This window comes from Amycolatopsis sp. PSD-21 (assembly GCF_055561455.1).
In genome coordinates this window covers 443,122-553,833 of record NZ_CM145712.1, presented here as the reverse complement: position 1 = coordinate 553,833, position 110,712 = coordinate 443,122, and the positions used below count along the sequence as shown (strand labels likewise).

At 68.4% G+C, this 110,712-nt stretch carries 111 protein-coding genes, 3 tRNA genes and 4 pseudogenes (1 of these 118 only partly in view); 54 read left to right on the top strand and 64 right to left on the bottom strand.

Annotated features, from left to right (window positions below):
* The 4 genes from ACZ1DY_RS02925 to ACZ1DY_RS02910 all read left to right on the top strand — a co-directional run.
* On the top strand, window positions 1-433 hold the 3' portion of the coding sequence (locus ACZ1DY_RS02925) for a class I SAM-dependent methyltransferase (RefSeq protein WP_465483543.1). It extends 365 nt beyond the left edge of the window; only the last 433 of its 798 coding nucleotides appear in the window; its start codon lies beyond the left edge, outside the window; it ends in the stop codon at window positions 431-433.
* A gap of 63 nt (window positions 434-496) precedes the next feature.
* Window positions 497-1,156: a DedA family protein gene (locus ACZ1DY_RS02920; protein ID WP_257489390.1), complete on the top strand. Its 660-nt coding sequence runs from the start codon at window positions 497-499 to the stop codon at window positions 1,154-1,156.
* On the top strand, window positions 1,134-2,018 hold the full coding sequence (gene purU, locus ACZ1DY_RS02915) for a formyltetrahydrofolate deformylase (protein WP_192747691.1): 885 nt from the start codon (window positions 1,134-1,136) through the stop codon (window positions 2,016-2,018). The genes ACZ1DY_RS02920 and purU overlap by 23 nt, the downstream gene beginning before the upstream one ends.
* A gap of 178 nt (window positions 2,019-2,196) precedes the next feature.
* Window positions 2,197-2,826, top strand: coding sequence for a pyridoxamine 5'-phosphate oxidase family protein (locus ACZ1DY_RS02910; RefSeq protein WP_192747690.1), 630 nt, complete (start codon window positions 2,197-2,199; stop codon window positions 2,824-2,826).
* A gap of 54 nt (window positions 2,827-2,880) precedes the next feature.
* Here the strand turns inward: ACZ1DY_RS02910 and ACZ1DY_RS02905 are convergent, their stop codons facing one another.
* From ACZ1DY_RS02905 to ACZ1DY_RS02895, 3 genes are all read right to left on the bottom strand, one after another.
* On the bottom strand, window positions 2,881-3,879 hold the full coding sequence (locus tag ACZ1DY_RS02905) for an NADP-dependent oxidoreductase (protein ID WP_465483542.1): 999 nt from the start codon (window positions 3,877-3,879) through the stop codon (window positions 2,881-2,883).
* 99 nt (window positions 3,880-3,978) lie between these two features.
* The gene (locus ACZ1DY_RS02900) at window positions 3,979-4,413 is read right to left on the bottom strand and encodes an SRPBCC family protein (RefSeq protein WP_126733196.1); all 435 of its coding nucleotides are present in this window, start codon (window positions 4,411-4,413) and stop codon (window positions 3,979-3,981) included.
* Between the two features lie 242 nt (window positions 4,414-4,655).
* A complete protein-coding gene (locus ACZ1DY_RS02895; protein WP_126733195.1) occupies window positions 4,656-5,555 on the bottom strand; it encodes an ABC transporter substrate-binding protein in 900 nt (299 codons plus the stop codon).
* A 175-nt stretch (window positions 5,556-5,730) separates the two neighbouring features.
* Here ACZ1DY_RS02895 and ACZ1DY_RS02890 point away from each other — a divergent pair, with 175 nt between their 5' ends.
* Together ACZ1DY_RS02890 and ACZ1DY_RS02885 are read left to right on the top strand one after the other, a co-directional pair.
* Entirely contained in the window at window positions 5,731-6,417 is a 687-nt protein-coding gene (locus ACZ1DY_RS02890) for an ABC transporter permease (RefSeq protein WP_185927127.1), read from the top strand.
* Window positions 6,414-7,130, top strand: coding sequence for an ABC transporter permease (locus ACZ1DY_RS02885; protein ID WP_126733193.1), 717 nt, complete (start codon window positions 6,414-6,416; stop codon window positions 7,128-7,130). The genes ACZ1DY_RS02890 and ACZ1DY_RS02885 overlap by 4 nt, the downstream gene beginning before the upstream one ends.
* A 2-nt stretch (window positions 7,131-7,132) precedes the next feature.
* Here the strand turns inward: ACZ1DY_RS02885 and ACZ1DY_RS02880 are convergent.
* The 5 genes and pseudogenes from ACZ1DY_RS02880 to ACZ1DY_RS02860 form a co-directional block, all read right to left on the bottom strand.
* A pseudogene (locus ACZ1DY_RS02880) lies at window positions 7,133-8,560 on the bottom strand (aromatic amino acid lyase); the annotation flags it as partial.
* Window positions 8,557-9,111: a YbaK/EbsC family protein gene (locus ACZ1DY_RS02875; protein WP_126733191.1), complete on the bottom strand. Its 555-nt coding sequence runs from the start codon at window positions 9,109-9,111 to the stop codon at window positions 8,557-8,559. The pseudogene ACZ1DY_RS02880 and the gene ACZ1DY_RS02875, both read right to left, overlap by 4 nt.
* A 13-nt stretch (window positions 9,112-9,124) precedes the next feature.
* The gene (locus ACZ1DY_RS02870; RefSeq protein ID WP_034310520.1) at window positions 9,125-9,418 is read right to left on the bottom strand and encodes a DUF2516 family protein; all 294 of its coding nucleotides are present in this window, start codon (window positions 9,416-9,418) and stop codon (window positions 9,125-9,127) included.
* Window positions 9,419-9,503: 85 nt separating this feature from the next.
* Window positions 9,504-10,178: a hypothetical protein gene (locus tag ACZ1DY_RS02865; protein WP_457958611.1), complete on the bottom strand. Its 675-nt coding sequence runs from the start codon at window positions 10,176-10,178 to the stop codon at window positions 9,504-9,506.
* The gene (locus tag ACZ1DY_RS02860; RefSeq protein WP_126733366.1) at window positions 10,175-10,582 is read right to left on the bottom strand and encodes a helix-turn-helix domain-containing protein; all 408 of its coding nucleotides are present in this window, start codon (window positions 10,580-10,582) and stop codon (window positions 10,175-10,177) included. Before ACZ1DY_RS02860 ends, ACZ1DY_RS02865 begins: the two co-directional genes overlap by 4 nt.
* Before the next feature lie 151 nt (window positions 10,583-10,733).
* On the opposite strand from ACZ1DY_RS02860, the gene ACZ1DY_RS02855 reads away from it, so the two are divergent.
* The gene (locus tag ACZ1DY_RS02855) at window positions 10,734-11,864 is read left to right on the top strand and encodes a methyltransferase domain-containing protein (protein ID WP_465483541.1); all 1,131 of its coding nucleotides are present in this window, start codon (window positions 10,734-10,736) and stop codon (window positions 11,862-11,864) included.
* On the opposite strand, the gene ACZ1DY_RS02850 is transcribed toward ACZ1DY_RS02855, so the two are convergent.
* Genes ACZ1DY_RS02850 through ACZ1DY_RS02840 form a run of 3 tightly spaced genes read right to left on the bottom strand, consistent with a single transcriptional unit; the run spans window position 11,829 to window position 13,267 of the window.
* Window positions 11,829-12,485, bottom strand: a complete 657-nt coding sequence (locus ACZ1DY_RS02850; RefSeq protein WP_126733188.1) for a P-loop nucleotide/nucleoside kinase family protein — start codon at window positions 12,483-12,485, stop codon at window positions 11,829-11,831. The genes ACZ1DY_RS02855 and ACZ1DY_RS02850 overlap by 36 nt on opposite strands.
* A gap of 2 nt (window positions 12,486-12,487) precedes the next feature.
* Window positions 12,488-12,865, bottom strand: coding sequence for a TFIIB-type zinc ribbon-containing protein (locus ACZ1DY_RS02845; protein ID WP_465483540.1), 378 nt, complete (start codon window positions 12,863-12,865; stop codon window positions 12,488-12,490).
* A gap of 33 nt (window positions 12,866-12,898) precedes the next feature.
* A complete protein-coding gene (locus ACZ1DY_RS02840; protein ID WP_126733186.1) occupies window positions 12,899-13,267 on the bottom strand; it encodes a VOC family protein in 369 nt (122 codons plus the stop codon).
* Between the two features lie 93 nt (window positions 13,268-13,360).
* Between ACZ1DY_RS02840 and ACZ1DY_RS02835 the strand changes: the two genes are divergently transcribed.
* Window positions 13,361-13,828, top strand: a complete 468-nt coding sequence (locus ACZ1DY_RS02835) for a CGNR zinc finger domain-containing protein (RefSeq protein ID WP_371878878.1) — start codon at window positions 13,361-13,363, stop codon at window positions 13,826-13,828.
* Window positions 13,829-14,366: 538 nt separating this feature from the next.
* Here ACZ1DY_RS02835 and ACZ1DY_RS02830 read toward each other — a convergent pair.
* A complete protein-coding gene (locus tag ACZ1DY_RS02830) occupies window positions 14,367-15,665 on the bottom strand; it encodes a DUF445 domain-containing protein (protein WP_257489400.1) in 1,299 nt (432 codons plus the stop codon).
* A gap of 29 nt (window positions 15,666-15,694) precedes the next feature.
* Between ACZ1DY_RS02830 and ACZ1DY_RS02825 the strand changes: the two genes are divergently transcribed.
* Window positions 15,695-16,858 carry a pyridoxal phosphate-dependent aminotransferase gene (locus ACZ1DY_RS02825; protein ID WP_465483539.1) on the top strand — a complete coding sequence of 388 codons (1,164 nt, stop codon included), beginning with the start codon at window positions 15,695-15,697 and terminating at the stop codon, window positions 16,856-16,858.
* Between the two features lie 24 nt (window positions 16,859-16,882).
* Here the strand turns inward: ACZ1DY_RS02825 and ACZ1DY_RS02820 are convergent, their stop codons facing one another.
* Window positions 16,883-17,356, bottom strand: a complete 474-nt coding sequence (locus ACZ1DY_RS02820) for a sigma-70 family RNA polymerase sigma factor (protein ID WP_126733182.1) — start codon at window positions 17,354-17,356, stop codon at window positions 16,883-16,885.
* 365 nt (window positions 17,357-17,721) lie between these two features.
* Between ACZ1DY_RS02820 and ACZ1DY_RS02815 the strand changes: the two genes are divergently transcribed.
* A complete protein-coding gene (locus tag ACZ1DY_RS02815) occupies window positions 17,722-18,789 on the top strand; it encodes a hypothetical protein (protein WP_465483538.1) in 1,068 nt (355 codons plus the stop codon).
* Between the two features lie 452 nt (window positions 18,790-19,241).
* Here the strand turns inward: ACZ1DY_RS02815 and yczR are convergent, their stop codons facing one another.
* On the bottom strand, window positions 19,242-20,696 hold the full coding sequence (yczR, locus tag ACZ1DY_RS02810; RefSeq protein WP_465483537.1) for a MocR-like transcription factor YczR: 1,455 nt from the start codon (window positions 20,694-20,696) through the stop codon (window positions 19,242-19,244).
* Window positions 20,697-20,757: 61 nt separating this feature from the next.
* On the opposite strand from yczR, the gene yczE reads away from it, so the two are divergent.
* A complete protein-coding gene (yczE, locus tag ACZ1DY_RS02805; protein ID WP_126733180.1) occupies window positions 20,758-21,390 on the top strand; it encodes a membrane protein YczE in 633 nt (210 codons plus the stop codon).
* 238 nt (window positions 21,391-21,628) lie between these two features.
* Here yczE and ACZ1DY_RS02800 read toward each other — a convergent pair whose 3' ends face one another.
* Window positions 21,629-22,153: a Clp protease N-terminal domain-containing protein gene (locus tag ACZ1DY_RS02800; RefSeq protein WP_257489406.1), complete on the bottom strand. Its 525-nt coding sequence runs from the start codon at window positions 22,151-22,153 to the stop codon at window positions 21,629-21,631.
* A complete protein-coding gene (locus ACZ1DY_RS02795; protein WP_004559389.1) occupies window positions 22,153-22,362 on the bottom strand; it encodes a sigma factor-like helix-turn-helix DNA-binding protein in 210 nt (69 codons plus the stop codon). Before ACZ1DY_RS02795 ends, ACZ1DY_RS02800 begins: the two co-directional genes overlap by 1 nt.
* 61 nt (window positions 22,363-22,423) lie before the next feature.
* Here ACZ1DY_RS02795 and ACZ1DY_RS02790 point away from each other — a divergent pair, with 61 nt between their 5' ends.
* Together ACZ1DY_RS02790 and ACZ1DY_RS02785 are read left to right on the top strand one after the other, a co-directional pair.
* Window positions 22,424-23,197 (top strand): protein phosphatase 2C domain-containing protein, encoded by a 774-nt coding sequence (locus ACZ1DY_RS02790; RefSeq protein WP_192747673.1) that lies wholly within the window; start codon window positions 22,424-22,426, stop codon window positions 23,195-23,197.
* A gap of 53 nt (window positions 23,198-23,250) precedes the next feature.
* Window positions 23,251-23,802 (top strand): annotated as a pseudogene (locus ACZ1DY_RS02785) (DUF998 domain-containing protein); the annotation flags it as partial.
* 78 nt (window positions 23,803-23,880) lie between these two features.
* On the opposite strand, the gene ACZ1DY_RS02780 reads toward ACZ1DY_RS02785, so the two are convergent.
* Window positions 23,881-24,885: a D-cysteine desulfhydrase family protein gene (locus tag ACZ1DY_RS02780; RefSeq protein WP_465483536.1), complete on the bottom strand. Its 1,005-nt coding sequence runs from the start codon at window positions 24,883-24,885 to the stop codon at window positions 23,881-23,883.
* Between the two features lie 61 nt (window positions 24,886-24,946).
* Between ACZ1DY_RS02780 and ACZ1DY_RS02775 the strand changes: the two genes are divergently transcribed.
* Genes ACZ1DY_RS02775 through ACZ1DY_RS02765 form a run of 3 tightly spaced genes read left to right on the top strand, consistent with a single transcriptional unit; the run spans window position 24,947 to window position 27,749 of the window.
* The gene (locus tag ACZ1DY_RS02775; protein WP_465483535.1) at window positions 24,947-26,329 is read left to right on the top strand and encodes an amidase; all 1,383 of its coding nucleotides are present in this window, start codon (window positions 24,947-24,949) and stop codon (window positions 26,327-26,329) included.
* Window positions 26,326-26,874, top strand: a complete 549-nt coding sequence (locus ACZ1DY_RS02770; protein ID WP_192747670.1) for a TetR/AcrR family transcriptional regulator — start codon at window positions 26,326-26,328, stop codon at window positions 26,872-26,874. Before ACZ1DY_RS02775 ends, ACZ1DY_RS02770 begins: the two co-directional genes overlap by 4 nt.
* Window positions 26,871-27,749 carry an oxygenase MpaB family protein gene (locus ACZ1DY_RS02765; RefSeq protein WP_465483534.1) on the top strand — a complete coding sequence of 293 codons (879 nt, stop codon included), beginning with the start codon at window positions 26,871-26,873 and terminating at the stop codon, window positions 27,747-27,749. Before ACZ1DY_RS02770 ends, ACZ1DY_RS02765 begins: the two co-directional genes overlap by 4 nt.
* 208 nt (window positions 27,750-27,957) lie before the next feature.
* Here the strand turns inward: ACZ1DY_RS02765 and ACZ1DY_RS02760 are convergent, their stop codons facing one another.
* Complete coding sequence (locus ACZ1DY_RS02760) at window positions 27,958-28,491, bottom strand: CGNR zinc finger domain-containing protein (protein WP_465483533.1); 534 nt, start codon at window positions 28,489-28,491, stop codon at window positions 27,958-27,960.
* 54 nt (window positions 28,492-28,545) lie between these two features.
* Between ACZ1DY_RS02760 and ACZ1DY_RS02755 the strand changes: the two genes are divergently transcribed.
* The 5 genes from ACZ1DY_RS02755 (at window position 28,546) to ACZ1DY_RS02735 (ending at window position 33,050) form a co-directional block, all read left to right on the top strand.
* Complete coding sequence (locus ACZ1DY_RS02755; protein WP_465483532.1) at window positions 28,546-29,403, top strand: alpha/beta fold hydrolase; 858 nt, start codon at window positions 28,546-28,548, stop codon at window positions 29,401-29,403.
* A gap of 102 nt (window positions 29,404-29,505) precedes the next feature.
* A complete protein-coding gene (locus ACZ1DY_RS02750) occupies window positions 29,506-30,954 on the top strand; it encodes a hypothetical protein (protein ID WP_465483531.1) in 1,449 nt (482 codons plus the stop codon).
* Window positions 30,951-31,355, top strand: coding sequence for a FixH family protein (locus tag ACZ1DY_RS02745; RefSeq protein ID WP_465483530.1), 405 nt, complete (start codon window positions 30,951-30,953; stop codon window positions 31,353-31,355). The genes ACZ1DY_RS02750 and ACZ1DY_RS02745 overlap by 4 nt, the downstream gene beginning before the upstream one ends.
* 20 nt (window positions 31,356-31,375) lie before the next feature.
* Entirely contained in the window at window positions 31,376-32,509 is a 1,134-nt protein-coding gene (locus tag ACZ1DY_RS02740; protein ID WP_465483529.1) for a hypothetical protein, read from the top strand.
* Window positions 32,502-33,050, top strand: coding sequence for a hypothetical protein (locus tag ACZ1DY_RS02735; protein ID WP_126733170.1), 549 nt, complete (start codon window positions 32,502-32,504; stop codon window positions 33,048-33,050). Before ACZ1DY_RS02740 ends, ACZ1DY_RS02735 begins: the two co-directional genes overlap by 8 nt.
* Before the next feature lie 58 nt (window positions 33,051-33,108).
* Here the strand turns inward: ACZ1DY_RS02735 and ACZ1DY_RS02730 are convergent, their stop codons facing one another.
* On the bottom strand, window positions 33,109-33,363 hold the full coding sequence (locus ACZ1DY_RS02730; protein WP_126733169.1) for a DUF397 domain-containing protein: 255 nt from the start codon (window positions 33,361-33,363) through the stop codon (window positions 33,109-33,111).
* A 349-nt stretch (window positions 33,364-33,712) separates the two neighbouring features.
* Between ACZ1DY_RS02730 and ACZ1DY_RS02725 the strand changes: the two genes are divergently transcribed.
* Together ACZ1DY_RS02725 and ACZ1DY_RS02720 are read left to right on the top strand one after the other, a co-directional pair.
* Window positions 33,713-33,985, top strand: a complete 273-nt coding sequence (locus ACZ1DY_RS02725) for a hypothetical protein (RefSeq protein ID WP_034310462.1) — start codon at window positions 33,713-33,715, stop codon at window positions 33,983-33,985.
* A 5-nt stretch (window positions 33,986-33,990) separates the two neighbouring features.
* Window positions 33,991-34,254 carry a hypothetical protein gene (locus ACZ1DY_RS02720; RefSeq protein WP_185927113.1) on the top strand — a complete coding sequence of 88 codons (264 nt, stop codon included), beginning with the start codon at window positions 33,991-33,993 and terminating at the stop codon, window positions 34,252-34,254.
* Window positions 34,255-34,258: 4 nt separating this feature from the next.
* On the opposite strand, the gene ACZ1DY_RS02715 is transcribed toward ACZ1DY_RS02720, so the two are convergent.
* The 3 genes from ACZ1DY_RS02715 to ACZ1DY_RS02705 are packed head-to-tail and all read right to left on the bottom strand — an operon-like array spanning window position 34,259 to window position 36,805.
* On the bottom strand, window positions 34,259-35,116 hold the full coding sequence (locus ACZ1DY_RS02715) for an SAM-dependent methyltransferase (protein ID WP_126733167.1): 858 nt from the start codon (window positions 35,114-35,116) through the stop codon (window positions 34,259-34,261).
* A gap of 14 nt (window positions 35,117-35,130) precedes the next feature.
* Window positions 35,131-35,946, bottom strand: coding sequence for an SAM-dependent methyltransferase (locus tag ACZ1DY_RS02710; RefSeq protein WP_465483528.1), 816 nt, complete (start codon window positions 35,944-35,946; stop codon window positions 35,131-35,133).
* Between the two features lies 1 nt (window position 35,947).
* Window positions 35,948-36,805: a helix-turn-helix domain-containing protein gene (locus tag ACZ1DY_RS02705; protein WP_126733165.1), complete on the bottom strand. Its 858-nt coding sequence runs from the start codon at window positions 36,803-36,805 to the stop codon at window positions 35,948-35,950.
* 219 nt (window positions 36,806-37,024) lie between these two features.
* Here ACZ1DY_RS02705 and ACZ1DY_RS02700 point away from each other — a divergent pair.
* Together ACZ1DY_RS02700 and gndA are read left to right on the top strand one after the other, a co-directional pair.
* Window positions 37,025-37,931: pseudogene (locus ACZ1DY_RS02700) on the top strand (MBL fold metallo-hydrolase).
* A 421-nt stretch (window positions 37,932-38,352) separates the two neighbouring features.
* Entirely contained in the window at window positions 38,353-39,792 is a 1,440-nt protein-coding gene (gene gndA, locus ACZ1DY_RS02695) for an NADP-dependent phosphogluconate dehydrogenase (protein WP_126732285.1), read from the top strand.
* A gap of 100 nt (window positions 39,793-39,892) precedes the next feature.
* On the opposite strand, the gene ACZ1DY_RS02690 is transcribed toward gndA, so the two are convergent.
* The gene (locus ACZ1DY_RS02690; RefSeq protein ID WP_465483527.1) at window positions 39,893-40,612 is read right to left on the bottom strand and encodes a Clp protease N-terminal domain-containing protein; all 720 of its coding nucleotides are present in this window, start codon (window positions 40,610-40,612) and stop codon (window positions 39,893-39,895) included.
* Between the two features lie 33 nt (window positions 40,613-40,645).
* Window positions 40,646-41,860: an NAD(P)/FAD-dependent oxidoreductase gene (locus ACZ1DY_RS02685; protein WP_465483526.1), complete on the bottom strand. Its 1,215-nt coding sequence runs from the start codon at window positions 41,858-41,860 to the stop codon at window positions 40,646-40,648.
* Between the two features lie 90 nt (window positions 41,861-41,950).
* Between ACZ1DY_RS02685 and ACZ1DY_RS02680 the strand changes: the two genes are divergently transcribed.
* Window positions 41,951-43,300, top strand: coding sequence for a nucleobase:cation symporter-2 family protein (locus ACZ1DY_RS02680; RefSeq protein ID WP_126732288.1), 1,350 nt, complete (start codon window positions 41,951-41,953; stop codon window positions 43,298-43,300).
* Here ACZ1DY_RS02680 and ACZ1DY_RS02675 read toward each other — a convergent pair.
* Complete coding sequence (locus tag ACZ1DY_RS02675; RefSeq protein ID WP_465483525.1) at window positions 43,297-43,821, bottom strand: serine/threonine protein kinase; 525 nt, start codon at window positions 43,819-43,821, stop codon at window positions 43,297-43,299. The genes ACZ1DY_RS02680 and ACZ1DY_RS02675 overlap by 4 nt on opposite strands.
* 246 nt (window positions 43,822-44,067) lie before the next feature.
* Here ACZ1DY_RS02675 and ACZ1DY_RS02670 point away from each other — a divergent pair, with 246 nt between their 5' ends.
* Entirely contained in the window at window positions 44,068-46,845 is a 2,778-nt protein-coding gene (locus ACZ1DY_RS02670; RefSeq protein WP_465483524.1) for an EAL domain-containing protein, read from the top strand.
* Entirely contained in the window at window positions 46,842-47,141 is a 300-nt protein-coding gene (locus ACZ1DY_RS02665; RefSeq protein ID WP_465483523.1) for a GNAT family N-acetyltransferase, read from the top strand. The genes ACZ1DY_RS02670 and ACZ1DY_RS02665 overlap by 4 nt, the downstream gene beginning before the upstream one ends.
* Window positions 47,142-47,145: 4 nt before the next feature.
* Here ACZ1DY_RS02665 and ACZ1DY_RS02660 read toward each other — a convergent pair whose 3' ends face one another.
* Window positions 47,146-47,967 carry an arylamine N-acetyltransferase family protein gene (locus tag ACZ1DY_RS02660; protein WP_465483522.1) on the bottom strand — a complete coding sequence of 274 codons (822 nt, stop codon included), beginning with the start codon at window positions 47,965-47,967 and terminating at the stop codon, window positions 47,146-47,148.
* A gap of 157 nt (window positions 47,968-48,124) precedes the next feature.
* Between ACZ1DY_RS02660 and ACZ1DY_RS02655 the strand changes: the two genes are divergently transcribed.
* Window positions 48,125-48,904, top strand: coding sequence for a S1 family peptidase (locus ACZ1DY_RS02655; RefSeq protein WP_126732293.1), 780 nt, complete (start codon window positions 48,125-48,127; stop codon window positions 48,902-48,904).
* Window positions 48,905-49,146: 242 nt separating this feature from the next.
* Here the strand turns inward: ACZ1DY_RS02655 and ACZ1DY_RS02650 are convergent, their stop codons facing one another.
* From ACZ1DY_RS02650 to ACZ1DY_RS02620, 7 genes are all read right to left on the bottom strand, one after another.
* Window positions 49,147-50,274 (bottom strand): tyrosine-type recombinase/integrase, encoded by a 1,128-nt coding sequence (locus tag ACZ1DY_RS02650; protein WP_465483521.1) that lies wholly within the window; start codon window positions 50,272-50,274, stop codon window positions 49,147-49,149.
* On the bottom strand, window positions 50,274-50,486 hold the full coding sequence (locus ACZ1DY_RS02645; RefSeq protein ID WP_465483520.1) for a helix-turn-helix domain-containing protein: 213 nt from the start codon (window positions 50,484-50,486) through the stop codon (window positions 50,274-50,276). The genes ACZ1DY_RS02650 and ACZ1DY_RS02645 overlap by 1 nt, the downstream gene beginning before the upstream one ends.
* A 12-nt stretch (window positions 50,487-50,498) precedes the next feature.
* Window positions 50,499-52,145: a replication initiator gene (locus tag ACZ1DY_RS02640; RefSeq protein ID WP_465483519.1), complete on the bottom strand. Its 1,647-nt coding sequence runs from the start codon at window positions 52,143-52,145 to the stop codon at window positions 50,499-50,501.
* Entirely contained in the window at window positions 52,142-53,725 is a 1,584-nt protein-coding gene (locus tag ACZ1DY_RS02635; protein ID WP_465483518.1) for an FtsK/SpoIIIE domain-containing protein, read from the bottom strand. The genes ACZ1DY_RS02640 and ACZ1DY_RS02635 overlap by 4 nt, the downstream gene beginning before the upstream one ends.
* 333 nt (window positions 53,726-54,058) lie before the next feature.
* Window positions 54,059-54,313 (bottom strand): helix-turn-helix domain-containing protein, encoded by a 255-nt coding sequence (locus ACZ1DY_RS02630; RefSeq protein WP_465485812.1) that lies wholly within the window; start codon window positions 54,311-54,313, stop codon window positions 54,059-54,061.
* Window positions 54,314-54,350: 37 nt separating this feature from the next.
* Complete coding sequence (locus ACZ1DY_RS02625) at window positions 54,351-54,605, bottom strand: AMED_5909 family protein (protein ID WP_465483517.1); 255 nt, start codon at window positions 54,603-54,605, stop codon at window positions 54,351-54,353.
* A 542-nt stretch (window positions 54,606-55,147) separates the two neighbouring features.
* Entirely contained in the window at window positions 55,148-55,606 is a 459-nt protein-coding gene (locus tag ACZ1DY_RS02620) for a hypothetical protein (RefSeq protein WP_465483516.1), read from the bottom strand.
* A 161-nt stretch (window positions 55,607-55,767) separates the two neighbouring features.
* On the opposite strand from ACZ1DY_RS02620, the gene ACZ1DY_RS02615 reads away from it, so the two are divergent.
* Both ACZ1DY_RS02615 and ACZ1DY_RS02610 read left to right on the top strand, forming a co-directional pair.
* Window positions 55,768-56,652 (top strand): hypothetical protein, encoded by an 885-nt coding sequence (locus ACZ1DY_RS02615; protein ID WP_465483515.1) that lies wholly within the window; start codon window positions 55,768-55,770, stop codon window positions 56,650-56,652.
* A 10-nt stretch (window positions 56,653-56,662) separates the two neighbouring features.
* Window positions 56,663-57,133 carry an NUDIX hydrolase gene (locus tag ACZ1DY_RS02610; RefSeq protein WP_465483514.1) on the top strand — a complete coding sequence of 157 codons (471 nt, stop codon included), beginning with the start codon at window positions 56,663-56,665 and terminating at the stop codon, window positions 57,131-57,133.
* Here ACZ1DY_RS02610 and ACZ1DY_RS02605 read toward each other — a convergent pair.
* From ACZ1DY_RS02605 to ACZ1DY_RS02565, 9 genes and pseudogenes are all read right to left on the bottom strand, one after another.
* Window positions 57,124-57,684 carry an HD domain-containing protein gene (locus tag ACZ1DY_RS02605; RefSeq protein ID WP_465483513.1) on the bottom strand — a complete coding sequence of 187 codons (561 nt, stop codon included), beginning with the start codon at window positions 57,682-57,684 and terminating at the stop codon, window positions 57,124-57,126. The two genes, ACZ1DY_RS02610 and ACZ1DY_RS02605, sit on opposite strands and share 10 nt — an antisense overlap.
* Window positions 57,684-58,361: an MAE_28990/MAE_18760 family HEPN-like nuclease gene (locus tag ACZ1DY_RS02600; RefSeq protein ID WP_465483512.1), complete on the bottom strand. Its 678-nt coding sequence runs from the start codon at window positions 58,359-58,361 to the stop codon at window positions 57,684-57,686. Before ACZ1DY_RS02600 ends, ACZ1DY_RS02605 begins: the two co-directional genes overlap by 1 nt.
* A gap of 11 nt (window positions 58,362-58,372) precedes the next feature.
* On the bottom strand, window positions 58,373-59,509 hold the full coding sequence (locus ACZ1DY_RS02595) for a DUF262 domain-containing protein (protein WP_465483511.1): 1,137 nt from the start codon (window positions 59,507-59,509) through the stop codon (window positions 58,373-58,375).
* A gap of 8 nt (window positions 59,510-59,517) precedes the next feature.
* Window positions 59,518-60,339: a hypothetical protein gene (locus tag ACZ1DY_RS02590; RefSeq protein ID WP_465485840.1), complete on the bottom strand. Its 822-nt coding sequence runs from the start codon at window positions 60,337-60,339 to the stop codon at window positions 59,518-59,520.
* A 162-nt stretch (window positions 60,340-60,501) separates the two neighbouring features.
* Window positions 60,502-60,744 (bottom strand): annotated as a pseudogene (locus tag ACZ1DY_RS02585) (DNA methyltransferase); the annotation flags it as partial.
* 804 nt (window positions 60,745-61,548) lie between these two features.
* Window positions 61,549-61,622: transfer RNA gene (locus ACZ1DY_RS02580), tRNA-Phe, on the bottom strand.
* Window positions 61,623-61,653: 31 nt separating this feature from the next.
* A tRNA-Asp gene (locus ACZ1DY_RS02575) sits at window positions 61,654-61,727 on the bottom strand.
* Window positions 61,728-61,755: 28 nt separating this feature from the next.
* Window positions 61,756-61,828: transfer RNA gene (locus ACZ1DY_RS02570), tRNA-Glu, on the bottom strand.
* Between the two features lie 234 nt (window positions 61,829-62,062).
* Window positions 62,063-62,320 (bottom strand): hypothetical protein, encoded by a 258-nt coding sequence (locus ACZ1DY_RS02565; RefSeq protein WP_020633070.1) that lies wholly within the window; start codon window positions 62,318-62,320, stop codon window positions 62,063-62,065.
* Between the two features lie 514 nt (window positions 62,321-62,834).
* On the opposite strand from ACZ1DY_RS02565, the gene ACZ1DY_RS02560 reads away from it, so the two are divergent.
* Entirely contained in the window at window positions 62,835-63,254 is a 420-nt protein-coding gene (locus ACZ1DY_RS02560; RefSeq protein ID WP_126732294.1) for a hypothetical protein, read from the top strand.
* A gap of 118 nt (window positions 63,255-63,372) precedes the next feature.
* Here ACZ1DY_RS02560 and ACZ1DY_RS02555 read toward each other — a convergent pair whose 3' ends face one another.
* Window positions 63,373-63,576 carry a cold-shock protein gene (locus ACZ1DY_RS02555; protein WP_003097368.1) on the bottom strand — a complete coding sequence of 68 codons (204 nt, stop codon included), beginning with the start codon at window positions 63,574-63,576 and terminating at the stop codon, window positions 63,373-63,375.
* Between the two features lie 421 nt (window positions 63,577-63,997).
* On the opposite strand from ACZ1DY_RS02555, the gene ACZ1DY_RS02550 reads away from it, so the two are divergent.
* From ACZ1DY_RS02550 to ACZ1DY_RS02525, 6 genes are all read left to right on the top strand, one after another.
* Entirely contained in the window at window positions 63,998-65,239 is a 1,242-nt protein-coding gene (locus ACZ1DY_RS02550) for a L,D-transpeptidase (RefSeq protein WP_126732295.1), read from the top strand.
* Between the two features lie 263 nt (window positions 65,240-65,502).
* On the top strand, window positions 65,503-65,856 hold the full coding sequence (locus ACZ1DY_RS02545) for a hypothetical protein (protein ID WP_126732296.1): 354 nt from the start codon (window positions 65,503-65,505) through the stop codon (window positions 65,854-65,856).
* On the top strand, window positions 65,857-66,414 hold the full coding sequence (locus tag ACZ1DY_RS02540) for a SigE family RNA polymerase sigma factor (RefSeq protein ID WP_126732297.1): 558 nt from the start codon (window positions 65,857-65,859) through the stop codon (window positions 66,412-66,414).
* Window positions 66,415-66,418: 4 nt separating this feature from the next.
* Window positions 66,419-66,871 carry a hypothetical protein gene (locus ACZ1DY_RS02535; protein ID WP_465483510.1) on the top strand — a complete coding sequence of 151 codons (453 nt, stop codon included), beginning with the start codon at window positions 66,419-66,421 and terminating at the stop codon, window positions 66,869-66,871.
* A 214-nt stretch (window positions 66,872-67,085) separates the two neighbouring features.
* Window positions 67,086-68,501 (top strand): MFS transporter, encoded by a 1,416-nt coding sequence (locus tag ACZ1DY_RS02530; protein WP_126732299.1) that lies wholly within the window; start codon window positions 67,086-67,088, stop codon window positions 68,499-68,501.
* Window positions 68,502-68,510: 9 nt separating this feature from the next.
* Window positions 68,511-69,095, top strand: coding sequence for a PaaI family thioesterase (locus tag ACZ1DY_RS02525; RefSeq protein ID WP_020633063.1), 585 nt, complete (start codon window positions 68,511-68,513; stop codon window positions 69,093-69,095).
* A 9-nt stretch (window positions 69,096-69,104) separates the two neighbouring features.
* Here the strand turns inward: ACZ1DY_RS02525 and ACZ1DY_RS02520 are convergent, their stop codons facing one another.
* Window positions 69,105-71,780 carry a tetratricopeptide repeat protein gene (locus ACZ1DY_RS02520; RefSeq protein WP_257489436.1) on the bottom strand — a complete coding sequence of 892 codons (2,676 nt, stop codon included), beginning with the start codon at window positions 71,778-71,780 and terminating at the stop codon, window positions 69,105-69,107.
* 134 nt (window positions 71,781-71,914) lie between these two features.
* On the opposite strand from ACZ1DY_RS02520, the gene ACZ1DY_RS02515 reads away from it, so the two are divergent.
* The 4 genes from ACZ1DY_RS02515 (at window position 71,915) to ACZ1DY_RS02500 (ending at window position 75,236) form a co-directional block, all read left to right on the top strand.
* On the top strand, window positions 71,915-72,667 hold the full coding sequence (locus ACZ1DY_RS02515; protein WP_465483509.1) for an ESX secretion-associated protein EspG: 753 nt from the start codon (window positions 71,915-71,917) through the stop codon (window positions 72,665-72,667).
* A 94-nt stretch (window positions 72,668-72,761) separates the two neighbouring features.
* Window positions 72,762-73,178, top strand: coding sequence for a hypothetical protein (locus ACZ1DY_RS02510; RefSeq protein WP_465483508.1), 417 nt, complete (start codon window positions 72,762-72,764; stop codon window positions 73,176-73,178).
* 11 nt (window positions 73,179-73,189) lie between these two features.
* Window positions 73,190-73,735: a DUF3558 family protein gene (locus tag ACZ1DY_RS02505; RefSeq protein WP_465483507.1), complete on the top strand. Its 546-nt coding sequence runs from the start codon at window positions 73,190-73,192 to the stop codon at window positions 73,733-73,735.
* Window positions 73,736-73,754: 19 nt separating this feature from the next.
* The gene (locus ACZ1DY_RS02500; protein WP_465483506.1) at window positions 73,755-75,236 is read left to right on the top strand and encodes a PPE domain-containing protein; all 1,482 of its coding nucleotides are present in this window, start codon (window positions 73,755-73,757) and stop codon (window positions 75,234-75,236) included.
* Between the two features lie 43 nt (window positions 75,237-75,279).
* Here the strand turns inward: ACZ1DY_RS02500 and ACZ1DY_RS02495 are convergent, their stop codons facing one another.
* From ACZ1DY_RS02495 to ACZ1DY_RS02475, 5 genes are all read right to left on the bottom strand, one after another.
* Complete coding sequence (locus tag ACZ1DY_RS02495) at window positions 75,280-76,245, bottom strand: glutamate ABC transporter substrate-binding protein (protein WP_465483505.1); 966 nt, start codon at window positions 76,243-76,245, stop codon at window positions 75,280-75,282.
* Window positions 76,245-77,639 carry a hypothetical protein gene (locus tag ACZ1DY_RS02490; protein ID WP_257489442.1) on the bottom strand — a complete coding sequence of 465 codons (1,395 nt, stop codon included), beginning with the start codon at window positions 77,637-77,639 and terminating at the stop codon, window positions 76,245-76,247. The genes ACZ1DY_RS02495 and ACZ1DY_RS02490 overlap by 1 nt, the downstream gene beginning before the upstream one ends.
* 137 nt (window positions 77,640-77,776) lie before the next feature.
* Complete coding sequence (locus ACZ1DY_RS02485) at window positions 77,777-79,036, bottom strand: GAF domain-containing protein (protein WP_257489445.1); 1,260 nt, start codon at window positions 79,034-79,036, stop codon at window positions 77,777-77,779.
* Between the two features lie 72 nt (window positions 79,037-79,108).
* Complete coding sequence (locus ACZ1DY_RS02480; protein ID WP_465483504.1) at window positions 79,109-79,981, bottom strand: ATP-NAD kinase; 873 nt, start codon at window positions 79,979-79,981, stop codon at window positions 79,109-79,111.
* Window positions 79,932-80,615, bottom strand: a complete 684-nt coding sequence (locus ACZ1DY_RS02475; protein WP_465483503.1) for a DUF998 domain-containing protein — start codon at window positions 80,613-80,615, stop codon at window positions 79,932-79,934. The genes ACZ1DY_RS02480 and ACZ1DY_RS02475 overlap by 50 nt, the downstream gene beginning before the upstream one ends.
* A 132-nt stretch (window positions 80,616-80,747) precedes the next feature.
* Here ACZ1DY_RS02475 and ACZ1DY_RS02470 point away from each other — a divergent pair, with 132 nt between their 5' ends.
* Both ACZ1DY_RS02470 and ACZ1DY_RS02465 read left to right on the top strand, forming a co-directional pair.
* A complete protein-coding gene (locus ACZ1DY_RS02470; RefSeq protein ID WP_465483502.1) occupies window positions 80,748-82,007 on the top strand; it encodes a sensor histidine kinase in 1,260 nt (419 codons plus the stop codon).
* Window positions 82,004-82,666, top strand: a complete 663-nt coding sequence (locus ACZ1DY_RS02465) for a response regulator (RefSeq protein WP_126732312.1) — start codon at window positions 82,004-82,006, stop codon at window positions 82,664-82,666. Before ACZ1DY_RS02470 ends, ACZ1DY_RS02465 begins: the two co-directional genes overlap by 4 nt.
* Here the strand turns inward: ACZ1DY_RS02465 and ACZ1DY_RS02460 are convergent.
* The 4 genes from ACZ1DY_RS02460 to ACZ1DY_RS02445 all read right to left on the bottom strand — a co-directional run bounded on the left by ACZ1DY_RS02460 (window position 82,636) and on the right by ACZ1DY_RS02445 (window position 86,280).
* Window positions 82,636-83,346: a hypothetical protein gene (locus ACZ1DY_RS02460; protein ID WP_465483501.1), complete on the bottom strand. Its 711-nt coding sequence runs from the start codon at window positions 83,344-83,346 to the stop codon at window positions 82,636-82,638. The two genes, ACZ1DY_RS02465 and ACZ1DY_RS02460, sit on opposite strands and share 31 nt — an antisense overlap.
* A gap of 392 nt (window positions 83,347-83,738) precedes the next feature.
* Complete coding sequence (locus ACZ1DY_RS02455; protein WP_005163378.1) at window positions 83,739-83,942, bottom strand: cold-shock protein; 204 nt, start codon at window positions 83,940-83,942, stop codon at window positions 83,739-83,741.
* A gap of 248 nt (window positions 83,943-84,190) precedes the next feature.
* Window positions 84,191-84,361 (bottom strand): hypothetical protein, encoded by a 171-nt coding sequence (locus tag ACZ1DY_RS02450; RefSeq protein ID WP_185927051.1) that lies wholly within the window; start codon window positions 84,359-84,361, stop codon window positions 84,191-84,193.
* Between the two features lie 257 nt (window positions 84,362-84,618).
* Window positions 84,619-86,280 (bottom strand): thiamine pyrophosphate-binding protein, encoded by a 1,662-nt coding sequence (locus ACZ1DY_RS02445; protein WP_465485811.1) that lies wholly within the window; start codon window positions 86,278-86,280, stop codon window positions 84,619-84,621.
* A 171-nt stretch (window positions 86,281-86,451) separates the two neighbouring features.
* Between ACZ1DY_RS02445 and ACZ1DY_RS02440 the strand changes: the two genes are divergently transcribed.
* Together ACZ1DY_RS02440 and ACZ1DY_RS02435 are read left to right on the top strand one after the other, a co-directional pair.
* Window positions 86,452-87,684 carry a hydroxyacid-oxoacid transhydrogenase gene (locus ACZ1DY_RS02440; protein ID WP_465483500.1) on the top strand — a complete coding sequence of 411 codons (1,233 nt, stop codon included), beginning with the start codon at window positions 86,452-86,454 and terminating at the stop codon, window positions 87,682-87,684.
* Window positions 87,678-88,097, top strand: a complete 420-nt coding sequence (locus ACZ1DY_RS02435; RefSeq protein ID WP_081975695.1) for an acyl-CoA thioesterase — start codon at window positions 87,678-87,680, stop codon at window positions 88,095-88,097. The genes ACZ1DY_RS02440 and ACZ1DY_RS02435 overlap by 7 nt, the downstream gene beginning before the upstream one ends.
* On the opposite strand, the gene ACZ1DY_RS02430 is transcribed toward ACZ1DY_RS02435, so the two are convergent.
* The 4 genes from ACZ1DY_RS02430 to lanKC form a co-directional block, all read right to left on the bottom strand.
* Window positions 88,053-89,789, bottom strand: a complete 1,737-nt coding sequence (locus ACZ1DY_RS02430) for an ABC transporter ATP-binding protein (RefSeq protein WP_465483499.1) — start codon at window positions 89,787-89,789, stop codon at window positions 88,053-88,055. The two genes, ACZ1DY_RS02435 and ACZ1DY_RS02430, sit on opposite strands and share 45 nt — an antisense overlap.
* A complete protein-coding gene (locus ACZ1DY_RS02425; protein WP_465483498.1) occupies window positions 89,786-91,453 on the bottom strand; it encodes an ABC transporter ATP-binding protein in 1,668 nt (555 codons plus the stop codon). Before ACZ1DY_RS02425 ends, ACZ1DY_RS02430 begins: the two co-directional genes overlap by 4 nt.
* Window positions 91,454-91,692: 239 nt before the next feature.
* Complete coding sequence (locus ACZ1DY_RS02420; protein ID WP_091598068.1) at window positions 91,693-91,836, bottom strand: SapB/AmfS family lanthipeptide; 144 nt, start codon at window positions 91,834-91,836, stop codon at window positions 91,693-91,695.
* Between the two features lie 39 nt (window positions 91,837-91,875).
* Complete coding sequence (lanKC, locus tag ACZ1DY_RS02415) at window positions 91,876-94,419, bottom strand: class III lanthionine synthetase LanKC (protein ID WP_465483497.1); 2,544 nt, start codon at window positions 94,417-94,419, stop codon at window positions 91,876-91,878.
* 426 nt (window positions 94,420-94,845) lie between these two features.
* Between lanKC and ACZ1DY_RS02410 the strand changes: the two genes are divergently transcribed.
* From ACZ1DY_RS02410 to ACZ1DY_RS02395, 4 genes are all read left to right on the top strand, one after another.
* On the top strand, window positions 94,846-95,211 hold the full coding sequence (locus ACZ1DY_RS02410) for a hypothetical protein (protein WP_465483496.1): 366 nt from the start codon (window positions 94,846-94,848) through the stop codon (window positions 95,209-95,211).
* Entirely contained in the window at window positions 95,204-95,614 is a 411-nt protein-coding gene (locus ACZ1DY_RS02405) for a hypothetical protein (protein WP_185927053.1), read from the top strand. Before ACZ1DY_RS02410 ends, ACZ1DY_RS02405 begins: the two co-directional genes overlap by 8 nt.
* A 197-nt stretch (window positions 95,615-95,811) precedes the next feature.
* Window positions 95,812-96,096 (top strand): transposase, encoded by a 285-nt coding sequence (locus tag ACZ1DY_RS02400; RefSeq protein WP_465485635.1) that lies wholly within the window; start codon window positions 95,812-95,814, stop codon window positions 96,094-96,096.
* Window positions 96,093-96,974 (top strand): IS3 family transposase, encoded by an 882-nt coding sequence (locus tag ACZ1DY_RS02395; protein WP_465483057.1) that lies wholly within the window; start codon window positions 96,093-96,095, stop codon window positions 96,972-96,974. The genes ACZ1DY_RS02400 and ACZ1DY_RS02395 overlap by 4 nt, the downstream gene beginning before the upstream one ends.
* A 356-nt stretch (window positions 96,975-97,330) precedes the next feature.
* On the opposite strand, the gene ACZ1DY_RS02390 is transcribed toward ACZ1DY_RS02395, so the two are convergent.
* From ACZ1DY_RS02390 to ACZ1DY_RS02380, 3 genes are all read right to left on the bottom strand, one after another.
* Window positions 97,331-98,317, bottom strand: a complete 987-nt coding sequence (locus tag ACZ1DY_RS02390) for an MCE family protein (RefSeq protein ID WP_257489453.1) — start codon at window positions 98,315-98,317, stop codon at window positions 97,331-97,333.
* Between the two features lie 106 nt (window positions 98,318-98,423).
* Window positions 98,424-98,801 carry a PPOX class F420-dependent oxidoreductase gene (locus ACZ1DY_RS02385; RefSeq protein ID WP_126732319.1) on the bottom strand — a complete coding sequence of 126 codons (378 nt, stop codon included), beginning with the start codon at window positions 98,799-98,801 and terminating at the stop codon, window positions 98,424-98,426.
* Between the two features lie 36 nt (window positions 98,802-98,837).
* Complete coding sequence (locus ACZ1DY_RS02380; protein WP_126732320.1) at window positions 98,838-99,230, bottom strand: MerR family transcriptional regulator; 393 nt, start codon at window positions 99,228-99,230, stop codon at window positions 98,838-98,840.
* 57 nt (window positions 99,231-99,287) lie between these two features.
* On the opposite strand from ACZ1DY_RS02380, the gene ACZ1DY_RS02375 reads away from it, so the two are divergent.
* Window positions 99,288-100,244, top strand: coding sequence for an SDR family NAD(P)-dependent oxidoreductase (locus ACZ1DY_RS02375; protein WP_465483495.1), 957 nt, complete (start codon window positions 99,288-99,290; stop codon window positions 100,242-100,244).
* Here ACZ1DY_RS02375 and ACZ1DY_RS02370 read toward each other — a convergent pair.
* Window positions 100,241-101,329 carry an alpha/beta hydrolase family protein gene (locus ACZ1DY_RS02370; RefSeq protein ID WP_465483494.1) on the bottom strand — a complete coding sequence of 363 codons (1,089 nt, stop codon included), beginning with the start codon at window positions 101,327-101,329 and terminating at the stop codon, window positions 100,241-100,243. The two genes, ACZ1DY_RS02375 and ACZ1DY_RS02370, sit on opposite strands and share 4 nt — an antisense overlap.
* A gap of 140 nt (window positions 101,330-101,469) precedes the next feature.
* Here ACZ1DY_RS02370 and ACZ1DY_RS02365 point away from each other — a divergent pair, with 140 nt between their 5' ends.
* Window positions 101,470-102,669 (top strand): sensor histidine kinase, encoded by a 1,200-nt coding sequence (locus ACZ1DY_RS02365; RefSeq protein WP_465483493.1) that lies wholly within the window; start codon window positions 101,470-101,472, stop codon window positions 102,667-102,669.
* Window positions 102,666-103,313 (top strand): response regulator, encoded by a 648-nt coding sequence (locus ACZ1DY_RS02360; RefSeq protein ID WP_126732324.1) that lies wholly within the window; start codon window positions 102,666-102,668, stop codon window positions 103,311-103,313. Before ACZ1DY_RS02365 ends, ACZ1DY_RS02360 begins: the two co-directional genes overlap by 4 nt.
* Here ACZ1DY_RS02360 and ACZ1DY_RS02355 read toward each other — a convergent pair.
* The 3 genes from ACZ1DY_RS02355 to ACZ1DY_RS02345 form a co-directional block, all read right to left on the bottom strand.
* The gene (locus ACZ1DY_RS02355) at window positions 103,303-103,947 is read right to left on the bottom strand and encodes a GNAT family N-acetyltransferase (RefSeq protein ID WP_126732325.1); all 645 of its coding nucleotides are present in this window, start codon (window positions 103,945-103,947) and stop codon (window positions 103,303-103,305) included. The two genes, ACZ1DY_RS02360 and ACZ1DY_RS02355, sit on opposite strands and share 11 nt — an antisense overlap.
* Window positions 103,948-104,049: 102 nt before the next feature.
* Window positions 104,050-104,253 carry a cold-shock protein gene (locus tag ACZ1DY_RS02350; protein ID WP_005149851.1) on the bottom strand — a complete coding sequence of 68 codons (204 nt, stop codon included), beginning with the start codon at window positions 104,251-104,253 and terminating at the stop codon, window positions 104,050-104,052.
* Window positions 104,254-104,503: 250 nt separating this feature from the next.
* Window positions 104,504-106,027, bottom strand: coding sequence for a nucleobase:cation symporter-2 family protein (locus ACZ1DY_RS02345; protein ID WP_257489458.1), 1,524 nt, complete (start codon window positions 106,025-106,027; stop codon window positions 104,504-104,506).
* Between the two features lie 213 nt (window positions 106,028-106,240).
* Here ACZ1DY_RS02345 and ACZ1DY_RS02340 point away from each other — a divergent pair, with 213 nt between their 5' ends.
* Window positions 106,241-110,680, top strand: a complete 4,440-nt coding sequence (locus ACZ1DY_RS02340) for a DUF6531 domain-containing protein (RefSeq protein ID WP_465483492.1) — start codon at window positions 106,241-106,243, stop codon at window positions 110,678-110,680.
* Window positions 110,681-110,712 lie beyond the last annotated feature (32 nt).

Genomic DNA, 110,712 nt, shown 5'->3' with positions numbered 1-110,712 from the left:
GTACGACGAGGCCGAGGTCCCGGGCGCCTGGTCGCTGATGCTGGACGCGATGGCGCCGGGCGGACTGCTCGTCGAAGGCACCTGCGACGAGATCGGGCGGCTCAGCACGTGGGTCGCGGTCGGCTCCGGCGGGCCACGCAGCCTGACCCTGTCCGTCCATCTCGCCAGCCTGGAACGTCCGTCCACAGTGGCCGAACGACTGCCCAAGATCCTCATCCACCGCAACGTTCCCGGCGAACGGGTCCACGAACTACTGTCCATTTTGGACATCTGCTGGGCGACGGCGGCGCCGCACCAGAACTTCGGCGTCCGCGCCCGCTGGGCGCACGCCGTCCACCTGCTCACCGCGCGGGGCTGGCCGGTGCTGAACCGGCCGTCGCGGTGGCGGCTCGGTGAACTCACCGTGCCGTGGTCGTCGGTGGCCCCGGACTAGGAATTCACCGGTCGAACCCCGCTCCGTCACCCCAATGCGACCTGCGGTGATCACCATGGAACCGTGGAACTGCTGGAGTACGTCACCGGGCTGCTCGAGGGCACGCTCGGATCGCCCTGGCTGTGGGTGATCGTGTTCCTCGTGTCCGGGTTGGACGCGCTCCTGCCGTTCATGCCGAGCGAGACCACGGTCATCACCGTCGCCGTCCTGATCGGCACGGACTTCCCGCAGCTGGCGCTGCTCGCGCTGATCGCCGCGCTCGGGGCCTGGCTGGGCGACTGCCTCGGCTACACCGTCGGCGCGGCCGCGGGTCCGCGAGCGCTCGCCCGCCTGCAGCGCGGCCCGGACGGGGTCCGGCGCTACGAATGGGCGAAGATCCAGGTCCGGCGCAACGCCGTCCTGCTGATCCTCGCCGCCCGCTACCTGCCCGGAGGCCGGGTCGCGAGCGGGCTCGCCAACGGCAGCCTCGGCTACCCGCCGCGCAAGTTCGTCCCGCTCGACGCCCTCGGCGCGAGCATCTGGGCGGTGTACAGCGTCCTCATCGGCCTCGTCGGCGGAGCCGCCTTCGCGGACGAGCCGGAGAAGGGCCTTCTGCTGTCCTTCGCGCTCGGCCTGCTGCTGGTCGCGGCGATCGAGGTCGGGCGGCGGGTCCGCGTCCGGATACTGACCCGGCGCCGCGCGGCGGCCGAGACCAGCGACAATGGGGTCCGTGTCGAACCCTGAACGTCGCTATGTGATCTCCTTCGGCTGCCCCGACCGCACCGGCATCATCGCCCGTATCTCGGGTTTCCTCGCCGAACACGGCGGCTGGATCGTCGAGGCGGCGTACCACACGGACCCCGACACCGGCTGGTTCTTCACCCGCCAGGTCGTCCGCGCCGACTCGCTGCCGTTCGACGCCGCCGAACTGCGCACCCGCTTCGCCGACGTCGCGAAGTCGCTTTCGGCCGAGTCCAGCTGGCAGGTCAGCGACACCGGTGAGCGGCGTCGCGCCGTGATCCTCGTCTCCAAGGCCGGGCACTGCCTCTACGACCTCCTCGGCCGGGTCGCCTCCGGGGAGCTGGACGTCGACGTCGCCGCCGTCATCGGCAACCACGCGTCGCTGGGCGACATCACCCGCGCCCACGGCATCCCGTTCCACCACGTCCCGTTCCCCGCCGGTGACGCCGCGGCCAAGGCGTCCGCCTTCGCGGAAGTGCGGAAGCTCGTCGACGAGCACGACCCGCACGCCGTCGTCCTCGCCCGGTTCATGCAGGTCCTGCCGCCGGAACTGTGCGAGGCGTGGGCCGGGCGGGCGCTCAACATCCACCACAGCTTCCTGCCGTCGTTCGTCGGCGCGCGGCCGTACCACCAGGCCCACGCGCGCGGGGTGAAGCTCATCGGCGCGACCTGCCACTACGTCACCGCGGACCTCGACGCGGGCCCGATCGTCGACCAGGACGTCATCCGGGTCGACCACGGCGACTCCGTCGAGGACATGGTCCGCAAGGGCCGCGACATCGAAAAGGTGACGCTGGCGCGCGGACTGCGGTGGCACCTCGAAGGCCGCGTGCTGGTCCACGGGAACCGGACGGTGGTCTTCTAGGCGCTGTCCTGTGGGTCTGTTCGATGGGCTTCGTGATCCAGGTGGTTCCTGACGGTGCGGGCGGGTCGGCCTCGTACCGGGTCGTACTCGGCCGAGCCCGCCCGTGCCGTCAGGGAGCACCTGGGCGCGAAGACCGCGGACAGACCCACAGGGCAGCGCCTAGTGGTTGACTGGGGTCATGGGGACCTCAGAGATCAAAGTGATCGAGACGCGCGAAGCGCTGCGTGAGCACCTCGGCCATCCGGCCGAGCGCACCAAGGGGAAGATCATCCCCTTCCTCGATCCGCACGCGCGCACGCTGATCGAACACTCGCCGTTCTACCTGCTGGCGACGGCGTCGTCCGACGGGACCTGTGACGTCTCCCCGCGGGGCGACCCGGCCGGTTCGGTGAAGGTGCTCGACGACCGGACGCTGGTGCTGGCGGACCGCCCGGGCAACAAGCTGCTCGACAGCCAGACCAACATCCTCGAGAACCCGCACGCCGGGCTGCTGTTCGTGATCCCGGGGATGAACGAGACGCTGCGGATCAACGGCCGCGCGAAACTGGTCGCGGACGCGCCGTTCTTCGACGACCTCGTGGTCAAGGGCAAGCGCCCCGCGCTGGCGATCATGGTCGAGGTCGAAGAGCTGTACATGCACTGCGCCAAGGCTTTCCTGCGGTCTTCGCTGTGGAAGCCGGAAACCTGGCCGGAGCGTTCCAGCCTGCCGACCGCCGGCCAGATCTTCCGCGACCAGATGAAGCTGGACATGTCGGCGGAGGCGCTGGACGCCGCGCTGACGGAAGGCGCGCTCACGACGCAGTACTGAGCCGAAGGACGCTTTCCTCGCACGAGACGCGGGGAAAGCCTCCTTCGCTTCAGGTCAGACGCGGACCAGCATCTTGCCGGTGTTCGCCCCGCCCAGCAGGTCCAGGAAGGCCTGCGGCGCGTTGCGGATACCGTCCACAATGGTCTCCGAGTACTTGAGCTCACCGGAGGCGACCAGCGGCGCGACCTCCTTGACGAACTGCGGCTGCAGCGCGAAGTGGTCGCCGACCAGCATGCCGCGCATGGTGAACCGCTTCGCGATGATCGACGCGAGGTTGCGCGGCGCCGCGGCCGGTTCGGTGTTGTTGTAGACCGAGATCATCCCGCAGATCGCCATCCGGCCGTGCAGGTTGATCGAGTCGATCGCGGCTTCGAGGTGCTCGCCGCCGACGTTGTCGAAGTACACGTCGATGCCTTCGGGCGCCGCCGCGCGCAGCTGCTCGACGACCGGGGCGTCCTTGTAGTTGAACGCCGCGTCGAAACCGAGTTCGTCGGTCAGCCACTTGACCTTTTCGTCGGTGCCCGCGCTGCCGATGACCCGCTTCGCGCCCTTCAGCTTCGCGAGCTGGCCGACGACGGACCCGACGGCGCCCGCCGCGCCGGACACGAAGACGGTGTCGCCCTCCTTGAACTCCGCGACGTCGAGCAGTCCGGCGTACGCGGTGAGACCGGTCATGCCGAGGACACCGAGGTACGCGGTGACCGGCGCGGCTTCGGGGTCGACCTTCACCGCGTGCTTCGCGGCGACGACGGCGTGCGAACGCCAGCCGAGGCCGTGCAACACGATGTCGCCGGGCTGGAAATCGTCCACGGTGGACTCGAGTACTTCACCGACGGCGCCGCCGTGCATGACCTTGCCGACCTCGTACGGTTCGGCGTAGGACTTCGCGCTGCTCATCCGGCCACGCATGTACGGGTCGACGCTCAGCACCTGGTTGCGGACCAGGATCTCCCCTTCGCCCGGCACCGGGATCTCGACGTCGGCGATCTCGAAGTTCTCGAGCGTGGGGACGCCGTGCGGACGGGAGGCGAGCCGGATCTCGGTTGCGTTCACGAGGTAACTCCAAGTCTGTCGCTCAAGCGGGGCGATCGCCCCGTATTCACGCCGGGTACAACGAGCGAACCGGGGCGACCATTCCGGTTGTGGTGAGGACTACACGACCTCGGCGAGTTTGCCGAGGACTCCCTCGTAGATCCGCTTGAGCCCGCCGGGCGCGAAGGTCTTCTCGAAGAAGCCGCCGATGCCGCCCGCGCCGTCCCAGGTCGTCTCGATGCGGACGACGCTGCCGTCCGGCACCTCGCGGACGGTCCAGGTGGTGACCATGCTGGAGTTCGCGTCGGTCTCGACGATGGTGCCTTCGGACGGCTCGGTCACCGTCGCCGCGACGTCACGCACGCGCTTCGACGTGGCCTGCAGCTTCCAGCGCGCCTTCGTGCCCGCGCCGACCCCGCCTTCGGTGACCTCGTAGTCGCGGTAGTGCTCGGTGAGCAGCTTCGGCCGGGTTTCGGCGTAGTCCGCGACGAGCGCCCTGACCTTGTCCGCCGGCGCCTCGATGGTGCGCTCCGCGATGGCCGTGACCTTTCCCATCCCACTCCCTTTCACCCGTGGTGCAACGACAGCGTCCACGATTCCACCGGTGCCCGCAGGGGGAGCGGGCGACCCCTCGGCGAGTACGGCGGCGCAGAGCGGCCGAAGGTTGCGAAAGCCACTTTCGCAACGTTGAAGGTTGCGAAAGTGGCTTTCGCAACCTCAGGGCCCGCCTCCGGACGCGATGAAAGGTCCCTTCCTCGCGAGTTTCACAAGGAAGGGACCTTTCATCGCGCGAGGGCTCAGATGAGGGACTTCTCCTTCAGCCACTCCTTCGCGACGTCGGCCGGCTTCTCGCCGTCCGAGTCGACGCGCTTGTTCAGCTCACGCAGCTGCGCGGTGTCGAGGGCCTTGCTCACCGCGTTGACCGCGGCCACGAAGTCGGCGCCGCGTTCGTCGAGGACCTTCTTGTTCACCGCGGGCACGACGTTCTCGGTCGGCACGATGCCGAGGTCGTCCTCCAGCGCCACGAACTGCGGGTCGCCGACGAGCGGGCTCACCGAGTCGACCGGGATGACGGTGACCTTGCCGGACCGCAGCTGCTCCACGCGCGGGCCCGCCTCCTGCACGGCCTGGAAGGTGGCCTTCAGCTTGTAGACGTCCGTGAAGCCCTTGAAGCAGGGGAGCCGCTCCGCGCACTCCGGCCCGCCCGCGACGATGACGTTGTCGAGCTTGGACAGGTCGCTGATCTTCGCGAGACCCTTCTCCTTGGCGAGGTCGGCCTTCACGATGTAGGTGTTCTTGTTCTCCGCCGGCGACTGTTCCAGCAGGGCGATGCCGTCGGGCTCGAACAACTTCCTGAGCTGCTCGTGCTCGGCCGCCGCGTCCTTCGCGGCTTCCTTCCCGTATCCGGTTGTGATGGCGGCGCCCTGGTATTCCGGGATGAACTGGAGTTCGCCGGATTTCAGCGCCGGGTAGATCAGCTCGCGCGTAGCGAGGTTCAGCTTGCGAGTGATCGGGAAACCCTCGGCCTCCAACGCGTTCGCGTACAGCTCGGCGAGGATCACGCTGTCGGTGAAGTTGAAGGACGCCACCACGATCGGCGCCCCGCCCTTGCTCGGCGCGGGCGGGGCCGCCGCGTCGTCTCCGCCGCCCCCACAGGCGGTCATACCGAGGATGGCGGCGGCGAGCACCGCGCCCACTCGAACATTCCGTGTCCAGCGCACGTGCACACACTCCTATGACTCGTCAGAGGAAAGAACCGTATCCCCGGGCCACGACAAGAATCCACATTTTGAGAGTTGCACCCCGTCCGCTCCCAGAGAACGGAATCCGGCCGCCCGATCGGGGTAAGGTCGGCCGGTGCGAGCATCCTCCGTGTTCCCCGTTCCCGCCCAAGGCGGACGGCCGCTCTTCGAGTGGCGGTGGGTGGACCGCAACCTCGACGAGATCTTCGAGCGGCTCGGTGAGCACATCACGCTGACCGCGGCGGCGCTCGCCATCGGGCTGGTGGTGTCGATCGGTGTTTCCGTGGTTTCGCTGCGTCGCAGGTGGTTCTACGTCATCGCGCTGGGCACGGCGGGTTCGTTGTACGTCATCCCGAGCCTCGGCGCCTTCGCCGTACTGGTGCCCTTCACCGGGCTGACGTCCTTCACCACCGCGGTGATTCCCTTGGCCACGTACACGTTGCTGATCCTCATCCGCAACATCGTCACCGGCGTCGAACAGGTGCCCAAGGAAGTCCGCGAAGCCGCGATAGGCATGGGTTTCACGCGTGCGCGGCTGCTGTGGCAGGTCGAACTCCCGCTCGCGCTGCCGGTGGTGATCGCGGGCCTGCGGGTCGCGGCGGTGACCACGATCGGGCTCGTGACGGTGACTTCCATGCTCGGCAAGGGCGGCCTGGGGTACTTCATCCGCAACGGCATCCAGACCGCGACGCCGAATCCGACGTCGATCATCGTCGGCGTCGGGCTTTCCGTGGTGCTGGCCGTGGTGGTCGATCTGCTGCTGTGGCTCGGCGGGCGCGCGCTGGCACCGTGGTCGCGGAAGGCGGCGTCGCGATGAGCATCATCGACCAGACCATCGAGTGGTTCGGCGAACCGAACCGCTGGAGCTGGACCGATCCGGCGGGCGTGCCGTACCGGACGGTCGAGCATCTCCAGTTCTCCTTGCTGGCGCTGGCGATCTCCGCCGTGCTGACGATCCCGCCCGCGTTGTGGCTGGCGCACTACCGCCGCGCGCAGTTCCTCGCCACGAGCGCGGTGAACATCGGCCGCGCGATCCCCAGCTTCGGGCTGGTGATCCTGTTCTGGTTCCTGGCCGCCCGCCTCGAAGCGGACACGAGCTTCTGGCCGTTGATGCTCGCGCTGGTGGCCTTGGCGCTGCCGCCGTTGTTCACGAACACCTACGCGGGCGTCATCCAGCTGGAGCAGGAAACCGTCGACGCCGCGCGCGGCACCGGCCACCGCGAGTGGCAGATCATGCTGCGCCTGGAGTTGCCGCTCGCGTCTCCGGTCATCCTCGCGGGTGCCCGCGTCGCGTTCCTGCAACTGGTGGCGACGGTCGCGATCGGCGCGATCGTCAACGACGGCGGCGGGCTCGGGCGGTACATTGTGGACGGTTTCGCCCTCGGCGAACCCGGCCACGGCGAGATCCTGGCGGGTGGCATCGCGGTCGTCGTGCTGGCTTTGGTGTGCGAAGGCGTTTTCGCGCTCGTCACGCGTTGGGTGACCCCGCGCGGGCTGGCGATCCAGTCCCGCGCGGATGCCCGCACCTAGTCCAACGTCGTCAGGTCGTTGAAGTACGAATCCCGCAGCACGGCGACCATAGCCGCCACCTCCGGCCCCAAGGACCGATCCTCTTCGACAGGCGGCACCAGCCCACTCAGCCACTCGTAAGCGGCACGAAGCCGGGGCGAGCCGTCACCGGCCGCCAGCCACCGCGCCTGCGAACCCGTGATCAGCTCGCAGGCGGTGATGGCGAACATCCGCGCGCATGCGTCACGGAGCTGATTCCCCGCCGCCCAGGCGAACGCCTGCACGTCCTCCTGTCCGCCGGAAGTGTCGACGGAGCCCAGGGTCGCGGGTGTGGCCAGCCGCCGCAGGGCGTGCAGTTCCCCCACCGCGCGTTTGTGCAACGGGATCAGCCCCGCCTGCGGCCCCGGTGCCACCGCGAGCTGCGCGGGCAGGCCGCTGAACCGTTCGTCGAGCAACCGGTGCGTCCGCTGCACGCTCACTTCGCCGAGATGCACCAGCGCCGCCGTCACCGCGTCCATCCGCAGCCCGAGTTCGACGGCGTGGAATCCCGTCGTGGACACGAATTCGCCGTCGAGGAAGGCGGGCGAGTCCGTCGGCGCCGAACGCCGCAGGACCTCACCCAGCTCACCGTTCACCCGCGTCAGATGGGCGATCGCCCGCGGCGCGACCCGCACGGAGACCGGCGCCTGGACGACTCCCTGGCGCTCCGTGGCACCGTCGAGCAGGCCGCCGATCTCGTACAGCACCGACTCCAGCACCCGATCGTCTCCCGCCGACGCGGGGCGATAGACCGCTTGCGGCGCACCGAGAACGTCGATCGCGATCGCGGCGGCCAGCGTCTCGAGGTCCGCCACCTGCTGGACCTCGGTCCGCGCGAACGCCGCGAGCGTCTCCGCCAGCGGCGAGCCCTGGATGAGGGTCGCGGCCTCCTTGAGCCCCGGCTCGTACGGCTCCGCCAGCACCTGCGCCGCAGGCGTCTCGACGCCGTCCACCAGCACGGTCCCGACGCCGAGGAAGGTCTGGAAGGCGTGCGCCAGCGGGATGATCTCGCCGGCGCTGCCCAGCCCCGTCCGCGGTACGGCGGGCGTGAACCCCTCGTTCAGTCGGTCGACAAGGAACGTCACCAGCTCGGGGCTCGCGCCCGCCTCCGGCGCGAGCAGATCCCGCAGGCGCACAAGCAGCAGCCACCGCACTTCGCCTGCCGAGAGCCACGGCGGACCGCCGACGGCACGGCCGATCAGCAGGTTCCGCTGGTGCGCGCTCGACGCGGGCGCGGCGATCCCCGCGAGCCGCCCCATCCCGGTGTTCACGCCGTAGACGGGGCGCTCGTCCAGCGCGGCGAGGACTCGGGCGCGGTTCTCCCCGAGCTTCGCCAGCAACGCGGGATCGATCTCCAGTGCCCCGGCCTCGAAGGCCGAAGCCAGCGAGAAGTCCTTTGTGGACAGCCTCACTCGACGGGGCGCGCGAGCCCGTCGATCACCTCGGCACCCGGCAGGGACGCGAGGACCGGGCCAGGGATCAGCAGCTTGCCGCCGCGGATTCCGCTGCCGATGACCAGTTCGGGTTCGTCGGCGACGCGCTGGTCGATCAGGATCGGCCACTCCGCGGGCAACCCGACCGGCGTGATGCCGCCGTACTCCATTCCGGTGAGCGAGACGGCCTCGTCCATCGGGGCGAAGGAAGCCTTGCGGACGTCGAGACGGCGTTTGATCACGCCGTTCACGTCGGCGCGGGTGGTGGCGAGGATCATCGCGGCGGCGAAGCGGACCTCACCGGCACGTTTGCCGGCGACGACGACGCAGTTCGCGGACGCGGAAAGCGGTGAGCCGTACGCCTCGCAGAAGGCGGCGGTGTCGGCCAGCTCGGCGTCGATCTCGACGACGCCGACGGCGTCCGGATCGGGCAGGGCGGCGAGCGCCTTGGCGACGGGCTCGGCGAGCAGGTCCGTGCGGGAGAGGGCGGGGACGACGGTGAGGCTTCCGGCGATGGTCCAGGTGGTCACAGGCCCACCTTAATCACCAGTTACGGCCGCCGCGTTGCACCTCGATGAGCTTGGGACGCACGTCCACGAGGTAGACCAGGACCGCGACCAGCGCGGGCAGCCACAGGATCATGCCGCCGCCGTAGAACTGGAAGAAGGTCAGCACCACGGTGGATCCGCCGGTGATGAGCATCCAGATGGGCTTGGTCTTCCGATCGGCGGCCGAATACGCGTCCGCGCGCTGCAACAGCGCATGCACGAAAGCGAACAGCCCCGTCAGCGCGCCGCCCCAATGGATGGCGATGAGGATCCAGGTGGCAACGAACACGAACTCAGCTTACGTCAAACCGGGCGAATGACCCGGGCCCCCGGCACCGAAGGCGGTGCCGGGGGCCCCGGAGTTCACGCGGACCTTACTTCTCGGTGGTCTTCGGCGCGGTGGCCGGCTTCTTGGCGGCCGGGCTGGTGGTGGTGCGGCGCGCGGTGGCCGTGGTCTTCGGCGCGGTCTTGTTGGCGACCTTGCGCGAAGCCGAGCGGGTCTCGTGCGCGAGGTCGTCGCCGATCTCCTCGACCTCGTCGGCGATCTCGCCGGCGACCTCGGTCACCTTGCGGGCGGTCTTCTCGCCGACGGAACGGGTGCCCTTGGTGACCTTGCCGAGCACGGTGTCGATGCGCTCGCGGGCGTCGGTCGTCGCACCCTCGACGCGGTCCTGCGCGGTGCTGATCGCGTCCTCGAGCTGCTCGATGGCCTTCTTGACCTGCGGCTGCGCGGCGATCTTGTCCCACGCCTGCTCACCGGACTCGGCCAGCTTGTTGTACAGCTTCAGCGCGGCTTCGGTGTACTCGTCGATGACCTTGCGCAGCTCGGCCGGGTCCAGCTTCTCGCGGAGACCCTCGACGTCGTGCGGGAGCTCCTCGATGTTCTTGCGGGCGCTCTCGCTGCCCTCGACGACCTTCTCCTTGGCCTTGGCCACGGCGTCGACGACGGCCTGGCCCGCCAGGTTGCCGGCGCCCAGCGCCGCCAGCAGCGGCGTGCGGACCTGGTCGAGGGCGGTGTGCTTGCGGTCGTTCTTCGTGGCGGTGGTCATGCTGACTCCTTGGATTCGGCGGCTTGTTCTCGGGTTGGCGCCACCGGCTCTGGCTTCGCGGCGGCGTTCTCTCGGCGGAACGATTCGTAGACGTCGAGCAGGACCTGCTTCTGCCGTTCGGTCAGCTCGGTGTCGGCACGGATCGCGTCGCCGACCGGGCCGCCCATGGGCAGATCGAGGATTCCCGCTTGCACGTAGAGCGCCTCGGCCGAGATGCGCAGGCCCTTGGCGATCTGCTGCAGGATCTCCGCGCTGGGCTTGCGGACCCCGCGCTCGATCTGGCTCAGGTACGGATTGGACACGCCGGCGAGTTTCGACAGCTGCCGCAAGGAGATCTTCGCGTTGCTGCGCTGCTGGCGGATGTACTCGCCGATGTCGGAAGCGATGTCCGCGACCTTCTCCATCGGCCCACCCGATGCGGGCTGATCCCGGTCGATGTCTGACATCGGTCACCTCCTCGCGACGTCTTCAACGCTACGCGCGGGTGCTAGCAATTGCAAGCACTCTGCTTGCAACCATCGGGTGTGTTGGTGCTCACCCCGCTACCGTGGAGGGATGTCGAACGCGACGCGGCTGCGGCGGCGCCTCGTCGAGCATCTGCTCGCCGAGGGCGTGCTGCACGACGCGCGCTGGATGACCGCGTTCCGCTCCGTGCCGAGACACGTCTTCCTGCCGCGGTTCTTCGTCCCGGCGGCGAACGGCTGGGCCGCGGTCGAAAGCGGCGACGAGGAATGGCTCCGGCGCGTGTACTCCCCCGACGTGCTGGTCGTCCAGCTCGACGACGATTCCGGTCTCTGGGAACGGGCGCGCTATCTCGGCGCCCAGCCGGGAACGCCGACGAGTTCGTCCAGCCAGCCGTCGATCATGGCGATCATGCTCGAAGAGCTCCGGGTCGCCGACGGGCATCGCGTACTGGAGATCGGCACGGGCACCGGTTACAACACCGCTCTGCTGTGCCATCGGCTCGGCTCCGGGCTCGTGTACACAGTGGACATCGATCCGGAACTGGTCGACGCCGCGCGCGAACGTCTGGCGGAGATCGGGTACGCGCCATCGTGCGCGGCGGCCGACGGCGCCGAGGGCTTCCCGGCCGGCGTGCTCTACGACCGGGTCCTGTGCACCTGTTCGGTTTCGTCGATCCCGCCCGCGTGGCTGGAGCAGACGGTGCCGGGCGGGCTGATCGTCACCACGCTGAACCGGCCGATCGGCGGCGGGCTCGTCCGGATCGTCGCGGGCGAAGGCGCGACAGGACACGGGCGGGTGCTCGCCCGCGACGGTCGCTTCATGCCGCTGCGCGCGCACCGCTTCAAGCCGTCGAAGGCGCTCGAAGGCGACGTCTCCTGGCGGCCGACCAAGCTGCCGATGGGAGTGATCACCGAAATCCGCAGCCGCTTCGAGTTCTTCGCCGGGCTCCACCTCCCCGGCGTGACGGCCGCGCGAGCGGGCCAGAGCACCACGTTGGTCCACCCGGACGGCTCATGGATGCGGCATCGGCAGCGGGGCGGCGAGTTCGAGGTGGCCGAAGGCGGCCCACGGCGGCTCTGGGAGATCGTCGAGGCGGCCCACGAGGACTGGCTCGCCCTCGGCGAGCCGGGGCGGGACCGGTTCGGGCTCAGCCTCGACGGCGAAGACCAGGTGATCTGGCTGGATTCACCCGATGGCCGCGTTTGGCCGCTGCGTCCCTGAAAGCAGGCCTCGCACCCACTTCTCGACGTGGTCGACGGCGTCGTCCACCGGGATGTGGGTGGTGTCGAACAACTCGACCGGCGGATCCATCGAGGGCGCTTCCGCTTGCAGCCACTCGTTGAACTCCAGCATCTCCTCGACGCGCTCCTCGTCCCATTCGCGCCAGGCCGGCCGCGCGAGCAAACGCTTGCGCAGCGCTTCGGGCTCGCTGACGAGCGCCAGGTAGTGGATGTCGGAGAAGAAGACGCGCTCGGGCAAACGCTCGAACTCGGGCGGCGCGACGGTGCCGCAGAGCACGACCGGCCGCCCGTTCTGGTGCAGCATCGCCGCCATCCGCAGCCAGGTCGAACGGAACGCGGGATGGCCGGGGACGTCGTCCCGCAGCGCCCCGGTCCACAACACGTCCTGCTCGACCACGAGTGCGAGATCGCCGAGGCGTTCCGCGAGCCGCGGCCCGACCGTCGACTTGCCGGCGCCGCTCGGGCCGGTCAGCGCGAAGAGCGGAAGGCGCCGGAACGGCCACTGGTGCGCGCATACCGCGCACACCAGCAGCCCGCTCTCGACTCGTGGCCGTTCGGCGCGATCACCGCAGGCCGGGCAGATCTTGAGATCGAGGACCACGGTCAGTCGAAGAGGCCCTCGAGGAAGCCGCCCTTACGACGCTTGTGGCCGTAACCGTGGGGCGAGTCCGCGTAGCCGCCGCGATGCCCCCTGGGCGAGTCGGCGTAACCGCCCCGGTAGCCCTTCGGCGAGTCCGCGTAGCCGCCGCGATGCGGCCGCGGGGAGTCCGGCCGTCCGTAGTGCGGCGCCGGCGCGTGTCCACCTCCCTGGTACGGCGGGGGCGGCTGGTGCCCTCCGCCGTAGTACGAGTTCTCGGCACCGGCGATGGCTTCCAGCTCACCCCTGTCCAGGAAGATGCCGCGGCACCCCTGGCACTGGTCGATGTGGATGCCGTTCTTGTCGACGGTCTTCATGACGTTCTGGCACTTCGGACAAATCACGTATCAGAGATTACGCATTTTTCGGGTCCGAGGTCAGCAGGCGCACAGACAAAACGGGTGCCCGACCGGATCCGCGTACACCCGGAAGGTCTCCGGGGAGTCGTCGAGCAGCTTCGCGCCGATCTTCAGCGCGCGCTCGTGAGCGGCCTCCATGTCGGTGACGTCGAGGTCGACGTGGGCCTGCTGCGGGTTCTCGGCGGACGGCCACGCGGGCGGCCGGTAGTCGGGCACACGCTGGAACGAGAACCGCGCGCCGCCCTCCGGGTTCCGCAGGGTCACCCAATGGCCGTCTTCGGCGACTTCGGCCGCCTGCCAGTCGAGCAGCTCGCGGTAGAACTCCGCCAGCGCGACCGGGTCCGGGCAGTCGAGGGCCACCGCGCCGAAGGTCGGTACCGCACCCATGGTTCAGCCTCCAGAATGATCGAGTAACCAGTGAACTGAGTATGCGGGTTATCAGGGCCGATGACAACCGGTGCCGCCCGTACACTGGGGAAGGTGAACACCGACGCGTCCCTGGTGGTCGAGTTTCTGAACACGGTGAACGTCGAACGCGGCACCGACCTCCTGGACGATCTGGAGTCCTGGCAACACTGGGCCCGGGATCATCGGCTTCGCGCGGATACCCCCGCGGCCGCGCGCGAAACCCGGGACGCGCTGCGGGCCGCGATCGGCGACCCCCGGCTGCCCCGGCTCGGCCTGCGCGCGCCGGCGGAGATCGTCCTCGGCCCGGAAGGTCCGCTGCTGGTCTCGGAAACGGTCTGCGAGGCGGTGATGGCGGCGTCGACGCGGCTGACCGTGCTCGGGGAGTGGATCCGGCTCAAGATCTGCCCGGCGGACGACTGTCTTTGGGCGTTCTACGACGAATCGCGGAACCGGTCGAGGACGTGGTGCTCGATGCGGGCCTGCGGGAACCGGGAGAAGGCGCGGGCCTGGCGGGCGCGGACGGCGGACATCTCGACCTGAGCCCACGGCGACGTCGCGAAAGCCACTTTCGGGACATCAGAGGTCGCGAAAGTGGCTTTCGCGACGCGACCTTGGCGACGCGGAGGCAGGACGCACTCCGGGCACCCGAGAGGTTGCGAAAGTGGCTTTCGCAACGTTGAAGGTTGCGAAAGTGGCTTTCGCGACGCGACCTTGGCGACGCGGAGGCAGGACGCACCCTGGGCGCCAGAGAGGTTGCGAAAGTGGCTTTCGCAACGTTGAAGGTTGCGAAAGTGGCTTTCGCGACGCGACCTTGGCGACGCGGAGGCAGGACGCACTCCGGGGGCACCAGAGAGGTTGCGAAAGCCACTTTCGCAACCCCGGCGCCGCCCCACCCCGGGGAACCCGAGGCACCCGAACGACCACAACTTCTGGTGTCACCCACCCCCGAGTTACCCCCAGGGGTTGTGCACACCGTTAGGCCAAAAACGTGAAAAGCTGTGGATAACCCTGGGGATGACTCCACTTCCTGTGGACAACTCCCGGTAAGCCCTCCGGAGTGTGGTATACGCGCGGCCACTCAGAAGAGCAGCTGCGCGACCGTGTAGATGACCAGCCCGGCGAGCGCGCCGACCACCGTGCCGTTGATCCGGATGAACTGCAGATCCCGGCCGACCTGGAGCTCGATCTTGCGCGAGGTCTCCTCGGCGTCCCAGCGCTCCACGGTGTCGGTGATGATCGTGGTGATCTCCTTGGAGTAGTGCGTGACCACGTAGGCCGCCGCGCCCTCCACCCAGGTGTCCACTTTGGACCGGATGTGGTCGTCGGAGACCAGCCGCCCGCCGAGGGTCTCCAGGCCGGTGCGCACGCGGCGCCGCAGCTCGCTCGACGGGTCCTCGGCGGCGTTGAGGAGCATCTCCTTCGCCGTCGCCCACGCCGAGCCGATCAGCTTCTGCACCTCGTCGTGCCCGAGCATCTGGGATTTGACCTGTTCGGCGCGCGCCATCACCTCGGGGTCGGTCTGCAGATCCTGGGCGAACTCGCCGAGGAACTTGTCCAGCGCCAGCCGCATGGGGTGGTTGACGTCGGTCTTCACCGCCCAGACGAACGACAGCACCTCGCCGTAGACCTTGTCCGCGAGCATCTCGTCGACGAATTTCGGCGACCAGCTCGGCGCCCGGTCCGAGACCACGCGCAGCATCGTCGTGTGGTTGTCGCGCACCCATTCGTAGGCGCGGTCGCACATCAGGTCCACCAGCTTGTGGTGCGCGCCGTCGGCGAACACGCCTTCGAGGATCTTGCCCAGCGGCGGACCCCACGGTTTGTCCACGATCCGCTTGACCACGGCCTGTTCCATGATCGCCTGGACGTCTTCGTCGCGGAGCACCTTCACCGCCGCCCGCACGACGGTGGCCAGCTCCGACGTCACCCGCTCCGCGTTGGCGGGCTGCGAGAGCCAGCCGCCGAGCCGCTTCGAGACCTCGACCCGGCTCAGTTTCTCGCGGATCACGGTCTCGGAAAGGAAGTTCGAGCCGACGAAGTCACCGAGACTGCTGCCCAGCGCGTCCTTCTTGTTCGGGATGATCGCGGTGTGCGGGATCTTGATCCGCAGCGGATGCCGGAACAGCGCCGTCACCGCGAACCAGTCGGCGAGCGCGCCGACCATCCCGGCTTCGGCGGCGGCGCGGACGTAGCCGACCCAGGCAGGCCAGCCGGCGGCTTCGGCCCAGCTGGTCAGCAGGAAGATCACCGTCGCGCCGAGCAGGAACGACAGCGCGACCATCTTCATCTTGCGCAGGCCGCGGCGCTTCTCCTCCTCGGCGGCGGTTCCACCGGGCGGATCGGCTGGGGTCACCTTGGCGGGCGTCAGTTGCTCCACACGGCCATTGTCCGTGAGGATGGCTGATCGTGCGCGAACCTGTCCTCGTACCCCGCCTCCAGCCCTTCACGTCGACCATCTTCGCGGAGATGACGGCACTGGCCGTCCGCCACGAAGCCGTCAACCTCGGCCAGGGTTTCCCCGACACCGACGGGCCGGCCGGAATGCTCGACGCCGCCAAGAACGCGCTGTTCGGGGGTGCGAACCAGTACCCGCCGGGCCCGGGACGGCCGGAGCTGCGCGCGGCGATCGCGCGGCATCGGCTCCGCTACGGCGTCGAGTACGACCCGGACACGGAGATCCTGGTCACCGCCGGCGCCACCGAGGCCATCGCGGCGTCGCTGATCGCGCTGACCCAGACGGGCGACGAGGTGATCGTCATCGAGCCGTACTACGACTCGTACGCGGCCGCGGTCGCCATGGCGGGCGCGGAGCGGCGTGTCGTCGGCCTGGTGGAACGCGACGGCCGGTTCGCGCTGGACGTCGAGGGCCTGCGCGCCGCGGTGACCGGCCGGACCAGGGCGATCCTGATCAACTCCCCGCACAACCCGACCGGCACGGTGTTCACGCGCGCCGAACTGGAAGCCGTCGCCGCGCTCTGCGTGGAGCACGACCTGATCGCGATCACCGACGAGGTGTACGAGCACCTGGTCTTCGACGACGCCGAGCATCTGCCGCTCGCGACCTTCCCCGGCATGCGCGACCGGACCGTCTCGATCTCCAGCGCGGGCAAGACGTTCAACTGCACCGGCTGGAAGATCGGCTGGGTCTGCGCCAGCCCCGAGCTGGTCGCGGCGGTGAAGGCGGCGAAGCAGTTCATCACCTTCGTCTCGGGCGGCCCGTTCCAGCCCGCCGTCGCCCACGCACTGGACCACGAACTGGCGTGGGCCGAAGACCTGCGCACGAGCCTTCAGGGCAAACGGGACCGGCTCGCGGCGGGTCTCGCGGAGGCCGGATTCGCGGTCCGGCCGACCGCCGGGACGTACTTCGTCTGCGTCGACGTCCGGCCGCTCGGTTTCGACGACGCCGCGGAACTGGCCTGGGAACTCCCCGAACGGGTGGGGGTGGCGGCCGTGCCCGTAAAGGTGTTCACCGATCACCCGGACGAGTGGAAACACCTCCTGCGCTTCGCGTTCTGCAAACGCAACGAGGTCATCGACGAAGCGGTCACCCGATTGCGCAAACTCCGGTGACTCGTCCGATGTTCACGGCACTGTTCATACCCAGCCGCCTCTTTCGAGTGTTCGTCTGAGCCGGTCCAGACACCGTCGTCGCAGCCTGCCCACGCTGGCCGGACTGATGCCCAGCTCGCCCGCGAGCTGGGCGTAGGACAGCTCCGGCCGGTACGCGAGGAGCCGCATCATCCGCCGATGCGAGTCCGGTAGGCGATCTACCGCCGCCCAGAGCGCGCGGTCGCGTTCGGCGCGGACGACCTCGGCCTCCGGGGTCGGCTCCGCGCCGGGCAGCGGACGCGGCGTTTCGCGCCTGTTCCTGGTGATCATCCGGAGCGCGCGGCGCCGCGCGGTGGTCGTCAGCCAAGCGGCGAGCTTCGCTTCGTCGCGTAGCGCGCCGGGCGCGCGAAGGAGTTCCAGCCACGCGTCCTGACAGACGTCGTGCGCGTCGGCTTCGCTCAGCCGGTACGCCTTCAGCGTCTTGAGCACCGCCGCCGACAGCGCGTTCACGTCCCACATCCCGGACCTTCCCCTCCTAGCGGCTTGCGCTCGCCGCACCGATCACCGAACGCGACTTGGACGGCACACACCGCATCCGGGATCCGGAAAAGGTCAGGTCACCGATGATTTGAGTAGTTCCACCCCTCCCCGGATGGCCGCCGGGTACATACCGAGAGTGATCAACTCCGGTACTCCAGGCACCGGAGCCGGTTGCGTCGTTCCGCCTAACGGGCTGGATCGGCGGCGGCTGAAGTGAAACACTCCCCTCCGGTGCTAAAACTGGTGCAGCCCCGGGGGAACTGCGACCTGGCCGGAAGAGACCCCAAGAAAGATCGAACTCACGCGGAAAACGTGGGTTTCAGGCGCGGACGGTGGTGATTGCCATGAGTGGTACGGCAGTCGTGCGCCGTGGCGGCCTCACCGCCCCGAAGCGAATCCTTTTCGCGGGCGGACTCGTGCTCACCGGCTGGCTCCTCGGCGCCGTGCTGAGCACGACGGCTTCGGCCGACGAAGAGCCACCCGCGACGCCGGAGACCTCCGTCGTGCAGCCCACGGACGAAACCGGATCCGGGAAAACGACTACTCCCGAGAAACCCGCCGAGTCCACTGAGTCCAATTCGGACTCCACCGCGACCGAAACCGCGAAACCCGCTGAGACCTCTCAGGAAGAGCCCGCTCCCGTTGCGCACGAGGAGCCTGAGGCCACTGTGGAGGAAGAGTCGGTTTCTTCTCCGGAACCGGCCACGAAGACCGCGAAAGCCCAGACGTCCAACGGCTTGCTGGGCGGCCTCATCGGCGGCGTGCTGAATGTCGTCACCACTACGGTCGGCGGCGTCGTCCACACCGTCGGCGGCGTCGTCGGCGTCGTCGACGGGATCGGCGACCAGGTCGTCACGCCGATCCTCACGCCGGATCCGTGCTGCGGCGCGGGTGCCCCGGTGATCCTGCCGGGCACCGGCGACATGCTCGACCCCGTCTTCGGCGGCGGCTCCGGCGAGTCGGCGGGCGGCTCGGTCACCATCGCCGTCCCGGCCAAGGCCGTCACGGAGAACGCCCCCGCGCCTGCCGCTCCGGCCCCGCGTCCGGCTGTCCCCGCCGAGACCCCCGCTCCGGCGACGGCTAGCCAGAACCACCGCGTCACGCTGCCCGTCCGGGTCAAGACCGACGCCCAGCCCGTTCCGGCCGCGCCCGCCGAATCCGACACGCACGCGTCCCCGGACGGCGGCGGCTCGGGCGGCGGCGGTGGCCTGCCGAGCACCCCGGTGGCCCCGATCGCGCCCACGACGACCGCCCAGCCGGGCCACGACAACACCGGCGGCGGCCGTGGGCCGCTCGCCGTGCTCGACGCCGGAATGCCCGCCACGCAGCTGAAGCTCATCGGAACCGGCTGCGACCACGAAGGCGAGCGCACCGGCAGGGAAGCCGCGCTTCCCGCCACCTCCCCCGACTGACCTGACCGGGTCGCCGGGGAGAACCACGTCCAAACCAAGATCAACTTCGGGTTTCGACGTCTGCTGATCCCGCCGGCACAAGCCGCTTTTCGCCTGCCCCTCTCCTCAGGCATCCCCTTTGTCTTTCCGAACGGCCGACCGCGCCCGGCCGGTTCGGATCCCGGCCCCGGCGCCGCGCTGCCCCTGCGGCGCCGGGACCAGCACCGGGTGGACTTCGGGGGCTTCTGCTCACCGCGCCGAGCAGGAGCCGGTCAAGCTCGAAGCCCGCCTGAACCGCGGGCGGTTCCCGGCACGTCGAGGGGCTGTGCCGGGTAACCGCCGCGGTGCCCGTCCCGAGGTTCCGGTCTCGGGGCGGGCCGGATAGCCGGTGCGCTGGTCGCGCGGCGCCGATGCCCTCCCTGGAGCATCGAGCGCCCCGCCGGCGCACCGGCTATTTCCGTTTCCAGCCGGGGTCAGGTGACCTGGACGGTGGCCGGGGCGGCCGCGGCGGGGGTCGCGGCCAGCGAAGCGGCGGCCGCGCCCAGCCGCCGCACGGCCTCGAAAAGCCGGTCGGCCGGAAGCGCGTACGGCAGCCGCAGCCAGCGCTCCAGTCCACCGTGGACACCGAACCGCGAGCCCGGCGCCACCTGCACACCGTGTCCCGCCGCCGCGATGGCCAGCCGCGTGCTCATCGGCTCCGGCAGACGGCACCACACCGAAAGCCCGCCGGACGGCACGGTGAACGTCCATTCCGGGCAGTACCAGTTCAGCGCCCCGGTCAACGCGTCACGCAGCGCCAGCGTCTCCTGACGGCGGTGCGCCAACGCGGCTCCGCCGTCGTCGAGCAGTTCGGCGAGGACGAGCTGCTCGAAGACCGGCGATCCCAGGTCGACGGCGAACCGGGCCGCGATCAGCCTGCCGATGACGTCTTCGGAGGCGCGGATCCAGCCGAGCCGCAGGCCCGCCCAATGCGATTTGGACGACGAGCCGATCGTGATGCCGAGGTCGCCCAGGTACGCGCCCAGTGGCGGCGGCCCGTCGGCCGGATCGCCTTCGTGGTCCAGTTCGACCAGCGTCTCGTCGACGATCGCCGGGGTGCGAGCGCGGCTCAGCGCGGCCCCGAGGCGCTGACGGCTGTCGGCGTCCATGCGCAGGCCGGTCGGGTTCTGGAAGTCCGCGACGAAATACGCGAGCTTCGGCGCGGATTGCCGTAGCGCGGCCTCGATCCCGACGATGTCCCAGCCGGTGGCCGGATCGAGCGGTACCGGCACCGGGATGGCGTGCGCGGCGCCGACGGCCTCCAGCGAGTTCGGGTACGTCGGCTGCTCGACCAGCACCCGGTCGCCCGGACCGGCCAGCATCCGCAGGGCCAGTACGAACGCGTGATGCGCGCCGTTGGTGACCATCACCTGATCGGCGTTGGTCGGCAGCCCTCGTTCGGTGTAGCGGCGGGCGATCCGCTCACGCAGGATCCGCAGGCCGCGTACCTGGTAGGCGTTCTCGCCGAGATGGTCGACCAGCGCCTTGCGCGCGGCGTCCACGGCCGGGACCAGGCCCGCGACGGCGGGCGGGCAAGCCTGGGCGAGGTCGATGAGGTCCTCGCCGGTCGGCAGGACCGGCTCCCGGCCCCGGCCGCCGGGCGACGCGATCCACGAACCCGCCCCGCGGCGGCTGGCGACCAGGCCGTCGGCCCGCAGCTTGTCCAGCGCGGCGCCGATCAGCGTGCGGCTGACCTCCAGCGCGTCGGCGAGCTCGCGTTCCGCCGGGAGTTTCGTGCCGAGCGGGAGCCTGCCGTCGAGGACCAGCAGCTCGACGGCGGCCGCCAGGTCCGCGGCACCGTGTCGAGAACCACTCTGCCGCCAGTTCCCCAGCAAAATGGCCAATTTTGGTCCCGAAACGCGTCCAGTCAGCGGGATCAGCGGTTCCATAAGGCCAATTGTTCCAGATTGGCCATGGTCAAGATAGCCACTTACCCTTGATGGTGGAGGCGTGGCACTCAAACTCGATCTCCGACCCGTCGGCATCTCCCAGGACACCACCCGCCGGTCGGTCCAGCTCGTCGCCGGGCTCGTCCTCTACGGCGGCAGCATGGCCATGCTGACCAGGTCCGGGCTCGGCCTCGACCCGTGGGACGTGTTCCACGAAGGGCTGATGAAGATCACCGGGCTCTCGTTCGGCACGGTCACCGCGATCGCGTCGGTGCTGGTGCTCCTGCTCTGGATCCCGCTGCGGCAACGGCCGGGGATCGGCACCGTCGCCAACATCGTGGTCATCTCGCTCACCGTCGACTTCGTCCGGCTCTTCCTGCCCGACCAGGACGTGCTCGGCTGGCAGATCCTCAACCTGGTCGCCGGCGTGGTGCTCAACGGTCTCGGCGCCGCGGTCTACGTCGGCGCGCGGCTCGGCCCCGGCCCGCGCGACGGGCTGATGACCGGCCTTTCGGCGCGGACGGGCAAGTCGATCCGTCTCGTCCGGACGCTCATCGAGCTCACCGTCCTGGCCGCCGGCTGGCTGCTCGGCGGCACCGTCGGTGTCGGCACGGTCCTCTACGCGCTCGCGATCGGGCCGCTGACGCAGGCTTTCCTGCCGTACGTCATCTGGCGGGAGCGCGCTCACGCGTGATCGGAGGCGTAACTCGCGTGTGCGGCGGCGTAACTCGCGTGATCAGAGGCGTAACTCGTGTGTGCCGCGTCCAAGCACGCGAGCTACGCCTTCGATCACGTGAGTTACGCGACTGATCACGTGAGTTACGCGAAGCGGGCTTCACGTTGCCGCCGGACGGTGAGGCCGGCGGGTGTCGCGAAAGCCACTTTCGCGACGTCTGATGTCCCGAAAGTGGCTTTCGCGACCCGCCTCCCCCTCAGCTGGCCTCCCGCTGTTCGAGCAGGCGCCGGACGGCGAGGTAGTCGATGCCCCGCTGCGCGAGCACGTCGGCCGCGGCACCGGGGACGGCGGTCATCGCGAGCAGCAGGTGCTCGCCTTCGATGCGCTTGCTGCCGACATCGATGGCTTCGCGGAGGCTCTTCTCCAGCACCTTCTTCGCCTCGGGCGTGAACGGCCGATGACCGCGCCCGGCACGACGGCCGCCGGTCAGCGCGCCGGGGCCGTGGGTCTGCTCGACCCGCTCGACGATGTGCTCGACGTCGATGCCGAAACCGCTCAGGGCTTCGACGTCGGCGTCGCTCATCCCGCCACGCCGCCGGACGCGCCGGAGGTCGTCGGCCAGTTCGTCCGCCGGGCAGCCCAGCGCGGTGAGCACGCCGGTGTGCCGCGCGATGGACGTCAGCAGGTGCAACGCGTCGACGTTCCCCGATCCCTCGTCCGACGCCACGCGCTGAGCCCCGACGACGACATCGCGGGCTTCGGTGGTGAAGCGTTCGAACATCAGTGCCTCCCGTACTTCTTGTGCACCGCTTGCCTGCTGACCCCCAGCTCGGCCGCGATCTCCTGCCAGGACCAGCCGTGCACCCGCGCGCTGCGGACCTGCACGGCCTCGAGTTGTTCCAACAGCCGGCGCAAGGCGGCGACGGCGCGCAATCCCACCCGGGGGTCGCGGTCGCCGGCTCGCGCGGCCAGATCTGTCGCTTCGGTCATGACGTCAACCTACGTTGACATCGCGCCCGCGTCAACCTCAGTTGACAGTTAGGGTCGGGTCATGGTCGAAATCGCAGTGGCCGAAAGGGACGGAGTAGGCGCGGACGGAGCGACGCGCCCGACCGAAGACCACGTCGCCGTACTCGGCAACGCCGTGGTGGTGCTCGACGGGGCGACCGCGCCACGGCCGGATCTGCCGTCCGGCGGCTGGTACGCGAGCCTGCTCGTGCACAGCCTGTCGCGGGCCCTGGCCGCGGAACCACAAGCGGATCTCGGGGTGCTGCTGGCCGAGTCGATCGCCGACGTCGCCCGCCGCGAAGGCCTCGAACCGGGACGATCGCCGTCGAGCACGGTCGCGATCGCGCGCTGGACGGACGACACCGTCGACGGGCTGGTACTCGCCGACAGCCCGATCGTCGCCTTCGGCCCGTCCGGCGCCGATCCGCTCACCGACGACAGGCTGGTCTCGCTGCGCGAAGGCGGTCAGCTCCGCACCGGCGCCGACGTCCGCGCGAAACGCAACGCGCCGGACGGCTTCTGGGTCGCCGAGGCGGAACCGAAGGCCGCCGCCGAGGCCGTCCGCCGCAGTTGGCCGCGTTCGGAGGTCGACGCCCTGCTGCTGGCGACCGACGGCGTCTCGATCGGTGTCGACGAGTACGACCTGTTCGACTGGCCGGAGGTGCTCGCGATCAGCCGGGAGCGTGGTCCGGACGCCGTCCTCGACGCGGTCCGCACGGCGGAGAAACAGGACCCGGACGGCGAGCGCTGGCCCCGCGCGAAAAGGCACGATGACCAGCTACTGGTACTCGTCGACTTCGGGGTAGCCCCAGGGTAAAACCGGGGGCTTCCCGGATCGGAAATCCCCGCCCGCGCGAGCACGCTGGACGCATGACGTTCCCTGGGGAGAGATCGCGGGCCAAGCCCTGGCTGATCGCGTCGGCCGCGGCCATCGGCTGGGCACTGTTCACCATGGTCGTGCTCCACCTGATCAGCTCACGCGATCCGGTGTTCGACACGCTGTCCAGCTACGCCTACGTCGACCGCGGCACGGGCATGCTCGGCGCCAGCGTGCTCTCCCTGTCCATCGGCTCGCTCACCGCGCTCGGCGCGCTGGCCGCGGCCGGGATCCAGCTCAGCCGCACCACGAAGCTGCTGTTCGTGCTGTGGTCGCTCGGGCTGGCGGCGGCCGCGATCTTCCCGGCTAGCTACCCCGAGTTCCCGGATCCGGTCAGTGGCGAGATCCACCTGTACGCCTGCCTCATCGCGTTCCTCAGCCTGCCCGCCGCCGGTTTCACCCTGCGCGACAACCTGCGCGGCACGCCGTCGGCCAAGCTGGTCGGCCGCCTGGCGTGGGGCAGCGCGGCCGGGTTGATCGTCTTCGGGCTCAGCTTCATCTTCGTGCGCCTGTCCGACATCCCGTTCTTCATGACGCTGACCGACATCGCGCCGGTCGGCGTCATGCAGCGGATTTCGCTGGTGGCACACGTGATCCTGATCGCCGGGATGCTGAAGGTCGCGTCAGTGGCGCACCGCGTCGGCGAATTCGGGGGCGTAACCGTAGAGGCCGGGCAGCCCGCCCGTGTGCAGGAAGACAACGTGCTCGTCGGCCGCGAAATGGCCTTCGGCGGCCCACTCGATCAGCGCGGCGCCCACTTTGCCGGTGTACACGGGATCGAGCGCGATCCCTTCCGTACGGCCGAAAAGCCGCACCGCATCCCACGTCCCGGCGGTCGGGATCCCGTAGCCGGGGCCGATCGTGCGGTCGTCGATGTGCAGACCTTCGAGTGACGGCGGTTCGCTCCCCAGCAGTACCGAGGCCGCGATGGTGAGGTCGGCCAGGTTGTCGAGGGCTTCGTCGACCGGATGGCTGACGCAGGCGACGTCCAGCGTCAGCCAGTCGAGGTCCGCGGTCCCGACGACGAGCCCGGCGGACGTCCCGCCGCTGGCGTGCGGGGCGACCAGCCGCGCCCTGGTGATGCCCAGCTCGCCGAGCTGCCCGGCGAGCTCCCGCGCGGCCGCCACGTACCCGAGCGCGCCGACGCCGTCGGAACCGCCGACCGGGAACGTGGCCACTTCGCGGCCCTCGGCCGCGGCCTCGGTGATCAGCCGCTCGTAGGTCCTGCCGGTCTCCTCGCCGTCGCGGCAGATGTGCACGTTCGCCCCGAAGAGGTGATCGAGGGAGACGTTGCCGGACCGTTCGTACGCGTCGCCTTCGCGGGGGACCTTCGCCGTCAGCACGAGCTCGCACCGCAATCCGAGCTTCGCGCAGGCCGCGGCGGTCTGGCGGCCGTGGTTGGTCTGCAGCGTGCCGAAGGTGATCACCGTGTCGGCGCCGTTTTCGATCGCCGCGCCGAGCAGGAACTCGAGTTTGCGCAGTTTGTTCCCGCCAACGCCGAGTGGATGCACGTCGTCCCGTTTGAGCAGCAGGTTCGGCAGGCCGAGGGCCTCACCCAGCCGGGGTGCCGGATGCAGCGGCGTGGGATAGCCGCCGAGGTCGACGCGGGGGAAGCGATCGAGGTTCATGCGCGTCACGCTACCCGGTGGTATCGTTCGTTTGAACGAACGAGACGTGCAGGGGGATCCCATGACCACCTCGAAGGCGGACCTCGCGTTCACCGGCCTTGCCGAACAGGCCTCGATGCTCGCCACCGGAGCCACGACGTCGGTCGAGCTCACGCGCTTGGCGCTCGAAAAGGCCGAGGCCAGCCAGCCCGTTCTCAACGCCTTCAAATGCCTTCGCGCCGAAGAAGCCCTTCGCGAGGCGGAGGAGGCCGACCGGAGGCTCGCCGCCGGCGAGACCGCTCCCCTGCTCGGCGTCCCCACCGCCATCAAGGACGACCTCGACGTCACCGGGCTGCCGACGGCGTTCGGCTGCGAAGGCGACTTCTCCGTCGCGACCGCGGACTCCCCGCCCGTCGCCGCGCTTCGCCGGGCGGGCGCGGTGCTCATCGGCAAGACCAACACCCCCGAACTCGGCCAGTGGCCGTTCACCGAAGGCCCGGCGTTCGGCGCGACCCGCAATCCGTGGGACACCGAGCGCACCCCGGGCGGTTCCTCCGGCGGCGCGGCGGCGGCCATCGCGTCGGGGGTGATCGCCGCCGCGCTGGGTTCGGACGGGGCCGGGTCGATCCGGATCCCCGCCGCGTGGACCGATCTGGTCGGGATCAAACCGCAGCGCGGCCGCGTCCCGACCGAACGCGAACTCTTCCACGGCCTGACCGTGGTCGGCCCGCTCGCGCGCACGGTCGCCGACGCGGCACTGCTGCTCGACGTCGCCGCCGGCACCGGCACCGCGTTCCAGGCGGCCGCCCGCCGCGAACCGGGCCGGATGCGGATCGGGCTGTCCACCAGGATCCCTTTCACCGCGACGAAAACGCGGCTCGATCCGCAGGCGCACGCGGCCGTCGTCCGGCTCGCGGAGCGGTTCGCCGAACTCGGCCACGAGATCGTCGAGATCGAACCCGACTACCGGCTGATCGGCCTCACCTTCCTGCCGCGTTCGCTCGTCGGCGTGCGCGACTGGTCCCGTCGCGTCCCGGACCAGGCGCGGCTCGACCCGCGCACGCGCGCCAACGCCCGGCAGGGTTCGGCCTTGGCCGGTCCGGCGCTGCGGCTCGCGCGTGCCGCGGAACCGTTGCTGCAACGGCAGATCGGCTCGGTGTTCGGCCGGGTGGACGTCGTCCTCACGCCGACCACGGCCACGCCGCCACCCCGGATCGGCACTTTCGACAAGCTCACCGGCTGGCAGACCGACCAGGCCATGATCGCCGCGTGCCCCTACGCTTGGCCGTGGAACGTGCTGGGCTGGCCGGGGGTCAACGTCCCCGCCGGGCTGAGCCCGGACGGCCTGCCGCTCGGCGGGCAGCTGCTCGGCCCCTCGCACGCCGAGGAACGGCTGATCTCGCTGGCCGCGCAACTGGAAGAGGTCGAACGGTGGCAGGACCGCAAACCCGAGACCGCTTGGTGAACACCCGCGAAGCCATTCTCCACGCCGCGCTCAAGGTGGTCGGGGAACAGGGCGTCGGCGGGCTGACCAACCGCCGGATCGCGACCGCGGCCGGAGTCTCGCTCGGCACGCTGACCTACCACTTCCCCAGCCAGACCGCGTTGCTGCGCGAGGCGATGCTGCTGTTCGTCGAGGAAGAGACCACGAAGCTGACCGGATTCGTCGACGCGTACCGCGAGCAGGGCTTGAGCGTCGAGCAGGCCGCGTCGGTGGTCGAGCAGGTCATCGCGCAGCTGCCCTTCGGCACCGACGAACTCGGCGCGCACGAGCTGTACCTGCAAGCCGCGCGCGACCCCGGGCTCCAGGACGCGGCCGCCCGGTGTTTCGCCGCCTACGACGAACTGGCGCTGGTGATCCTGAAAACACTCGGCGTGCCTTCCCCGGAACGGCTGACCGGCCCCGTCGTCGCGCTGATCGCCGGCCTCCAGTTGCGTCGGCTGGCCACGGGTGACGACGGAGTCGGGGTGGCGCAGTCGTTGATGATGCTGGTCCGCGGCGCGTCATGAGCGGGCCGCCGATCGTCAAGGGGACGGCGGCGTGGAAGTACTTCGGCGACTTCCGGGCCGGGCTGCTGGCAGGCCAGGTGCTGGTGCTGCAGGTCGCGCATCCGGTCGTCGCGGCCGGGGTGCGGGACCATTCGGACTACGTCGAAGATCCGTGGACCCGGCTCATGCGCACGGCCGCGTCGCTGTCCATCTACATCTACGGCGGCCCGGAGGGCGCGCGCTACGAAGCGGACCGGCTGCGCGCACTGCACCGCTCGTTCACCGGCGTCGACGACGGCCGCCGGTACAGCGCGCTGAACCCGCACGCCTACGCTTGGGTGCACGCCACGCTCGTCATGGTTCCGGTTGACACACAACGGTTCTATGGAACGCCGATGACACCGTCCGAATTGGACGAGTACTACGCGCAGATGTGCGACGTCGGACGCCTCCTCGGCCTGCGCGAACAGGACATGCCGCCGACATGGCCGGAATTCGAGCGGTACTACGCGGAGATGATCGACGGCTTCGGCCCGAACGAGACGATCTCGACGTTGTTCGAAACGATCCGCACGGTGAAGAAGCCGTGGCGATGGCTGCCCGACGAACGGTGGGTGCGGCTCCAGCGATGGCAGCATCGGGGCCAGATGTTCGTCATCCGCGCCACGCTGCCGCCCGCGTTCCGCGATCGCCTCGGTCTACAGTGGACAGACCGGGACCAGCGCCGGTTCGACCGGTTCCGCGCGGCGGTGCGGCTGGTCGGCGGGCTGGTGCCGGTGACGTCGCGGTCCGCGCTCGTGCGCCGGATCGGCAGGCTCAACGTCTGGTTCCGGGCGCATCCGCGCGCGTATCGCTTCCTCGGCGGCGGTACCGGCCCCGGAAGTGCCCGCCTTTAGTGCGGGGGAGGCAAAGGTGGCAGGTTGCGAAAGCCACTTTCGCAACGTTGAAGGTTGCGAAAGTGGCTTTCGCAACGTCGGGGCCGACGCCGTGCCCCTGACCGGAGCGTGTCGCGAAAGCCACTTTCGCGACGCCTGATGTCCCGAAAGTGGCTATCGCGACACCTGGGGGGCACGGAGACCGCCAACAGGACTAACAAGACAGCATTTAGTCCTCTAAACGCTTTCGGGTGCGGGCGTAGTGGGCGCGGGCCTTCGCCCGGTTGCCACAGCGCGCCATCGAGCACCACTGGCGCGACCGCCTCGGCGAGGCGTCGCAGAACCGCAGGCCACAGTCGTCGGCGGCGCAGATCCGGACCGCGACGTCCTCGGTCGCGAGGTGGATCGCGTCGGCCGCGAGCGCGCCGAGCGCGGCGACGACCGACACCGGCCTCAGTTCCTTCACCGGCTTGCCGTCGTCGTAACGCAGCCACGGCAAAGGCGCGCCGGACGCCATCTCGTTGACCAGAAGGACATCCGCGCTCCGCGGCTCACCCAACAGCACTTTGTCGACGGCTTCCCGCAGCACCCGCGCGGCCGACAGTTCACCCGCGCTCGCCTCACTGACGGCGAACCCCATGAGCCGCAGCCATTCCGCGAGGGCGGCGGGGTCGGTGAGCAGCTCCCGGCCGTCCTCGTGCCGCTCGCGCACGGTGTTCACGAGGTCGAGACACGGTCGCCCGCCGTCGAAGACCCACTCCATCCGATGATTCTAACCCTTGTCATCGGTTAGGACGTCGGTCTACCGTCTAACCCCATGAACCGGTTAGAAAGCGAGACCGCTTCGGTCAACGGCATCCGCCTGCACTACCTGCGTGCCGGGGAGGGCCCCGCGCTCTTCCTCCTGCACGGTTGGCCGCAGACGTCCTTCTGCTGGCACGAGATCATCGGCGAACTGGCCGAAACGCATACCGTCATCGCCCCCGACCTGCGCGGTTACGGCAAATCGGACAAGCCTCGCGAGGGCTACGACAAGCGCACGATGGCGGCGGACGTCGCCGCCCTCGCCACCCACCTGGGTTTCGAGCGGGTGTCCGTCGTCGGGCACGACCGCGGCGGCCGGGTCGCCCACCGCTGGGCACTGGACCGGCCCGATCAGGTCGACCGGCTCGCCGTCCTCGACATCATTCCCACCAGGGAACTCTGGAAACGCCTCGATACCGGGATCGGCCGCGCCTACTGGCATTGGCTGTTCCACCTTCAGCCGGATCTGCCGGAACTGCTCGCCGGCCGGGACATCGCCGCCTACCTCGGCTATTTCTTCGAACGCTGGACGCATCAGCGGCAGGGGCTGAGCCGGGAGGCCGTCGGCGAATACGTCCGCGCGTTCTCGGCGCCGGGCGCCCTGCGGGCCGGCTTCGACGATTACCGCGCGTCCTTCCCGCACGACGCGGAAGCCGACGACGCCGATTTCGACGCCGGTCGCCGCCTCGAACTCCCCGTGCTGGCGCTGTGGGGAGCAAGCGGCCTGCTGGGAAAGCTGCCGACGCTGGAGATCTGGAAGGACTACGCGAACGACGTCTCCGGTGCGGCGATCGAAGAATGCGGCCATTTCCTCGCCGAAGAACGCCCTCAGGCCCTGCTGGAAAATCTGAAACCGTTTCTTCTCGGCTGAGACCCCCACCCGCGGTAAGGGGCGCGGTCCCCTTTACGGGGGACCCCGGTTCACCCCGCGCCGTGACGCTTTCGGAGACCGTCGTCGTTAACTTCGACCGGGATGGGGAATTCACCGAGGGGGCGGCGCACGACGCCGTTGGTCATCGCCCGCGTACTCGTGCTCTGCGCGCTGGCGTCCGTTCTGCTGTCCGGCACCGCTCAGGCGGACGGCGTGTCGAGCGGCGCGGACGTCCAGGTCGCGCAGACGCTCGGCACCCGGGATCTCACGGTCATCCTGCGCCGGATGGACATCGCGCCCGGGCCGCTGCACGTCGACGTCGTCACGCACACCGGAAGCGCGCCGGGAACGCTGAAACTGCGTGCCTCGACCGCCGGGACGACGTTTTCCGAGACCACCGTGCCGCTGGACGGCAAACCCGGCGCGCATTCCGCGCGGCTCCAGGTCGACCAACCGGGACCTTGGGAGCTCGGCCTCGACGACGGCACGGACACCGCGTCGATCCCGTTCATCGTCCCGGCCAGGGTCATCCCGCCGTGGGAGAAGGCCACCTTCGGCGGTTTCGTCGCCGCGGGCGTGTTCCTGGTGCTCGGTCTCGTCATCGCGATGCGCGTACGCCGTCCGCAGCTCGCGCTGATCCCCGCCGGCGGGATGGTCGCCGCGCTCGCGGTCGCGATCACCGGCGCGATGCTCTCCGCGTCCACCCCGCCGCCGCCCGCGCCCGGCGCGGAGCTGGATCCGACGATCGACAACATCCGCGACCCGTACGCGAACGCGCAGATGTCCACTGTGGACTTCTCCCGGCCGCCGGTGAATCTGGCCGTGCACTCGCCGAACGCGCGATCGGGCGGCCTCGCCGAGGTCCGGATCGCCGTCGCCGACGGCGCGACCGGCCGCCCCGTCGACGATCTTTTGGTGCACGACAACGCGTTGATCCACCTGGTCGTCATCTCGCCGACGGGCAGGCTGTGGCATCTGCATCCGGTGCGGGTCGGCCCCGGTGACTACCGGGTGAAGTTCACCCCACCCGAGGCCGGGACCTACGCCGTCGCCGCGGAACTCGCCCGGCGAGGCGGCGGCGTGCAGCTGGCCCGCACCACGCTGAGCGTCGCGAGCGGAACGGACTCCCCCGCCGAACCCGTTCCCGCCGGAGCGGGAAAGCGAGTCGTGCAAGGCAACCCGGTCGATGTCGAGGTCCGGCAGGGGAAGCCGACCACGATCACCGCGCGGTTCGGGAAGGCGGATCTCCAACCCTGGCTGGGCATGCTCGGCCACCTGATCGTCGTCGGCCCGATCACCGGCGACCACCGGGTCGGCGCGGATGCCGCTGCCGCGCCGACCTGGGCCCATGTGCATTCGATGATCCCGCAATCGCCTGGGATGCCGGGAAAGCCGGACGAGACCGTCGCCGCGTACGGCCCCGACGTCCCGTTCACCTACACCTTCTCCGCGCCCGGCAAGTACCGGATCTGGTTGCAGGCCGAACGCGACTACACGGTGCTGACCGTGCCCATGCAGATCGAGGTCCCGGCGGAAGGGGCGCCGCAATGACCACAGTGGACAGACGAAAGCCAGTCCTGCTGATTTCCGTGGTTTCACTACTCGCTGTGGCGATCGCGACTTGGCTGGTGTGGCCGAGCAGCGGCGGGGCACAGGTGCAGCGCTCGACGCAGGGCCCGTACACGGTGCAGCTGTCGGTCGAAGACCCGCACCAGGGCGGGAACGTCTTCGCCCTGACCGTCACGGGCGCCACGCCGGACGTCGTCACCCTCGAACCCGTGATGCCGCAGATGGGGCACGCGCTCGCCCCGTCGCCCGCGATCGCGGAGGCACCGGGGAAGTTCCGCACCGGCGACGTCCTGCTGCCCATGTCAGGGCAATGGGAGATCACCGTTTCACTGCGCGGGCCGTCCGGCGCCACGCAGCACGTTTTTCCTTTGCTGGTCAAGTAAAGAGAGGGAGGTCGGGGGGTATGGATCTCACCGCGGGAGGAGCGAGGGCCGTCTCGGTGGCACGCAGTGAACGCACCGGTCTCATACCGGCGGGCACGGTGCTGGCCGGATCGGTGATCTCGCTGATCGGGCTGACCTGGGACATCCAGTGGCACGGCGACGTCGGCCCGGACACGTTCTTCACGATGCCGCACCTGTTCCTGTATTCGGGCAGCGCGATCTCCGGGCTCGCGAGCCTCGTGGTCGTGCTGATGACCACGGCCGCGCGCCGGACGGGCCGCCCGATCGACGCGCGCGTCGGTGGCCGGGCGATCAACGTCTTCGGCAAGGTCTTCGCCGCACCGGCCGGCTACCTGGTGACCGGCACGGGCGCGGCGATGTTCCTGCTGTACGGCCTGTGGGACCAGTGGTGGCACGGTCTTTACGGCTTCGACGCGGTGATCGACTCGCCGCCGCATATCGGGCTGCTGCTGTCGATCACGCTGAGCATCATCGGCACGGTCATGGTCTTCGCGGCCGCGCGGGAACACCGGTGGGGCACCGTCGGCGTGGTCGGCAGCCTCGGCGTGCTGATCGCGTTCAGCACGGTGACCGTGCTGGGGTTGCAGCAGATCGACGTCGACGGGCTCGACGTCGTCTCCGTCGGCATCGCGCTGCTTTCGGTGCTACTCGTCTCGGCGGGCGCGGGATTCTGGGCGCGGCCCGGCGGAGCGGTCCGGGTCGCCGCGGCACTGGCGGTCATCCAGGCGATCACCTGGTGGTTCTCGCCGTGGGCCGCCGAGGCGTACGCGGGCGCCGTCGGCCTGCCGATGCGCGACTACATCGACGGTGTTCCCGCGATGCCCTCGATGATGCCGATGGCGCTGCTGCCCATCGCGGCCGTGCTCGAAGCGGTCTACCTGCTTTCCCGGCGCGGCTGGTCCGCGGGCCGGGTTTCGGTGCTGGCGGGCGGGATCGGCGGGCTCCTGGTCGGCGCGAGCATGCCGATCCAGAACGCGATCGTCTACGACGCCGACCGGATGCCGTGGGCGGTCGTGTTCGCGACGGGCGCCGCCGGCGCGGTGATCGGGCTGCTCGGCGGGTTCGCCGGCTGGCGTTTCGGCGGGATGCTGGGGCTGCTGGCCCCGGCGAAGGGGGACAACGCGCATGCGTAAGACACTGCTGGCACTGGCGGCGGCGATCGGTCTGCTGTTCGCGACCACGCCCGCGGCGAACGCCTACGAACCGGTGAACATCGTCCACACCGAACGGGTCCAGGTCGGTCCGTACGGGATGACGGTCGGCTTCAGCACCTGGCCGTTGCGCGCCATGCAGTCGCTGGACTTCACGTTCATCCCGGACGACGGGATCGCCGGGAAGTCGGGGACGCTCGCGTTCCTCAATCCGGAGACCGGGCGGCTGGGCCGTCCGCAGCCGCTGGCGAAGCATCCGCGGAAACTGGAGGTGTGGGGACTGGACATCCGCGCCCTGCAGACAGAGGGCTCGTGGACGTTCCGGTTCGAGATCGAGGGACCCGCGGGCAAGGGCACGGGTGAACTGCGGGATCTGGCGGTGCTCGAACAGCCGGGGCCGCCGATGGCGGTGAGCTGGTCGATCAGCCTGATCCCGCTGATCGTCCTCGCCGTGCTGATCGCCGTCGCCTGGCGTAGGACGAAATCCAGGCTGCGCGGGAACGGGCTCCCCGCCACGGTATGACTCGAAGTGACCGAAGATCGGATGGCTCGCGTGTCCCGATGGGCACGCGAGCCGTTCGTCATGGGCTCAAATCGAACTGTCCGGCCTTGACCGCAACGAGGAAGGCGTTCCACTCACCGGAATCGAAGACGAAGACGGGACTGTTGGCCAGTTTGGTGTCACGCACTCCCACCAGGCCTTCACGGGCGAGGTTGACCTCGACGCAGTTCCCCCCGTTGGGCTCACTCGCGAAGGACTTCTCCCACGCGGAGTCGTCGAACAGCGACACGGCCGTGGTCGGATCGTAATCCGACGCCGATGGATAATCGGCCATTGGTCGTACCTCCGAACGTCGGTCGGGGGTGCGGGCCGCGACCTGCGCGAACCGTCACCGTCCCGGCTTCTCCCTGCCTCAACGGGACTATCCCGCACGGCCAAGTGGGTGATCAACTCCGCCCACCCTCGACATGAAGATTATTCCAGGAGTAGGATTAATCGCAGCGGCCGGGGCTCGGTTGTTGGTGATTCGCTCGCAGCACGCGGACACCCCGGCGACGGCGTCACCGGGTGCGTCAGCAGGGAGTTTCGCCGTTCCGGCAGGACACCGACGGCAGGTGACCGGCGGGAACACCCACCCCGCGGCGCATGACCACCCACCGCCGACCTCGTGGGGGAGGATCAGCGTGATCATTCAGGACACCATGCCGGCGACGGTACTGGCCGTCGGCAGGCTCATGGCCGGGACGGCGGGCGAAAGCCGCCGCTCCGCGCATCTCTTCGACTTGCACACCGGGGGTTCGCACCCCGAATTCCTGCACGCCCGCTGCGGCGCGGCGATGCCGTACGACCACCTGGAATGGGTTCCCGTCGGTTCGGGGATGCCCTGTGAGCGTTGTCTCGGCCTCGCCGGTTCGGCCGACCAGGCGCGGTTGCCGCGTCCGAGCCGGGGGGTGTGACCGCCATGGCCGTCCGTCTCACCACGCTGCTGTTCCGCCGTGAGGACGAACGCCTGGCCTCGGCGAAGCACCACCACCGCACCATCGGGCTCGAACTGCGTCAGCGGTTCGGGTTCAGCCTCATCCAGGCGCCGCTGCGCAAACAGCCGCCGTGGAACTCGGAGATCGACGCGCCCGGCGCGCACCGGGACCCGATCAGGACCGGCCGGCCGCTCGAAGGTCGATTCGACCTGACACCCATGGTCGGGCATCTGACCGGCCGGGCCTGATCGCTCAGGGCTTGCGGCCCAGCCCGCCGAGCCCGCCGGTGAAGGTCGGGTCGTCCGCGAACCGGTCGCTCGCCCGGGAATCCGCTTCGTCGAGATGCCAGGTGGCCATCCAGTCGATACCCGGCTCCACCATCTCCAGGCCGTCGAAGAACGCGGCGAACTCCGCGCGGGACCGCAGATGGAACGGCGCGCTCGTCTTCTTGTACAGCTCCTGGACGTTCTCCCGGTTGTCGCCTTCCTTGCGGGTGACGCCGTCCTCGGTCAGATGCGAGGACAGGAAGTACGAACCCGACGGCAGGAAATCGAGATACCGCTGGACCATCTCGTGCACGGGCTCCTCCGGGCCGAGGAAGTACAGCAGGCCGACCAGCACCAGCCCGATCGGCTGCCGCGGGTCGAGCACTCCGGTCTCGAGGGCGCGTTTCCAGATGTCGGCGGGATCCCGTACGTCGCCCTGCAGGACCGCGTGCCGCCCGAGCAGCCCCTCCCGTTCCAGCAGCAGCTGGGAATGCGCGACGGCGACCGGCTCGATGTCGACGTACACGACCCGGCTTTCGGGATTGATCGCGCTCGCGATCTGGTGGACGTTGCCGACGGTGGGCACGCCGGAGCCGATGTCGAGGAACTGCGTGATCCCCTGGCGGGCAAGGTAACCCACGCCGCGGCCGAGGAAGTCGCGGCCGACGCGGGCGAACGTCTTGACCTCCGGGAACTGCTTCAGCACCTGCGAGCCGAACTCGCGGTCGATGGCCCAGTTGGCCGAACCGCCGAGGAACCAGTCGTACACCCTGGCCACGTTGGGTCGTTCGAGATCGACACCTTCGGGAGCCGCGGGGTCACTGGGGTCGTGCTGCGTCGTCATACCGTCACACCTCGTCAGAAACCGGGTTTGCGGGCGACCCCGCCGATGGCGCAGTTAAGCGCAGGCGAGTGGGGGTCGTCCAGCCGCCATGCGCCGACCGGGACGAGACCCGGTGCCACGAGGTCGAAATCGCCGAAGAAACCGAGGATCTCTTCCTTGTCGCGGAAGGACACGGGCGTGCTCGACTGCTCGTACTGCTTCACCACGCGCTGGACCTGTCCCAGCTCGTCACCCTCCACGTCGGACATCGTGACGTGGGACAGGACGTAGAAGGAACCCGCGGGCAGCAGCCTCCGGTAGCGCGCGACGACGGCGGCGAGCTCGGGGCCCGGCACGAAATGCAGGACCGCGACGGTGAGCAGGGCCACTGGTTTCGCCGGATCGAGCACGCCGGTGTCGATGGCGCGTTCCCAGATGTCGTCCGCGTCGCGCAGGTCGCCGCCGAGCACCGCGTGCCTGGCGGGATCCCCGTTCTTTTCCAGCAGGATCCTGGCGTGCGCCACGGCGACCGGCTCGTTGTCGACGTACACGCACCGGCTGTCGCCGTCGGCGTCGCCGGCGATCTCGTGGACGTTGCCGACCGTGGGCACGCCGGAGCCGAGGTCGAGGAACTGGTTCACGCCGTGCTCGGCGCAGTACCGCACCGCGCGGCCGAGGAAGGCGCGATTGGCCCTGGCGAGCGAGCGGATGAGCGGGAACGCCTTGACCATCTGCTCGCCGAATTCCCGGTCCACCGCCCAGTTCGCGGTTCCGCCGAGCGCCCAGTCGTAGATCCGGGCGGCGTTGGGCCGCTCGAGATCCACGCCGTCGGGCAGGAACCGCGGGTCCATCTCAGGATTGCATCTGGGTTCTGTACAGCTCGGCGAGTTCCTTGAGGAACTGCCGGGTCTCCTGGCGTTCCAGCGCGGCGCCGCGCAGCCTGTCCCAGGAGTCGACGAAGATGTTGAAGTCCTTGACGTCGTCGAGGTACAGCCCGCCCGCGGAATGTTCGATGTAGACGAAATCCCTGGTGCGATCGGGAAACCGCATGATGGTGAAGTCGTTGGGCACCGCGGCGAGGCGCGCGCCGAACGGCAGGACGTGCACGTACACGCGCGGATGCTTGTCCAGCGCCAGCAGATGCTCGACCTGGTCCAGCATCACCGCCGGGGCGGAGCCGCCCGGAGCGCGGCGCAAGGCGCCTTCGCTGATGATGAACCGGTAGTAAGGCGGCTGCTGCTGTTCGAAGACGGCCTTGCGGTCCAGCCGGTTGCGCACCAGGGACGTGACGTCCGTGGCGCCCGCTTCGGTGAACTGCTTGAGCATGTAGTGCTCGGACTGCAACGGGCCGGGGATGCGCTCGCCGTGCCAGGTGAGGATCTCCGCGGCCGCGGGTTCGAGGTCGGTGAAGGTGCGGAACCAGTGCGGCACCACGGATCGGTAGCCGGACCAGTGGCCGCGCTGCCCGGCCGCGGCGCGGGCGAGGTTCATCAACGTGTCGGCCTCGTCGCCGTTGATCCCGAACGCGTTCAGCATGGATCGCACATCCCCGAGCTTGACCCCGACGGCACCGGACTCGATCTTGTTGACCTTGCCCTGGGTGCAGCCGAGAACCTCGGCGACCTGCTGCTGTGTCATCCGCGCGGCGTTGCGGGCATGCCGGAGCTCGTTCCCGAGCTGCTTCCGGCGCGAGGTGACGGTGCTGGCCATCGCCTTGCTCTCCCGGACCACATAACCAGGACCGCGGCTGCCCGCGGTCCTGCGCGCGAATACTCGAACCCACCCAGGGTACTTCACCTTGAGGGGTTCGATGATGACATTGCGCAGCGTTCCAGGAAACGGCCGAAAACACCAGTCACCTGGTACGTCACCCTGGTGGCGGAGCGATCTCGTCACATTTCGGGCACGCCGGTCGGGCATAGTGACCGAGTGGACCAATCCCCCTTCGCCAGCCAGGTCACCGATGGTGTCTTCGGCTACTTTCAGCCGGACGGCTCGTGGTGGATCAACAACTGCGGGTTCGTCGCCGCGGGTGAGCACACAGTGCTGATCGACACTTGTTCGACCGAACGGCGTACCAGGGCGCTGCTGGCGACGGCGGAGTCGGTGGGCGGGGCGCCGGTGACCACCGTGGTCAACACGCATCACCACGGCGACCACACGAACGGCAACTACCTGGCGGCCGGCGCGACGATCATCGGGCACCGGAAGACGCGCGAGGTGATGGTCGCGACCGGGATCAACACCTACGAGAACTCGTTCACCGGCAACGACTGGGGCTCTGGAACTGCGGCCGCCCGAAGTGCTGTTCGACGACCGGCTGACCGTGCACGCCGGCGACGTCCGGCTGGAGCTGATCCACCCCGGACACGCGGCGCACACCACCAACGACGTACTGGTCTGGCTGCCGGAACGGCGGGTGCTGTTCGTCGGCGACCTGATCTTCAACGGCGGCAGCCCCTTCGCGCTGATGGGCTCGCCCGCCGGCTGGCGGAAGGCGCTGGACCTGGTCCGCGAACTGGAGCCGGAGACGATCGTGCCGGGCCACGGGCCGGTTTGCGGCCCCGAAGCGATCGACGTCGTCGACGGATACCTGGGTTTCCTGCAGAAACTCGCTTCATACGGGAAGGCCGCCGGGCTGACGCCGCTGCAGGCCGCTCGCGAAGCGGATCTCGGGCCCTACGCGGCACTGTCCGAACAGGAACGGCTTCCGGCGAACCTGCACCGGGCTTACGCCGAACTGGACGGGCTGGAGTGGGGTGCGCCGATCGATCTGGGGGCCGCGCTGGCGGACATGGTCACCTTCAACGGCGCCCCGATCCGCTGCTTCTCCTGACGGCCTCGCACCTCCGCGCCCGCCTCGCCTGCCGCGTGTTGCGAAAGCCACTTTCGCAACGTTGAAGGTTGCGAAAGTGGCTTTCGCAACGCTCCCCGGGCTCGCGCTCTCACTCGCTTCATGCCCGCCGCACGCGTTCCCCATGCCGCATTCGAGACCCTCAGCGTCCCAATTGCGCCAGTGGAAACACTTGAAACCCCTGCTCACCGCACCCCGAAGCCCCGCACGCAGCCCCCACCCGTCCCTGGGGGGCGACCCCGATCCCAGCGTACCGCCGAGAGCGCCGCACCAGGACGCGTGCGCCGAGTTGTCCACAGGCGGGCCGGGTTGTGGACAACTCCCGGTTGATCCCTTCTCGCCCCGGCGCCGTATCCCTCGACGGGGATAGGCTCGGCACGGGAATCGAAGCGGAAGGGTGCGGATGAGCAAGAAGGCGAGCATCGGGGTCACCGGCCTGGCGGTCATGGGCCGCAACCTGGCCAGGAACCTCGCGAGGCACGGGCACACGGTGGCCCTGCACAACCGTTCCGAGCAGCGGACGAAGGAACTGGTCGAGCAGTTCGGCGACGAAGGCGACTTCATCCCGGCGTATTCGGCGCAGGAGTTCGTCGACGCGCTGGAGCGGCCGCGCCAGGTCGTGATCATGGTCAAGGCAGGCGCGCCGACGGACGCGGTGATCGACGAGTTCGTCCCGCTCCTCGAGAAGGGCGACGTGATCGTCGACGCGGGCAACGCGCACTTCGCGGACACCCGGCGCCGCGAGGCCGCGCTGCGCGAGAAGGGCATCCACTTCGTCGGCACCGGTGTGTCCGGCGGCGAGGAGGGCGCGCTGCACGGGCCGAGCATCATGCCCGGTGGGTCCAAGGAGTCGTACCAGTCGCTCGGGCCGCTGTTCGAGGACATCTCGGCGAAGGTCGACGGCGAGCCGTGCTGCACGCACGTCGGCGCGGACGGCGCCGGGCATTTCGTGAAGATGGTGCACAACGGCATCGAGTACGCGGACATGCAGCTGATCGCAGAATCGTTCGATCTCCTGCGCGGCGCGGGCGGTTACTCCCCCGCCGAGATCGCCGAGGTCTTCCGCACCTGGAATTCGGGCAGGCTGGACTCGTACCTGATCGAGATCACCTCGCAGGTACTGGCCCACACCGACGCCGCGTCCGGTAAACCGTTCGTCGACGTCGTGGCGGACCAGGCGGAGCAGAAGGGCACCGGCCGCTGGACCGTCCAAATCGGACTGGACCTGGGCGTGCCGATCAGCGGCATCGCCGAGGCCGTCTTCGCGCGTTCGCTGTCCGGCTCGTCGAGCCTGCGCGCGGCCTCCCGCGGGCTCGGCGGCCCCTCGCGCGCTCCGCTGACAGGGTCCGCTTTGGACACTTTCGCGGACGACGTCGAGCAGGCGCTGTACGCGTCGAAGGTGGTGGCGTACGCCCAGGGCTTCAACCAGATCCAGGCGGGCGGTGCCGAATACGGCTGGGACATCGACCTCGGCAAGGTGGCGTCCATCTGGCGCGGCGGCTGCATCATCCGCGCGAAGTTCCTGAACGACATCACGGCCGCGTACGCCGAAGAGCCCGCGCTGCCGACGCTTCTGACCTCAGGCGGCTTCCGCAAGGCCGTCGAGGACGCCCAGGACTCCTGGCGTTCGGTGATCTCGACGGCGGTGCGGCTCGGCATCCCGACCCCGGGATTCTCGACCGCCCTGGCCTACTACGACGGTCTGCGCGCGGAGCGGCTCCCCGCCGCGCTGGTGCAGGGGCAGCGGGACTACTTCGGTGCCCACACGTACCGCCGCGTCGACCGCGAGGGTTCGTTCCACACCGCTTGGGCGGCCGACGGCCGTCCCGAGTCCTCCGCCTGACAGGGCTGACAGGCCGCGTGATGGCCCCCGGCTACCAGGGGCCATCACGCGGCCAACAGGACGAGGGCGACGAACACGAGGACGGTGAGCGCGACCCGCGTCATGTCCCGCGCGCCGCGACGATCTCCGTCAGCGCCTGCAGGATCAGCTTCTCGGTCTTCTCCTTGGTGAGCCCGAGCCGGGTCAGGAGGTCGTCGCCGAGCTCGAACAGGGCCAGCAGGATGTGCTCGGTGCCGATGTAGTTGTGCCCGAGCCGCAACGACTCCCGCATGGTCAGTTCCAGCGCCTTCTTGGCCTGCGCGCCGAACGCCATCTTCGCCGCCTCCACCGGTTCGCCGGCGGGTTCCGGCAGCCTCGCCTCCGCGGCCTCGCGGACGGCTTCGAGGGTCACCTGCTGCGCCACGATCGCCCCGGCGGCGAGCGCGGCCGGTTCCGAGAGCAGGCCGAGGACCAGGTGCACAGGCTCGATCTGCGGGCTCTTCGCCGTCACCGCCGCGTCCCGTGACGCGACGACGACGTGCCGCGCGCGATCGGTGTAGCGGCTGAACACCTTCACCAGATCTTCGAGCGAAGAGCCACTGGAGTCGACAAAGCGCTTCTGGGCGGCCTGTTTGGACACCCCCATGTTCTTGCCGATTTCGGTCCAGGACGCGCCGGACCGCCGCGCCTGGTCGACGAAGTGACCGATCAGATGGTCGGCCACTTCGCCGAGGTGCTCGCCGAGGAAGACCGCGTCGGACAGCTGGCCGAGCACGTCACCGTCGGGATGCTGCTGCTTGATGTGCGAGATGAGGTCGTCTAGCCGGACTGGATTCGCCATGCCGTCAACTTTAGGTTGACGGAGCCGGGATCGTCAACCTCGGGTTGACGCCAAGGTGGCCTTGAGGTCGAAGCCGTTGGCCTCCAGCGTCTCGAACCGTGGCTCCGGGTCCGCGGCGAACAGGCGGCGCGCGGCGATGTGATCCGGTGGCCGGTTCACCGACTCCACCCCCACGAGCACGCCGTCGCGGAACGACAGCACCGAGAACTTCCCGCCCTCCCGGTCCCCGGTCACGACGGTCTTGTCCGCCCCGGTCAGCAGCCCGGCGATCTGAAGTTTCGCGCCGAGCTGGTCGGTCCAGAACCACGGCAGGCTCTCGTAGGGCGCGGGTTCACCGGCGATGACGGCCGCGACGGCCCGCGCCTGGTCGACGGCGTTCTGCACCGACTCCAGCCGGGTCGCCGTACCCGCCTGGACACACGGGAAGTTCGCGCAGTCGCCCACCGCCGAGATCTTCGGATCGCTCGTGCGCAGATGCTCGTCGACGACGACACCGTTCGCCACGGCGAGGCCCGCCTCTTCGGCGAGCCGTGTCCGCGGCACCACCCCGACGCCGACCAGCACCAGGTCGGCGAGCAGCCGGCTGCCGTCGCTCAGTTCCACCTCGGACACCCGGCCGTCACCGTGCAACGCGGCGACGCCCGTGCCGAGCAGGATCGTGTGCCCGGCCCCTTCGTGCAGAGCCGCGAAGTACGCCGAGACCTCGGGAGTCGCGACGCGGGCCATCAGCCTGTCCTGCGCCTCCACGATCGTCACCGGCCGTCCGGCGTGCGCGGCGAATTCGAGCCCGATGAACCCGCCCCCGACCACCACCACGTTCGCCGCGCTTTCCAGCGCGGCCCGCAACACGTCGGCGTCGTCCTTGGTGCGCAGGGTGAACACACCGTCCAAAGTGGAGCCGGGGACCGGCAGGACACGGTTGTCCGCGCCCGTCGCGAGGACGAGATGGTCGTACCCGTGGGCGCTCCCGTCCTCGAGCACCACCTGCGAGGCGTCGCGATCCACCGTCGCGACACGGCCGGGGATCAGCTCGATGTCCTTCTCCGCGAAGAAGTCCTCGGGTCGCAGACGCAACTGGGCGTCGCCCACGGTCCCGGCGAGGTAACCCTTCGAAAGCGGAGGCCGCTGATACGGCAGGCCGGGTTCGTCACCGATCAGCACCACCCGGCCGTCGAACCCCTTGTCCCGCAGCGAGGTCGCCACTCCGAACCCGCTCTGCCCGGCCCCTACGACGAGGACGGTCTCCATCGGCGCTCCTTCCGTTGTACCCCGATGTCCATTCAACACCGCCCCTTCGCACCATGATCCTCACGCGGTGGACGCGCTACGGTCGGTTCCATGAGCAGGCCCGAAATCCACCCGGTCGACGCCCGGCCGCCGCTGCCGAAGCTGACTTTGCTCGGCCTGCAGCACATGACGATCATGTACGCGGGCTCGGTGGCCGTCCCGCTCGTCGTGGGCAGCGCGCTGAACCTGGACGCGGCGACGATCGCGCTGCTGGTCAACGCGGATCTGCTGGTCGCGGGCATCGCGACGCTGATACAGGCGGTCGGGATCGGGAAGATCTTCGGTATCCGGCTGCCGGTGGTGGCCGGTGCGACGTTCACCGTGGTCAACCCGATGATCATGATCGCGTCCCAGTACGGCATGCAGGCCGTCTACGGCGCGATGATCGCGTCGGGTGTCTTCGGGCTGCTCATCGCGAAGCCGTTCGCGAAGATGATCCGGTTCTTCCCGCCGCTGGTTTCGGGCACGCTGCTCATGGTCATCGGTATTTCGCTCATCGGCCCGGGCGTCGGCCTCATCGCCGGCCACGACACCGGGTCACCGGATTACGCGAGGCCCGCCAACATCGCGCTCGCGTTCGGCGTGATCGCGGTGATCGTGCTGTTCACCCGGGTCCTGCGCGGGTTCGCGAGCCAGATCGGCCCGCTGCTGGCGCTGCTGATCGGACTGGTCGCGGCCATCCCGATGGGCCTGGTGAGCTTCAAGGGCATCGCCGACGCCGGCTGGTTCGGCCTCGCGTCACCGTTCCATTTCGGACCGCCGACCTTTCCGATCGCGGCCGTGCTCTCGATGTGCGTCGTGATGCTGGTGACCTACACCGAATCCACCGCCGACCTGGTCGCCGTCGGCGAGATCACCGGACGTCCGGCCACGGACTCCGACCTCGCGCGCGGCCTCGCGACGGACGGTCTCTCGGCCATCCTCGGCGGCGCGATGAACTCGTTCCCCGACACCGCTTTCGCGCAGAACGTCGGCCTCGTGCAGATGACCGGGGTACGCAGCCGTTGGGTGGTCGCGATGGCCGGCGGCCTGCTCGTGCTGATGGGCCTGGTGCCGAAGGTCGGCGCCTTCGTCGCGGCCGTACCGGAGCCGGTGATCGGCGCGGTCGCGGTGGTCATGTTCGCGATGGTCGCGGCGGTGGGCGTGCAGAACCTGAAGAAGGTGGAGTTCTCCGGCAACCACAACACCTTCATCGTCGCGGTGTCGGTGGGGGTCGGCTTGTTGCCCGCGTTCGCCACGAACCAGTTCGGAAACTCGATCTTCTTCCAGCATTTCCCGGCGTGGCTTCAGACCATCTGCGGCAGCCCGATCACGGTCGCCGCGATCGTCGCCTTCACCCTCAACCTGCTGTTCAACCACCTCGGCAAACGCCGGGACCCGGATCTACTGCAAGCGCCTTAACAGAAGAGCCACTTCGGCCACAGCTTGCACTCTTCGGTCGGCGTCGTCGAAGGCGGTGGCGGAGTCGGGTTGGGCGGCTGCGGAACGACGGTCGACCCGGTCGTCCGCGGGGGATCGGCGGGGGCGTTCGACGACGTCGGCGCGGTGGTGGGATCCGGGGAGTCGGACGTCTGTACGGCCGAACTCGACGTGCGGCGGCTGGACGTCGTCCGGCTGGGCCGCGACGAAGGCTCCCCCTCGCCGGTTTCGACCGTCTCGGTGGACGGGACCGCTGATGTCCCGCCCGCTCCCCCGTTGTCCGAAGGCCGCTTCGGCATCTCGATGACACTCATCTGGTTCGGCGCCGCATTCGGTTCGGGCTCCGAATCGAATCCGACGAGGACAGCCGCCGCACCGCAGGCGACGACCACGGCGATCACCACCGCGATAACTCTCCAGCGTGACTTTGCCCGTGACTCCTCGTGGTCGTCCCAGCCCTCGCGAATAAGCAGGTCGGCGACCGAAACGTCGTCGTCATCCACCAGCTGAAACCTTTCGCACCGGGAACGAGCGAAGAGTAGTTTTACCGCAACTCACCGCCGAATGGGTGAAGTTAACCAAAAATTATTCACCCGATGGAACACGCCAGCGTAGGCCAGTCACACAGCGTGTATTCATCTGCTCCCGCGTATATCGGCGGTGACCGACCTTCGGTTCGCGTATACAGCGCCCCCGGCGGGTGGTGTAATCGACGGTGCCAGCACCGGAAGAGGGGGTTCGGACGGATCATGGAGGCTGACGCCCTCGCCGTGCCCGGAGCCGGTAATCCCGGTCGCCCGGCAGACGCCCCGTTCGGGAACGGGCCGGTCGGCGATCTCGGCCTCGCGGGCGACCACGCCGCCATCTGGTCGTACGACTTCGAGCACGAGACCCTGTCCTGGCTGCCCGGACTGGAGAACCTGCTGGGTGGCGGCGTCCTCACCGAAGCCGAGATCGAGTCGAGGCTCGCCGATCTGGTGGCCCCGCTGACCTCTGGCACCCGCACTTCCCCGCCGTGGCGCGAGTTCGAACTCGAGCAGTCGTTCCGGAACCCGGCGGGCGAGGTCCGCTGGATCCGGCTGCGCGCCCGCACCATCGGCGACGACAAGGGCTCGACGGGGCTGCTCGGCATCGCCACCGACGTCACCGACGTCCGCGAGAACCGGCAAGCCCTCGAAGATCTCACTGACCGTTACCGGCTCTTGGTGGAGCTCAGTCCCGACGCGGTCTGTGTCCACGAAGCCGGCGTTGTCACCTACGTCAACCGAGCGGCCGTCACCGCGCTCGGAGCGTCTTCGACGGCCGAGCTGATCGGGCGGCCGATCATGGATTTCGTCGCCGACGAATCGCTCCCGGCCCTGCTGGACAGGATCGCGTCGCTCCACCGCCAAGGCGCGTCGACCGACCCCGCCGACACCGTCATGCTCCGGCTCGACGGCACGAAGTATCTGGTCCAGAGCATTTCGGTGCGTACGACCTGGGAAGGAAGGCCCGCGTTCCAGGTCATCATGCGCGACATCAGCGCGCAGAAGGCCGCCGAAGCGACCCTGCGCTACCAGGCCGCGCTGATCAGCCACGTCAGCGACGCGATCATCGCGACCAGCGGCACCGGCGTGGTGACCAGCTGGAACCCCGCCGCCGAGAACGTCTACGGCTGGACGGCGGGCGAGGCGATCGGCCGCACGGTCAGCGACCTCGTCGGCGCGGCGCTCGACCCGGAAACGGTGCTGCGCCGGGGCGGCGTCATGCAGACGACCCACCGCCATCGCAACGGTTCGACCCTGGCCATCCGCGTCTCGGCCGCGGAGATGAACGACGGCTTCGTCCTGGTCTGCGCCGACGAAACGGCCCGGCGGCGCGCCGAACAGCACTACAGCACGGTGGTCGCGTCGCTCGACGAAGGCGTGGTCGTGATCGGCCCCGGCGGCCTCATCGAATCGGCCAACCCCGCGGCGTGCCGGATCATCGGCGTCGGCCACGACGACCTCATCGGCGTCCCGTGCGTGACGCTGGAGCTGTACGACGAACAGGGCCGGATCCCGCCCGCCCGGATGCCGTCGGTGATCACCCGCCGCACCGGGGCCACGCTGACCGGTCTCGTGCTGCGGTTGCGCAGGCCCGCCGGCGACGACGTCTGGATCTCGCTGACCTCGCGATTGCTGACCCCGGAGGACCCGTCGGCCCTGGCGGTGGTCGCCTCGTTCACCGACATCACCGAACGCCGCGCCATCGGTGAACGGCTCGCCCACGAGGCCACGCACGACCCGCTCACCGAACTCGCGAACCGGACGCTCGTGCTGGAGAGCCTCGCCGAGGCGCTGTCCGGCGCGGGCCGCGCTGAGCTGACCACGCTGCTGTTCATCGATCTCGACAAGTTCAAGGTGATCAACGATTCCCTCGGGCATTCGGTCGGTGACAAGGTGCTCCGCATCGCGGCCGAACGGCTGCGCCGCGGAATCGGCGAGAACGATCTCGTCGGCAGGCTGGGCGGCGACGAATTCGTCGTCGTGACCGCGGAAATCACCGAGCCGCACGAGATCAAGGCGCTTGCCGAGCATCTGCGCGAAGCGCTGACCGAACCGATCACCGTCAACGGCAGGCAGCTGCACATCGACGCCAGCATCGGCATCGTCACCGCGGCCAACGACGACACCCGGACCGCCGAAGACCTGCTGCGCGACGCGGATGTCGCGATGTACCAAGCGAAAACGCTCGGCCGGGCGCGCTACGAGTTCTTCGACGTGGAGCTGCGCGAGCGGATGCAGCGGCGGCTCCGGATGGAACAGGACCTGCGCGACGCGTTGCAGAACGAGGAGCTCTGGACGGCGTACCAGCCGGTCGTGGACATCGAATCCGGCGAGATGGTCGCCGTGGAGGCGTTGCTGCGCTGGAAACATCCGGCGCACGGCACGATCTCGCCCGCCGAGTTCATTCCGCTGGCCGAGGAAAGCGACCTGATCAACCTGATCGGCAAGTACGTCCTGCGCACCACCACCCGCGAGATCGCCAGGCGGCGCGAGCAGCTCGGCATCGACCTCAACCTCAAGGTGAACCTCTCGGCCCGGCAGCTGGACGACCCGCATCTGGTCGCCGGGGTGCAGGACGCGCTGAAGACCACCGGGCTCCCGCCGCACGCCCTGACCCTGGAGGTCACCGAGAGCGCGCTGATGCGGGACCAGACAGCGGCCGCCGAAGTCCTGACGTCGTTGCGCGATCTCGGTGTCTCACTGGCGATCGACGACTTCGGCACCGGCTACTCGTCGCTCGCCCAACTGCAACGGCTCCCCTTGGATACGCTCAAGATCGACCGCACCTTCGTCACCGGCATCGCGGAATCGCGCGACGCGGCGGCGATCGTCAAGAGCATCATCGCGATGGCGCACGCGGTCGACCTGATCGTCGTCGCCGAAGGCGTCGAAGACGGACAGCAGCTCGCGATCCTGCGCGAGCTGCGTTGTGACCAGGCGCAGGGCTTCCATCTCGGTCGCCCCGCGCCGCCGGACGAACTTTTCGGAGCCGTGGGATGAGTGTCGAGATCAAAGCCGGTAAAGACCGCTACGACATCGTGGTGGACGGGAAGACCGCCGGGTTCCTGGACACCCGCACCCGCCCGGACGCGATCCTGTTCCTGCACACCGAGATCTCGGACGAGTTCGCGGGACAGGGCCTGGCGGGCAAGCTCGTGACCGCGGCGCTCGACGACGTCCGGGCGCAGGGCGGGTCCGTCCTGCCCTACTGCCCGTACGTGCGCTCGTTCATCGCGAAGCACCGTGAGTACGAGGATCTCGTCCCCGAGGACAAGCGCGCCGAATTCGAACTCTGAGCGCTCAGCCCGGATAGATCGTCAGCAGTTTCGCGAGCTCGTCCTCGGTGAGGACGACGTCCAGCTCGCGCAGTGTCGCGTCGAGCCGCTCGGGCGGGATCGTGGTGGTCTCCTTGGTCCCGTCCGGGCGTTCGACGATGAACTCCTCGCCGACCAGTTTGCGGCTGAGCCCTTCCTCCAGCCGCATGACCACGAGCTGCCCGGTGAACGGCGACCGCGGATGCGTCGACGTGTAGTGGTGGTAGACCTCGTAGTCGATCCGGTGCATCGGCGTGAGTGTGAAGGCGTGCAGGTCGGTCCAGTCGTCGCCCTCCTGTTTCTGCAGGCGCCACCAGTCGCCGTCGGCGACGAGCCGGTGCGGCCAGCCCGCCTGGTCCACGACGGCGCCGTCGACCAGCGGCATCGGCACCAGCATCCCGGCGCCGAATCCGACGTCGACCAGATGCGGGACACCGTCGGCCTCCACCACGAGCGTCATATGCGTGTACGGCCCGTTCTTCTGCGGCTGCACCCGCGCGACCAAGCGGCGTACGGGGTAGCCGAGCTGTTCGGCGGCCGCCGCGAAAAGGCTTCCGTGCTCGTAACAGTAGCCGCCACGCCGGCGGCGGACGAGTTTACCGATCACGTCTTCGAGCACGATTCCCTTGTGCTGCCCCAAAACGACGTCGACGTTCTCGAACGGAATGGCTAAGACGTGCGCCTTCGCCAGCTCACGCAGCGCGGCGGCGGAAGGTTTCGCGCGGTCCTGGCCGATCCGGCCGAGATAGGCGTCGAGGTCGAGGGTGCCGACGGTCCATTCGTCGACCTGCTCAGGTGCGATTGTCATGCTGCGAGATTGACACCTCCACCTAACTCGAAGTCAAGGCCGCCCAACTGGTAACTGGCAACGGCCACCGACTTTCGTCACTTCCACGGACGAGTGACGATTGGCCACCCTTCCGGAGTGAACCGGTGAAACACACCGGTGTGGAAGGAGAAAGCAGATGAGGACTCGTTCCCTCGTCGCCGGTCTGCTGACCGGAGCGGCCGCCGTACTCGGGTTGGCGATGCCGGCTTCCGCCGCCGAACCGCCCTCGGGCGTTCAGCCGCTGATCGTGGGTGGTGTGGACGCGACCGAGACCTACAGCTTCATGGCGTCCATGCAGACCAAGAGCGGCGACCACAACTGCGGCGCGTCGCTGATCACGCCGGAGTGGCTGGTGACCGCCGCGCACTGCGTCGAGGGCGAGCAGCCGTCGAACTGGCAATACCGCCTCAACACCACCGACCACACCAAGGGCGGCGAGGTCGCCGAGGTGGACAAGTTCGTGGTCCACGAGAAGTACGACGGCTCCGGCCCGTACGACATCGCCCTGGTGCACCTGAGCAAGCCCGCGGAGGCGGCGCCGATCGAGATCGGCCAGTCGCCGGCGGCGGGCACCGACGTGCGGGAGATCGGCTGGGGGCTGACCTGTCCGACGCGCGGCTGCGGTGAAGCACCGGTGGTTCTCCAGCAGCTCGACACCAAGGTCGCCGAAGACTCCGGCTGTTCCGGCTCCGGGGCCTACGACGCGCAGACCGAGCTGTGCATGGACAACCAGGGCGGCAAGGCGAGCGCCTGTTACGGCGACTCGGGCGGCCCCGCCGTGGTGAAGTCGGGCGACAAGTGGACGCTGGTCGGTGCCACGAGCCGCGGCCAGACCGCCAGCTGCCCGGAGATGCCGGGTATCTACACCGACGTGACCGCGTTCGGCGACTGGATCAAGCAGCAGACCGGTCAGTAGCCGCCAGGTCCCGCCCCGCGCGGTGGCGCCCGATGCACCTGCGACATCGGCCGCCACCGCGCGTTGGCGTGAACCCTTTGCCAGGCATGAAAAAACCGCCTCGATGTGCATCGAGGCGGTTCGTCGAGCGGTGGCCAGGGCCGGGGTCGAACCGGCGACCTTCCGCTTTTCAGGCACAGACGTTTCCGCTGGTCACGGGGGTTGCACCAGTGCCGCGTGCAACCCCCGTGCAACATCGCGGGTCAGTGCTTCACGATGATGGTCTTGGGCAGCTTGGCAGCGTTTCCGTGCGCGGCGAGCTTGCTCAACTGGTCGGCTACCTCCTTGTCCCGCCCTTCGACCGCGTGGAGATACCGGAGGGACGCCGCCGCCGACGCGTGCCCGAGCCGCTTCTTGAGGTCAGCCAGCGTCGCACCCGCACTCGCCGCGAGTGTCTGGCCCGTGTGCCGCAGGTCGTGATAGCTCACATCCACGCTGACCTTCACCCGCGCCCGGACGAACGCCTGATAGACCGCGTTCCCCCGCATCGGCTGCCCGTCCCTGCCGACGAAGAACCGATCCCGCCCCGCCCACTCCTTCATGTGATCCCGCAGGTACGGCATGACGTGCGGAGGGACCGACACCGGCCGACGCCCCGCGTCCGTCTTGGGGTCCTTGTCGTACTTCTTCGGACTCTCCAGAAGCTCCACCCGGTTCTTCCGGACCCACACGACACCGTCCACGAGGTCCACGTCAGCCGTCCGCAGGCCGCAGACCTCACCGCGACGAAGGCCGCACCAGGCCGCCAGCAGCACAGCCGCCCGGTAGCGAGGAGTGATCGCCTCGACAAGGTCGACGATCTGCCCAGGGGTGGCGATGCCCCGCTCTTTGGCCTTGTCCGAGCCCGCACCGGGAATCTGGCAGGGGTTGATCACGATCGCCCCGTCCCTCTTGGCCGAGTTCATCACGGCACGGAGGAAGCGGTACGACTGCCCGATCGACGTCTTCCCGCCCTCCCCGAGCAGGGCCTTGGCGTACCAGCTCCGCACCACCGGTGGGGTGATCGCGATCAACGGGAGATCCAGCAGCTCAGTCATGTGAAGGCGCATGTTCCGCCGACACGTCTCCTCCCACCTGTCCCCGATGTTCGGACTGTCGCGCAGGTAAGCACCCGCGTAGTTGCCGAACGTTTCTCGTCCTAGCTTGTCGTCCAGCCAGGCACCCTTGTTGATGTCCGCCTCTACGCCGACCAGCCATCGATCAGCGTCGGTCCTGGTCCGGAACGTGTCCGGCGCGTACTGGCGCACTCCGTTCGGACCGAGGAACGACGCCTGAAACCGGCCGGAAGGCAGCTTCCGAACCGACCCGAACCGCCTCCGCTTCTTCGCCATCACGCCACCGCCCGACCAGCGGACCAGCTCACCCGTACCGGCTCGACGCGTCCCGCCAGCACGAACGCGTCCAGATCAGCGACCGCCAGCCGAACGTGAACGCCGACCTTATGGAAAGCGATCCGCCGTTCCGCGATCAGCCGCCGCACGAACCGGACACCCGTGTTCAGGTACTCAGCCGCTTCATCGACTGTCAGATAGTTCTTCTCCACGTCTCCCCCTTCCTAGGCCGCTTGCCGAGTTGCCGAAGTTTCCGGACCTTCACCGGGTGGCCCCTGTGCCGCGAGTAGCGCCCGGTCGTACTCGGCCTTCCAGGTGATCCGTTCGGAGATGGCGCGCATCACCAGGTGGTCCCGTGGTGGGCAGTGGGTGTCTCCGGGTTCGACCTTGCGCCAGACGAACCGGTCCGGTTCGGGTTGTTTCTTGGTGATGCCGACAGCGGCCAGCGCGTCCAGGACGAAGCCCTTCCGGTCTGCCTTGTGATCGGCCACGGTCTTGCCCGACCACTTCCGCGACACCAGCACCCGCCGCCCCGGTAGCCCGAGCGTCGTTCGACGATGAGCGCGTCCCTTGCAGTGACCGGGAACGGTCTTTCCGTTGGCTCCCTTGGGGTTGATGCCGTACAGCAGCCACACCGCGCACCGAGGCGAACACGGGGTCACCGACAGTTCCGCGTGAAGACGGTCGTGGTGATCCTGCTGGGCCGGGGTGTCAGCGTCGACCACCTCGCCGGTGGACTTGGTCAGGTACTTGGTGAGGTAGCCGATGTGACGCCCGGATTCCTCGGTACCGCCCAAGATCCCCTTGGAGTGCACCTGACGGCCGAACGTGACCACATGCGCCGGTTCCTCCACCGCCTCCACGGCCTCATCCCACGACGGCAGCGGCTCCCGAGTGTCCGGGTCCACGAACGTCCGGGAACGCATGTCCCACAACGGTTCCCGGTCCGTGTACACGATCTCGTCATGGTTGGGCCACCACACCTGGTGATAGGTGGCCTCCGTGACCATCCGGATGACCTCGTGCGAGATGGAGCCCCGTAGGGCGGTGTGCAGGTGCGGAGCCGCCCGCCGTTGGGGTTCCACGGTGGCGAAGTACTGCACATCCCAGCCGACCGCCCGCCGCAGGTTCTGCCACCACCGGTCCACCAGCGCCGAGAAGTGCACCGCGTCCCGAGCAGCCCGCCGGTAGTCATAGGTGGTCGGGTTGACCGGCGAGCCGTCGGAGCGGACCGGGCCGTAGGTGTCGCAGGTGAGCGTGACGAACATCGACGGCCGGAACTTCCCCGCGAACTCACGGCCCACGGTGGTCTTGGCGACCTTGCGGCGTGGCAAGTTCGGCGCGTCCTGCCGCCGCTTGGTCGACCGCTTCACCGGACGCTTCTCCGGGACGTCAAGGGCAGGCAGGCGACCCGTCATCCCGGACGCCCGCAGCTCCTCGTCCACCGAGGCGACCTCTGCCCGCAGCTCCTCCATCTCGACCTCGTCACCGACCGCCAGCGCCTCCCGGTAGGCCGCCGCCAGATCTGCCCGGAACGCCACCAGCTCCGTTTGGGTCTTCGACGGCGCTTCCCGTTCGATGACGGGTTCTTCGGTCATATGCCAGCCCTCGCGGCACTGTGCCTGACGGAGCGCTTTTGCCTTGCGAGCGCAGGGAAGGCACACCGATTCGACCGTCGCCCCACAGGGCACGGGCACGTAGCGGATCTCGCCGGTTTCGGTGTCTCCGACCTCCATCGTGAAGGGCCGGACACACACGCCGTGCTTTTCCGCGGTGGCCTTCACGACCTCCGCAGAGAGCGCCCCGCGGATTCGTCCATTCGTGGCCGGCGGGGCGGCCGGACCTGTTCCGACCTGCGAATCTGTCGTCATGCCGTCCCCCTCTCGCCGCGCCGGTCTGACAGGTGGATGACCGAGGCACCGCCGTTGGTGACGTAGTGCTCCAGATGCTTGACGGTCTGGTCCGGAACCCAACCGGCCCGCACGCGCAGGGGTTCGCGGATGCCTTCGCCCCAGACGTAGCCGACACCGGCCGCCGACTCGGGAATCCGGTTCGCCCACGCCCCACGCTCATAGGCGCCGTCCCCGAGGACCATCGGGACCTGACTCTTCGCGGTCACCCGCAGGCAGATACGGCGGGTGAACAGCTCCCGCACCGGAACGGTTTCCTTGGTCGGCTCCTGGACATAGCCTCGGACCGCGAACCCGAGCGCCCGCCCCTGAGTGGTCAGGATCGCGACCCGTTCCACGATCGCGTCACGGGTCTTGCGATCGGTGTAGCGGGTCAGAGCGCCGATCTCGTCGAACTCCAGCAGCTCCACCGGATACTCGGCCGAGACCGGGACCTGACGGGTGTACCCGGCGAAGACGCGCTTCCGGTTCTCCAGCTCCTCCATCAGCGCGTCGAGGACATCCAGCGCTTCCTTGCCGGACACCCCGTAGCGAGCGAAGATCCCGCGACCGTAAGCAAGTTCGACCGCCTTCGGGTCGATCCCGGACACCCGGACGAGACCGGCGCGGATCGGTGCCGCAGCCGACACCAGCGGAGCCCACAGAACCGAGCCCTTCCCCGACCCCGACGCACCAGCCACCAGCGTGTGCGCGCCACCACCAACCAGCGGCAACGTCCACGGCGTGCCGTACTCCGTCGAACCCGCGTACACCGCCCGCAGATCCACGCCCGAGCCGTCCACGGACACCATCTCTGGAACCGGCAGGCACGTCACCGCCGTGTCCAGCAGATCCCGGCGCATGAAGTCGATGGACACCACATCCGGCTCAAGCTCCCGCACCTGACACCGCGCGACCTTGCGCGCCACCGCCAGCTCTCGCGCGACCTCATCGAAGTCTTCCGGCTTCTGTCCAGGGACCAGCCGGACCCGGACCTCATCCCACGACGGGCCGGAGCGGACCGACAGCAGTTTCGGCACCGCCACCCCGGACGCCTGCCGCGCCTTCGTGACCGCCTCACGCTTGCGCCGACGGGACACCAGGTTCACCGTCACATCAACGGGAATCGCGTCATCCCGGACCGTCAGCCCGCAGGCGTGCAGCCACCCGGCCAGCTTCCGCCCGTAGAGCGCCCAGCGCAGCCACCACGCCCGCAGCCACCGCCCACACCACAGGTCATAGCCGACCGCGTCCCAGCGCCACCAGACGAGCAGCATCGCCGCCAGCACGCCGACCGCGACGACGAGGGACACCCAGCCCAGCACCGTGCACCAGGCCCACAACCCCAGCAGCGCCAGACAGGTACGCCAGTGCCCGACAAGTTGCCGAACAACCCAGCCGACCGCCCGCAGCAGGCCCCACAGCGCCACACCAAGCACCGCCAACGCGGCCAGCGCCTCGAACACACTCGCCAGCACACGGCCAACCTTGGCCAGCACCCACAACACCACCGCCAGCCCGCCACCCACGGCAAGGGTGGTCATGATCTCCTGCGTGTTCATCACCGACCACCCCGCAGACCCGCAGCGGGAACCACGATCGGCAGCGGCAGCATCCCCAGGCACGGGGAGCACTTCTCCTCACCCGGCAGCAGCCGAGCGAACCGTTTGCATTCCGGACAGCGCGTTCGGGTGACCCCCGTTGACTCGCACTGTGTGCCGTCATTTATCTTCGTCATTGTTCACTGCTCCAGTGGACAGGCGCAGAACCGGAACAGGTTGGTAGCCAAGGGCCGGTTCTGCGTTTTAAGGGACACTTTTAGCCACGTGGGGACGCGTTTATCCGCCACACATCCCCACGTGCGAAATTTCGATATTCAGTTCTTGCCTATCTGGTCAGTCTTGTGACTGTGCACGCTCCTTACGTTCGAACTCCCGAAGCGCGACCAACCACACGTGCTCCCGTGCGATGTCCAGGCCATCCGCCAGGCGGACCGCTGTAGTCACCGTGGTCAACGGCCGTTCGCCCCGCTCTAGTTGGCCGAGGTGCCGAGGGCTGATGCCGGATCGCTTGGCCAGTTGGGCTTGGGTCAGCCGCCGAAACCGACGTGCCCGCCGCAACCATTGCGCCGCCGTCTTGCCGCTCAGCATCGAACCGTCGCCGTTGCCTCCCCATTCCTGCACGCGTCTACTTGGCATCCGATTTCTCCGCCCGAATCCTCGCGGCCAGTTCTTCCGCCTTGCCGTCCTCGTGCGCGACCCAGTACCGAATCTCGTGATGATGAAAGCGGTCCACATCGGACACCGCGCGATACATTTTGGCGTTGGCCTGCCGCCATTTCAGCCACGTCGACAGGCTCGCCCCTGGCAGCGGACGAGTGGCTGCCGCAACGTCGTGCGCATCCTTGAGTGTTTGCGGCTCATTCCTGCCCGGAGTCGTCATCACAGGCCCCGGTCCGTGCGCGGCTTTCGAGCAGTGCCGCCAGTTCGTCCGCGCAATCGCGGAGTCGGCGAAGGAAGACGGCCCGGCTCAGCCAGTCGCCCCGATGTTCGGGAGGACGGATCGTCAGCGATCCCGCTGTGCCCGACAGCACCAGCGCCGGGGGCGACCCCGGACCCGAACCAGTCTCCTCCACCGTCACCTCGGCCCACGGGCTGATCACCCACGTTGGGCCGAACCCCTCCCGCATACTCGTCACCTCCCGCCTTGCGTTCCCACTGCCGTGCCTGGTCCTCGAAGGCTTGCGCGGCGGACCCCACGGCGGCGACCACCCACCACGGCAGGTCGGGATCACTACCCAGCGCTCGCCATGCCTGAGCGACCAACCGCGACGCCGCCGCCATCTCTCGCGCCACATCCGGATTCGCGCCCCTCGACCGTGCATCCACGTCCGCCGCGTCCCGATAGACGCGGTACGCCGACTCCCACACGGACACCTGCTTTTTCGACGTCACGACACCACTTCCCTCTAGAAGTCAGTGCCGTCACGCGGCCTTGGCCGAGGACTCAGCCGCCGTCGACCGTGATGCCTTCCCGCCCGCGCCACTTCCCGCCGCCTTGAATCCGGTAGCGCGGAACACGTAGGACAGGTACTTGTACTCACCCTGCCCGGTCACCTTGGGTTCAGCGGTCAGCCCGTCCAGCTCCACCGGGCGCATTCCCGGCATCACCTCGGCCGTCGTCGGCACCGGCTGCACATCGGCCAGCAGCGTGATCTCGAACGAAGCCCGCTTCGCCTTCGTCTCACCGGGGTCGGTCGCCATGAACTTCCACTGCCGCTTCCCCGTCACCTCGTCCACCCGCTGCCTCGTCGGCCGCCCCTGCGCCCTCTCCTCACGCGACTGGTATTCGTTGTCCGGCGACACTTCGCCCACCATCACAAGACCTTGTGGAAACGCGTCATCGTGGTCAACGCTGAATCGGATGCCCTTTTCGATCGCCATGTCGTAGTGAACCTTCCCGCTTGTCGGATACGCCTTTACCGGCGTACCTACAACAATCGGCCAAATGAGTGTCCCGTCACGACACCGTCTCGGTCTCGCCTCACAGCGTCTCGCACTCACCTTGTCTCGTCTTGTCTCGTCTCCCGTGCTAGCTTGGTCTCATGAGCCCCGACACCACAGCTCAGGAAGCCCGGCCGATCGTCCTCAAAGTCCTGCTCAGAGGACGACACTTGCAGAGCTACCGCGCGTTCTGCCGCGAGTACGACAAGGTGGCCGAGAAAGTGGACAAGAGCCTCAGGGGCAGCTTTCCCAGCAAAGCCCAGTTCTACCGATGGCTGTCCGGCGAACTCGTCGGCCTGCCCTACGCCGACCACTGCCGAATCCTTGAAGCAATGCTTCCCGGCTGGCAAGCCGAACAACTCTTCGAGTTTCACGACGGTGGAATCGAGTTCGTCCCCGAACCGACTGCGTCGCCGACGAGCCAGGCCATTAATCCGCCAAGCTCCGCGATGGAACCGCGCGGCAACCCGGAAGTCGTCGAAGTCTTCTCGCACCGGAACGCGATCCCTGCCGACCTGTGGACTCGGCTGCTGGACGACAGCGGGGAACGCATCGACATTCTTTGCCTGGCCGCCCTGTTCCTCGTTGAACGACCGACGTTTGCGAAGCAGATCAAACAGAAAGCCAGTGATGGGGCCAAAATTCGGCTTCTGTTCGGCGATCCCGACGCGGACGAGGCCACCAAGCGCAGCGAAGAGGAACGGCTCGACGCACGCACGGTTTCCGCTCGCATCCGCAACGCACTAGCGTTCCTACGCCCGCTCGATGGCATACCTGGCGTAGAGGCACGGCTGCACACCACCACGCTGTACAACTCGGTGTTCCGGTTCGACGACGAGATGGTCATCAACACCCATGTGTACGGCCTTCCAGGAGCGCACGCCCCCGCTCTGCACCTCCGGCAGACGCCGAAGGGCGACATGTTCGAGACGTACATGGAGAGCTTCGAGACCGTCTGGGCTGCCGCCAAGCCGCTGACCTGGTAGGCAAGGAGCTATGGCACGCCGAGACCACTACCACGAACCGAACGCGCCGGAGGCGAACTCACTGCGGGTCGCCGTCAGCGCGTTCATCCTGGACGAGGCTGGCCGGCTGCTGATGATCCGGCGCACCGACAACGACCGGTACGCCATCCCTGGCGGCGGCCAGGAGTTCGGCGAGTCAGTGGCACAGGCCGTGGTCCGCGAGGTCGAGGAAGAGACAGGCCTGACCGTCGACGTCACTGGCTTCATCGGGATCTTCTCCGACCCCGACTACGTCATCGAGTACGACGACGGCGAGGTCCGTCAGGAGTTCTCGCTCTGCTTCCGCGCCCGCCCTCTGTCCGGTGACCTGCGCACGAGCAGCGAGAGCAAAGAGGTTCTGTGGGTCGAACCAGCCAAGCTGGACGGCCTCAATATCCATCCCGCCATCCGGCTCAGGATCGCCCGCGGTTTCGAGGGTGCTGACCAGCCGTTCTACACGTAGTTGATGCCAGCCGCCCGCAACCGGGCTTCTGTCCGCTCGACTGCGCCCGCCAGCTCCGGCCGCGCTAGCTGAATGAACGTCGACACAACGTCATCCGGTCCGTACCGCTGCTGAATCTCCGCCGCTCGCTCTTCGAAGGTGACAACTTCACCATCCGGCGACGTGGTCATGTCGGCCCACCACAGAGCGTCCCTAAGCGGCGTCCTCTCGTCAGCCCAGGCGGCCAACTCATCAGCCAGGCCCCGCAGGTCGGCCTCTACGTGCGCCGCCGAATGGTGCGCCACCAACGCGCACAGCCGCTCCGGAGCCCCTATCTCCCGCAGGTACCGAGCGCCATCCAGCGCGTGCAGCCCCGTCGCTACTAGATCGGACGAATATCCAATGTCGTGAAGGATGCCAGCCGCCGCGAGCACCCTCGCATCGTCAGCGGCAAACAGTCGGTCCGCAGTCCTTAGGCGCTCACACACTCCCTGCGAGTGCTTCCAACGACGTGGCAAGTCCACGCTAAGCCGTCTAGCCGCCAGCTCAGTAGTCCACGCCGATGGTCGCATTAACTCGCCACTTCTGCCACTCTAAACCACTCTTCGCGCACAGCCGCAGTTATTAGCCTTGCCAAATCGTTCATGAACACTTCACACTTCTTTCTATGCGCCTCAAAAAGTCCGGCAGCAATCCTTTCCTTCCGACTCCCATGGGCGATATCATTTCTGGCGTTTCGCACAAATTCAAGTGACGAGTAGTAGCTTTTATCAACTTTATCATCGGGAATAGCCAAGCGGTACAGCGTCCTGCGGAGAACGTCGCTGCCGAAGTTCATTTCCATCGACACCGCAGCTTCAGCATCTATATTCACAGGAGATCGATACGCATCACGCATCTTCTCGATGAACTCGACCTGCTGCCTAGCGCGTCGACTTAGGCGGCCAGACTCACTTTCTTGCTCTGACGCAGCACCTAGCCTCAGATTATCAAATTCAGCTATCAACGCAGAGGCCGCCAGTTGCGGATGAACTTCATCTGACTGCAATGACCTGGAATTTATTGCGGAAACATATAAGGAGAATGCGTTGCGGGCGAAGCCCTCGAGGTGCGCATACTGCATTACGAGGATCGCCCGCAAGGCAGATGCCGGCCAATCTTCCGGTTCACGACGCCCTAGCAGTTCGTTTCTTAAATGGCGCAACTCATCCAGGCGCCACGCAAGATCCTCCTCTAGAGCGGTGCGCAAGTCTTCTATATTCAACGCAGCGCCGCCGAGAACCTGTCCGAGAAGTACTTAATCCGAGCACGCGTCGGATTTCTATAGTTCTTCCCGGCACCGCCATGCTTTAAGAAATCTTGATCCGACTTCCCTTTACGCACAACTTCAGCCAATTTCTCGATCTGCGCAGAATTATCCAAGTCAACGCTCGACAAGACATCTTGCAGGCCTAACGAAATACCCTCAAAATGATAGACAGAGAACTGACTTCTTGGCTCATTGCCTCTACCGATCGTGCCAAATATCCTGGAATCTATGTCCAGGATATCGCTAATCTTCTTCAGGATCGCAAAAGTCTTCGCGAATATGGCGCGTTCCGACTCGAAGTCAAACCCTGTCGAATCAGAAGGATCTGACACCTTCTCCATGTAGTCTGTCAAGAATTCGCTTACATCGTGTACATAACTTGAGAAGTCGTTTTTTAGCGCAAAGAAGCGCAAGACCAACTCTTGGTCAAACTTTCTACTTCTAGCCTCTGAGGAAATTATGCTGGTGCAGGTAAAAAAGTCAGGGTTCTGACTCAGATCAATAATAAAGCTATTAAAGTCGTTTGATAGTAGCTTGATCGTCGCATTGCGAATCTCTTGCTGGGACAGAACCGCGCCACCGGTGTTCAATCGCTTGAACATGTAGTAACGCAGCCGCGGATCACTTTCTTTACGCAAAATTTCAGCGCGAACATAGCTTCGCCGCAACTTGATCTTAAGTGGACGAGGGAGAGATTCGTACGAATACCCGTTCAGCTTTTCAATAATATCGCAATCAGAAAGTTCAAGCGGATCTAGCGGCTCCCCCTCAGGCGCTAGCCTACTAGTGAAGTGCAGATATGACGACAGACGTTGGAGACCATCGATCAACTCGTATATCCGGTCTTCACGCTCAATCAGAAAGATCGGCGGGATCGGCAACTCAAGCAAGAGGGATTCGATGAAGCGTGATTGCGCCCCCTCGCTCCAACGAAACATTCGCTGGAATTCAGGATCAATGATAAGCTCACCAGAAGAATGCATGTCCGCCAATTCATTGAATGAAAAATCTAGCGAACTGGTGCGGACAGCAGTAATCTTCTCGTCAACCTCACCGATGATGTCTTCTGACTCATCTGGTCGTGCCATACGAGGAACTACTCCTTTCTGAGCGTGAGAACCGTCTCAGACACCTTACCCTTTACGTAAGCCTGAGCAGCCTTATTAACCGTAGTAAGGCTCCGGCTTACCTCAAACTCTTCTCTTCCGGAGATCGACCAGCCGCGGGAACTAACCTCTTCCTGGCATATGTCAGCAAGCCGGACCGCAACATCCTTGTAGTACGAATCTTGCACAACAAGGATTAGCGTTGCTTCCTTTCTGCAAACTCGGTCTATCTCACTTAGGCTACCGACTAGATCATCTAGATACTGCACGACTTGCTTGCGATAGTAACCCGATGACGCCTTACTTTTATGCTCGGATACCTGCCGAACAAGGTCACGCGCAAGGTCACCATATGTTGTTACTTCAGTTACAGCGGGGCGAATCAAGGTCGTACCCATAAGAGAAGACCTAAGCCGCCGATCGACGGATATATCGACGCCTAGAACAGCGAGTTCCCGCGAGTAAGAAACCGCATAGTCAATTCTCGTTAAATATGGCGGAGAAGTCAGCACCAGGTCGACACAATTATCTCGCAATGGCAACCTCGCCGAAGAACCGGTTAGCAGGTTGACGGTAGCATTAGGCTGGACACGACTATCCTTGATTCTCTCCATCAGCGCGTACTGATCTGAAATGATCAGTTCGTCAAGATCGCGAGGACTGATATCGACAAGCTCATCGGCACCACCAGCTCGTCTAACCCAAGTAGGATTGCTGCCCTCAAACTTCTTTGTCAGTTGGCGAACCACACGAAAAATTGAGACCATGCCTAAGGTCGAAGTCGAACTAGCCAGTCCATCGAGCGAGCGCACCCAGGAGCGTGCTCGATTGGCTGCACGTGGAGTTAGCCATGACATGAGCGGGTCGCCGCTCCTCTTACGGGACATGGTTCTCGCGGGAACCGCAGATACCGCTACGCCTTCGGTAGCGTTCACACGCAGTCTCGCAACCACGTTCGCGATCGGGTTGAGGTCCAAGCCCACAGACCGGATTCCGATATCCTGTGCTGCGAGCGTAGTAGTACCACTACCGTTCCATGGGTCGAGAATGATCTCTGTCTCTGAGCTAGCGGCGTGCCTCAGGTGATCCTTCGCCCACTCAAAAGAGAAGCCCGCGTAGTAAGGGAACACATCCGCCAAGCCCTCCACTTCGACCCGCGGACGTTTTGGAGAAAGCTTCGGACGGGGAGTTCGAGCAAGAGTGCCGAGAGCGAACATTTCATGTTGACCATCACCCTCCGTTCGGTCGTACGCCACTCTTGGTCCCTACCTCTACTTTCGTGTGCTACAGCAACGATCACCTTACTCGAGTCAAGAGTTGGGCTCGAACACCAGATGTAGCTGTGAGGCTGGCTCTCCGCTGCACACCGAACATGACTCGTGACCTGCATGTTCTCGCTGGTAAGGCTCTACCTGAGCACACGCTTGGCCCGAGTTGCGCAACCAACGAACCACCCATCGAGACATTGCTGCACAGTCACTCGATGCAGCTGCCTTACTCTCTGCCGAATTTGGCTCTATGGGATCAAGGCGCCGCCGTTGGCGGCGCGCGGGTCACCACCCGTCCGGCGGGCTACGCCCAGGAGGCGACGCCGGCCTCCCGCTCCGCTCCGGCAGGCGCCGCCGGGCGAGCCCGCCGCAGGGCAGCACCCGCAGCGCGCCGCCAACGACGACGGAGATCCAGGAGCCACACGGCGAGATCACCCGACCCACCCAGCCGACGCGCAGTGGTCACCAGGTGGTCCCTCGCTTCTCAGCGTCTAACACCGGCCCGCCCGCATCAAGGCGGGAAAGCGTGCCTTGACGCGACCGACCCGGCGCTAGAGATGGCAGGGGCGAGGGAAGCGGGGCGAACAGGCACGCGAAGCCTTCAGTGGGCGACAGCAGTCCCGAGGCGTGCAACATACGTGCGACAAGCGGCGGCCAAAGCGGGTCAACCACGGTCAACAGTGGACAGACTCAAGATCGACCCCGGACATGAAAAAACCGCCTTGACCTGGGTCAAGACGGTTTGAAGAGCGGTGGCCAGGGCCGGGGTCGAACCGGCGACCTTCCGCTTTTCAGGCGGACGCTCGTACCAACTGAGCTACCTGGCCGGGAACGCCGGCGAGGAGCCGAACGATCTTGCGACCCTGACGGGACTCGAACCCGCGACCTTCGCCGTGACAGGGCGACGCGCTAACCAACTGCGCCACAGGGCCTTGCATACTGCTTTCCAACTGTACTGCGTACTCCCAACGGGATTCGAACCCGCGTTGCCGCCTTGAAAGGGCGGAGTCCTAGGCCGCTGGACGATGGGAGCCCGGTTCGGTTTCGGCGAACCGACCGACCCGCGCTCTCCGGTGTCCCCGGGAGCGAACATAACTATAGGACACACCCGTTTTGGGCTTCGCACAGGGGGTCCCCTAGTTGTTCACAGGGCTGGGACCTGCGAGAACGCGGTGACTTCAGGATATCAGGCCCGAGCGGCCGCCCGGGCCTAGAACGGAGCCCGGTCGCGCGGCACACCCCGCGCGCCCGGGCTCCGTGAACGAACTCAGCGCTGAACGGGCGCCTGCCCGTCCTCGTCCAGCGTCAACCCCAGCATGTCCAGCAGCTGGACACAGTCATCGACACCCAACGCCCCGTTGGCCACCGCCAGCCGGGCACGGCGCACCTGGTCGTCGGAGACGCGCTGCGCGTCCCCCTGACCCGTGCGCTGCGCCGGCAGACCACCGGCCAACGTCGTCGAGCTTCCCCCATCGGCACCTTCGTACCGAAGGAGGAACTGTCGAACTTCCACAGACCCACCCATGGTTCCTCCAGACGGCCAACGAACAGCTTGGCCGCGAGGCTAACCAGAGCCGGCCGCGGCACACAGCCCCCCGGAGAGTGAACCTGTCGCCACGCTCCGCACAACGCAGAGCGATCACGCGTACGCCCGCGCCACATGAACCCCAGGCGAACCACAGGTGGCGCCCTGACCGGAATTCTGCCCGCGCCCACTCGCCCTTCTCAGCAAACCGTGCAACAATCGATTTGCTGACACACCCCCGGTCAGCGCCTGTGGAGATCCCCTCCGACCCCCGCGTTCCTCCCCCTGGCGCGGGGGTCGCTCCGTTTTCTGGGGGCCACCCCCAGACCCCAGGTTCCCAGTGGCGGCGGTTGGCAGCCCAGGCCCGGTCCCGTTGATATTTCCTCTTCCGGTTGCGGGTTGTGATCATGGGAAAAGGTTTTCTTGTGGGGGATTGGGCCGTTCGGGAGAAATAAAGGGTGTGTCGTGGCTCACTGTGGTTGGTTTGCCGAGACCGAACCGTTATCGTGGCCCGGTGCCCCTTCCTTCCCTGAGCCGTCGTAGCGGCAGCCGCACGAACCTGAAGCCGGTCAACCCCGGTCGTCACCGCAACTCCGCCTCCAAGGAGGCCGAAGCGGTCGTCGAAGACACGGAGCTCACCAGCTACCTTCGTGCCCTCGCCCCCGAGAACGACCCGGAGAGCACCGGCACCGGCAAGCGCTTCGGTGAGGCGCAGGTGTTCCAGCTGCGGATGAACCTCATCGCCTGCGAACAGCTCAAGGACGCCGCCGCCGAGCGCAACCTGTCGCCGCAGGCGCTGGCGCAGGAATGGATCCTTGAGCGCCTCTCGTGGGAATCGCAGGCCAACTCGGCCCAGCAGCGCCGCCACGAAGAAGCCCACACCGACGAATTCCACTTCGACGCCAACGCGTGGGAGCAGCCCGTCCCCCGCTGATCCCCGTCACCCGGAACGGAACAGCACAACAGAAGAAGCTTTCACGGCAAGAGAAAAGCCCCCGGCGAGATCGCCGGGGGCTTTTCTGATCAGTCTGAGCAACGCCTGAAGGGCGGACTCAGATCGCGCGGACCTTCTGGGCCTGCGGGCCCTTCTGGCCCTGACCGACCTCGAACTCCACTCGCTGGTTCTCCTCGAGCGTGCGGAACCCGCGACCCTCGATCTCCGAGTAGTGAACGAAGACGTCGCCCTCGCCGCCATCCTGCGCGATGAAGCCGAAGCCCTTCTCCGCGTTGAACCACTTCACAGTGCCTTGCGCCACCGCTGTACTCCTCGTTGCACATCCGCTTCGAGTGCCTCCGAAGCGACACCCAGACCGTCCCGGGCGGTTCCAACGAGTCGAGCGAAGAGCGCGTCACCGGCTCATGGCTCGCGTCAGAAGTTCCGCGAGTGTGAAGCCACGAACACGCAAAACGACGGCCTGATGGCAGAGTACCGGGATCTGGCCATATTTGAAGCCCGTGATCGGACTCTGGGCACCCCCAAGTACCAAGGTCACCGGAACGTCGTACGCCGACCCGGGTTCTGTCGGACCCCGTCGCTACCCTGTCGCCGCACGCCGACCTCAGGTCATCGCCGGACACGGACCGAAGTCGGTCATGCCCCGATCGTGAACCACGGCCCACCCGATTGTGACTCGCATCACTCTCCGTGGGATCAACTTAAGGGGCCGTCCGGACGTCATGGTCGGTGTACAGGGGAGCAAAGGGGAAGCTTTGAGGTTTTCGGAAACCGCGCGCCGCCGGGCGGCGTTCGCGGCACTGGGGTTGGTGGCCGTTCTGACGCTGGGGGCGTGCAGCAGCGAGCCGACCGTCTCGGCCAGCGGGCCGGACGGCGGCGGGCCGGTCAGCAGTGACACCGGCGGGCAGGCGCCCGCGCCGGCCAAACTGACGTACGAGCCCGCGGCGGGCGCGCAGGACGTCGCGCCGGGGCAGCCCATCAAGGTCAGCGTCGCCGACGGCACGCTCGACCAGGTCGTACTGACCAACCCGGACGGCAAGCAGGTCGCGGGCCAGCCGTCCGAGGACAAGAAGAGCTGGGTCACCACCGAACAGCTCGGCTACGGCAAGGCCTACACGTGGTCCGGCAAGGCCACCGGCACCGACGGCAAACCCGTCGAGATCGGCGGGACCTTCACCACCGTCAAGCCGCGCAAGCAGGTGGGCGCGAACATCAACGTCTTCGACGGGCAGACGTACGGCGTCGCCATGCCGATCACGCTGACGTTCCCGAGCAAGGTCACCGACAAGGCGTCGGTCGAGAAGGCGCTGTCGGTCGAGACCACGCCGAAGACCGAGGGGTCCTGGGCGTGGGTCCACGACGACACCTCGGTGCACTGGCGGCCGAAGGCCTACTGGCAGCCCGGCACCACGGTGAAGTTCAACGCCAAGATCTACGGCGTCAAGATCGGCGAAGGCGTGTACGGCAAGGAAGACCGCTCCGCGAGCTTCACGATCGGCCGCTCGCAGATCGTCAAGGGCAACACCCAGACCCACCGGCTCGTGGTGATCCGCGACGGGCAGCAGATCGCGGACTACCCGGCCAGCTACGGCCTCGACGCCGACCCGGGCCGCGTCACGCCGAGCGGCACGCACGTGGTGATGTCCAAGCACGACACGTACTCGATGACCAACGAGCGCTACGACTACGAGAACATCGTCGTCCCGTCCGCGGTGCGGTTCTCGACCAACGGCGAGTTCATCCACGGCTACGCGCCCTCGATCTGGGCGCAGGGCAAGAAGAACATCTCGCACGGCTGTGTGAACCTGGCGCCGGCGAACGCCAAGGCGTACATGGACGGCGCCCTGGTCGGCGACCCCGTCGAGATCGAGGGCAGCACGGTGAAGATCAACCGGGCGCGCGACTACAGCGACTGGACCTATTCCTGGGACGAGTGGACCAAGCTGTCCGCTCTCGCGAGCTGAACGACTTCCATGGAACCGGGCGGCCGGAGACCTTCGCGGTCTCCGGCCGTTCGTGCTTGACCGAGAACCTGTCTTCCGGGAGCGCGTCAGCGCGCTGGGAAGACTTCACCCCGCGCGCCTCCTTTTGCCGGGCGCCTGAGTCGTGAACCGCCGCTGACCTGCGGTCGAGCGCCCGGCGGGATTTTTCCGCCAGCGCGCGGAAAAGTCACTGCAACCATCTGCGGGGCGGGGCGCATGTCTAACGACGTAAGGCGCCGCGGCCAATGAGCGGCGCCCGGATCGAGGAGACACTCTTGCGTACTCGTATCGCTCTTTCCCTCGGCGCGCTGCTGCTGGCGGGCGGCGCCGCCTTCGCGACCACGTCGCTGGCGTCGGCCGATCAGAGCGCGCCGTCGCCGACGGCCACTCAGGCGCCCCAGCCGCCGACCAAGGCGCCCACCGCGGCACCGGGCGAGCCGACCCGCGCCACCACCGCCCCGGCGCGTCCGGAGCCCGCCCCGCAGACGACCCGCCCCGGCGTCGTGAAGCCGGGCGAGCACCGGGTGCCCAAGGCCGTTCCCGCCGGGCCGACCGGGGATCTGCACCTCCCCGCCATCGTCGAAGGAGCCGGTAACTAGGTGTCGCCGAGCCGCTCGTCGAAGACCGGGACGGGCTCGCCGTGGGACGGCGAGTTCGCCCGGTACTTCGACGAGCGCGCGCACAGCCTCCGTGCCACCGCGTACCTTCTGTGCGGCGACTGGCACCAGGCCGAGGACATCACCCAGGCCGCGCTGCTGAAGCTGTACCTGGCTTGGCCGAGGCTCTCCCGGCACGACGCGCTCGACGGCTACGCCCGCAAGATCGTGCTGCGGACCTTCCTCTCCGAGCATCGGCGCGTGTGGCGCAAACGGGAGAAGCTCACCGACGCCCTTCCCGACGTCCCGGGCGAGGCGGGCGGCACGGAGCAGGAGATGCTGGTCAGGCACGCCCTGTCCGGCATCGCCCCGAAGCAGCGGGCCGTGCTGGTGCTGCGCTACTTCGAAGATCTCGGTGTCGAAGAGACGGCCGCGGCACTGGGCTGCAGCACCGGGAACGTGAAGAGCCAGGCCGCGCGGGGTCTGGCGACCCTGCGCAAGCGGCTCGGACCGCATTTCAGCGAACTGGCCTTGAGCGGAGCGCACGACGATGGGAGGTGAGGAGATGGACGAGGACATCAAAGGCGTGCTGTCGCACGGGGCGAGCGGTCCCCCGCTGGGTATCCGGGCGGCGGACATCATCGAACAGGGTGGCCGGATCCGGCGTCGGCGCAAACGGCTGGCGGTGGCGGGGAGTTCGCTGGCGACGGTCGCGGTGATCGTGTTCGGCGCGTTCGCCGTCGGCGGTCGCGGCGGTGAGGGGTCCGCGCCGGTTCAGCCTGCGGGCCCCGGCCTGTCGACCATCTCCCCCGCACCGGTCTCGCCCGCGCCTTCCGAGACTCCCCGGCCGGAGGTCGCTCCGCAGGAACCGCCCGCTTCGGAGACGACGCCGAAACCCGGGCAGACCCGTTCGGTCCCCCGGACCGTCCAGCCGGGCCGCACGACGACGGCCGTCCCACCGGGGCCCACCCCGACGAAGCAGCCGAGCGCCCCGCCGACGGCGGTCACGACCCGCTGACCTCCTGCCCGGAACGTCCGATTCCCGAAGTGTGACCCAAAGTAATCGGAAATTCTCCGACATCGGGTTTACCTGGTGCTTCGTCACCGATTCGGGGGAACGGCGTTCGATCGACCGATCCAAAGCGCTGAACCCGGACGTTTGAACGCCTACGGTCGAGGGAACAAACCCTCGACGATGGGTAAGTAAACGGGTGGGTCGGGAGGTCAAACCCATGGCCGAAGAGGCGCTGAGCGCGTCACATCAGGAAAAAGGGGAACCGGCGGAGGCCCCACCTGAGCAGATCAGAAAGGCCGTCGCCGGAGCGGCGATGGGTAACTGCATCGAGTGGTACGACTTCGGTGTTTTCGGCTTCATGCCCGCCATCCTTGGGCAGGTCTTCTTCAACGCTTCGAGCACTTCGGAAGGTGCGCTGGCGACCTTCGCGGTCCTCGCGATCACCTTCATCGTGCGGCCGTTCGGCAGCTTCGTGTTCGGTCCGCTGGGGGACAAGATCGGGCGCCAGAAGGTACTCGCGCTGACGATCATCCTGATGTCCGGGTCGACGTTCATCATCGGCCTGTTGCCGTCCTACGCGACGATCGGCCCGGCCGCCGCGGTCCTGCTGATCCTGTTGCGCACCATCCAAGGCTTCTCGGCGGGCGGTGAGTACGGTGGCGCGGCGACGTTCATCGCGGAGTACGCGCCCGCCCGGCGCCGGGGTTTCTGGGGCAGCTGGCTGGAATTCGGCACGCTCGTCGGATTCGCGATGGGCGCCGGCTTCGTCACGATCTTCACCGTCGTCCTCGGCGACGAGGCCATGCGCGAATGGGGCTGGCGCCTGCCGTTCCTGATCGCGGGGCCGCTCGGCATCGTCGGTCTCTACCTGCGGAACAAGCTGGAGGACACTCCGCTGTTCCAGGAGATCGAGAAGAAGAACCAGGTCGAGAAGTCGCCGCTGAAGGCGCTGCTCAAGAAGCACTGGACGTCGATCCTGCACCTGATCGGCATCGTGGTGATGCTGAACGTCGCCGACTACATCGTGATCACCTACCTGGAGACCTATCTCAAGGACGTGGTCGGGTTCAGCGGGCACGCGCCGTTGCTGATCATCCTGGCGACCATCGCGCTGATGCTGATCTTGATCGTGCCGGTCGGCATCCTGTCCGACAAGATCGGGCGAAAACCCATCCTCATCGCGAGTTGTGCGAGCTTCCTGGTGCTGCCGATCCCGGCGTTCTCGCTGATGGGCGCGGCCGCGGACGACCAGAACGGCTGGCAGCTCGCCCTCGGCGTCCTGATGATCGCGGTGCCGTTGGTGCTGATCCTGGCCGTGCTGGCGGCGACGCTGCCGGCGATGTTCCCGACTCAGGAGCGCTACGGCGGTTTCTCCATCGGGTACAGCGTTTCCACCGCCGCGTTCGGCGGCACGGCGTCGTACATCATCGGCAGCCTGGTGAAGTCCACCGGCGACAACCTGTGGCCCGCGTACTACCTGATGGGCGCGGCGGCCATCGCGGCCATCCCGATCCTGCTGCTGCCGGAAACGGCGGGGGTTTCGCTGCGTCGCATCGTGAGTTCGCGGATCATCCGGCGCCGGAAGCCGGAACCGGCCACTCCCGGCGGCGCCTCGGAGCTACCGGCGAGTTAACGTCTTTCCATGAGCCGTATCTCGCAGCCGTGGCCGCCGGTCGAAGTCGAACCGGCGACCGTCCACCCGAAAGCCCCGCAGCCGGGCAGTCACCTCGGCATCCACTTCGGTGAGTGTTTCGGGTGCGGCGACGAGATCGAGGCCGGGCTCCACCTGCATTCGACGGTGGGCGAAGGGACGACGGTGTACTCCAAGTTCACCGTCACCTCCGCCCACCAGGGTGCGCCCGGCCTCGCCCATGGCGGCCTGCTGGCCTGCGCCTTCGACGAGGCGCTCGGCGCGACCGTCGGCAACCTGCTGCGCCGCCCCGCCGTCACCGGGAAGCTGGAGACGGATTTCCTCCGGCCGGTTCCCGTCGGCTCGACCCTGTACATCGCCACGAAACTGGACGGCGTCGCCGGCCGGAAGATCTACGTGAGCGCCGACGGACGGCTCGACGCCGAAGACGGCCCGGTCGCGGTGCGCGCGCGGGCGCTGTTCGTACGGGTCGAATTCGAGCACTTCAGCACCCACGGGGATCCCGAGGCGCTGCAGAAGCTCGCCGCCGCGCACGAGAAGGCCAAGCGCGAACGCGAGTGGGACATCAACCCCTGAGCATTCGTGCTAGGTAAGGGTCCTCGGCCGGATCGCGTTCGCCTTGTCGACGAGCTCGACCCGCTGGTCGACCGACCCGGCCAACCGGGCCAACGTCCGATAGCAGCGCTCGAGCCCGAACCGCAGGTCTCGTTCCTCCAGGGCGCAGCCCAGCACCTTCGTCCCCGGCGTCGGCCGGTTCTGCGAGTTGAGCCAGCCGTAGGCCGCTTCGAGGACCTCCGCCGACAAACGCGTGCGACGTTCGGCGTCGAGCTGCAGCCGCTCCAGCCTGGTCGAGGCGTCGACGAGATCCCGCTCGGACACCATCACCGGGTCCTTGCCGCCGCCGTTGACCCTGGTCTTGATCTTGATCGCGGCCACCTGCGCGGCGACGTGATGCGACGACGACGCGGGGACGGCCTCGAGCACCTCGATGGCGCTCGCCCTGGCGCCCTGCGCGAGGTACACGCGAGCGAGGCCGAAGGCTGCGCTGACGTATGACCGGTCCGTTCGCCACACCAGCTCGTAGTAGCGCGCGGCGCCGAAGTAGTCGCCGACCCCCTCCGCGCTGACGGCCAAGGCCAGCTTCGGCGCGATCTCGCCGGGCAGGTCGTCGTACACCGCTCCGAACGCGACGTGCGCGACGCGGGACCGGCCACCCGCGAGCTCGATCAGCCCTCGGTACCAGTCGATCCGCCAGTCGTGCGGGAAACCGGCCTTGATCGCGAGGTACTGCGCGGCCTGCAGCTGCCGCTGGGCCTCGACCAGCTCACCGAGCTCGATCCGGGCGCGGACGATACGCAGCCGGACCTCGATCGACTCGCGCGGCGCCCCGGCCAGCGACTCGATCGCGCCCTTGGGATCGAGCGCGACCGTCGACGCGAGCACGCCCGCCGCCGGGTCGTCCGTGTCGACCTGCGGGATGGGCAGACCCGCGACCACCTCGCCGGCATCCGGCAGCGGCACGCTCCCGCCGTGCTCCGGGACGACCATGTCCACGCCGAACGTGCGGGTCTCCGGACCGAACACGGTCGACGCGCCGGGACGCGGCTTCCCGGTACCCAGCGCCATGATCTCGCGGAGCACACCGGTCAGCTGGTCGGCCATCTCCTCGGCCGCGATGAACCGGCGATCCGGGTCCGTATGCGTCGCGCGCTTCAGGAACCGGTAGTAGGAACCGAAGAGCGCGAACAGCGGGACGACGTCCGGGCCGGGCAGGGTCGTCTTGTACTTGGTGGTGTAGCCGGAGAATTCGAAACTGAGGACGGCGAGCGTGCGGCCGACCGTGTAGAGATCCGACGCCACCGAAGCGCCGTGTGTCGCCAATTCGGGCGCGCTGTAGCCGGTGGTGAAGAACAGCGGGCTCTCGTAGTCGTCGATGCGGCGGACCGCGCCGAGGTCGATCAGCTTGAGCTGTTCGTGCGTCTGGATGACGTTGTCGGGTTTGAGGTCGCAGTACAGCAGGTTCTGGCCGTGCAGGTAGCCCATGGCGGGCAGGATCTCGAGCCCGTAGGCGATCACCTGGCCGATCGGCAGCGGCTCCGGGCGCTTCGTCTCGCGGTGGTGCGCGAGCGCGAGCTGGCGCAGCGACTGGCCGCCGACGTACTCCATGACGATGTAGCCGACCGAGTTGCCGGTGTCGCCGTCCGGATGCTGCACGAAGTTGTGGATCTTGACGATGTTGGGATGCTCGACCTCGGCGAGGAACCGCTGCTCGTTGGCGGCGGCCGCCATCGCGGTGGCGTCACCGGTGTCGATCAGGCCCTTGAGGACGACCCAGCGATCGCTGACGTTGTGGTCCTGCGCGAGATAGATCCAGCCGAGGCCGCCGTACGCGAGCGCGCCGAGGACCTCGTACTGGCCGCCGACGATCTCGTTCGGCCGCAGCTTCGGGACGAAGGAGAACGGGTTCCCGCACTTCTCGCAGTTGCCCTCGGGCGGACCGGGCTTGCCGTCCTTGCCGCGGCCGACCTTGGCGCCGCAACTACCGCAGAAGCGCTTCTCCTCCGACACCATCGGGTTCTCGAGGACCGCTGACGCCGGGTCGCGGTACGGCACCTGCGGCACGTCGACGAGCCCGGCGCCGAGACGGCCACGGCGCGACGTGCGGGACGACGTGCGGCGCGCGGTGCCGGGGAACGAGCCGGTTCCGGTGCCGGTACCGGTGCCCCGGCTGCCCGATCCGGTACCTGTCCCGGTTCCGCGGCTCTCGCTGGAGCGTTCGGGGAGGACGCTTTCCGTGCCCGGGTCCGGAAGCGGCCCTGGTCCGCTGTCGACGCGCGGCGTCGGCGGCATGATGCTCTGCGTCTCCGGCGCCGGTGAGGCGAGGACGCTGGTCGGCTGCGGCGCGTCGGCGGGGGCCTGCCAGTCGGGGCGGACGACCTGCGTCTTCGGGCTCACCGGGGCCATGTCACCCGGCGGGCGCGTCGGGTCCTCGGCGCCGGGGATCGGCCGCTGCTGACCGCGCGGCGGAGTCCCCGGACGCTGGACGGGCGCGTGAATGGCCGTGCGCTCGGCGTCCTTCTCCGGCCGCGGCTCCTGCTTGGGCCGCGACGGCTCGGACAGATCGAGCCTGCCGGAAATGGACGGTTCGGGCGTTTCCCAGCGGACCGGCGCCGGCGGCGTCCAAGAGGCGGATTCCGCCTCACGGTCCGGCGTGGCGTCGTCCGGCGCTGCGTGCCGAGGACGGCGCGGCTCTTCCGACACTGGTACCTCCCGAAATCCCCGCGACGGCGTCATCACCGATCCTAGTGGTGAGCAGGCAGGTCGTGTCCGCGCCGGGTCGAACCCGCTACGGTGCGGTGGAGAACCGATTCAGCAGGTGATGAGGGGGAGGACCGGTGCCTGCGTCATTTTCGATGTCGATGGCCCAGCTCGACGTCGTACTCGAGGATCTCGGGCTCGGCAGATTCGTGCTGCCCTTCGAGATCCCGACCGTCGGGACCACCCTCTCCGAACGCGGGCGGCACTGCGAAGAGATCTGGGCCGGACTGGCCGATCGAGGCTTCGCGCGCGATCGCGAGCTGCTGCGCGACTACGACCAGACCCTCCGGCTCTGGGCCACCGGCGACTTCGTCCTCACCATGGAGGCGCACGAGGTCGAGCAGGACGCCGAGTACCTCTACCGGGGCGCCTGGAACAGCCGTCTGGGCGTCGTGAGCCAGCAACGCGGGTTCGACATCCTCTTCGAGCCGGTCTACCCCGAACAGGTGGTCGCGACCCTGCTCGGTTATCTGCCGTCACTGCAGCCGTTCCCCGCGCGGGTGACGACGTCCAGCACCCTCCCCCCGTCCAAGCGACCGGACGACCCGTTCGACGAAGACCCGGACAACCTGCGCCTGGGCGCCGCCGCCCACTTCTTCGAACACCCGCTCGCGCGACTGGGCACGGTCAGCGTCACCCTGCGCGACGACCGGGGCAAACCGCAGCAGAAGAGCGTCCAGTGGTTCGACAGCGTCCAGGGCCGCTTCATGCTCGCCACCGACCGCTTCCCCGACGGCGAAGTCCGCCGCACGTTCACCCCGACGAGTGGCTCTCACCTGGCACGATGGGTCCACGACCTGGTCGAAGCCGCCCGCGTCGGCAGCGCGTGATCCTCGCCGGAAGGCGGGCTTCGGGGCCGTTTCCGCTGATATCGTGATCTGACGAGCGCAACGAGTGACCGGGACTTGGTGCAGGGGAGAGACCATGACTGACGGCGCCGGCGGACCGCCGGGCAACTTCTCGAACATCCTGGGCGACTTCTCGGCGCAGGCCGATCGGATGGTGACGGCGGCGAAGGAAGGGCGGTTCGCGGTCAGCGAAGAGGCCGGGGAGGCGCTGAAGCGAGCGATCAACGACTACGTAACCGACTGGGCACACAACCAGATTCGGTTCCAACGCCTTACGGAAAAGCCCAAGCTGGGTACTGGCCCGTTCGCGCAGCAAGTTGGCCAGCACGCCGTCCTAGTGGCTGACGGCGACGACTTGTCCGCCAAGACTCAGCTTGACGCACTGCGAGACATCCTCAACCGCGCCGAAGAAGCAATCAACCTGGCTAAGTCCAAGTACTCGCAGCGAGACACCGCCAACGCCGACCAGCTGAATTCTCTCCAAAAGGACTGACAGAGACCGACATGATCACGAAATCCCGGACCTTGCTCGTCCTCTCTCTGTCGACTCTCCTTGCTGCAGGGCTTTCGGCTTGCTCAACGGAGAAACCCGGCAACGCCACACCTGTGCCAACTCAGCCCAGCCGAACATCGGAAAGCACTGCCCCAGCGAATGTTTTCGGGGAGCTGAAAGCCTGCGACTTGCTTGAACCGACGACTACGGCAAAAGGTTTCGACCCTCCTGCCGAGGAGACCTACGAGAGCGACAACGGGTGCGGCACGCGGAAGTATGGATTCGGTTCTGTGACCCTTTACCTCGTCACCGAGGCAGGAATCGATCAGCTGTCCCCCGGGCAGGGAACCAAGATTCCGACGAAGGTCGGCGAACGTGAAGCCGTGGAGATTCCTGGGGATGCGGGTAAACAAGCCTGCACAGTGGCGATCGCCGTCACCCCGAATGCCCGGATGACGGCATCGACCGGCCTGAACAAGGGAACCAACGAAGAAGCCTGCGCGCTGTCCAGGGAAATCGCCACGGCTGCTGAACCGAAACTGCCCAGAGGCAACTGACTACGGAACGGGAGGCACCATGGTCAACGTCGGCCAAGACGACTTCGACAGCAAGTTTTCGGCGATGGGCAACACCGGCCGGACGTACGAGGCCAAGCGGTACTCCGAAACGTACGAAGAGGTCAATGCCGGTCCCGGCGGCAACTCCGTCACGGCGCGACTGACGGCCGAAGCGAAGGCGGGGCAGTATTCGGCCGACCAGGCCGCGGCGCTGGCACAAGGCCAGCAATTCCGCGTCGGCCTCAACCCGTCGGAACAGCGCTACGAAGCCGTCTCGCACGGCGAGCTGAAGAACATGGTCACACAGGATCTCGATCCGAAAGACATCGACGAAAAGGGCGAGCTCTGGAACAACCAGGGCAACTCCCTGAACACCTTCAGCAACGCCGTCCGCGACGCGATCAGCAAAGAGGGCGAGCACTGGCAGGGCGACGGTGCCAAGTCGGTCACCGATTTCTTCGCCAACATCAGCAAGTGGGCCGACACCGCCGGCGATGGCGCGTATCTCGCGTCCAACCGGTTCTCCCAGTCCGCCGCCGCGGCCACCACCGCGAAGAACTCCATGCCCGAAGAGGTCCCCTTCGATCGCAACGCCGAGTACAAGAACGCCCTCAACCAGCTCGCGACGGGGAATCTCGCGGGTGCGGTGGACACGGTCGGCAACATTTCGGCCAAGCAGGAGCAGTCGTTCCAGGCACATCAGCAGGCCGCGCAGGTGATGCACACCTACGACCAGTCGCTCTTCGACGTCAACTCCAAGCAACCCACCTTCGCCCCACCGCCGGAAATGGGCGAGTCGACGACGGCGTCCGGGTTCTCCGGAGGTACGGAGGCCAGGGGCTTCAGCGGCGGGCCGGGTCCCAACAGCGGGCCTGGGCCGGGGATGCCCGGAACGGGTGGTCCGAACGCGCCGGCGCCTGGGATCACCACGGGTGGCGGGCATACCGGGGTGCCGGCGCCGGGGCAGCCGGTCGGCGGGCAGCAGCCGGGGACTTTCCGGCCTGGGCCGACGCCGGGGCTGGCGGCGCTCAACACGCCTGGTCCCAGCGGTCTCGGCCGGTTGGGCAGCGAGCAGTATCGCGGCAAGCCCGGCCGGACGACGAGCGGGCCGGGCGGTAGCGCGGCGAGCCGGTTGACCAGTGGTGGTGGAGGCGGCGGGTTCGGGCGCAACGGCGGCTCGGGCAACGTCGCCGAGCGGCTCGCGGGCGGCAAGGTTTCGGCCGGTGAAGCCGAAAAGCTCGCGGGCAAGGGCGGCGGGTCCGGGGCGGGCAAGCTGCCGGAGGAGCGGATCACCCGGGGTGGCGCGGCCGCCGCGGGCAAGACCGGCGGGCCTGGTGCGATGGGGGCAGGCGGTGCTCCCGGTGGCCGCGGCCAGAAGGAAGAGGACAAGGAAAAGAAGGCCCCGAACTACCTGCAGGAGGAAGACGCCGACGTCTTGTTCGGCGGCCACGACGGCGAAACGAAGCCGGTGCCGCCGGTGATCGGCGAGAAGTCCCCCTGAGCCGAAGCGGGCCGTTCGGGAGCGAATCCCGAACGGCCCGTTCTCACTTGTACTGGGCCGGAGGCGGCGTCCCGCCCTCGAGTTTGCTCCCGATCCATTTCGCGTAGCTCGTCTGCCACGCGCCACCGCGCACGTTCTCCAGCACGGCGTTCACGAACCGCACCATGTCCTCGTTCTCCTTCGGGACACCGATGCCGTAGTTCTCCTGGGTGAACCGTTCCCCCACGATCTTCAGCGTCGGGTCCTGCGCGAGCATCCCGGCGAGGATGACGTCGTCCGTCGACACGGCTTCGACCTGCTTCTGCTGCAGCATCACCAGGCAGTCCGACCAGTTGTCCACCGAGACCGGCACCGGTTTCGACGGATCCGCCGCGATCTTCGTCAGCGAGGTCGACGTCTTGGTCGCGCACACACGCCGCCCGCCGAGGTCCGACAGGTTCGCGACCTTCGAGCCGGATTCGACCAGGATCCGTTGCCCCGCCTGGTAATACGCGGTGGAGAAATTGACCTTCTTCAGCCGGCTGCAGGTGATGCTGTAGGTCCGCACCACGATGTCGACCTGCTTCTTCTCGAGCACATCTTCCCGCAGCTTCGACGGGATCGCGCGGAACTGGACGCGCCCTTCCGCACTGCCGAAGATCGCCTTCGCGATCTCGTTGACCATGTCGATGTCGAAGCCTTCGAGCTGGCCCGAGGTCGGATTCCGGAAACCGAACAGGAACGTCGTCTGGTCGACGCCCGCGACGAGTTTGCCCTTCTCCTTGATCTTCGCCATCGTCGAACCACTGGTGATCGACGTGCCGCTGGTCGGCCGCAGGCTGGCCAGCGGGTTGCAGCTCGTGTCGGTCGTTCCGCCGCCGCCGGCGTTGTCGGCACCGCCGACGTTCGCGGGAAGCGGCGGCGCGACCTCGCCGACGGGGGCCGGATCGACCGGTGTCCCCGCGCTGCCACAAGCCGTCGCCAGCACCAAGACCGCGCCGAGCACGGCCGTTCGCAGACCGTTCCGCATCACCGGTACTCCCTCAGCCGTTCACGGATTCCCAACGCGGCCCCTGCCGCCGCGATCAGCGCCAGTACCGCGATACCCGGCGCGAGCAGGGTCAGCGCGCGGTCGGCGCCGCGGGTGTCGTCGAGGAATTCCTGTCGTCCCACGTTGATCGCTGCCACCAGGTTCTCGTCGAGCCGCAGGAACGCCACAGCGGCGCCGTCCTTCAGGTCGTCACGGATGGCGGTGTCGACGGCGTCCTGATAGGAGCCGTCGTCGTCCTGCTTCCGCACCTGACCGTGTGCCTTGAACCAGGCCGACGCCGCTTGGATGGCCGCGTCCACCTTGTCCGCGGCCGCGCCGCCCGCGGCGAGACCGCGGGCCTCACCCAGCAGGCCGCCCTGGCCGTCCGTCCCGCCGAGTTGCCCGGCGAGATCGATGAAGTCCTTTTCGTACGCCGCGCCGTCACCCCGGGCGACGAGGGTCAGTGTTTCGTTGGCCCGCGCCTGCAGCGCCGCGATCCGGGCGCGAACGAGGACGTCCACCTGGTGCGAGCCGTCGTCTTCACCGCTGCCGACGAGGGAGCTCTGCACGATCAGCGCGGCCGCGCCCCACAGCAGGGCCACCACCACCGACACGGTCGCGACGACCAGCCCGACGTTCAGCAGCCGGTTGGTCTTCCGGGTCAGGTGCACCTGGGTGACGATCAACGCGGCGAGCAGGGCGAGCACCAAAGCCGTTGCCAGCCAAGGGAATCCGGTTGCGTCGTCCTGTTCGGCGGCGAGCCGGTCGGTGTCGGTGCGGTAGAGCTCCTGTGCGGCGGGAAGGATTTTCGACCGCATCAGCTCCGACGCCTCACGGAGATACGAGGCACCGACGGGGAAACCCTGCCGGTTGTAGGTGCGCGCGGTCTCGATCAGTCCTGTGTAGACGGGGATCTCGCGGCTGAGGATGTTGATCTGCTGGGCAGCCTCACCGACACCGGAGGAGTCCGATGCCGCCTTCGCCAGCGCCGCCCCGGCCTCCGCGATGTCGCGTTCGTACCGCTGGCGCATCGGGAGCGGCTCGGTGCCGATGGAGAGGAACGAGCTGGCCGCTGTCGCGTCGGCGTCCGAAAGCGCGCGGTAGACCTGCTGCGCGGCGGCGGCGAGCGGTTCGCGGTGGTCGATCAGGCCGTTGATCGTGTCCTTCTTGTCCTGCGCGGCCAGCGTGCCGAACAGGCCCGCGACCAGCGACAGCAGGACGAGCCCGATCGCGATCACCGACAGCCTGCCCGGTGTGGTCGCCGCGGACCGGACGATCGCGCGGATCCCGTTGCCCGGCAGTTCGAGCAGCCCGGCGATCCCTCCGCGACCTCCCGGCGCAGGGGGTGGCTCGGGGCTCCCCGGCGCCCCCGGCCGGGTCACTGTGCTCGTCATCGCCGATCCTCCCCATTGGCTCTACCCGCAAAGAAGGTATCCGAGTCGGGATCGGCGCAGCCAGTGACACCGGTGTGTGTCATCGGCACGTGATCTCCCGGCGGGGTGAAAGGCCTTTTTTCCCGGCCGTACCGCACTCAGGCGCGGACGGCGGGCGCGACCGAATGCGGGAGCACCTCACCGTCGGACGGCCGTTCGACCACGACCTCGACGTCGTCGCCGAACCGGTACGGCCTGGCCAGCAGGAACCCACCGAAATGCCGCCTCATCCTGGACATCTCCGCGCGGACGGTGACGGTCCGGCCGGCGTCGCCGAAGAGGTCGCGCGACAGTTCCGACGCCGACCTGCCTTCGCGATGCCGTGCGAGGACGTACAGCATCTCCGCGTGTCGCGGGCTCAGCCGATGCGACCAGGTTCCCGCCGCGCCCGAGACGCGGAGCGTGCTTTCCCGCGAAGACCTCAGATCGAGCACGACGCGCGTCGGCGGCGCGTCCTCCCCCTCGGTGAACCGGACGAGCCAGCCGCCGGGCAGCGGCTCCAGCAGGCATTCGCCGTAGGCCGGCAGCCAGGTGCGGCCGGGAGCGGCGTCGTTCGGCAGCGCGATCCGGCCGACCGGGACGAGACCGGCCGAGGCCGCGATCCAGCCGTGCGGGTCGGCGATGACCGCCCGGCCCTTCACCTTGGCGAGCAGCGGTGTGGCCAGACCGCGCAACCGTTCGAGCTCGGAGAGATGGCTGGTCCGCAGATGCGCTTCGGCGAGCTTCGCGACCGTATCGACCAGCGCGAGGGTCGTCGGGTGCACGGTGGAGGCCGGTCCGGAGAGGTCGACGACGCCGAGCAGCCTGCCGTCCCTCGGATCGTGCAGCGGCGCCGCGGCGCAGGTCCAATCGTGCTGGTTGCTGACGTAATGCTCGGCCGAGTAGACCTGGACCGGATGCCTGGCGACCAGCGCCGTGCCGATGGCGTTGGTGCCCGCGGCGCGCTCGTGCCAGTCGACCCCTTCGACGAAGCCGAGGCCGTCGGCGCGGCGGCGGACCGCGGTGCTGCCGTCGCGCCAGAGGACACGGCCGTCGGCGTCGACGACGGCCATGATGTGCGCGGCCTGCTCGGCGAGACTGATCAGGCCGCCGCGCAGAACGGGCAGGACGGCCGCGAGACCGCTTCCGCGGCGGCGGGTTTCCAGCTGGTCCGGGGTGAGCGCGGACGACGGCGAGCCGCGATCCGGGTCGAGGCCGAGACGTCGCATCCGCTGCCAGGACGCGCCGATGACCGCTCGCGGAGCACTCGGAAGCGTGGTCCCGGCGAGCGCCGCCTCACGCACCTCGGCGAGGGCGCGTGCGTGCCGCCGCGGGTCCGCGCCGACCGGCAGCGCCGCCTCCAGCTGCACCTGGCCCACTCCTTTGCTCTGTTCAGGCCAGTGTGCCCGGACGTCCCGGGGAGCGGAAGGTCTCTGTGACCTGGGCGCGGCTTACCCGGGGAAGGGTGCGTCCGCGAGGCGGGGCCTCGGCAGGACCTCGGCGGGCTTCCGGCCCAGCAGCAGCCCGGTCCGGGTGGCCTCGGCCATCACGGCGCGGACGTCGACGCACCACGGGCCGTCGGGCTTCAACTCCACGAAAGCGCTCTCTCCCGGCTTGAGCACGAAATGCGGTTGGCCGTCGAGCGCGATGGAGCCGCCGGCGGCGGCGAGGTCGACGCGGACCCCGGCGTGCAGCACGCTCCAGCCGCGGACACCCACCGCCCGGACCTCGCCGGGCGCGATCGGCGCCTGGACGACGTACGGCGTTTCGTCGACCGGCCCGAGCGAGACCGCGACACCGTCCACAGTGGACTTCGGGCTCGGGCACAGCCGCCCGGGGATACTCGACAGCCCGATCCCGTCCGGGACCGCGAACGTGCAGTACAGCTCGGTCAGCGACGCGGGATCCCACCGGCTCTCCGAGCACACGCTGACGTCGGTCAGCGCGATCTCCCGGCGGGCCTTCGTGACGACCTCGAGCACGGTCGCACGGTTCGTGACCAGGTCCGTGTCCACCTGATGGGTGGCCACCAGCCCGGCGGCGAGCCCGGCGACGGTGGATTCGTCGGCGCCTCCGGCAGGCAGCATCAGCAGCGGCACGTCACCGCAGGCGGCCGCGGCCGCGCGCATCATGGTCGCGGTGCCGAGGCAGATGATCACGCTCGCGCCCGCGTCCACCATCCGGCGGACGGTGCCGATGATCTTCCCCGCGTCGGTCCACACCATCACGCGGCCGACGCCGGCCACCCTCAGTGCCGAACGCAGGCCCTGGATGTCACGCTCCGAAGCGGGGTTCGCCACGATCCCCGCAACCGCTTCGCCCACATGTCCTCCGCTGCCGCGCCAAGTCACTACAAGGAAACGACGTCCGGGCCGCGAAAGAAAGAGTTGCACGAGGTTGCATCGCAAAGCCACCGCGGCGGGTGAGGGCGACCAGCAGCGCGAGTTCGAGGATCAGCAGGATCCGTTCGGCCAATCCGCTAACCGCGCGGGCGTCGACCAGGAACGTCGCGACGAAGACCACCAGGGCGGCCAATGCGGCGTAGGACGTCCGCCGGGCCGCCCCGAGGACCAGTCCTGCCAGCGGCAACGCGGCGAAAGCGACGAGCGCGGCGTGCCGGTGGATCGCGCCGTGCCAGGTCAGCGGCTGGTCCATCGGCTCCTGCGGGAACACCGCGAGCACGCACAGCGCGACACCGGACAAGGCGACGAGCCTGGCCGCCCACACCGCGCCGGACAGGCGGACGCCGCCCGCGATGGTCAGCGCGCCGAAGCCGACGGCCAGCATGGCGACCCCGACGAGCCGCGTGCCCTGGCCGACGTGGACGTACTCGCTGAAGGTGGTGGCGAGCGGGTCGACCGCGCCGGCGTTGACGATCTCGACATAGACCGCGACGACCAGCCCCGCCGCCAGCCAGGCGTACGCGGACAGCCTGATCAGCACTCTGATGTCGTTCATGGACCGAGCCTGACCGCGGGGCACCGTCCGGCACATCCCGCCCGGGCGAGCAGTCCGCGTCACCTCGTGGGGGACTCCCGGTGTCCCCCACGAGGGGATGTGCCCGGTCCGCGGCGTCGTTAGCGTCGAGCCATGGATTCGTACGGCGGTTCACTGGGGTGGGCGCTCCTCACCGGACGCGACGCCGATCTGGAACCGCCGTCGGCCTGGTGGCGCGGCCCGGTCTGGGTGAAGACGCTCCTCGCCGGATCCGCGCTCGTGGTGCTGGTGGGCCTGACCTACGGCACCTGGGCGCGTTACCTCGGCGGTAACAGCGCGCCGCTGGTCTTCTTCCTGCTGGCCCTGCAGATCGTGCCGCCGTTGCTGGTCGTCAAACGCCCGTTGACCGCCGTCCGGGTGGCGGCGGCGGGGATGGTCTGCGCGATCATCGCGGTCCTCTTCCCCGCCGGGCCCACGCTGTTCGGCCCGACCCTGTCGGACTGGCCGTTGCAGGTCCACGTCCTGCCGTATCTCCCTGTGCTCGCGATGACGCTCGCCCGCACGAAACCCGGGCAGGGCAGGGGGATCTCGATCATCGCCGTGACGCTGGCCGTCGGGGTCGGCGTCGCGCAGCTCCCGCGCGCGGGCACGAAGACCTTGGTGTGGTCGTTGATCGTGGTGGCCGCGACCATCGCGGCGGGATACGGGATGCAGCAACGCCGCCGGGCGCTGGAGCAGGTCGACGCGGCCGAGCGCACGACGGTCGAGGAGCGGGCGAAACGGGCTTCGTTGCAGGAACGCGCGTTGATCGCCAGGGAACTGCACGACATCATCGGCCATCACCTCTCCCTGATCGCGCTGCGGACCGACAGCGCGCGCTACCGCGTCCCGGACGTGTCCGAGGCCGCGGAGGAGGAGTTCCGCGCCATCGGGGTCGCGGCCAGGGAAGCGCTCGACGAGGCCCGTCGGCTGGTCGGCGTACTGCGTGACACGGAGGCCGAACCCGAGCACGAACCGCAGCCAGGGCTCGCGGAGGTGCCGTCGCTGATCGACGGCTGCCGGGCCTCCGGGATCGGGATCCGCGCGGAGATCTCGGCCTGCGACGACGTCCCCGCGCTGATCGAACTCGCCGCGTACCGGATTCTCCAGGAGGCGCTGAGCAACGCGGCACGGCACAGCCCCGGCGCGGAAGTGGACGTCGAGGTGCGGCGAGGACCCGACGGGCTCGAAATCCTCGTCGAGAACGGGCCGCCCACGAGGCCTGCCGCACCTTCGGCCGGTGACGGCACCGGCCTCGCCGGGATCGCCGAACGCGTTACCCTGATCGGCGGTTCCCACGAGGCCGGACCGCGGGCCGACGGCGGTTTCCGCGTGGCCGTCAAGCTGGATCTCCCGGGGGTGGACGACGCGTGACGACCGTTTTCATCGTCGACGACCAGGCCTTGGTGCGGGAGAGCTTCGCCGGCCTCCTGAACGCGCAACCGGGTCTGGACGTGGTGGGCCAGGCAGGCGACGGGATCGCGGCGCTCACGGACATCGCCGCGCTGGCCACGCCACCGGACGTCGTGCTGATGGACATCCGGATGCCGGTGATGGACGGGCTCGAAGCGACCAGGCGGCTGCTCGAAGGTGACGGCGAGAAGCCGAAAGTGCTCGTTTTGACGACGTTCCATCTGGACGACTACGTCTACGAGGCGCTGCGGGCGGGCGCGAGCGGGTTCCTGTTGAAGGACGCGCCGTCGGCCGAACTGATCAACGCCATCGAAGTGGTCGCGGCCGGTGACGCGTTGCTCTCCCCCGCCGTCACGAAGCGGCTCATCGCGAACTTCGTGGCGAGCGCACCGGTTCCGCGGCCTTCCCCGGCGAGGTTCGACGTCCTCACCGAACGCGAACGGGAAGTACTGCGGTTGATCGCCAAAGGACGCTCCAATCCGGAGATCGCCGCGGATCTGGTGCTCTCGGCACAGACCATCAAGACGTATGTCGGCCGGATACTGGCGAAACTCGGGTTACGGGACCGGGCACAGGCGATCGTGCTCGCCTACGAGGCTGGACTCGTCTCCCCCGCCTGACGGTCGGCGGGCCTCGTCAGGACGCGGACACCGAGCGGGACGAGCGCCAGTCCGAGGGCCACCGCGGTGAAGACGCTCAGGAGCTCGCTTTCCTTCAGCACCCCCATCCAGAGCGTGCACGGCCAGAGGAACAGCAGCGCCCGCACGATGCCGAAGGTGCCCGCCCGGAACGCCCCGATGGCCAGTAGCAGTCCGCCGGCGTATTGGCCGACCGACGCGGTGACCGGGATCCGCCACAGCCCGTAGGACAGGTCGACGTAGTCGTCCATCACCAGCTTCGTCGCGTGGTCCAGACCGAGCTTGTCGACGAGCTCGAAGGTCGTCAGCTCGACACCGGCGAAGTAGACCCGTGCGAACAAACCGAACGCGAGCAGCAGGAATCCCCACGCGGCCAACGCCGGCGCCTTCGCCGCGACGATTTTCGCCAGCATCAGGAAAGCCGGCAGCAGGAGGACCGCTCCGAGCAGGAAGAGCGAGTACGCGGCCGTCACGAAGCCCGGGTTCGCGGCGTAGGCGGCCAGCTGTCCAGGCGCGGCGAAGGGCTGCTGGTCGAACCACGCGACTTGCTCCGGCGTGAAGTCCTTGAGCGCCAGATGCCGCAGCAACAGGCCCGCGCACCACACGAGCGGGGCGAGAATCAGTGCCACTCCGCCGATCCATCGGCCGGTTTTCCCGTTCATGGCGCAAGCGTCGCCGATGGGGAGGGCGCGGGGCAGCGGGCGAAGGTAAGGCGAGAGCCTCGACTTTCGTCAGGTTCGGACCACGAGGACGGTTAGGGCTGACCGTGAGTACATGATGGCCTCCTTCCTTGCGCCTGGCGCAAGGAAGGAGGCCATCATGTACTGCCCGTGGTCGTGCTGGGGCGGGGTCCGCGAAAGGCCTGGCGACCGTGTCGCGAAAGCCACTTTCGGGACACCAGATGTCCCGAAAGTGGCTTTCGCGACCCCCGGCCAGAACCCAGGACCCGAGATCAACAGCGGCCGGGAGCCAGTTGGCTGGAACCGTCACGAGCCCGGAAAAGCAGCAGGGCCGCCTCCCCGAAGGGATGACGGCCCTGCTTGGAAAGCTTGGATCAGATCACGGTGACCGAGGTGGCCTGCGGACCCTTCGCGCCCTGCCCGATCTCGAACTCCACGCGGGCGTTCTCCTCGAGGGTACGGAAGCCGTTGCCCTTGATCTCGCTGTAGTGCACGAAGACGTCGCCGCCGCCGTTGTCGGGAGTGATGAAGCCGAACCCCTTCTCGGAGTTGAACCACTTCACAGTGCCCTGAGTCATAAAATCTCCATATGCAACACAAACAAACAGGAAGCCACGTCGGCAGCCCGGGTCTTGACCAGACGGTTTGCTTCCCCGGAAACACGAGGAGACACTACGCCCGCTGAGTTCTGCGAGCGTGAACCAACACGAACACAAAAAACGAGACCTGATTCAGTAAAGCACACCTCACGCAGGCCGACAAGCGTCTTCACCCTGGTGTGCGCAGCCGCACTGTACCTCTCCGGCCAGGGCCTCCGCCGCCCGGGCTATTCGCCGCTGGCGGCGCGCAGGGGTACCTCGGTGCCGAACGGCGAACGGCGCAACGCCTCCCGGTTCGTGGCCACGACGGCGATGTCGTGGGTCTCGGCGTCCGCGCTGAACTGCACCGGCACCACGCCGGAAACGGACTTGTCCTGTGGCTTCGTTTCGTCAGCCATGTTTTCTCCCAGTGTCAACACAACGCTCTAAGTACTGCGTGCCAACAACTTCACCGGTGATCGCTCCGGTCCATATCGGACCCTCGGTGTTGCGGCGATTGTGCCACGGCCGACCGACAAAATCCGGTCTCCGCGACCGAAAGTCGGCCGAGTCGTCACCGGTTTCCCACCCTTTGGAGCAGGTGAAGGCGGCCCCACAAGGGTTTCTGTGTATCCCCTGAGAAAAAGTTCCGCCCGGTCGTCCGGCGCGGCGGCCCCTACTGGCCGCCTTGCTGCGGCCTCACGGCGCCCAGCAGGCTCGTCAGCCGGATGTCCGGCGTCACCACGTCCGGATCCGTCCTGATGTCGATCACGCACGGCCGTTGCCGGACCAGCGCGCTCGCGATGATCGGCTCCAGCTCTTCCCGGTCGTCGACGGTGTACCCGGCGGCGCCGAGCCCGCGTGCCCACGACGCGAAGTCGGTGATGGGGACGGTGACGCCCGAAAGCCGCCCGTGCTTGCGCGCCTGGTGCACGGCGAGCGGGCCGTGCACTCCGTTCTGGAACACCAGGACGGTCACCGGAACGCGGTAGCGGACGGCGGTCTCGATCTCCTGCCCGGTCATGAGCGCGCCGCCGTCGCCCGCCATCGCGATCACCGTCCGGCGTGGTTCGGCGAGTTTCGCCGCGACCGCCGCGGGGACCGCGTAGCCCATGGCCGCGTTGCTCGGGCCGAGCTGGCTGCGCGGAGCGGTGAAACACCAGTAGCGGTGCATGAACTGGGCGAAGTTGCCCGCGTCGCTGGTCACGATCGCGTCCTCGGGCGCGAGTTTGCGCACCGCCCGGATGACGTCGGCGGGGTGGACGCGGGTGGCGCCGCTGGTGTCGGGCGGGGTCATGAAGGTGTGCACGGCGGCGTTCGCGGCCGACGCGCGCCGCTGCCGTGGCGAGGCGACATTGCGCAGTTCACGCAGGAAGGGCTCGACCTCGGAGTCGACCCGGAAGGTCAGGCCGCCGCGGCGGGCGGGCTCGATCCCCGTGCCGACCAGCACCAGCGTCTGCGACGGCGTCGGGTAGCGGAAGGACTGCGTGGTGACCTCGTCGAGCTGTGTGCCCAGCGCGAGCACGAGGTCCGCGCGCTCCAGCGCGTCGAGCTGCCGCGCGGGGATGCCGATGCCGAGGTGGCCGGCGTAGCGCGCGTGGTTCTCGGGGAAGGCGTCCTGGCGGCGGAACGCGTTGTACACCGGCAACGCGAGCTCGTCGGCGACGGCGATCAGCTCGTCCCGCGCGGCGCGGGCCCGGCCGCCGACGATCACCACCGGGTAGCGGGCCTCGTCGACCAGCTGCGCGACCGCCTCGGCGGTCCGGCCGAGCGCGCCGGTGGCGGGCGGGCGCACGGCGGCCACCGGTTTGGCCGAATCGAACGGGACCCCCCAGAAGTCGGCGGGGACGGCGACGACGGTGGGCCCCGGCCGCCCTTCCCGGCAGCGGGTCAGCGCCTCGACCAGCAGGCCGGGAACCTCATCCGGCGATTCCGCGCGGCCGGTCCACTTCGAGATCGGCTCGAACATCGCGGTGAGGTCGGCGGTCGGCAGCTCGCTCGTCGGCCCCGGATCCTGCGGCGGGTTCTCCAGGAGGACGACCATCGGGCTCTCGTCCTGGTACGCCGTGGAGACGCCGATCGCGAGGTTCGCCGCGCTCGGGCCGCGGCCGGCCAGCAGCACCGCGGGGTGCTCGGTCAGCTTGCCTTCGGCCTCGGCCATGAAGGCCGCGCCGGAGTCGTGTCTCGCCGAGACGAAGGTGATCGAACGCTCGCGTTGCAGCGCGTCGAGCAGATCCAGGAAGGACTCACCCACCACCGCGTACACGCGGTGGATCTGCGCCTCGGTCAGGATCCTCACGGCCGTCTGGGCGACGGACGCTCCCGGTTGGTATCTAATGAGAAGAGCTTAGGCGGGCGGTGATCGGTGCCGTCAAGCGATCTTCCGATTCCGGCAACCCCGGAGCGGCGGAATGTCCGATATTCGGAACGTGTTCGAGCAAGGGAGCACGAAAACGTGACCTCAGCCACCGCCGGACGTGAAACTGTTTTCACCTACGGGGCGCCGGCCTTGAAATACGGCACCGGGTCGAGCGACGAGATCGGCTACGACCTCACCCAGTACGGCGCGCGCCGGGTGCTCGTCCTGACCGACGCGGGTGTCGCCGCGACGGGCTGGCCACAACGGATCGCCGAAGGTATCGAGACCTATGGCATCGAAGCCGTCGTCTTTGACGGCGTGCACGTCGAGCCGACCGACGTCAGCATGCGGAAGGCCGTCGACTTCGCCCGCGGGCAGGGCGAGTGGGACGCCTTCGTCGCCGTGGGTGGCGGGTCGGCCATCGACACCGCCAAGGCGGTGAACCTGTTGACCAGCAACGACGGCGACCTGTTGGACTACGTCAACGCGCCGGTCGGCGGCGGCCGCGCGCCGAGCGCGCCGCTGAAACCGCTGGTCGCGGTGCCGACCACGACCGGGACGGGTTCGGAGAGCACCACGGTCTGCGTGCTGGACGTGTTGTCACTGCGCGTGAAGAGCGGCATCAGTCATCTCCGGATGCGGCCGAGCCTCGCCGTGGTCGACCCGCGGCTGACGGTCTCGCAGCCGCCGGAGGTCACCGCCGCGAGCGGGATGGACATCCTCTGCCACGCCGCGGAGAGCTACACGGCCAAGCCGTACACCGAGTTCGACCGGAAGCGCCCGGAGGACCGGGTCCCTTACTGTGGCTCGAATCCGCTGGCCGACATGTTCGCCGAGCAGTCGCTGCGGCTGCTGTCGTGGGCGCTGCCCGCCGCCGTACGGGACGGCTCCGACATGAAGGCGCGCGAGGCGATGGCGCTCGCGGCGACGTTCGCCGGGCTCGGCTTCGGCAACGCCGGCGTACACATCCCGCACGCCAACGCGTATCCGATCGCCGGGCAGGTCCGGGACTTCCATCCGTCCGGGTATCCGGGCGACGAAGCCATGGTGCCGCACGGGATGGCGGTCTCACTGACCGCGCCGGCGGCGTTCCGGTTCACCTTCGACGCCGCGCCGGACCGGCACATCCGGGTGGCCAGGCTGCTCGCGCCGGACTACGAATGGCCGGGCGATCTGCGGGACCACCTGCCCGCGGTACTGGGGCAGATCATGCGGGAGATCGGGATCCCCAACGGGATCGGCGCCGTCGGCTACACCGAGTCCGATGTGGACTCACTGGTTTCCGGCACGGTGAAACAACAACGACTGCTGGCGACGGCGCCGCGCGAGGCGTCCGAAGCCGATCTCGCCGTCATCCTGCGCGAGTCGGTGACGCTGTGGTGAACGCCGAGTACCCGCACTGGCAGACGGTTCCGTTGCGGTGGAAGGACAACGACGTCTACGGGCACGTCAACAACGTCGTCCACTACTCGGTGATGGACACCGTGATCAACACGTGGCTGATCGAACGCGGCGGCCTGGACATCGAAACCGGTGAGGTCATCGGGCTGTGCGTGGAATCGCAGTGCAAGTACCACGCTTCGGTGTCGTTCCCGGGGGAACTCGAGGTCGGTCTGCGGGTCGGCCACCTCGGCCGGTCCAGCGTCCGCTACGAGGTCGGGATGTACTCGAAGGAGACGGTGATCGCGGAAGGCCATTTCGTGCACGTCTTCGTCGATCGCGAGTCCAGGCGGCCCGTCCCCGTCGAAGGTCTACTCCGGAGCGCGCTCGAAGAACTGCGCACTGGGCTGGGGTAACCGCGGCGACCACGCGTGCATGAGCTGGGCGTAGCGCGTGGACCGGTCCATGAGTTCGAGATGCGTGCCCAACGCGGTCTCCTTGCCGTCCATCACCAGGACCCGGTCCGCGCGCAACGCCGACGACAGCCGGTGCGCGATCACCACCAGCACCCCGCCCCGCTCGGCGAACGCCCGTTCCGCGCGGGCTTCGGCGGGCGGGTCGAGGTGCGAGGTCGCCTCGTCGAGGATGACGACGCCCGCTTCGCTCGCGTAGACGCGCGCGAGCGCGATCAGCTGCGCCTCGCCGGCGGACAGCGTGCCGTGCCCGATCTCGCCGTCGAGCCCGCCCAGCCGCGTGACCAGCGGTTCCGCGCCGACGGCCGCCACCGCCGCCAGGAGTTCGCGGTCCATCGCGGTCTGCGCGAACAGGCCGACGTTGTCCCGCACCGATCCCGCGAAGACGTAGGCCTCCTGCGGGATCAGTGCGATCATCCGGTGCCGCAGCGCCGACGGCACCTCACGGACCGGCACGCCGCCGAGCAGCACCCGGCCACCCTGCGGTTCGAGCATTCCGGTCAGGAGCCCGGCCAAGGTCGACTTGCCGATACCGCTCGGCCCCACCACCGCGAGCCGCTCGCCGGGCCGCAGATGCAGGTCGAGCCCACGCACCACCGGCTGCGCCGCCGCGCCCCAGCTGAAGGTCAGGTCGCGCACGTAGATCGCGGCCCCGTCGGGTTCGGCCGTGCCGTCGGGCTCGGGCTCGGCCTGGGCGGTCTCCGCGAGCCGCCGCAGCGCGACGATCAGCCGCAGCACCACGGTGCTCGCGGTCGCGGCCAGCCCGCGCAACGCCGGCTGCATCGTCGTCGCGAGGTAGACGAGCGCGCCGAGCGCGGCGCCGGCGGTGAGCACCCCGTCCCTGACCATGCCCGGCGCCACCAGCAACGCCAGGAGCAGCGGCACGAACCCGCCGGTCGCGATCACCACCGTCCTGGCCGCCCCGGACCGCGCCACCCACACGGCCGCCGCGGCCTGCGTGTCGATGGCGTCGTAGAGCTCCAGCGCGGCCAGCGGTTCCGCGCCGCAGGCGACGACGTCGCGCATCCCGGACAGCGACGCGCCCGCGACCTCGGCGGTCCGCTCGTCGGCCAGCGCCAGCGCGCGCTGACGGCGAGCCAGCGACGGGAGCAGGCAGGCGAACACCGCGACCGCGACCACCACCGGGATCGCGACGATCAGCGCGAGCGAACCGGCGACGGTGAAGAGTCCGGCCAGCGCCGCCACCGTCGTCACGATCATCCCGCGCGCCTGCACCAGCAGCCCGGCCGTGGCGTCGCGGACGACTTCGACGTGCTGGGTGATGCGGGCGACGCCGCTGGCGTCCGGCTGGTTCCGCGGCGGCGCGGGGTCGTGCAGGACCCCGCGCACGACGGCCGTCACCAGCGCGTCGCGCAGCGGCTCGACGACCTTGCCGAGCTGATGCCACACCAGCCGTGAACCGAACGCGCCGATCACGGCGACCAGCCCGAAGATCGCGAGCCAACGCAGTCCGGTGCCTGGCCGATCCGCGGCAAACCCCTCGTCGACCGCGAGCTCGACCAGGCGACCGGACAAGAACGCGGGCGCGCTTTCCAATACGGAGCAGGCCAGCAGGACCAGCCCGCCGCGCCACTGCCCGGCGAGCGCCGAGCGGTAGAGCCCCCAGACGCTCATTGCGCACCCTCGGTGAAGACGGCTCGATAAGCCGGATCCCGCCACAGCTCGTCGTGCGCGCCGACCGCGCGGACGCGGCCGTCTTCCAGCCACACCACCGTGTCCGCCCGCGACGCGGTGGCCGCGCGATGCGTCACCACCACCCGGGTCCGGCCGGGGAGCGTGCGCTCGATCGCCTCTTCGACCGCGGCTTCGGTGACCGTGTCGAGGCTGGCGGTGGCGTCGTCGAGGATGAGCACCCTCGGCGCGTGCGCGATCGCGCGCGCCAGGCCGATCCGTTGCGCCTCCCCGCCGGACAGCGGGGTTTCCGAAAGCGGCGTCCGGTAGCCGTCCGGCAGCCGGACGATCAGGTCGTCGACCTGGGCGGACCGGCAGGCGGCGCGGACGGCGGCCTCGCCGGCCCACGAGCCGTAGCCGACGGCGTCACCGATGGTCGCCCCGAGCAGCGCGGGCCGTTCGAAGGCGAACCCGACAACCGCGCGGAGCTCGTTCGGCCGCAACCGCTCCAGCGGGCGGCCGTCGAGCAGCGCCGCTCCTTCGTCCGGGGTGAGCAGTCCGCCGAGGACGTTGACCAGCGCGGACTTCCCCGAGCCGGAGCGCCCGACGACGGCGGTGAACCGGCCGCCCGGCACGAGCAGGTCGATGTCGGCCAACGCGCCTTCGACGGTGACTCCGCGCAGTTCGAGCGTGCCCCGGCCGGGGACGACACCGAGGTCGCCCGGTTCGGGGACCGGCGAGTCCAGCACCTCGTTGATCCGCCGCGCGCACGACCGCGCGCGGGAAAGTGTGGTGAGCAAAGGAATCTGGGTGATCAGGCCCATGCCGAGCGCGACGTAGCCGAGCGCCGCGAGGACCTGGCCGACGGTCAGCCTGCCGTCCAGCACACCGAACCCGGCGGCGGCGAGTACCGCGATTTCCACCGCGGGCAGCAGCAGCCCGGAGCGCCACACCATCCTGGCCTGTGTCCGCCACATCCCGCGGCCGGCGAGGCTCATTTTCGGCAGGGGCCGCAGGACCCGTTCGGCTTCGCGGTCTGCGGTGCCCGACGCGGCGATCGTGCGGAGCCCGGCGACCGCGTCGACCATCCTGGCCGCGAGTTCGCCGGACACCTCCTGATAGGTCAGGACGTCGTCCGCGGTGTTCCTCAGATGGGTGCGCGCGAGCATCAGGCCGAACGGGATGCTGCCGAGGAAGACGAGCGCGAGCCGCCAGTCCATCAGGGCGAGCAGGACGACCGCTCCGCCGGAGATCAGAGTGGTCGAGCCGAGCTGGACGACGACCGAGGCGACCATTCCCGCTCCGGTGCAGTCACCGGTGAGCCTGCTGATCGCGTCGCCGTCGGCGAAGGTGGATCGGGTGCCGAGTGCGAGATGACGGTCGGCGAGTTTCCGGCGCAGCCAAGCGGTGGCGAACGCGGTCATCCGCGCGGTGAGGATGCCGCCGATCAGGCCGACGGCGATTTCGGTGACACCGAGGACGATCAGCCAGGAGACCTCGGGAAGGCTGGGCCGCCCGGCCACCACGGCGTCCACCGCGGCGGCGAGCGCGCCGGGCAGCAGCAGTCCCGCCGCCGTCCCGGCGAGCGCGCTGAGGACCAGCCCGATCAGGCGGGGGCGATCGAGCACGGTCACGGTGACCAGCAGGCGATCGGCTGAACCCGCCATCCCACTCCTTACGAACTTGGTTCAGTGGTCTTCCGGCATGCGGTGGCACGTCGGTCGGGTGGGTCGTGAGTGGCGATTCGGGTTAGAACCCGAATCGCCACTCACGACCCAGCCGACTGGCTCCGCATCCCACTCCTTACAACGTGATCCCAACGAGACGAACCGGAAGGCAAAATAAAGGCGCGGGAGCGGCGCACTTGGCCTGTGCCGCTCCCGCGCCCTCAGTGTTCAGCCGTGACTCAGTGGCAGGTCAGCAGGCTGACGGTGCTGTTGGCGCAGGAGGCCAGCAGGCTGAGGTTGCTCGCGCCGCCGTGGCTGCCACCGCCGCCGCCTTCGAGGACCTCGGGGGTTTCCAGAGCCTGCAGGTCGAGAACCAGTTCCATGGTGTTCCCTTTCACTAGTTATCTCTTGGTCCGCTGTCCTCACTGGACAGCAGTTCGGGAGGACAGGAAGGGCAGCGCGGCCTTCCCGTCCAGGGTGGCGGCCAGTGCGAGCAGGACGCCCGCGCCGCCGGTGACGACGTCCATCGACAGCCGCAACAGCTGGTTGCCGGGGAACGCCAGGCCGCCCTTGTACGGCACCGCGTACCAGGCGAGCCGCGAAAGATGCAGGTCGATGGCGTCGCGGACCCGCTGGTCCGGTTCGGCGCCCATGGCCAGCGCGGTCATCAGCCCACCGCGGCCGAACAGCAGACCAGGGTGGATGACGAACTCGCCGCGGCACGCCTCACGCAGGCCGGGAAGGCTCTTCAACGCCTTCGCGTCGGGACGGTGTTTCGCCAGCTCCTCGGCGACCATGAGGATCCCGGCGCTGCCGACACCCACGTAGGGCAACGTCCGGGTCTCGCCGTCGCGGACCTGCAGCGAGCCGTCGTCGGACTCGACGCACTCCTCGATGTCCCGCTCCAGCGCCTGATCCGCGAAGGACAGCCAGCCCTCTTCGCGGGTGCGCTCGAACAGCCGCACGAACAGCAGCGCCGGACCGGACCAGCCGTTGAGCAGCCCGGCCCTGCCGAAGTCTCCGGGCGGGGCGGCGGTTTCGAGCGCTTCGGCCAGCCGGACGGCGGTGGCGAGCGCCTGCCTGCCGAACTCGTTGTCCTTGCGGGACACCGCGAAGTGCAGCTGGGTGAGCCCGATCCCGGACAGGCCGCCTTCCAGACCGTGGTCGGTGGTCTGCTCGACCAGCGTCGCCGACGCTGCCAGCAGCTTGGTGGCCTCGTCCCGGTACCCGAGTTCTTCGAGGACGTACGCGATCCCGTACGAGCCGTCGTAGAACCCCGGGCGGCCCGGGGGGTCGCGGCGGATCGAGTCCAGCAGCCAGCGCTCGTGCTCCCGGTGACGCTCGCCGCTGGTCGCTTTCAGTGCGTAGAGGACGCCGGCCGCGCCGTAGCCGAAGCACGCTCCGCCGACGCGGAACTGCTCGATGTCGCCGGGGAAGAGCCGGTCGGTGCGCTCGGGGGTCGCGCTGGCGAGGATCGCCTCGGTGATCTGCTTGCGCACCAGCGCCCAGTCCGGCTTGTCCTGGTCCAGCTCGGTCGCACTCGTCAGGGGCGGCATGTCCCGGGGCGCGAGCTCGGCGACGATCGAGTCGGCGTAGCCCTCCGGGACGTCGAAACGCTGCTGGACGAAGTCCGCGAGCCCGCGCAGCTTCGCCGGGGCGAGTTCGAGGAGCGTGGTGAGCGGTAGGAAGATCCAGAGTTTCAGGACGGCGAGCGCGTACTCGTCGACCTCGAAGCCGTTCCGGTCCCGTGGGGCGCGGAAACCGGGCGCGCCGAGGGCGGGCCGTTTGCCGCTTTCGACGTCGGCCGCCATCTCGAAGTCGATCAGCGAGACCGTGTCGGCGTCTTCGTCGACCAGGATGTTCAGCGAGTGCAGGTCGCCGAAGACGATCCCCCGGCCGTGCACCTCGCCGACCATCGCCTCCACCCGCCGGACCAGCGCCAGTGCGCGTTCGGTGTACGCGGCGATGTCGGCCTCGGTGGTGTCGCGCCTGGTGAGGGGGTAGTTGCGGGCGAGCCAGTTGCCCAGCGAGACGCCGGGCATGAACTCCATCGCCAGGAAGTGGTGCTCCCAGACGGTGAAGCGGTCGTAGGTGGCGGGAATGCCGTCGATGCCCTTCAACCGCTCCAGCACCTCGTGCTCACGGCGGAGGCGTTCGACGGCGTCGACCTCGTCGCGGTCCAGGCCGGCGAACGGCCGCGCCTCCTTGAGGACCACCCGTTCGCCGTCGGTCTTCCGGTCGGCGAGGTACACGCCGCCGCCGTTGGAGAAGTGCAGCGAGCTCTTCACCTGATAGGGGAACTGATCCGCGCCGCCGCTCTTACGAGCCGCGAGATGAGGCGCGAGGAACTCCGGAATCGTCACCCAGTCGGGTACGGAGAAGGTCGGCTCGCGTTTGTCCGGGACCAGCGTCCCATCCGGTTTGCGCACCGCGAGGACCCGCTTGCCGTCGAGTTCGACCCATTGCTCGGCGAATCCGCCGTAGCGGACGTAGAGCGGCCCGGCACCATACCTAAGATCACTGAGAATGTATGCCCCCGGCTCGCCGTCGAGCTTCGCCGACAACTCGGCGAGAACGCGCTCGAGCTCGTTGTTGTCAGCCGGATAAAGAGTCAGCAACTTACCGCTTCCGTCACGCGGGGCGTATTTCGAATTCCTTGCCAGCAGGGTGCTCCGCGAGCGGAGATGCTTGTAGGACACGTCGTGCTCGACACAATGCTCGTGCACCTTCACGAGCACCCGCTCGGCGTTGCCCAAACCTGCCGAAACGTGGATTTTCCAGCCCTGCAAGGGAAGGTTTCGAGCAACAGGGTGCAACAGCCGCCACACTCCGCGCACTCCGGTGCGCCAGCCCGCCTCGGGTGCCGGCAGCAGGGAGGCGAAATCGTCGGCGGCGTCCCCGGTTTCCCGCTGCTCATCGAAGAACAGTGGATCGGCGAAGCAATACGCTTCGTACCGGACGTCCATCGAGCGCCCCCTCCTTGGCACCAATCGGATGGGCCATGTGCACCATCGCGATGGAGAATATTCCACCCGCCGGACACCGAACGGCCAATCCGCCATATCGGGGGTTCGGATGGGCTGTTCAGGGACGTGAATTCGAAATCTACCGAATGGTAGGGGTACCCAGCGTGAGATCAACTCGTATTTCAACCACCCGGTCGGTGTGTAACAGGAACGAACCGGCGAGGTAATCCCTGGTCCAGGTGGCCAACACAAAATCGCTCGACCGAATTGACAGAGCGCCAACCGAACGCGCTTCGTGATCTATTCACCCGAGGTCTGGACCAGTGCGCCGGTGCGTGGCGCCCGCCACGCACCCTGCCGGTCGCCCGTCGGCGGTGATCCGCCCGGAGGTACGTTGTCGCCGGTGGAGCAGGTAAGGAGGCCGACGTGATCACAGGCTTCGCGGTGACCGTCGCGATCTGCGCGACGCTGGTCGCGGCGTGGAGTTTCGTCCAGGCCGCGCGCAGGAAACTGCCGGACAACGCACTGCTCGCCGGCCTCGCCGTGGTCGAACTCCTGCTGGTGGCCCAGCTCGTGATCGGGGTCGTGCTGCTGATCGGCGGCGGCAGTCCCGGCAGCATGGCCACCTATCTCGCCTACCTGATCGGCTGTCTCGTCGTGCTCCCGCTCGGGACGGTCTGGGCACTGGCCGAGCGCACCAGGTCGAGCACCGTGATCCTCGGCATCGCCTGTCTCGCGATCCCGGTGATGGTCCTGCGGCTGCACGAGGTCTGGGCGGGCGCCAGTGCGTGAGGAAACCGAGGAGAAGACGGTGGACAAGGCTTCCGGCCCGGGACGGATCCTGGTCGCCGTGTACGCGATCTTCGCGCTGGCGGCGACCTCACGCGCCGCAGTGCAGATCAGCACCAAATTCCACGAAGCGCCGCTGGCCTACGCCCTCTCCGCGTTCGCGGCCCTCGTCTATCTCCTGGCCACCGTCGCGCTGGCCCGCCGCGGCGCGGGCTGGTGGCGGATCGCGCTGGTCGCCTGCGCCGTCGAACTGCTCGGCGTGCTGACCATCGGCACCTTCAGCCTCTTCGACCGCGAGGCCTTCCCGCACGCCACCGTGTGGTCGGTCTACGGCCAGGGATACCTCTTCATCCCGCTGGTGCTGCCAGTGATCGGGTTGTACTGGTTGCGGCGGACGAAGCCCTGACGGACGGGCTTGGGGTCGTGAGCGGTAAGGCCGTTATCGGCACCTGCCGTTGGTGCGCGGGCGGCGGTTTCGCGTGATTGAACGGACGACACACGTGACTGAATGGACGACACGCGTGATCGGACGGACGGCTTGGAGTTGCCCCCGTGATGCGGACACCTTGATTCCAGACAGTGGTCTGGAGGGAGGATGTCTTGGTGTCGCGTTCGTCGAAGTATCCGGAGCAGTTCCGTCGGGATGCGGTGGAGCTGGTGGAGTCCGGTGATCGTCCGTTGCGTCAGATCGCTCGTGAGCTGGGTGTCAATCACGAGACCCTGCGGTCGTGGGTGAACAAGGCCAAGGAGGAAGCGGCCGCGCCGGTGGAGGATCCCGCGGTCACCGATGAGGTGCAGCGGTTGCGGAAGCAGGTCGCTGAGCTGCAGAAAGAGAAGGAGATCCTGCGTAAAGCGGCCGCCTATTTTGCCAAAGAGATGGATCGATGATCTACCGCTACCGGTTCATCTCCGAGCATCGCGCCGAGTTCGGTGTGAAGCGGTTGTGCCAGGTCCTGGGCCTGCGCCGGCAGGGTTTCCACGAGTGGGTCGCCGCCGAGGCCGCCCGCGAGGCCGCGGCGGCGCGGGAGCGGGAGCTGGTGGCGGTGATCGCCTCGATCCATGCCGAGCACCGGCGCGCCTACGGTGTCCCGCGGATCACCGCCGAGCTGCGCCGGCGCGGGCGGGTGGTGAACCACAAGCGGGTGGAGCGGTTGATGCGCGAACAGGGCCTGGCCGGGATCACCCGCCGCAAACGCCGGAGCCTGACCACGCCCGCCGCCAGCCCGGTGACGCCGGTGGCGGATGTGCTCCGCCGTGATTTCACCGCCGAGCGTCCGGGTCACCGGTTCGTGGGGGACATCACCTACCTGCCCACGTTCCAGGGCTGGCTCTACCTGGCCACGGTGATCGACCTGCACAACCGCGAGATCGTCGGGCACGCGATGGGCGAGCACCTGCGCGCCGGCCTGGTCTGTGACGCGATCGCCCTGGCCACCGCACGCGGCCTGATCCGCCCCGGCGCGGTGTTCCACTCCGACCGCGGTGTCCAGTACACCTCCGGCCAATTCCGGGCCGCGCTCGCCGATCACCGGATCCGGCCCTCGATCGGACGGGTCGGATCCTGCTACGACAACGCCGTCGCCGAGTCGTTCTTCGCCACCCTCAAAACCGAGATCGGCACCACCATCTGGCCCACCCGTGACCAGGCACGACACGACATATTCCGCTACCTCCACTACTACAACCACAACCGTCTACATTCGACAGTCGGTCACCGAACACCCCACGAAACCCGAACCAGCTACAGTCACCAGCAAGCCGCGTAACAACCCCGTGTCCGGAATCCGGGGGCAACTCCACTCGCGGTGGAACCCCGGCCGTGCGGTCGTGTCGTCCATCCAGTCACGCGTGTCGTCCGCCGGATCACGCGTGCCGTCCGGTCCAGTCACGTGACATCGCCGGTCAAGTCTCGTGAGCGGTAAGGACGGTTAGAACCGTCCTTACCGCTCACGAGAGATGCCCCCTTCGGTACCGGTGGGTGTCGGGCCCGGCCACGGCCCTGGTGAGCATGTCGCGAAAGCCACTTTCGAGACGTCTGGTGTCCCGAAAGTGGCTTTCGCGACACCTCCTCCGGAAGCCAGTAGGTATCTGAGACACCCTTGGCCAGAACCGTCATCACCACTCACGAGTCGAAGCAGCCCTTTTCGTTGAGCGGACCGAACGTGGGCAGCACCAGCCCGCACAGGTAGCCGTCGATCCAGCGCCCGTTGCCCGCGACGTTGGTGAGCACCCGGATCGCCGGCGCGAACGCGGCGATCCCCTTGGCCAGCGAATCCTGATTGCGCTGGAGCATCGACGTCAGCCGGTCGAGTTGTTCGAGCACCGGCCCGAGCTGGCCGTCGTTGTCGGCGATGATGCCGTCGAGCGCGGTCGCGAGCCGTTTCGATCCGTCGAGCAGATCCTTGATCGCCTGCTGCCGGGTGGAGATCGCGCGCAGCAGCGCGCTGCCGTCCTGGATCAGCCGCTGGACCTCGGTGTCGCGGTCGACGAGGGTCCGCGACACCTGCCGGGTGTTCGCGAGCAGCGTCCGGAGCTGCCGGTCACGGGAGGCGATGGTGCCGGACAGTTTCGAGATCCCGTCCAGCGCCGAGCGGACGTCGGCGGGCGTATCGGCGAAGGTCGCCGAAATCGTGTCGAAGCTTTTCGCGAGCTGGCCGACATCGATGGCGTCGACGGTTTTCGACAAATCCCGAAACGCTTCAAGAACGTCATACGGCGCGGTGGTCCGCCGCAGCGGAATGGGATCTCCGGGATCGAGGACCGCTTCGCCGTGCGGATCGAGCGCCAAATACTTCTGCCCCAGCACGTTCTTGATCCGAATGGACGCGCTCGTGGCGTCGCCGACCCAGGCGTCCTTCACCCGGAACGACACGAGCACGCGGTCGCCTTCGAGGTCGATCTCGGACACTTTGCCGACCTTCACCCCGGCGATCCGGACGTCGTTGTCCGCCTGCAGCCCGCCCGCGTCGGAGAATTCGGCGGAATAGGTGGTGCCGCCCCCGATGACCGGCAGCGCGTCGGCGTTGAGCGCCGCCGCCATCCCGAGCGCCATGGTGGTGAGCCCGGCGAGCGCGAGCTTGATCGGATCCACCGCACCGAAGGACCTCATCGTCTCACCTCGCAGGTCACAAGCGGAAAAGCTTAAGGGCCGCTCACGCCCATCGCCAGGCGAAACGTTGCACCGATCGGGTGGCAACGTCTGTCCATTATGGACTCTAATCGAGCCGTACCTCGTAATGGAGCGTCTTGTACTTCTTCAGCCGGTGCACGAGCGGGACGAAGAACCCGTGCAGGAGCCGATGCTTCCCGGCCAGGAGGGCGGCCGCGTGCCGGGCCTCTTCACCTTCGAGCAGACGGGCCCGCCCGCGCACCGGCTCCCCGGTCGGAGTGCCGCGAAACGTCGACGGGGCGATCTCGATCCGCGGATCGTTCCGCAAGCGCTTGGCCTTCCACGCCGCGTCATACGTACGGATGTACGCGTGATCCCCTTCGACGGCGATGTTGACCGGCGTCCCGATGGGCGTGCCGTCCCGCTTGAAAGTCTTCAGCAGGATCGTCTTCTGGTCCGTGAACCTGGCGAGTTTCGTGGTCATGTCCCTGTGACGAGACCGCCGCGCGAAACGTGACGGCTAGCGCCAGAGCCCGTCCGCCGTCCCCCGCGCGACATGCTCCTCGTAGATCTCGACCTTCCGGCTGATCAGCTCCAGGCAATCGGCCAGTTCGGCGATCCGATTCCGGACGGTCTTCTGATGTTCCCGCAGCAGCTCCAGCCGCTTTTCCTCGTTTCCCGGCCCCTGCCGGACGAGTCCGGCGAATTCGCGGATGGTGGCGAGCGGCATCCCGGACGCCCGGAACTTCGTGCAGTTCACCAGCCAATCCACGTCCTGCTCGGTGTACACGCGGCGGCCGCCCGCGTCCCGTTTCACCGGCGCCGCGAGCAGCCCTTCCTTCTCATAGAAGCGAAGCGCGTGCACGCTGAGGCCCGTCCGGGCGGTGACCTGGCCGATCGCGAGTTCCGTCACCGCACCGACGATAGCGCCCTTGACCTAGAGCGCCCTCTAGCTCCTAACGTCCGCCGCATGACCAACGCACAACACAAGATCGGCTCCGGTTTCGGCGCGCGCAGCACCGCCGCCGAAGTACTGGATGGGATCGACCTCTCCGGCAAGCTCGCCCTCGTCACCGGCGGCTATTCGGGGCTGGGCCTGGAAACCACGCGCGCGCTGGCGAACGCGGGCGCGCACGTGGTCGTCCCCGCGCGCCGCCCGGCCGACGCCGAGGCCGCCCTCGCCGGGATCTCCGGCACCGAGGTCGACGAGCTCGACCTCGCCGATCCGGCGAGCATCGAGGCCTTCACCCGGCGGTTCCTCGCCACCGGCCGCCCGGTCGGCCTGCTGATCGCGAACGCCGGGATCATGGCCGCGCCGGAACGACGGGTGGGCCCCGGCTGGGAGTCGCATTTCGCGATCTGCCACCTCGGCCACCACGCCCTGGTGAGCCGGCTCTGGCCCGTGCTGAAGGCGGCCGGTGGTGCCCGCGTCGTCTCGGTGTCCTCCGCCGGTCACCATTCCTCGCCGATGCGCTGGGACGACGTCCAGTTCGAGCGCGGCTACGACCGCTGGCTCGCGTACGGCCAGGCCAAGACCGCCAACGCGCTGTTCGCGGTGTGGCTGGACACGCTCGGCGCCGAACACGGGATCCGCGCGTTCAGCCTGCATCCGGGCGCGATCCTCACTCCCCTGCAGCGGCATCTGCGGCCGGAGGAGATGGTCGAACGCGGCTGGATCGACGAGCACGGGAACCAGGCCGACCCGGACTTCAAAACGCCGGAGCAGGGCGCGGCCACCCAGGTCTGGGCGGCGACGTCACCGATGCTCGACGGGATGGGCGGGCTCTACTGCGAGGACTGCGACGTCGCCGAGCTCGCCCCCGAAGAAGGCGAGTGGGTCGGCGTGCGCCCGTACGCGATCGATCCCGGCGAGGCCGCGCGGCTCTGGAAGCTCTCCGGCGACCTCACCGGGACCGTCCTCGCCTAGTTCCAGAACTTGATCTCGGGGTTGCCCGGCACCGGCCCGTCCAGCAGCGGCTGACGCCCGCCGCGCAGGTTCTTGTCGAAGAACGCGGACACGTACGCCCTGGTCAGCGCCATTCCTCGCTCGCCGCCGAGCAGCTCGGGTTTGCCGAGCCCGAGCTGTTCACCGAGGACACCGACGTCGGTGAAGGACGCGTGCCCGGCCGCCGCGACGCTGATCCAGCGCTTCCAGCCGGTGAGGTTCGGCCAGCTGCCCGCCCACGTCGTGTCCGGGCCGGCCGGGGTGTACTCGCTTTCGCGGCCGAGCAGCAGGAACGGCCGGTCGATCCCGGACGCGGGGATCGGCGACCACAGCCTGCCGTCCAGGTCGGCACCCGCGCGGACCCGCGAGTCGTCGATCATCGCAGTCGGTGTGCTGTATCCGCCGATGGAATGCCCCGCCATCCCGATACGCGTCCGGTCGATCAGCCGGGACCAGGGCGACGAAGACCTGGTCAGCGCGTCGAGGACGAACGAGACGTCCGCGGAACGGACCGGCGGAATGAGTGTCGAGTCGGATCCGCACGCGGCGCATTCGGTGACGCGTCCGTCGGGGAAGGCGGTGCCGTGGGACTCGTAGTTGTGGCCGATCAGCGCGACGACGAACCCCTTGCTCGCCAGCTCTTCCGCGAGCCCGGTGAGCGTCGTGCGCGGTTTGCCGAATCCCGGCGACAGGACGACGAGCGCGCGCTTCCCCGGCAGGCGCGGGGCGTCGACCCTGGCGCTGGTGCGGGTTCCGGCGACCAGTGCGGGGTCGATGTCGGGGAGGCCCGATTCGGTCAGGAACGCCTTGGCCTCGGCCAAGGTGAGGTAGGGCCGTTTCGGGCCGATCGGCGCCGGCGCGGGGTAGAACATCGACACCATCAGCTCGCGCGGCCCGGACGGCACCCACGGGTCCTGACGCGAGCTGTCGACGAGGTGGAGGTCGGTGGAGCCGACGGGATACGAGCCGGTCGGCGGCGGCAGCGTCAGGCGCGGGGCCGCGGTGGCGGGGCTCGCCAACGACACCATGCCGGCGAGGGCGGCCAGCGCGACGAGAAGCCTTCTCATGAGGTTTCCGTTTCTGTCGAGGATCTTCCTGCGACCAGGCTGGAGCCCGCCGCCGTGTTCGCGCGTCTGCCGCAGGTCGTATCCCTGGGTCTGCCGCGAGAGGGATTCGCGCCGCCCGCTCCTCCGATTACGCTCGGCTGGTGCTGGCCTTCCTCAGGAATCACCCGAGAGCCGTCGACCGCGGCCTGACCATCCTCATCGGACTGTCCACTGTGGTCTCGGCGGACGATCCGGAGGGCTTCGAGTGGTGGCTGGTCTCGTTGGTGGCCTTGGCTTCCCTGCTCGTCCGGCACCGGAATCCCACGATCACCTTCGCGGCCGGAGGGACGGCCTCACTCCTGCATCTGGTCATGGGCAACGACCTCAAACCGGTCGACGTCGTGGCGCTGATCGGTCTCTTCTCCGTCGCGGCCTGGGGGTCGCGACGGCGTTCCGCCGGTTTGCTGGCCGCGGGGTTGCTCGTCGCCGGGGCGTGGTCGTTCTACGCATCGGAAGCGAACACGCGGACCCCCGTCCCGATGCCGCCGCGGATCATCGTCATCGATCGGCTGGCCCCGGTCGCCACCGACGCCGACGACCACCAGGTGCAGGACTGGGGCGGCTTTCCGGCCATCGGCCTGTCGCTCGGCGTGGCGTGGCTCGCCGGACTGAACACTCGGCAGCGCCGGATCCGGCTGTCGGTGCTGGAGCAGCGGGCCGCCGACCTCGAACGCGAGCGCGACACCCAGGCCGCGCTGGCCGTGGCCGCCGAACGCGGCCGCATCAGCCGCGAACTGCACGACGTCGTCGCGCACGCGCTTTCCGTCGTGGTCTTGCAGGCACAGGGCGCGCAAGCGGAGCTGGAACGGCGACCCGAGCGGTCGCGGGAGGCGCTGGACGCCATCGTCGACACGGGGCGCACCGCGTTGAGCGAGATCCGGCGGCTGCTCGGCGCGCTCGGCCAGAACGAGCCGGACTGGGAGCCCCGGCCAGGTGCGGAACGCCTGCCGCGGCTGGCCGCCGACATCCGGTCGGCGGGCACGCCGGTCGAGTTCCGCGTCGAAGGGGAACCCCGGCCCCTTCCGTCCACAGTGGACCTGGCGGCCTACCGGATCGTGCAGGAGGCGCTGACGAACGTGCTGAAACACGCCGGTCCGGCCGCGTCGGTGACTATCGTGATGCGTTATGGCCCCGGCACGCTGGAGATCGAGGTGACCGACGACGGCGTCGCGGCCGAACCGTCCGGCACCGGGCACGGCCTCGAAGGGATGCGGGAACGGGTGAACGTACTGGGCGGCACCTTCGACGCGGGACCGCGGGCGGAGCGCGGCTTCGCCGTCCGCGCGACCCTGCCGTCATGACGATCCGGGTGGTCATCGCCGACGACCAGGCGCTCGTGCGCACCGGACTGCGGATGATCCTGGACAACGCGGACGACATCGACGTCGTCGGCGAGGCGGGCGACGGCGCGGAGGCCGTCGCGCTGGTGGCGGACCTCGATCCCGACGTCGTGCTCATGGACATCCGGATGCCCGAGATGGACGGCGTCGAGGCCACCGCCGCGATCGCCGCGGCCCATCGCACCCGCGTCCTGGTGCTGACCACGTTCGACCTGGACGAATACGTCTACGCCGCGCTCCAGGCGGGGGCCAGCGGCTTCCTGCTCAAGGACGCGCTGGCGCCGGATCTGCTCGCCGGCGTCCGTGTGGTCGCCTCCGGCGAGGCGACCCTCGCGCCCACCGTCACCCGGCGGCTGCTCGACCGCGTCGTCACCGGCCTGCCCGTGTCGCCGCCGGACGACCGGCTCGCCCTCCTCACCGGCCGCGAACACGAGGTGCTCCAGCAGCTGGCCCGCGGCCTGTCCAACGCCGAGATCGCCGAGCTGCTGTTCCTCTCGCCCGGGACGGTGAAGACCCACGTCGGCCGCATCCTCACGAAACTCGGCCTCCGCGACCGCGTCCAGGCGGTCGTCTTCGCCTACGAATCCGGGATGATCAGCCGCTGATCGCGGCGGGCGTGCGCCAGTGCTTGCCGCGCCGGGGCCGCCGGTGCTGGCCACGCCTGCCGAGGTCGGCGAGGCTGTCCACGGGACGCGCGGCGAACTCTTCGGCGGTGATGCCCATCCGCACGAGGTACTTGATCTCGCCGCGCACCACCTCGGTGTCGCGCAGCCTGCCTTCCTCGCGGAAGCCGAGACCGCCGTGCAGCGAAAGCGACGCCAGGTTGCCGCCGTACACGGTGACCTCGCATTTGCGGAAGCCGCGTTGCCCGAACATGTGGGCCAGGAGGACGGTGATGGCGTCCGTGGCGTATCCGCAGCGCTGGTGGCGCGGGGCGATCCCGATGCCGTAGCCGAACCGGCCGGTCACCGGGTCGGCGCCGATGGTGCAGACCGAGCCGACCAGCATCCGGCCGCGCACCGTCTCGATGCCGAAGTGGATGTCGTCGCCAGAGGATCCCGAGCGGTGTGAGGCCCAGTGCCGGTGCCCGCCGCCGATCAGCGGCGTCGCCTCGCGGGCCATGTCACGGTCGAAGCCCATCAGGACCCGGCGATCCCCCAGCCCGACCTCGCGCAACCGCACCTTCCGCCCGACCTGCTCCGGCTCCAGGGCGGAGCGGCTCACCGCGTCCGGCCGCACGGGTGCTCACGAACGATCACAAGCATGCAACGACGATATCGGGTCCCGAAACGCCCGAAGGCCCCCACCCGGTCCGGATGGAGGCCTTCGGCGTGAAGAAAGTCAGATGGCGACGACGCGCTGGGCCTGCGGGCCCTTCTGACCTTGGCCGATCTCGAACTCGACGCGCTGCCCTTCGTCCAGGGACTTGAAACCGCTGCCCTGGATCTCCGAGTAGTGCACGAAAACGTCCGGTCCGCCGTCGTCCTGAGCGATGAAGCCGAAGCCCTTTTCGCCGTTGAACCACTTAACGCTGCCCTGAGCCATACTTTTTCTACCTGCTCTTCATAGCGAGTCTGAGCTCATTCGATGCCCCGATCTCGTGGACCATTCTCGCAGGTCTTGCCCGGTAACACACGTCGCCGTCTCAAATTCGTACAGATCGCCAGGTCAAGGTCACCCTCGGCGGGTCACCAGGAGGGGCTGGACCGCCGATTTCCGGCCCGGGATGTCCCGAATGTGACCTTGGGGACGTTGAGCGTCCCGATCGAGCGATCGGCGTGGTGTTCCCGCCGCGTCAGTGCCCGTCCGGCTCGGATCCGATCCGGTAGGGCACCGGCTTGCCGTCCTCGTCGCACACCTCGACCGGCTTGCCCTCGGCGTCCACGATCTTGCCGTCGACGATCCGGTCGCCGTCCTTGAGCCGCGAGAAGGCCTTGAGGTCGGAGTAGTCGATCACCCTGGTCGCGGTCGCGAACACCGACGGGTCGCTGCCCGCCTTGGCCGGTTTCAGGTGGTTGAACAGCAGGTTCAGCACGACGGCCATGAGCGCGGCCGAGCTGATCCCCGAGTGGAAGATCGTGCCGACCCACGCCGGGAAGTGGTGGTAGAACTCCGGCGCCGCGATCGGGACCATCCCCAGCCCGACCGACGCGGCGACGATCACCAGGTTCATGTTCCCGTTGTAGTCCACTTTGGACAGGGTCTTGATACCGGACGCCGCCACCGTGCCGAACAGCACGAGCCCGGCGCCGCCCAGCACCGGGTACGGGATCGCGGCGACGACCCGGCCGAGTACCGGGAGCATGCCCAGTACCAGCAGGATCACGCCGCCGGCGGTCACCACGAACCGGCTCCGGACCCCGGTGATCGCGACCAGCCCGACGTTCTGGGCGAACGCGCTCTGCATGAACCCGTTGAAGACCGGCGCGACCGCCGAGGAGGCCATGTCGGCGCGCAGCCCGTCGCCGATCCGGCGTTTGCCGACCTTCGTCCCGACGATCTCCCCCACCGCGAGCATGTCGGCCGTGGTCTCGGTGAGGGTCACCAGCACGACGATGAACATCGACACGATCGCGGCGACGTCGAAGGTCGGCGCGCCGAAGCCGAACGGGGTCGGTACCGCGAAGATCGGGCCGTCCCAGACCCGCGAGAAGTCGGCCTTGCCCAGCACGGCGGCCAGCACGGTGCCGACCACGATCGACAGGAGGATCGAGAGCCGGGAGATGGCCGGGACGGCGACCTTGCTGAGCAGCAGCACGATCGCCAGCGTCATCGCGGCAAGGCCGATGTTGGAGACCGAGCCGAACTCCGGCGACTTGGTGTTGTTGCCCATCGCCCACTGGGCCGCGACCGGCATCAGGCTGAGCCCGATCACGGTGATCACCGTCCCGGTGACCACCGGCGGGAAGTACTTCACCAGCCGGGAGAACACCGGCGTGATGAGCAGGCCGAGCACCGCGGACGCGATCACCGAGCCGAACACGGCGGGCAAGCCGCCGTCGGCCACGATCGCGGTCATCGTCGCCACCCCCGCGAAGGAGGTGCCCTGGACCAGCGGCAGCCGGGAGCCGAAGAAGGGGATGCCGAACGACTGCAGGATCGTCGCCAGACCGCCGATGAACAGGCACGACGCGACGAGCAGCCCGATCTCGGCGGTCGAGACGCCCGCGGCGCCGCCGATGATCAGGGGCGGCGCGATGATCCCGCCGTACATCGTCAGGACGTGCTGGATGCCGTAAGTGAAACTCTTGCCGATCCCGAGCCGTTCGTCCTCGGGCCTGCCGCTCGCGGCCGCTTCGGCCCGCGTCCTCTTCACCATGGATCCGCCTCTCGATAGAAGCGAGCGATGCCGGGCAATTTCAATCTGCGGAGGTTAACTTCCACATAGCAGAACTTGCAAGACCCTGCCCGTAGGGGTCGTCCTTGCGGCGGCCGGACAAAGATCCGTTCCGCACGGGGAGGCCCCGGCGCTGCGATGGTAGAAATCGGCTGCCCAGTCGGTGAGGTTCCCGAGGCAGGAAAGACGGCATACATGGCGAATCCGCTGGTCGCTGAGCGCCAGGACTCCACCAAGGCGCACTCCGGTGTCCCCTTGCTGGAATCCGCGATCGACCTCAAGGAAGGCATCGAGAAGGGCGACTGGGCCGCGGTCGCGATGGGTGCCGTCGGCACGGCTCTCGACGCGCTGTCGATGGCCATGGACCCCTTCGGTTCGATCCTCGCCGCGGGCGTCGGCTGGCTGCTCGAACACGTCGGCCCGCTCTCCGACGCGCTCGACGCCCTGACCGGCGACGCCGATCAGATCAAGGCGCAGGCCGAGACCTGGTCCAACATCGCGAAGGAACTCGGTGCCATCGGCACGGATCTGACCGACCTGGTCAAGGCCGACCTGCGGACGTGGGCGGGTGACGCCGCGGACCGCTACCGCGAGCGGTCGCAGGACACGGTCACCGTGCTCACCGCCGCGCAGAAGGGTTGCGAGGGCGCGTCCAGCGGGGTCAAGACCGCGGGCGAGGTCGTCGCCGCCGTCCGCACCCTGGTCCGCGACATCATCGCCGAACTCGTCGGCCACCTGATCAGCTGGGCGCTGCAGGTGCTGTTCACCCTCGGCATCGGCCTGACCTGGGTGGTGCCGCAGGTGGTGACCGCGGTCGCCAAGACCGCCGCGAAGATCGCCGACCTCACCACCAAGCTCGTCAAGGCGCTCAAGGGCCTGATACCGCTGCTCAAGCGGGCGGACACGCTCTTCGACGACGCCGCCAAGGCCCTGCGCAAGCTGCAGAGCGGCAAGGTGGACGCGCCGCCACCGCCCAAGACCAAGGGCGGCAACGACCGCGGGATCGACGAAGGCACCAGCAGCTCCAGCGCCGATGGGGGCGGTAAGCCCGGCGGCAACGACGGCAACACCAACGACAAGAGCACCAACACCAAGAGCGACAACGACCAGACGAACACCAGCGGCACGGGCGGCGGCGGTGGCACCCGCGACCGGGGCGGCAACACCGACACCACCAAGAAGGACGGCAACGGCGACCGCTCGACGTCGTCGGATTCCAAGAACTACTGCGGTGACCCCGTCGACGTCGCGACGGGCGAGGTCGTCATGAAACAGGTCGACGTGACGCTGCCGGGTGACGCGGCCGAACTCGAACTCTCCCGGACGCATCTGTCGTCCTACACCGCCGGCCGCTGGTTCGGTCCATCTTGGACGTCCACAATGGACCAGCGGTTGGCGATACAGCGCGACCGGATCCTGTTCTACGCCGAAGACGGCATGGTGCTGACCTATCCGGTCCCGGCGGGTGTCCCCGTCCTGCCGGTGCAGGGTCCACGGCACCGGCTGCGCCGCGCGGCGGACGGCTACCGGCTGTCGATGGGCGATCGTGAATTGCTCTTCGCCGGCGCGGGCCGGGTCCTTCCGCTCACGGCCATCGAACAGAACGGGGCCCGCACCGAATTCGCCTACGCGCCCGACGGAACGCCCGCGCGGCTCCGCCGTGACGACGGCGTCGAACTCGCGATCGGCACCGCGAACGGGCGGATCGTCACCATCGGCGCGCCGGGACAGCCGCCGCTGGTGCGCTTCTCATACAACCGGCTCGGCCAGCTGAGTGTCGTCTCGGACTACGCCGGCCGCCCGATGACCCTCGACTACGACTTCAGCCACCGGCTCGTCGGCTGGAAGGACCGCACGGGCACTTGGTACCGCTACGTCTACGACGACGCCGGCCGCTGCGTCCGCGCGGTCGGGGCGAGCGGCTACTACAACGCGACGTTCGTCTACGAACCCGGCACGACGCGGCACACCGACGCCGCGGGCCACACGTGGACGTACCGCCTCAACGACGCCAGGCAGCTGGTCGAACGCGTCGATCCGCTGGGCAACTCCCAGCGCTACGCCTGGAACCGGCGCGACGAGCTGCTGTCCACAGTGGACGAAATCGGCCGGGAGACCGGCTACGAGTACGACGAGGACGGCGCGCTGGTCGCCGTCCACCGCCCCGGCGGATCGACGGTGCTGGTGACACACGCCGACGGCGAGGTCCGGCTGTCGGCGGGCGACGTCCGGCGGACGGTCCCCGCGTTCGACCCGGCCACCACCCTGGTCGGCACCGGGATGCCGGTGGAGATCCCGGACGCGCCCGACCCGCTGACCGACGCCCCCGTGACGGACCGTCCCGGCGACCGCGACCTGTTCGGCCGCCCCCGCCTCGCGTACACGGCCTCCGGCGGCGCGGCGCGGCTCGGCTGGACGGCCGACGGGCGCCGCGCGTGGCGCCTCGGTCCGGACGGCGGCCGCGAGACGTGGGTGCACGATGCCGAAGGTCACGTCGTCGAGCACCGCGACGCGGCGGGTGCCGCGCGTCGCCGCAAGTACGGCCCGTTCGGCCTCGTCCTGGAAGAGACCGACCCCGCGGGCGCGCGCACGCTGTTCACCTACGACGGCGAACTGCGGCTCACCTCGGTGACCAACCCGAACGGCCACACCTGGCGCTATGTCCGCGACGCCGCGGGCAGGCTCGTCGAGGAGATCGACTACGAGGGCCGCCGGACCGGCTACGCCTACGACGCGGCGGGGCAACTGCTGCGCATGACCAGCAGTACGGGTGACGCGACCGAGTACGACTACGACCTCCAGGGCAACGTCGTGGCGCGGCGTACCCCGGACGACGTCACACGCTACGAATACGACGCGCTCGGCAGGATGACCGTCGCCGAGAACACCGAATCGCGGGTCGAGCTCGTCCACGACGACGGGGACCGGGTCGTCGTCGACACGATCAACGGGCTCGGGGTGTGCTGGCGCCACGACGGCGACGTGCTCGTCCGCCGCACGTCGTCCGGTGTGGACAGTGAGTGGCGGTTCACCGGTGAGGGGCTGCCGCGGTCGCTGCGGATCGCCGGCCACGAAGTCGAGTTCGGCTACGACGACGCCGGGCGGGAGATCACGCGCAGCGTCGACGGCACCGTGGTGCTCCGGCGTCGGTTCGACGCCGAAGACCGCCTCGCCGAGGAGCACATCTCGGGCGTCGGGCAGCGCGTCTACGGCTACCGGCCGGACGGCAGGCTCGCCGCCGTCGACGACGCGATCCGGCCTTGGCGGCTCACCTTCGACACCGCGGGCCGCGTCAGCGAGGCGCGCGGGCCGGCCGGGGTCGAACGGTTCACCCACGACGCCGCGGGGACCATCGTCATCGGCGAGGACGTCTACAGCGGCGACGAGCGGGGCCGGGTCGTCGCGGACCAGTCCTGCGCCTACGAGTGGGACCACCTCGACCGGCTGCGCTCCGTGCGCACCCCCGACGGCGCGTTCTGGACCTACCACTACGACCCGCTCGGGCGGCGGTTCGCCAAACGCCGCTGGCTGATCGGCCCGGAAGGGGAAGCCGAGCTCACGCACGACGTCCGGTTCCTGTGGAGCGGGATGACCGTGGTCGAGCGGATGGACTACGACCCCGCCGACGAGTCCTACCGGCTCCTGACCTGGGAACGCTACGACGACGACCGCCCCGTCGTGCAGATCGAGCGCACCGGCGGCCTCGAGGACGCCGTGTTCCGTGCCGTGATCACGTCGCCCGCGGGAACGCCGACCGAACTGCTCGACGAACACGGCACGCTGGTCTGGCAGGACCGCAGCAGTTTCTGGGGTGTGCCGCTGCCCGGCGCCGACACCGCGTCGATGCCGCTGGCGTTCCCCGGCCAGCACCGCGACGAGGAGACCGGGCTGCACTACAACGTCTTCCGGTACTACGACCCCAGGACGTCGCGCTATCTCAGCCAGGACCCGCTCGGCCTCGCCGCCGCGCCGAACCCCGTCGGCTACGTCGACCAGCCGCTGCTCATCGGGGACCCGCTCGGCCTCGTCCCGCCCTGCGGGCGAAGCGGTCCGGGCAGCCAGCAGCGACCTCAGCCGGTCGGCCCCAGCGGGCAACCCCAGCCGCTGCGAAGGAGCCCGCGGAAGCCTCCCATCGACGTCGACAAGATGTCGAAGGAGGAGTTCGAGAAGTTCAAGCCGAAGCTCGACCAGATCCTGAAGGCGGACAAGCACTTCTTCTGGTCCGGTGGCACCAAGAAACGCAAACGCGGCGAAGAGGACGAGTACCTCGGCTCGGTCGAGGAGAAGGCGACCAAGATCGCGAAGCAGAACGGCGGCAACACCCTCGAGGGCACCCTCAAGGACAACAACATCAAGATGCCCGGGTGGATCAACGATCCCAACGACCCGAGGAAGCCGCTCGTCCAGGAGAAATGGGACTACGTCTCCGAAACCTTCGCCAAGAACTCCAACAAGGACACGCACGTGGTCTTCCCCTACTGGCCGGGCAAGGGACACGACGTCTACCCGCATCGCCGCGAGGACAACGTGTTCGACGTGACCGAGTACCCGAGGCTCGAAGCGATGGGGATCGACCACATCACCAAGCACAACGCGGAGACCGGGCACACGCGCCCGTACCGGCACACCAAGTGACGTTGCCGCCGCTCCCTGGATTTGGTATACCA

Coding starts and splice junctions, on each gene's coding strand:
- purU (WP_192747691.1), top strand. CDS start 1,134: ATGGGGTCCGTGTCGAACCCTGAACGTCGCTATGTGATCTCCTTCGGC.
- ACZ1DY_RS02910 (WP_192747690.1), top strand. CDS start 2,197: ATGGGGACCTCAGAGATCAAAGTGATCGAGACGCGCGAAGCGCTGCGT.
- ACZ1DY_RS02900 (WP_126733196.1), bottom strand. CDS start 4,413: ATGGGAAAGGTCACGGCCATCGCGGAGCGCACCATCGAGGCGCCGGCG.
- ACZ1DY_RS02885 (WP_126733193.1), top strand. CDS start 6,414: ATGAGCATCATCGACCAGACCATCGAGTGGTTCGGCGAACCGAACCGC.
- ACZ1DY_RS02865 (WP_457958611.1), bottom strand. CDS start 10,178: ATGACCACCGCCACGAAGAACGACCGCAAGCACACCGCCCTCGACCAG.
- ACZ1DY_RS02860 (WP_126733366.1), bottom strand. CDS start 10,582: ATGGAGAAGGTCGCGGACATCGCTTCCGACATCGGCGAGTACATCCGC.
- ACZ1DY_RS02855 (WP_465483541.1), top strand. CDS start 10,734: ATGTCGAACGCGACGCGGCTGCGGCGGCGCCTCGTCGAGCATCTGCTC.
- ACZ1DY_RS02840 (WP_126733186.1), bottom strand. CDS start 13,267: ATGGGTGCGGTACCGACCTTCGGCGCGGTGGCCCTCGACTGCCCGGAC.
- ACZ1DY_RS02820 (WP_126733182.1), bottom strand. CDS start 17,356: ATGTGGGACGTGAACGCGCTGTCGGCGGCGGTGCTCAAGACGCTGAAG.
- ACZ1DY_RS02815 (WP_465483538.1), top strand. CDS start 17,722: ATGAGTGGTACGGCAGTCGTGCGCCGTGGCGGCCTCACCGCCCCGAAG.
- yczR (WP_465483537.1), bottom strand. CDS start 20,696: ATGGAACCGCTGATCCCGCTGACTGGACGCGTTTCGGGACCAAAATTG.
- ACZ1DY_RS02800 (WP_257489406.1), bottom strand. CDS start 22,153: ATGTTCGAACGCTTCACCACCGAAGCCCGCGATGTCGTCGTCGGGGCT.
- ACZ1DY_RS02795 (WP_004559389.1), bottom strand. CDS start 22,362: ATGACCGAAGCGACAGATCTGGCCGCGCGAGCCGGCGACCGCGACCCC.
- ACZ1DY_RS02790 (WP_192747673.1), top strand. CDS start 22,424: ATGGTCGAAATCGCAGTGGCCGAAAGGGACGGAGTAGGCGCGGACGGA.
- ACZ1DY_RS02780 (WP_465483536.1), bottom strand. CDS start 24,885: ATGAACCTCGATCGCTTCCCCCGCGTCGACCTCGGCGGCTATCCCACG.
- ACZ1DY_RS02775 (WP_465483535.1), top strand. CDS start 24,947: ATGACCACCTCGAAGGCGGACCTCGCGTTCACCGGCCTTGCCGAACAG.
- ACZ1DY_RS02765 (WP_465483534.1), top strand. CDS start 26,871: ATGAGCGGGCCGCCGATCGTCAAGGGGACGGCGGCGTGGAAGTACTTC.
- ACZ1DY_RS02760 (WP_465483533.1), bottom strand. CDS start 28,491: ATGGAGTGGGTCTTCGACGGCGGGCGACCGTGTCTCGACCTCGTGAAC.
- ACZ1DY_RS02755 (WP_465483532.1), top strand. CDS start 28,546: ATGAACCGGTTAGAAAGCGAGACCGCTTCGGTCAACGGCATCCGCCTG.
- ACZ1DY_RS02750 (WP_465483531.1), top strand. CDS start 29,506: ATGGGGAATTCACCGAGGGGGCGGCGCACGACGCCGTTGGTCATCGCC.
- ACZ1DY_RS02745 (WP_465483530.1), top strand. CDS start 30,951: ATGACCACAGTGGACAGACGAAAGCCAGTCCTGCTGATTTCCGTGGTT.
- ACZ1DY_RS02740 (WP_465483529.1), top strand. CDS start 31,376: ATGGATCTCACCGCGGGAGGAGCGAGGGCCGTCTCGGTGGCACGCAGT.
- ACZ1DY_RS02735 (WP_126733170.1), top strand. CDS start 32,502: ATGCGTAAGACACTGCTGGCACTGGCGGCGGCGATCGGTCTGCTGTTC.
- ACZ1DY_RS02730 (WP_126733169.1), bottom strand. CDS start 33,363: ATGGCCGATTATCCATCGGCGTCGGATTACGATCCGACCACGGCCGTG.
- ACZ1DY_RS02720 (WP_185927113.1), top strand. CDS start 33,991: ATGGCCGTCCGTCTCACCACGCTGCTGTTCCGCCGTGAGGACGAACGC.
- ACZ1DY_RS02715 (WP_126733167.1), bottom strand. CDS start 35,116: ATGACGACGCAGCACGACCCCAGTGACCCCGCGGCTCCCGAAGGTGTC.
- ACZ1DY_RS02710 (WP_465483528.1), bottom strand. CDS start 35,946: ATGGACCCGCGGTTCCTGCCCGACGGCGTGGATCTCGAGCGGCCCAAC.
- ACZ1DY_RS02705 (WP_126733165.1), bottom strand. CDS start 36,805: ATGGCCAGCACCGTCACCTCGCGCCGGAAGCAGCTCGGGAACGAGCTC.
- gndA (WP_126732285.1), top strand. CDS start 38,353: ATGAGCAAGAAGGCGAGCATCGGGGTCACCGGCCTGGCGGTCATGGGC.
- ACZ1DY_RS02690 (WP_465483527.1), bottom strand. CDS start 40,612: ATGGCGAATCCAGTCCGGCTAGACGACCTCATCTCGCACATCAAGCAG.
- ACZ1DY_RS02685 (WP_465483526.1), bottom strand. CDS start 41,860: ATGGAGACCGTCCTCGTCGTAGGGGCCGGGCAGAGCGGGTTCGGAGTG.
- ACZ1DY_RS02680 (WP_126732288.1), top strand. CDS start 41,951: ATGAGCAGGCCCGAAATCCACCCGGTCGACGCCCGGCCGCCGCTGCCG.
- ACZ1DY_RS02670 (WP_465483524.1), top strand. CDS start 44,068: ATGGAGGCTGACGCCCTCGCCGTGCCCGGAGCCGGTAATCCCGGTCGC.
- ACZ1DY_RS02665 (WP_465483523.1), top strand. CDS start 46,842: ATGAGTGTCGAGATCAAAGCCGGTAAAGACCGCTACGACATCGTGGTG.
- ACZ1DY_RS02660 (WP_465483522.1), bottom strand. CDS start 47,967: ATGACAATCGCACCTGAGCAGGTCGACGAATGGACCGTCGGCACCCTC.
- ACZ1DY_RS02655 (WP_126732293.1), top strand. CDS start 48,125: ATGAGGACTCGTTCCCTCGTCGCCGGTCTGCTGACCGGAGCGGCCGCC.
- ACZ1DY_RS02650 (WP_465483521.1), bottom strand. CDS start 50,274: ATGGCGAAGAAGCGGAGGCGGTTCGGGTCGGTTCGGAAGCTGCCTTCC.
- ACZ1DY_RS02640 (WP_465483519.1), bottom strand. CDS start 52,145: ATGACGACAGATTCGCAGGTCGGAACAGGTCCGGCCGCCCCGCCGGCC.
- ACZ1DY_RS02635 (WP_465483518.1), bottom strand. CDS start 53,725: ATGAACACGCAGGAGATCATGACCACCCTTGCCGTGGGTGGCGGGCTG.
- ACZ1DY_RS02630 (WP_465485812.1), bottom strand. CDS start 54,313: ATGCTGAGCGGCAAGACGGCGGCGCAATGGTTGCGGCGGGCACGTCGG.
- ACZ1DY_RS02625 (WP_465483517.1), bottom strand. CDS start 54,605: ATGACGACTCCGGGCAGGAATGAGCCGCAAACACTCAAGGATGCGCAC.
- ACZ1DY_RS02620 (WP_465483516.1), bottom strand. CDS start 55,606: ATGGCGATCGAAAAGGGCATCCGATTCAGCGTTGACCACGATGACGCG.
- ACZ1DY_RS02615 (WP_465483515.1), top strand. CDS start 55,768: ATGAGCCCCGACACCACAGCTCAGGAAGCCCGGCCGATCGTCCTCAAA.
- ACZ1DY_RS02610 (WP_465483514.1), top strand. CDS start 56,663: ATGGCACGCCGAGACCACTACCACGAACCGAACGCGCCGGAGGCGAAC.
- ACZ1DY_RS02605 (WP_465483513.1), bottom strand. CDS start 57,684: ATGCGACCATCGGCGTGGACTACTGAGCTGGCGGCTAGACGGCTTAGC.
- ACZ1DY_RS02595 (WP_465483511.1), bottom strand. CDS start 59,509: ATGGCACGACCAGATGAGTCAGAAGACATCATCGGTGAGGTTGACGAG.
- ACZ1DY_RS02565 (WP_020633070.1), bottom strand. CDS start 62,320: ATGGGTGGGTCTGTGGAAGTTCGACAGTTCCTCCTTCGGTACGAAGGT.
- ACZ1DY_RS02550 (WP_126732295.1), top strand. CDS start 63,998: ATGGTCGGTGTACAGGGGAGCAAAGGGGAAGCTTTGAGGTTTTCGGAA.
- ACZ1DY_RS02545 (WP_126732296.1), top strand. CDS start 65,503: ATGAGCGGCGCCCGGATCGAGGAGACACTCTTGCGTACTCGTATCGCT.
- ACZ1DY_RS02535 (WP_465483510.1), top strand. CDS start 66,419: ATGGACGAGGACATCAAAGGCGTGCTGTCGCACGGGGCGAGCGGTCCC.
- ACZ1DY_RS02530 (WP_126732299.1), top strand. CDS start 67,086: ATGGCCGAAGAGGCGCTGAGCGCGTCACATCAGGAAAAAGGGGAACCG.
- ACZ1DY_RS02525 (WP_020633063.1), top strand. CDS start 68,511: ATGAGCCGTATCTCGCAGCCGTGGCCGCCGGTCGAAGTCGAACCGGCG.
- ACZ1DY_RS02510 (WP_465483508.1), top strand. CDS start 72,762: ATGACTGACGGCGCCGGCGGACCGCCGGGCAACTTCTCGAACATCCTG.
- ACZ1DY_RS02505 (WP_465483507.1), top strand. CDS start 73,190: ATGATCACGAAATCCCGGACCTTGCTCGTCCTCTCTCTGTCGACTCTC.
- ACZ1DY_RS02500 (WP_465483506.1), top strand. CDS start 73,755: ATGGTCAACGTCGGCCAAGACGACTTCGACAGCAAGTTTTCGGCGATG.
- ACZ1DY_RS02495 (WP_465483505.1), bottom strand. CDS start 76,245: ATGCGGAACGGTCTGCGAACGGCCGTGCTCGGCGCGGTCTTGGTGCTG.
- ACZ1DY_RS02490 (WP_257489442.1), bottom strand. CDS start 77,639: ATGACGAGCACAGTGACCCGGCCGGGGGCGCCGGGGAGCCCCGAGCCA.
- ACZ1DY_RS02475 (WP_465483503.1), bottom strand. CDS start 80,615: ATGAACGACATCAGAGTGCTGATCAGGCTGTCCGCGTACGCCTGGCTG.
- ACZ1DY_RS02470 (WP_465483502.1), top strand. CDS start 80,748: ATGGATTCGTACGGCGGTTCACTGGGGTGGGCGCTCCTCACCGGACGC.
- ACZ1DY_RS02460 (WP_465483501.1), bottom strand. CDS start 83,346: ATGAACGGGAAAACCGGCCGATGGATCGGCGGAGTGGCACTGATTCTC.
- ACZ1DY_RS02455 (WP_005163378.1), bottom strand. CDS start 83,942: ATGACTCAGGGCACTGTGAAGTGGTTCAACTCCGAGAAGGGGTTCGGC.
- ACZ1DY_RS02450 (WP_185927051.1), bottom strand. CDS start 84,361: ATGGCTGACGAAACGAAGCCACAGGACAAGTCCGTTTCCGGCGTGGTG.
- ACZ1DY_RS02430 (WP_465483499.1), bottom strand. CDS start 89,789: ATGAGCGTCTGGGGGCTCTACCGCTCGGCGCTCGCCGGGCAGTGGCGC.
- ACZ1DY_RS02425 (WP_465483498.1), bottom strand. CDS start 91,453: ATGGCGGGTTCAGCCGATCGCCTGCTGGTCACCGTGACCGTGCTCGAT.
- ACZ1DY_RS02420 (WP_091598068.1), bottom strand. CDS start 91,836: ATGGAACTGGTTCTCGACCTGCAGGCTCTGGAAACCCCCGAGGTCCTC.
- lanKC (WP_465483497.1), bottom strand. CDS start 94,419: ATGGACGTCCGGTACGAAGCGTATTGCTTCGCCGATCCACTGTTCTTC.
- ACZ1DY_RS02395 (WP_465483057.1), top strand. CDS start 96,093: ATGATCTACCGCTACCGGTTCATCTCCGAGCATCGCGCCGAGTTCGGT.
- ACZ1DY_RS02390 (WP_257489453.1), bottom strand. CDS start 98,317: ATGAGGTCCTTCGGTGCGGTGGATCCGATCAAGCTCGCGCTCGCCGGG.
- ACZ1DY_RS02385 (WP_126732319.1), bottom strand. CDS start 98,801: ATGACCACGAAACTCGCCAGGTTCACGGACCAGAAGACGATCCTGCTG.
- ACZ1DY_RS02375 (WP_465483495.1), top strand. CDS start 99,288: ATGACCAACGCACAACACAAGATCGGCTCCGGTTTCGGCGCGCGCAGC.
- ACZ1DY_RS02370 (WP_465483494.1), bottom strand. CDS start 101,329: ATGAGAAGGCTTCTCGTCGCGCTGGCCGCCCTCGCCGGCATGGTGTCG.
- ACZ1DY_RS02360 (WP_126732324.1), top strand. CDS start 102,666: ATGACGATCCGGGTGGTCATCGCCGACGACCAGGCGCTCGTGCGCACC.
- ACZ1DY_RS02350 (WP_005149851.1), bottom strand. CDS start 104,253: ATGGCTCAGGGCAGCGTTAAGTGGTTCAACGGCGAAAAGGGCTTCGGC.
- ACZ1DY_RS02345 (WP_257489458.1), bottom strand. CDS start 106,027: ATGGTGAAGAGGACGCGGGCCGAAGCGGCCGCGAGCGGCAGGCCCGAG.
- ACZ1DY_RS02340 (WP_465483492.1), top strand. CDS start 106,241: ATGGCGAATCCGCTGGTCGCTGAGCGCCAGGACTCCACCAAGGCGCAC.